This window comes from Acidimicrobiales bacterium (assembly GCA_036378675.1).
In the GTDB taxonomy this organism is placed as follows: Bacteria; Actinomycetota; Acidimicrobiia; order Acidimicrobiales; family Palsa-688; genus DASUWA01.
In genome coordinates this window covers 1-89199 of record DASUWA010000002.1, presented here as the reverse complement: position 1 = coordinate 89199, position 89199 = coordinate 1, and the positions used below count along the sequence as shown (strand labels likewise).

88 protein-coding genes, 4 tRNA genes, 1 other RNA gene and 1 pseudogene are annotated in these 89199 nt (G+C 65.5%); 56 read left to right on the top strand and 38 right to left on the bottom strand.

Going from position 1 to position 89199, the window contains the following annotated elements; translation table 11 throughout:
* Positions 1-126: 126 nt before the first annotated feature.
* Positions 127-936: a hypothetical protein gene (locus VFZ97_00985; protein HEX6391981.1), complete on the bottom strand. Its 810-nt coding sequence runs from the start codon at positions 934-936 to the stop codon at positions 127-129.
* 111 nt (positions 937-1047) lie between these two features.
* Here VFZ97_00985 and VFZ97_00980 point away from each other — a divergent pair, with 111 nt between their 5' ends.
* The 7 genes from VFZ97_00980 to VFZ97_00950 all read left to right on the top strand — a co-directional run bounded on the left by VFZ97_00980 (position 1048) and on the right by VFZ97_00950 (position 7700).
* A complete protein-coding gene (locus VFZ97_00980; GenBank protein HEX6391980.1) occupies positions 1048-1737 on the top strand; it encodes a hypothetical protein in 690 nt (229 codons plus the stop codon).
* 131 nt (positions 1738-1868) lie between these two features.
* Positions 1869-2582 (top strand): hypothetical protein, encoded by a 714-nt coding sequence (locus VFZ97_00975; GenBank protein ID HEX6391979.1) that lies wholly within the window; start codon positions 1869-1871, stop codon positions 2580-2582.
* A 44-nt stretch (positions 2583-2626) separates the two neighbouring features.
* Positions 2627-4579: a copper resistance protein CopC gene (locus VFZ97_00970; GenBank protein HEX6391978.1), complete on the top strand. Its 1953-nt coding sequence runs from the start codon at positions 2627-2629 to the stop codon at positions 4577-4579.
* A 97-nt stretch (positions 4580-4676) separates the two neighbouring features.
* The gene (locus tag VFZ97_00965) at positions 4677-5003 is read left to right on the top strand and encodes a DUF6130 family protein (protein ID HEX6391977.1); all 327 of its coding nucleotides are present in this window, start codon (positions 4677-4679) and stop codon (positions 5001-5003) included.
* Positions 5000-5590 (top strand): CPBP family intramembrane glutamic endopeptidase, encoded by a 591-nt coding sequence (locus VFZ97_00960; GenBank protein ID HEX6391976.1) that lies wholly within the window; start codon positions 5000-5002, stop codon positions 5588-5590. Before VFZ97_00965 ends, VFZ97_00960 begins: the two co-directional genes overlap by 4 nt.
* Positions 5587-6951 carry an ABC transporter substrate-binding protein gene (locus VFZ97_00955; protein HEX6391975.1) on the top strand — a complete coding sequence of 455 codons (1365 nt, stop codon included), beginning with the start codon at positions 5587-5589 and terminating at the stop codon, positions 6949-6951. The genes VFZ97_00960 and VFZ97_00955 overlap by 4 nt, the downstream gene beginning before the upstream one ends.
* Positions 6948-7700, top strand: a complete 753-nt coding sequence (locus VFZ97_00950) for a hypothetical protein (GenBank protein HEX6391974.1) — start codon at positions 6948-6950, stop codon at positions 7698-7700. The genes VFZ97_00955 and VFZ97_00950 overlap by 4 nt, the downstream gene beginning before the upstream one ends.
* 18 nt (positions 7701-7718) lie before the next feature.
* Here VFZ97_00950 and VFZ97_00945 read toward each other — a convergent pair whose 3' ends face one another.
* The 4 genes from VFZ97_00945 to pheA form a co-directional block, all read right to left on the bottom strand.
* Positions 7719-8255, bottom strand: a complete 537-nt coding sequence (locus tag VFZ97_00945) for a hypothetical protein (protein ID HEX6391973.1) — start codon at positions 8253-8255, stop codon at positions 7719-7721.
* Between the two features lie 208 nt (positions 8256-8463).
* Positions 8464-8551: transfer RNA gene (locus VFZ97_00940), tRNA-Ser, on the bottom strand.
* Positions 8552-8587: 36 nt separating this feature from the next.
* On the bottom strand, positions 8588-9226 hold the full coding sequence (locus VFZ97_00935) for a nitroreductase family protein (GenBank protein HEX6391972.1): 639 nt from the start codon (positions 9224-9226) through the stop codon (positions 8588-8590).
* Positions 9223-10194, bottom strand: coding sequence for a prephenate dehydratase (gene pheA / locus VFZ97_00930; protein HEX6391971.1), 972 nt, complete (start codon positions 10192-10194; stop codon positions 9223-9225). The genes VFZ97_00935 and pheA overlap by 4 nt, the downstream gene beginning before the upstream one ends.
* 22 nt (positions 10195-10216) lie before the next feature.
* On the opposite strand from pheA, the gene larB reads away from it, so the two are divergent.
* From larB to VFZ97_00910, 4 genes are all read left to right on the top strand, one after another.
* Complete coding sequence (gene larB, locus VFZ97_00925) at positions 10217-11026, top strand: nickel pincer cofactor biosynthesis protein LarB (GenBank protein ID HEX6391970.1); 810 nt, start codon at positions 10217-10219, stop codon at positions 11024-11026.
* Complete coding sequence (gene larC / locus VFZ97_00920) at positions 11023-12276, top strand: nickel pincer cofactor biosynthesis protein LarC (protein ID HEX6391969.1); 1254 nt, start codon at positions 11023-11025, stop codon at positions 12274-12276. The genes larB and larC overlap by 4 nt, the downstream gene beginning before the upstream one ends.
* 180 nt (positions 12277-12456) lie before the next feature.
* Positions 12457-14049 carry an ABC-F family ATP-binding cassette domain-containing protein gene (locus tag VFZ97_00915; GenBank protein ID HEX6391968.1) on the top strand — a complete coding sequence of 531 codons (1593 nt, stop codon included), beginning with the start codon at positions 12457-12459 and terminating at the stop codon, positions 14047-14049.
* Positions 14046-14846 carry an inositol monophosphatase family protein gene (locus VFZ97_00910; protein ID HEX6391967.1) on the top strand — a complete coding sequence of 267 codons (801 nt, stop codon included), beginning with the start codon at positions 14046-14048 and terminating at the stop codon, positions 14844-14846. Before VFZ97_00915 ends, VFZ97_00910 begins: the two co-directional genes overlap by 4 nt.
* On the opposite strand, the gene VFZ97_00905 is transcribed toward VFZ97_00910, so the two are convergent.
* A complete protein-coding gene (locus VFZ97_00905) occupies positions 14843-16726 on the bottom strand; it encodes an ABC transporter ATP-binding protein (protein ID HEX6391966.1) in 1884 nt (627 codons plus the stop codon). The genes VFZ97_00910 and VFZ97_00905 overlap by 4 nt on opposite strands.
* 95 nt (positions 16727-16821) lie before the next feature.
* On the opposite strand from VFZ97_00905, the gene VFZ97_00900 reads away from it, so the two are divergent.
* Positions 16822-17316, top strand: coding sequence for a GNAT family N-acetyltransferase (locus tag VFZ97_00900; GenBank protein ID HEX6391965.1), 495 nt, complete (start codon positions 16822-16824; stop codon positions 17314-17316).
* 41 nt (positions 17317-17357) lie between these two features.
* A complete protein-coding gene (locus VFZ97_00895; protein ID HEX6391964.1) occupies positions 17358-18269 on the top strand; it encodes a hypothetical protein in 912 nt (303 codons plus the stop codon).
* An 89-nt stretch (positions 18270-18358) separates the two neighbouring features.
* Here the strand turns inward: VFZ97_00895 and VFZ97_00890 are convergent.
* Positions 18359-18444: transfer RNA gene (locus VFZ97_00890), tRNA-Ser, on the bottom strand.
* Positions 18445-18524: 80 nt separating this feature from the next.
* Here VFZ97_00890 and VFZ97_00885 point away from each other — a divergent pair.
* Positions 18525-19763 (top strand): site-specific integrase, encoded by a 1239-nt coding sequence (locus tag VFZ97_00885; GenBank protein ID HEX6391963.1) that lies wholly within the window; start codon positions 18525-18527, stop codon positions 19761-19763.
* On the opposite strand, the gene VFZ97_00880 is transcribed toward VFZ97_00885, so the two are convergent.
* The 3 genes from VFZ97_00880 to VFZ97_00870 form a co-directional block, all read right to left on the bottom strand.
* Positions 19741-19956, bottom strand: coding sequence for a helix-turn-helix domain-containing protein (locus VFZ97_00880; GenBank protein ID HEX6391962.1), 216 nt, complete (start codon positions 19954-19956; stop codon positions 19741-19743). The genes VFZ97_00885 and VFZ97_00880 overlap by 23 nt on opposite strands.
* Positions 19957-20059: 103 nt before the next feature.
* A complete protein-coding gene (locus tag VFZ97_00875; protein ID HEX6391961.1) occupies positions 20060-20239 on the bottom strand; it encodes a hypothetical protein in 180 nt (59 codons plus the stop codon).
* 500 nt (positions 20240-20739) lie between these two features.
* Complete coding sequence (locus tag VFZ97_00870) at positions 20740-21144, bottom strand: hypothetical protein (protein ID HEX6391960.1); 405 nt, start codon at positions 21142-21144, stop codon at positions 20740-20742.
* Between VFZ97_00870 and VFZ97_00865 the strand changes: the two genes are divergently transcribed.
* From VFZ97_00865 to VFZ97_00850, 4 genes are all read left to right on the top strand, one after another.
* Positions 21137-30019 carry an RHS repeat-associated core domain-containing protein gene (locus tag VFZ97_00865; GenBank protein HEX6391959.1) on the top strand — a complete coding sequence of 2961 codons (8883 nt, stop codon included), beginning with the start codon at positions 21137-21139 and terminating at the stop codon, positions 30017-30019. The genes VFZ97_00870 and VFZ97_00865 overlap by 8 nt on opposite strands.
* Positions 30016-30363: a hypothetical protein gene (locus VFZ97_00860; GenBank protein HEX6391958.1), complete on the top strand. Its 348-nt coding sequence runs from the start codon at positions 30016-30018 to the stop codon at positions 30361-30363. The genes VFZ97_00865 and VFZ97_00860 overlap by 4 nt, the downstream gene beginning before the upstream one ends.
* A 581-nt stretch (positions 30364-30944) precedes the next feature.
* Positions 30945-31322: a hypothetical protein gene (locus VFZ97_00855; GenBank protein ID HEX6391957.1), complete on the top strand. Its 378-nt coding sequence runs from the start codon at positions 30945-30947 to the stop codon at positions 31320-31322.
* Between the two features lie 359 nt (positions 31323-31681).
* Positions 31682-32698 carry a Fic family protein gene (locus tag VFZ97_00850; GenBank protein ID HEX6391956.1) on the top strand — a complete coding sequence of 339 codons (1017 nt, stop codon included), beginning with the start codon at positions 31682-31684 and terminating at the stop codon, positions 32696-32698.
* Positions 32699-32929: 231 nt separating this feature from the next.
* Here VFZ97_00850 and tadA read toward each other — a convergent pair whose 3' ends face one another.
* A complete protein-coding gene (tadA, locus tag VFZ97_00845) occupies positions 32930-33409 on the bottom strand; it encodes a tRNA adenosine(34) deaminase TadA (protein ID HEX6391955.1) in 480 nt (159 codons plus the stop codon).
* Between the two features lie 144 nt (positions 33410-33553).
* Positions 33554-34189: a GNAT family N-acetyltransferase gene (locus VFZ97_00840; protein HEX6391954.1), complete on the bottom strand. Its 636-nt coding sequence runs from the start codon at positions 34187-34189 to the stop codon at positions 33554-33556.
* A 26-nt stretch (positions 34190-34215) separates the two neighbouring features.
* Here VFZ97_00840 and VFZ97_00835 point away from each other — a divergent pair, with 26 nt between their 5' ends.
* Positions 34216-35019: an oxygenase MpaB family protein gene (locus VFZ97_00835; GenBank protein ID HEX6391953.1), complete on the top strand. Its 804-nt coding sequence runs from the start codon at positions 34216-34218 to the stop codon at positions 35017-35019.
* Between the two features lie 160 nt (positions 35020-35179).
* Positions 35180-35818, top strand: coding sequence for a hypothetical protein (locus tag VFZ97_00830; GenBank protein ID HEX6391952.1), 639 nt, complete (start codon positions 35180-35182; stop codon positions 35816-35818).
* Positions 35819-35849: 31 nt separating this feature from the next.
* Here the strand turns inward: VFZ97_00830 and VFZ97_00825 are convergent, their stop codons facing one another.
* Both VFZ97_00825 and VFZ97_00820 read right to left on the bottom strand, forming a co-directional pair.
* On the bottom strand, positions 35850-36971 hold the full coding sequence (locus VFZ97_00825) for a Glu/Leu/Phe/Val dehydrogenase dimerization domain-containing protein (protein ID HEX6391951.1): 1122 nt from the start codon (positions 36969-36971) through the stop codon (positions 35850-35852).
* A gap of 7 nt (positions 36972-36978) precedes the next feature.
* Positions 36979-37752 (bottom strand): SDR family oxidoreductase, encoded by a 774-nt coding sequence (locus VFZ97_00820; GenBank protein ID HEX6391950.1) that lies wholly within the window; start codon positions 37750-37752, stop codon positions 36979-36981.
* Between the two features lie 120 nt (positions 37753-37872).
* On the opposite strand from VFZ97_00820, the gene VFZ97_00815 reads away from it, so the two are divergent.
* Entirely contained in the window at positions 37873-38364 is a 492-nt protein-coding gene (locus VFZ97_00815; protein ID HEX6391949.1) for a hypothetical protein, read from the top strand.
* Here VFZ97_00815 and VFZ97_00810 read toward each other — a convergent pair.
* Positions 38343-38430 (bottom strand) — tRNA-Ser (locus tag VFZ97_00810). The two genes, VFZ97_00815 and VFZ97_00810, sit on opposite strands and share 22 nt — an antisense overlap.
* A 60-nt stretch (positions 38431-38490) precedes the next feature.
* Here VFZ97_00810 and ffs point away from each other — a divergent pair.
* The 4 genes from ffs (at position 38491) to recR (ending at position 41674) form a co-directional block, all read left to right on the top strand.
* Positions 38491-38589, top strand: an RNA gene (ffs, locus tag VFZ97_00805) — signal recognition particle sRNA small type.
* 114 nt (positions 38590-38703) lie between these two features.
* Positions 38704-40536: a DNA polymerase III subunit gamma/tau gene (gene dnaX / locus VFZ97_00800; protein HEX6391948.1), complete on the top strand. Its 1833-nt coding sequence runs from the start codon at positions 38704-38706 to the stop codon at positions 40534-40536.
* The gene (locus VFZ97_00795; GenBank protein HEX6391947.1) at positions 40533-40937 is read left to right on the top strand and encodes a YbaB/EbfC family nucleoid-associated protein; all 405 of its coding nucleotides are present in this window, start codon (positions 40533-40535) and stop codon (positions 40935-40937) included. Before dnaX ends, VFZ97_00795 begins: the two co-directional genes overlap by 4 nt.
* A 62-nt stretch (positions 40938-40999) precedes the next feature.
* On the top strand, positions 41000-41674 hold the full coding sequence (gene recR / locus VFZ97_00790; GenBank protein HEX6391946.1) for a recombination mediator RecR: 675 nt from the start codon (positions 41000-41002) through the stop codon (positions 41672-41674).
* Here the strand turns inward: recR and VFZ97_00785 are convergent.
* Positions 41671-42852: an acetyl-CoA C-acetyltransferase gene (locus VFZ97_00785; GenBank protein ID HEX6391945.1), complete on the bottom strand. Its 1182-nt coding sequence runs from the start codon at positions 42850-42852 to the stop codon at positions 41671-41673. The genes recR and VFZ97_00785 overlap by 4 nt on opposite strands.
* Before the next feature lie 108 nt (positions 42853-42960).
* Here VFZ97_00785 and mce point away from each other — a divergent pair, with 108 nt between their 5' ends.
* Positions 42961-43362, top strand: a complete 402-nt coding sequence (gene mce, locus VFZ97_00780) for a methylmalonyl-CoA epimerase (GenBank protein ID HEX6391944.1) — start codon at positions 42961-42963, stop codon at positions 43360-43362.
* A gap of 11 nt (positions 43363-43373) precedes the next feature.
* On the top strand, positions 43374-44345 hold the full coding sequence (map, locus tag VFZ97_00775) for a type I methionyl aminopeptidase (protein HEX6391943.1): 972 nt from the start codon (positions 43374-43376) through the stop codon (positions 44343-44345).
* Here map and VFZ97_00770 read toward each other — a convergent pair.
* Positions 44339-44920 carry an HAD family phosphatase gene (locus VFZ97_00770; GenBank protein ID HEX6391942.1) on the bottom strand — a complete coding sequence of 194 codons (582 nt, stop codon included), beginning with the start codon at positions 44918-44920 and terminating at the stop codon, positions 44339-44341. The genes map and VFZ97_00770 overlap by 7 nt on opposite strands.
* 28 nt (positions 44921-44948) lie before the next feature.
* Here VFZ97_00770 and VFZ97_00765 point away from each other — a divergent pair, with 28 nt between their 5' ends.
* The gene (locus VFZ97_00765) at positions 44949-45875 is read left to right on the top strand and encodes a 5'-3' exonuclease H3TH domain-containing protein (protein HEX6391941.1); all 927 of its coding nucleotides are present in this window, start codon (positions 44949-44951) and stop codon (positions 45873-45875) included.
* A 5-nt stretch (positions 45876-45880) separates the two neighbouring features.
* Here VFZ97_00765 and aat read toward each other — a convergent pair whose 3' ends face one another.
* The gene (aat, locus tag VFZ97_00760) at positions 45881-46609 is read right to left on the bottom strand and encodes a leucyl/phenylalanyl-tRNA--protein transferase (GenBank protein ID HEX6391940.1); all 729 of its coding nucleotides are present in this window, start codon (positions 46607-46609) and stop codon (positions 45881-45883) included.
* 80 nt (positions 46610-46689) lie between these two features.
* Here aat and VFZ97_00755 point away from each other — a divergent pair, with 80 nt between their 5' ends.
* The 4 genes from VFZ97_00755 to VFZ97_00740 are packed head-to-tail and all read left to right on the top strand — an operon-like array spanning position 46690 to position 50242.
* Entirely contained in the window at positions 46690-48246 is a 1557-nt protein-coding gene (locus tag VFZ97_00755) for an acyl-CoA carboxylase subunit beta (protein ID HEX6391939.1), read from the top strand.
* Positions 48243-48434, top strand: a complete 192-nt coding sequence (locus tag VFZ97_00750) for a hypothetical protein (protein HEX6391938.1) — start codon at positions 48243-48245, stop codon at positions 48432-48434. The genes VFZ97_00755 and VFZ97_00750 overlap by 4 nt, the downstream gene beginning before the upstream one ends.
* A 53-nt stretch (positions 48435-48487) precedes the next feature.
* Positions 48488-49609, top strand: a complete 1122-nt coding sequence (locus VFZ97_00745) for a hypothetical protein (GenBank protein ID HEX6391937.1) — start codon at positions 48488-48490, stop codon at positions 49607-49609.
* 27 nt (positions 49610-49636) lie between these two features.
* The gene (locus tag VFZ97_00740; GenBank protein ID HEX6391936.1) at positions 49637-50242 is read left to right on the top strand and encodes an RNA polymerase sigma factor; all 606 of its coding nucleotides are present in this window, start codon (positions 49637-49639) and stop codon (positions 50240-50242) included.
* Between the two features lie 64 nt (positions 50243-50306).
* Here VFZ97_00740 and VFZ97_00735 read toward each other — a convergent pair whose 3' ends face one another.
* Complete coding sequence (locus VFZ97_00735) at positions 50307-52289, bottom strand: protein meaA (GenBank protein ID HEX6391935.1); 1983 nt, start codon at positions 52287-52289, stop codon at positions 50307-50309.
* A gap of 180 nt (positions 52290-52469) precedes the next feature.
* On the opposite strand from VFZ97_00735, the gene VFZ97_00730 reads away from it, so the two are divergent.
* Positions 52470-53150, top strand: a complete 681-nt coding sequence (locus VFZ97_00730; GenBank protein HEX6391934.1) for a Type 1 glutamine amidotransferase-like domain-containing protein — start codon at positions 52470-52472, stop codon at positions 53148-53150.
* A gap of 45 nt (positions 53151-53195) precedes the next feature.
* On the opposite strand, the gene VFZ97_00725 is transcribed toward VFZ97_00730, so the two are convergent.
* Entirely contained in the window at positions 53196-53750 is a 555-nt protein-coding gene (locus tag VFZ97_00725) for a peptidylprolyl isomerase (GenBank protein HEX6391933.1), read from the bottom strand.
* A 20-nt stretch (positions 53751-53770) separates the two neighbouring features.
* Entirely contained in the window at positions 53771-54661 is an 891-nt protein-coding gene (locus tag VFZ97_00720) for a peptidylprolyl isomerase (protein HEX6391932.1), read from the bottom strand.
* A gap of 77 nt (positions 54662-54738) precedes the next feature.
* On the opposite strand from VFZ97_00720, the gene VFZ97_00715 reads away from it, so the two are divergent.
* Positions 54739-55956: an aspartate kinase gene (locus VFZ97_00715; GenBank protein HEX6391931.1), complete on the top strand. Its 1218-nt coding sequence runs from the start codon at positions 54739-54741 to the stop codon at positions 55954-55956.
* A 1-nt stretch (position 55957) separates the two neighbouring features.
* Positions 55958-56980, top strand: coding sequence for an aspartate-semialdehyde dehydrogenase (locus tag VFZ97_00710; protein HEX6391930.1), 1023 nt, complete (start codon positions 55958-55960; stop codon positions 56978-56980).
* A gap of 89 nt (positions 56981-57069) precedes the next feature.
* On the opposite strand, the pseudogene VFZ97_00705 reads toward VFZ97_00710, so the two are convergent.
* Positions 57070-57684: pseudogene (locus tag VFZ97_00705) on the bottom strand (phosphatase PAP2 family protein).
* Positions 57685-57910: 226 nt separating this feature from the next.
* On the opposite strand from VFZ97_00705, the gene VFZ97_00700 reads away from it, so the two are divergent.
* Genes VFZ97_00700 through VFZ97_00685 form a run of 4 tightly spaced genes read left to right on the top strand, consistent with a single transcriptional unit; the run spans position 57911 to position 61024 of the window.
* The gene (locus VFZ97_00700; protein HEX6391929.1) at positions 57911-58687 is read left to right on the top strand and encodes an SDR family NAD(P)-dependent oxidoreductase; all 777 of its coding nucleotides are present in this window, start codon (positions 57911-57913) and stop codon (positions 58685-58687) included.
* A gap of 5 nt (positions 58688-58692) precedes the next feature.
* Positions 58693-59460 (top strand): crotonase/enoyl-CoA hydratase family protein, encoded by a 768-nt coding sequence (locus VFZ97_00695; protein ID HEX6391928.1) that lies wholly within the window; start codon positions 58693-58695, stop codon positions 59458-59460.
* A gap of 27 nt (positions 59461-59487) precedes the next feature.
* Complete coding sequence (locus VFZ97_00690; GenBank protein ID HEX6391927.1) at positions 59488-60159, top strand: DsbA family protein; 672 nt, start codon at positions 59488-59490, stop codon at positions 60157-60159.
* 1 nt (position 60160) lies between these two features.
* On the top strand, positions 60161-61024 hold the full coding sequence (locus VFZ97_00685; protein ID HEX6391926.1) for a maleylpyruvate isomerase family mycothiol-dependent enzyme: 864 nt from the start codon (positions 60161-60163) through the stop codon (positions 61022-61024).
* A gap of 13 nt (positions 61025-61037) precedes the next feature.
* Here the strand turns inward: VFZ97_00685 and VFZ97_00680 are convergent, their stop codons facing one another.
* Positions 61038-61829, bottom strand: a complete 792-nt coding sequence (locus tag VFZ97_00680) for an SDR family NAD(P)-dependent oxidoreductase (GenBank protein HEX6391925.1) — start codon at positions 61827-61829, stop codon at positions 61038-61040.
* Positions 61830-61876: 47 nt separating this feature from the next.
* Between VFZ97_00680 and VFZ97_00675 the strand changes: the two genes are divergently transcribed.
* From VFZ97_00675 to VFZ97_00655, 5 genes are read left to right on the top strand one after another with little or no spacing between them, the layout of a single operon-like run.
* On the top strand, positions 61877-62377 hold the full coding sequence (locus tag VFZ97_00675; GenBank protein ID HEX6391924.1) for a carbonic anhydrase: 501 nt from the start codon (positions 61877-61879) through the stop codon (positions 62375-62377).
* Positions 62374-62775 (top strand): fluoride efflux transporter CrcB, encoded by a 402-nt coding sequence (gene crcB / locus VFZ97_00670; protein HEX6391923.1) that lies wholly within the window; start codon positions 62374-62376, stop codon positions 62773-62775. The genes VFZ97_00675 and crcB (VFZ97_00670) overlap by 4 nt, the downstream gene beginning before the upstream one ends.
* On the top strand, positions 62775-63146 hold the full coding sequence (locus VFZ97_00665) for a DUF190 domain-containing protein (GenBank protein ID HEX6391922.1): 372 nt from the start codon (positions 62775-62777) through the stop codon (positions 63144-63146). Before crcB (VFZ97_00670) ends, VFZ97_00665 begins: the two co-directional genes overlap by 1 nt.
* 3 nt (positions 63147-63149) lie before the next feature.
* On the top strand, positions 63150-63524 hold the full coding sequence (gene crcB / locus VFZ97_00660; protein HEX6391921.1) for a fluoride efflux transporter CrcB: 375 nt from the start codon (positions 63150-63152) through the stop codon (positions 63522-63524).
* 17 nt (positions 63525-63541) lie between these two features.
* Entirely contained in the window at positions 63542-64108 is a 567-nt protein-coding gene (locus VFZ97_00655) for a phosphohydrolase (GenBank protein ID HEX6391920.1), read from the top strand.
* 67 nt (positions 64109-64175) lie between these two features.
* Here the strand turns inward: VFZ97_00655 and VFZ97_00650 are convergent, their stop codons facing one another.
* The 6 genes from VFZ97_00650 to VFZ97_00625 form a co-directional block, all read right to left on the bottom strand.
* On the bottom strand, positions 64176-64490 hold the full coding sequence (locus VFZ97_00650) for a hypothetical protein (protein HEX6391919.1): 315 nt from the start codon (positions 64488-64490) through the stop codon (positions 64176-64178).
* A 289-nt stretch (positions 64491-64779) separates the two neighbouring features.
* Entirely contained in the window at positions 64780-65979 is a 1200-nt protein-coding gene (locus VFZ97_00645) for a hypothetical protein (GenBank protein HEX6391918.1), read from the bottom strand.
* 76 nt (positions 65980-66055) lie between these two features.
* Positions 66056-66715, bottom strand: coding sequence for a response regulator transcription factor (locus tag VFZ97_00640; protein ID HEX6391917.1), 660 nt, complete (start codon positions 66713-66715; stop codon positions 66056-66058).
* Positions 66712-67821: an ATP-binding protein gene (locus tag VFZ97_00635; GenBank protein HEX6391916.1), complete on the bottom strand. Its 1110-nt coding sequence runs from the start codon at positions 67819-67821 to the stop codon at positions 66712-66714. The genes VFZ97_00640 and VFZ97_00635 overlap by 4 nt, the downstream gene beginning before the upstream one ends.
* A 14-nt stretch (positions 67822-67835) precedes the next feature.
* On the bottom strand, positions 67836-68468 hold the full coding sequence (locus VFZ97_00630; GenBank protein ID HEX6391915.1) for a hypothetical protein: 633 nt from the start codon (positions 68466-68468) through the stop codon (positions 67836-67838).
* A 150-nt stretch (positions 68469-68618) separates the two neighbouring features.
* Positions 68619-70040, bottom strand: a complete 1422-nt coding sequence (locus tag VFZ97_00625; protein ID HEX6391914.1) for a site-specific DNA-methyltransferase — start codon at positions 70038-70040, stop codon at positions 68619-68621.
* A 146-nt stretch (positions 70041-70186) separates the two neighbouring features.
* Here VFZ97_00625 and VFZ97_00620 point away from each other — a divergent pair, with 146 nt between their 5' ends.
* Positions 70187-71800, top strand: coding sequence for a hypothetical protein (locus tag VFZ97_00620; protein ID HEX6391913.1), 1614 nt, complete (start codon positions 70187-70189; stop codon positions 71798-71800).
* Between the two features lie 130 nt (positions 71801-71930).
* Positions 71931-72164 (top strand): hypothetical protein, encoded by a 234-nt coding sequence (locus tag VFZ97_00615; GenBank protein HEX6391912.1) that lies wholly within the window; start codon positions 71931-71933, stop codon positions 72162-72164.
* Here VFZ97_00615 and VFZ97_00610 read toward each other — a convergent pair.
* Positions 72141-73121, bottom strand: a complete 981-nt coding sequence (locus VFZ97_00610) for a sigma-70 family RNA polymerase sigma factor (GenBank protein HEX6391911.1) — start codon at positions 73119-73121, stop codon at positions 72141-72143. The two genes, VFZ97_00615 and VFZ97_00610, sit on opposite strands and share 24 nt — an antisense overlap.
* 154 nt (positions 73122-73275) lie before the next feature.
* Here VFZ97_00610 and VFZ97_00605 point away from each other — a divergent pair, with 154 nt between their 5' ends.
* A complete protein-coding gene (locus VFZ97_00605) occupies positions 73276-74007 on the top strand; it encodes a maleylpyruvate isomerase N-terminal domain-containing protein (GenBank protein HEX6391910.1) in 732 nt (243 codons plus the stop codon).
* Positions 74008-74026: 19 nt separating this feature from the next.
* Here the strand turns inward: VFZ97_00605 and VFZ97_00600 are convergent.
* Together VFZ97_00600 and VFZ97_00595 are read right to left on the bottom strand one after the other, a co-directional pair.
* Positions 74027-74104 (bottom strand) — tRNA-Pro (locus tag VFZ97_00600).
* Positions 74105-74118: 14 nt separating this feature from the next.
* Entirely contained in the window at positions 74119-74541 is a 423-nt protein-coding gene (locus VFZ97_00595) for a response regulator (GenBank protein HEX6391909.1), read from the bottom strand.
* A 75-nt stretch (positions 74542-74616) separates the two neighbouring features.
* Here VFZ97_00595 and VFZ97_00590 point away from each other — a divergent pair, with 75 nt between their 5' ends.
* The gene (locus tag VFZ97_00590; protein ID HEX6391908.1) at positions 74617-74973 is read left to right on the top strand and encodes an STAS domain-containing protein; all 357 of its coding nucleotides are present in this window, start codon (positions 74617-74619) and stop codon (positions 74971-74973) included.
* A gap of 35 nt (positions 74974-75008) precedes the next feature.
* Here VFZ97_00590 and VFZ97_00585 read toward each other — a convergent pair whose 3' ends face one another.
* Both VFZ97_00585 and VFZ97_00580 read right to left on the bottom strand, forming a co-directional pair.
* Positions 75009-76076: an ArsA family ATPase gene (locus VFZ97_00585; GenBank protein HEX6391907.1), complete on the bottom strand. Its 1068-nt coding sequence runs from the start codon at positions 76074-76076 to the stop codon at positions 75009-75011.
* Positions 76073-77044, bottom strand: coding sequence for an ArsA-related P-loop ATPase (locus VFZ97_00580; protein HEX6391906.1), 972 nt, complete (start codon positions 77042-77044; stop codon positions 76073-76075). Before VFZ97_00580 ends, VFZ97_00585 begins: the two co-directional genes overlap by 4 nt.
* Before the next feature lie 141 nt (positions 77045-77185).
* Between VFZ97_00580 and VFZ97_00575 the strand changes: the two genes are divergently transcribed.
* From VFZ97_00575 to VFZ97_00560, 4 genes are all read left to right on the top strand, one after another.
* A complete protein-coding gene (locus tag VFZ97_00575) occupies positions 77186-77440 on the top strand; it encodes a WhiB family transcriptional regulator (GenBank protein ID HEX6391905.1) in 255 nt (84 codons plus the stop codon).
* 92 nt (positions 77441-77532) lie between these two features.
* Positions 77533-78408 (top strand): alpha/beta fold hydrolase, encoded by an 876-nt coding sequence (locus VFZ97_00570; protein ID HEX6391904.1) that lies wholly within the window; start codon positions 77533-77535, stop codon positions 78406-78408.
* A 30-nt stretch (positions 78409-78438) separates the two neighbouring features.
* The gene (locus VFZ97_00565; GenBank protein ID HEX6391903.1) at positions 78439-78753 is read left to right on the top strand and encodes a Rieske (2Fe-2S) protein; all 315 of its coding nucleotides are present in this window, start codon (positions 78439-78441) and stop codon (positions 78751-78753) included.
* 37 nt (positions 78754-78790) lie between these two features.
* On the top strand, positions 78791-81091 hold the full coding sequence (locus VFZ97_00560) for a transglycosylase domain-containing protein (GenBank protein ID HEX6391902.1): 2301 nt from the start codon (positions 78791-78793) through the stop codon (positions 81089-81091).
* Positions 81092-81122: 31 nt separating this feature from the next.
* Here VFZ97_00560 and VFZ97_00555 read toward each other — a convergent pair whose 3' ends face one another.
* Together VFZ97_00555 and VFZ97_00550 are read right to left on the bottom strand one after the other, a co-directional pair.
* Complete coding sequence (locus VFZ97_00555) at positions 81123-81503, bottom strand: hypothetical protein (GenBank protein ID HEX6391901.1); 381 nt, start codon at positions 81501-81503, stop codon at positions 81123-81125.
* Positions 81504-81553: 50 nt separating this feature from the next.
* Entirely contained in the window at positions 81554-82699 is a 1146-nt protein-coding gene (locus tag VFZ97_00550; GenBank protein ID HEX6391900.1) for a serine protease, read from the bottom strand.
* A gap of 75 nt (positions 82700-82774) precedes the next feature.
* Between VFZ97_00550 and VFZ97_00545 the strand changes: the two genes are divergently transcribed.
* On the top strand, positions 82775-83716 hold the full coding sequence (locus VFZ97_00545) for an MBL fold metallo-hydrolase (protein HEX6391899.1): 942 nt from the start codon (positions 82775-82777) through the stop codon (positions 83714-83716).
* A 20-nt stretch (positions 83717-83736) separates the two neighbouring features.
* Here the strand turns inward: VFZ97_00545 and VFZ97_00540 are convergent, their stop codons facing one another.
* A complete protein-coding gene (locus VFZ97_00540) occupies positions 83737-85101 on the bottom strand; it encodes a diguanylate cyclase (protein ID HEX6391898.1) in 1365 nt (454 codons plus the stop codon).
* Positions 85102-85256: 155 nt separating this feature from the next.
* On the opposite strand from VFZ97_00540, the gene VFZ97_00535 reads away from it, so the two are divergent.
* Entirely contained in the window at positions 85257-87047 is a 1791-nt protein-coding gene (locus VFZ97_00535; GenBank protein HEX6391897.1) for an ATP-binding protein, read from the top strand.
* A 50-nt stretch (positions 87048-87097) separates the two neighbouring features.
* On the opposite strand, the gene VFZ97_00530 is transcribed toward VFZ97_00535, so the two are convergent.
* Complete coding sequence (locus VFZ97_00530; GenBank protein ID HEX6391896.1) at positions 87098-88264, bottom strand: Mrp/NBP35 family ATP-binding protein; 1167 nt, start codon at positions 88262-88264, stop codon at positions 87098-87100.
* 179 nt (positions 88265-88443) lie between these two features.
* Between VFZ97_00530 and erpA the strand changes: the two genes are divergently transcribed.
* Together erpA and VFZ97_00520 are read left to right on the top strand one after the other, a co-directional pair.
* Entirely contained in the window at positions 88444-88800 is a 357-nt protein-coding gene (gene erpA / locus VFZ97_00525) for an iron-sulfur cluster insertion protein ErpA (protein ID HEX6391895.1), read from the top strand.
* 43 nt (positions 88801-88843) lie between these two features.
* Positions 88844-89199: 2Fe-2S iron-sulfur cluster-binding protein (locus VFZ97_00520; GenBank protein HEX6391894.1), on the top strand; the 356-nt coding region annotated here is incomplete at its 3' end.

The window sequence follows — 89199 nt, the reverse complement described above, 5'->3', positions numbered from 1 at the left end:
CCCACCGGCACCGGCCGGACCAGATGGGCGATGCGATGGAAGCCAGCGCTCAACGCCTTCGCCATCACATTCGCCGACCGATTCCCCGACGCAGAGACCTACTAACAGGAACGCCGGAAACACCGTTTACGAGATAGACCCGACGTCGCCTGGGCGCTCGTCCCCCGAGAACGTGTACAGGGGATGGCCAGCGGCGGTGAGCTGCATGGCTCCATCGGCTTGATGCAAAACGCCGAGGGGCGCGTTGATCCCACTGACGATGGTCGGTGCTCGGGTGATCAGTAGCGGCGGCCAGTCCTGTAAACACCATGCTGCGGTGCACGCGGTGCTGGTTGGCGTGTCGTCCCTGTAGGTATAGAGCGTCTGGCCGTCCGCGTCGGCGAGTAGTTGCCCGGCGGCGGTGGAAACTACCTGTACGGACTGGTGGGCACGCGGGGCTGTCGAACGGAACCCGACAGGTGAAAGAGGGAGAAAGTTGCCTGTGGGGTCGATCGCGAACCAAGTCTCCCCGACGGACTCCCCGCGGACGTCACCTGCTCGGCGGTCGGCGGCAAACCGGTACAGCGGGTAGCCGTTGAAGGTGACCTGGGGAGCGCCGTCTGGGCGGGTGACGAGTCCGATGAGCGTTTTGCTGATCCCCGCGACAGTCGGAGTGTCTCCGTTGGCCAGTATCGGCGGCCAGTCGTGGGCGCAGTCGCCTGTGCACGTCGTCACGGATGGGTGCGTCTGATCAGGAAGGTAGATGTATGCGGTCAGACCGCTCGCGGTGACCACCATCTTTCCCGAAGAAGTGTTCAGGACTCGGAGTGTGAGATTGGCACGATGCTTGCTTGATCCGCCGTTCGTGGTGATCGCCGCGACGACACCTGCTGCGATGGCAACCACGATTGCGGCGGCGAAGGTCACGAGCCGCCGGGGATTCCGTGTCACGTTCATAGAGGGGTCGGGGATATCGAGACCGTAGTTTTAAGGTTCTAGTTATCGGGACCGCGGGAGTTGGCCGCTGGGCGGTTGGTTCGAGGGCCTGAGTTGGCCTAGCGTGCTTTCGTGTCCGTGACTCGGCGCTGGCCGAGATGGCCCTTCCTGCTGACTGCCCTGGCTGGCGCGTGGATCGGTCACTTCGTGGAGTACGTCCGTGTGGACGGTTTGGGTGCGGGCCTCGGGGAAATGACCAGCTCCGTCCATTCGTACTTCTTCCCAGCGGGGGCAGCGCTGATGGCGGTGGTGGTGGCGGTCCTATTCGTTGCCCGTCGGGCGTGGGTCTTTCTCGGTGACCGCCTGCGTGCCGCAAACGTCGGTCTCTGGCGGCGGCCCGGGGCCGTCCCGGTCCCTGTTAACCATCGCTCAACGCCGTCGGTCAGCCTTTTCCCTCTGTGGATGACCCTGACGTCGCTTCAGATCGGAACCTGGGTCTTCCAGGAGAACCTTGAGGCAGTGGGCAGCGGCCACCACGCCCCGTTGCTCGGAGTCCTGGGCGGCGGCCACTGGATGGCCCCTCTTGTTCAAGCCGAGTTAGCCCTCATCCTCGCAGTCGCCTACTGGGCGATCCAACGATGGTTCGAGGTCCGGCGGTCGCGGCTCGCGTTCGTCGAGCGCCTAGTAGTGCAGAAGTGGAGTCCTCGCTATGGGCTGCTACCCGCTTCGGCCCGGCCGACTGCCGTGCCATCCACTCCATTGGATCGTTGGGGAGCCCAGCGTTGGCAGCGCCCCCCTCCTCTAGTTCTGGTCTGTAACTGAGCGCTTAGGCGCCCCGATGGCCCCCGTGGCCTTGTTGTCGCCTTAATGACGCTTCATAAGTGGCGCGCTTCGTTTTCTGCAAACGCAGCCACCCACCACGTCACGACCAGTTCGCAAAGGAGAACAGTCCTATGAATCGTTTCTGGCGCGCTGTAGCGGCAGCCAGCGCGACGACGGTTGCGTGCTTTATGGGCGCGCCAGCCGCGTTTGCTCACGAGCAGCGCCAAGTTGGCGCCTACCAGCTCACCGTCGGGTGGGAACACGAACCCACTTACGTCGGTGACCAGAACGCAGTACAGCTCTTCGTCCACGACGGTCGAGGAAATCCGGTCGATGACCTCGGTTCTCCGGTCACACTTCAAGTGGAGGTCATCTTTGGCGGCCAGACCAGCTCACCGCTGGATCTGGGGGCCTCGTTCGACCCCGATACCGGGTTGGGCACCCACGGGGAGTTCGATGCCGCCATCGTGCCGACGGCGGCAGGCAATTACACCTTCCACTTTTTCGGAACGATCAACGGCCAGAAGGTGGACGAGCGCTTCACATCAAGCCCGAAAACCTTCAACGCTGTTGAAGATCCGACCAGCGTCCAGTTCCCTGCCAAGGTTCCCACCGTGCCAGAGCTGGCGACGCTTGCTAATCGCTTGTCGTCGCGGGTAGATCACGCAACGGCGGAGGCTGCGTCGGCGAAGAACAAAGCCAGCTCGGGACACACCCTGGGCCTGGTTGGCGTCATCCTCGGCGCCGTCGGATTGGCTGTGGGCGGGACAGCACTGGCCGTTTCACGGCAGCGAATCGGCTCTCGCAGGCCGTCGACTACCGACGTTACGACGATGGGCGGGTAGACACAGACATGGGACACCGGCGGCGCTCACCGCTGAGGCGGCTCTTGTTCGCCGTTTCTATGGGAGGTGTCACCGCTGCAGGAGTGCTCGCTGGGGCCGGTCCAGCGAGCGCTCACGCCCTGGCTGTCTCCTCAACGCCGCCCGCCGGGTCCACGCTCGCCGAGGCCCCGAAAACCGTCACTATCGTCTTCAGCGAGTCTCCGGACCCACGACTCTCGACGATCCAGGTCTTAGACACCACCGGGAGTTCGCACCAGATCGGGCGCAGCTCAGCCGTTCCGAGTGAGCCCAACACGTTGCAGGTCGAGGTCGAACCACTGGATCCGGGTGTGTACACCGTTAGTTGGAGGACCGTGTCTCGGGTGGACGGGCACCTCGCAACGGGCTCTTTCGCCTTCGGCGTGAAGGTCACACCGAGTGGACTTACCGCCTCTTCTGGTGTGGTACGGGCGCCTCCGGCGTCGACTTGGGCCGTCGCGGCCCGCTGGTGCTTCTACGTGGGAGTGATGGGATCGGTGGGTGTGGCGGTGATCGGATGGCTCGCCGGACCCGTACTCCCGCCGAGACGCCTGCGCTGGTTCTCGCTCGCCGGGTCGCTGCTAGCCGTCGGCGGCGTAGTGGCTCTGGAGGAGCAACAGCGCCGCTCGGATCACATCTCATTGGGGGGTCTGCTCGGATCATCGCTGGGCCATCAGGTCTTATGGCGGGGAATACCGTTGCTGGCTGGAGGAGCGGGTCTTGTGTGGATGGGGCTGCGGGCGAGCAGCCGCGCACCGCTCGCTGTCATCGGTAGCTCGGTTCTGGTCGCCATGTTCGGCGACGTCGAGGCGAGCCACGTTTCAGGGGAACGGTCATGGCGCTGGTTCCACGTCCTAACCCAGTGGGTGCATTTCGCGTCCGCAGGGGTCTGGCTGGGCGGCCTCGTGGTGTTGGTCGGAGTGATCACCACCCTCGAGTCCTCCGGCCGGCGGACCCTGGTCAGGCGCTTCTCGAATGTTGCCCTGGTGTCGATCATCGTCCTCGCCGCCAGCGGCGTGCTCCGTGGGCTCGACGAGATCCGGTCCTGGCACGGCCTGTTCGACACCAGCTTTGGAAAATGGGCAGTAGTCAAGGTCTCGTTGCTGATCGTCCTTGCCGGTTTTGGGTTTCTCCAACGAACCAGTGGCGCACCGTTGGCGGGGCAAGGATCGGTGCGCATCCTGCGCCGAATCGGGACGTCTGAACTGGCAGTGGCGGCAGTTGTTCTGGTAGCCGCGGGCTTCTTGCAGAGCCTGGCGCCTCCGAGCGCAACCAGCGCGCCGAAGGCTGCCAAGCCGATCGTCGTGTCCGGCAACGACTTCGCGACAACGGTGAGGGCGCGCCTGCAAATATCGCCGGGTACCCCGGGTTTCAACCGCTTCACGCTGGATGCACTTGACTACGACTCTCTACGGCCCGTGGCGGCGCAGCTCGTCAGCCTGACGTTCGCTCTTGCAGCCCGGCCCGACCTTGGGACCTCGACACTCAACCTGTCCCGCCAACCCGACGGCAGCTACGGCGCGGTCGCGCCGAACCTCTCAGTGGCGGGAACCTGGACCGTCACGGTCCTCATCCAACGACCGTCGCAATCTGCCGAGGTACCGCTCACGATCACGACGCGGGCCGTCCCGGTAAAGATCGACGTGTCCCGAAGCCTAGGGCTGCCGACCGTATACACAATCCATGTCACGACCACCGCGAGCGTGCAGGTGTATCTCGATCCGGGGAAACCCGGGTTCGACGAGTTCCACGTCACCGTCCTTTCCCCGAACGGAAACGAGATCCCCACGGGCGCACTCGAGGTTCACGCCGCAAAGAAGGGTCAGGTGGCCACACCCCTTACGGTGCGCCGGTTGGATCCGATCGGTCACTATGTCGCGGACCTTCCCGGAGCTACCAGCGGCAGTTACCAGTTCAGTGTTGATGCCACAACAGATCAGGGGTCACTCCATGCTGATATCGCGATTTCAGTCTCGTAAGCGAAGAACCTGGCCGGCGCGAGGCCGCGGGGTTGGGGCTGGAGTCTTCCTTCTCGTCTTGATGAGTTTGGCTGGCTGCAGCGGTGGAGGCTCGACCGTGACGACAACGCGACCGCATACCAACGCGCAGCTGGTCGTCGTTTCCCCCACCCCGAACCAGGTGACGGGACCGGATGTTCCGGTCCAGTTCCAGGTTGTCGGTGCGACCGTCTCGCCACCGCAGAAGAACCACCTCGCACCCAACGAGGGACACATCCACGTCACCTTGGACGGAAAGCTGGTCTCGATGGCGTACACGACGTCCACCCAGTTGGTCGGGCTGAACCCGGGTCCGCACACGCTGCAGGCTGAGTTTGTCGCCAACGACCACCTGCCATTCGCAGACCGGGTGATCTCGGTCGTGCTGTTCACGGTGAAGTCATGACGGCAGTGGCAATCGAACGCGGCCGGGCGACAGTCTCGGCGGCTTGGATAAGCATCGGTACGGTCGCCACCGGCCTCGCCATTCTCCTCGCCCGGCCTGCCATCGCGTCGACGGTCGGTTGGAGCGTGCCGGTGGTCGCGGGCTTGTTTGCGACCATTCTCGTGCTCGGGGTGGCGGCACCTGCGGGACACGAGAGGCGCGCACATCCGGCTTCGGTGACCTGGCAAGCGTCGGTATTCGCAGCCGGAGCGCTGGTGTTCGTGTTAGGCCGCTCGATCTCCTCCGGGCGCGGTCCGATGCCGGCGACAGCGGTGTTCGTCTCTCTCAACATCCTGGCGGCGATCGCCGAGGAGGCCCTCTTTCGCAGGGTCGCTTTCGACGCCCTGCTGCCCGCAGGTCCGATCGCGGCAATCGGCGGATCGGCATTCGTGTTCGGCCTCGCCCACGTCACCGTTTACGGCTGGTGGGCCTTCCCGATCGACTTAGCCGCCGGGGTCGTCTTCGGTTGGCAACGTTGGGCAAGCGGAAGCTGGGTGGTGCCTGCCGCAACCCATGCACTGGCCGACCTTCTGGCGGTGATCCAATGAAACGTCGGAGCAAGTTCCTATTCGCCGGCATAGCGGCGGCCTTCGCGATCGCCGGCTGCGGTAGCTCGCCAGCGCAAAGATCATCGCAATCCTCGCCCGTGGTGATCGGCGCTATCTACCCACTTTCAGGCCCTCAAGGAAGCGGTGGAGTCGCGGAAGAGCGTGGCGTTGCGCTCGCCGCGGACTACGTCAACCAACACGGCGGGGTCGACGGTCGCCCGGTCAAGCTCGATCTGATCGATGTTCCGACCGCCGAGTCGGTGCCCTCCGCAATGGCGACCCTGCAGCAGCACCAGGTTCGGATCGTCGTGGGGACCCACGGGAGCACGATGAGCGCCGAAGCAGCCCAACAGGCCGAGCAGAGGAACCAACTTGTCTGGGAGACGGGGGCAGTCGGCAACCTCGAAATGGGGAATGCTCCCCCGTTGTCGGGTTCCGCCGACGGGGGTAGCTACTCATCCGGCACGGATTCGGACTGGAGCCCTGGCAACACCAGCCCAACTCCGGTCGCAGGGATGGGCAAGTCGTTCTTCCGGATGTCGCCGCAGGGAGCGAGCCTTGGGCGGGCCGGCATCGACTTCGTCCTCAGCGATCTGGCCCCTCAGCTGCCCGGGCGACCGACCCCGCGAGTCGCGGTCGCCTACGTGCAGGACGTCTACGGACAGGCCGTCGCTCAAGGAGTAATCGACCAGATTCATGCCGATCACGTCGAGCTCGCGGGAGTCTTCCCGTATCCGGAGTACGAAACCGACTTTGCACGGATCGCAGACGCGATCAAGCGCTCAGGAGCGAACGTCCTCTACGCCTCTTCTTACCTAGCCGACGGCGAGGCCTTGCGAAGGGCGACGATCTCCCAGCACGTTCCCCTCGTCGCAAGCGTCGGTACCAGTTCGAGCTACTGCCTGCCGGAGTTTGGCGACGAGCTGCAAGCTTCCGCCGTCGGACTGTTTGCATCTGACAAGGCCGCCGCGTACAGCATCAACCCCAACGGCCTGCTTCCAGAAGGCCGCGCCACGCTGTCATGGGCACAGGCAGCGTGGGCACAGCACTACAACACCCCGATGGACGCGTATGCGACATCAGGCTTCGCGAACGCTTACGCGCTCTTCGCCCACGTTCTGCCCGCCGCTCACGGTTTCACACCACAAGCGGTTACGGAAGCAGCCACCCATATCAGGCTCGCTCCGGGGAGTCTCGCCGACGGATCCGGGATCGACTTCCCCGCCACGGGCGTTCAGAGAGGGGAGAACCAGGCCGCGGCGAGCGTCATCTGGGAGTGGGTCGCCCCCGGGAAAGAGGTCGTCGTTTGGCCGCCTGCGTTCGCAACCCAGCCAATCGAGATTCTTCCGATCCAAAGATGAGCAGATTCGACAAACCCTTAGTCGCAACTGCCAGCGGCTTTGCGGTCGCTCTCGCGTTCTATCTGGCGGCGGCATTAGTCACTGCCGGGCCTGAACGCCAACAGCTCCGGCCGTTGTACGAGGGCATCGGCCCCTCGGCACCTTACAGGTGGGTCAACCCGCCGCCGGCGTTCAGAGCCAACAACGTTTCGCCGGTCCCGGTGAGTGAGTCGTTCGACCTCACCAGTTCGGGGTCGCCGGAGGAAGCCGCGGGCAGCGGGGATGCCCAGCTCGCTATCACCCTGGCTGCTGGATCGATACCTCCATCCACGGGCCAGACGTCGGTATTGATATCGGTGACCCCCGTCGATCCCGCCAAGCTGGCTCCGCTCCCGCCGGGTCTCTATTCAGACGGGAACGCATATCTCGTAACAGCCGACTACGAGCCCGGGAAGGTCTCGATCCCCGCTGCAGCGCAACCCATGGACGCCGTCCTTCGCACGCCGGTCAGTTCGGTCGCGCTTCTAACATCCCCTGATGGCAGGAGCTGGACTCGAATTCCCGATCAGCACATCCCCAATCTGGCAGCCGTGGCGACGACCTTCACTCACTTCGGGTACATGGTCGCTGCGGCCAACGTTCCCGTCGTGTCGAAATCATCATCGTCCAACGCTGGCATCGTGCTGGTGGTCGGTCTGGGGATAGCGGCCGTACTCTTCCTGGCGGCCGCCTTGATCTGGCGCAGCGAACGCCGGCGACGGCCCGGATAGCGATCCTTGTGTGCGGGACTAGATCGCTGACCGGATAGCTCTTGGTTCATGACGAAAGGTGCGCGCCCCGTAACAGGCCAACGTCACGAGTAGAAGTTCGCATGCGGTCGCGATGAGTCCTGGCGTTGTCAGGCGCTCGGCCCTGAAAGCCTCCGGCCCAAAGGGCATACCAACGGTGCGAGAGAAAATGAACAGAACTACCACGGCGTTGTTCCCGAATGCTCCCAGCAACAGCAGCCTCGCGCCTGGACGTGTCAGGACCAGCACGGACCATATGGCTTGGGCGATGGACGCGAACACGAAAAAGAGGCCGTAGACGATCCACTCCCGAAAGTGCTCGGCGCATACTGAGATATGGATGGCGCTGGCAGCCAGACTGAGTGCGGCAAACCAAATCGTCAATGGAGTCGGCTTCGAGATTGTCCAACCGGATCGTTTCACTCGTTCGGCGAGCCGTATGCCGACAAAGGTGACCACTCCGGCGCCCGCGACCAGCCCGAAATGCCACCACGGGTGACCGCCGCTGGCGGTCGCAACTGAAACGATCGGGGTCAACGCGGACCCTCGGCCATTTCGATGGTAAGCAGCCGACCGTGCGCTTTGGTCAACCTCCAATCGCTCCCTGCCGCTGGTCCCGCGCCAAGCGCCATTCGGACATTTCGGCAAGAATCAGCCCCAGCTAAAGCCTTTCGGATTGTTCGGTACGCCAAGCAGAGACGGCATGGAGGAGGCCGTGGTCCGCGTACAGATCGGAACCGAAATCTGGCGGAGGGAGTGGGATTTGAACCCACGGGGACTTGCATCCCAAGGCTTTTCAAGAGCCTCGCATTCGGCCGCTCTGCCATCCCTCCTCGACCGCCGAGCTGCAGCAGCCGATCACGGCAACGCTACCTTGTGTTGCCCCAACCCTCCCAGTATGTGATGGTCTCGATCGGAGGGCGTTTCGCCGGTTTGAAGTCGCTTCCGACGGTGTATGCGACCGGGATCAGCGCGACCTGGGTGACGTCGTCGGGGATACCGAGCAGCGCGGCCGCTTCTTTTTCCTTCATCAAATGCAGCGTGGTCCACGCCGAGCCGAGCCCCCTGCTGCGAAGCGCGAGCATGAAGCTCCACGCAGCAGGAAGGATCGAGCCGTAGATCGACGCCGACATGATGTTCGGCGCGTTGTCCGCCCGTCCGTGGATGCAAGGGATGACGTGAACCGGCACCCGCCCGATCACATCCGCGAGGTGTACTGCGCTCTCGTACACCCGCTTGGTCTGTGGGTGCATTTCGCTGGCGGTCGCCGATCGCAGGTAGTCGGCACCTCCCTCGGAGTAAAGCCGACCTAGCTCGGCTCGCTTCTCGGCGTCCGTAACCACGATCCAACGCCATCCCTGGGCGTTGCTTCCCGTCGGAGCCTGCACCGCCAGGCGAAGGCACTCGAGGATCACCTCCGGCTCGACCGGCCGGTCGAGATCAAGTCGTTTCCGGACGGAGCGGGTAGTGGATAGCAGGCGATCGGTGACGGCCGTGTCGAAGCTCACGGGTGTTCCTCCTTGGATGTTGGGAGTACGGTCGATCGAAGTTCGTCGATCCAGCGGTCCGCGGCGCGCCAGGCCCGGTCGGCGTGCCGGCGGCGCGCCGCTCCGTGCTCACCGGCGGCTGGGTACGAGCCGAGGAACTTCAGCTTCCTCAAGCTTGCGTGAAGGTCCCTCAGACAGTCCGCCACGACCTCTTCGCCGACATGGCCCTCGAAGTCGATGATGAAGCAATACTCACCGAGTGCCTTCTTGGTCGGTCTCGACTCCAGCTTCACGAGGTTCAGATCCCGTGCCGAGAACTGGCCGAGTATCCCGTGAAGGCTGCCCGGATGATCGGACGACTGAAAACACACCACGCTCGTCTTGTCGTGCCCCGTCGCAGCCGGTATCCCCTTTTCGGGTCGGGCCACCAGGACGAAGCGGGTCGAGTTGTCGATGTGGTCCTGGATTCCCGGGGCCAGCACATCCAGCCCGTAGAGCTCCGCGGCGAGCACCGTTCCGATTGCGGCCGATCGAGGATCACGCTCCTCCCCGACATGGCGCACCGCCTCCGCGGTCGACGTGGCGGCGATCTCCTCTACATCGGGGAGGTTTTCGGTGAGCCAGGTCCGGCACTGACCGGTCGCGTGGGGGAACGACACCACCCGCTCGATGCCACCGAGCCCGGTGCCTGGCACCACGAGCAGGTTCTGGGTCACCGGCAGGACCACTTCGCCGACGATGATCAGGTCCCGCTCGAACACGAGTTGGTCCATGGCGATCGACACCGTTCCCTCTATGGAGTTCTCGATCGCCACGAATCCGTAGTCGACGTCGCCGTCGCTCACCGCCGACAGAACGTGGATGAAGGACGGCAGCGGAAGTCGCTTGGCCGGTGCCAGGCCGGAATCACTTCGGAGCGCCTCCTCGGTAAAGGTCCCCGACGGCCCCAGGAAGCCGATCGTGGCCTGCGGGGAGACGGCACCGGTCATGGCGGGGCAGGATAGAGCCCACATGGACGAGCCCGCCCTTCGAAAACTCCTGGACCAACTCGCCGCCGGCGACCTGGACGCCGACGAGGTGGTCCGCCGGCTCCGCCGGCTTCCTTTCGCCGAGCTCGGCTACGCCAACGTCGACCACCACCGCGAGCTGCGCCAGGGGGTGCCCGAGGCGGTTTACGGTCCCGGAAAAAGCGCCGCCCAGTGCGTCGGAATCGTCGGCGAGCTCCTCTCGGCCGGCGGTGCGGAAGGCGAAGGCGGGCCGGTCGTGCTCAGCCGAGCCAATGAGGAACAGGTCGCCGCGGTCTGTGCTGCCCACCCTGGGGCGATTGTGACCGGCGCGACGGTGGTGTGGCGGCCTGCGTCACCGCGACCGGAGGGCGTTGTTGTCGTCACCGCCGGAACAGCCGATTTGCCCATCGCGGAGGAGTGCCGGGCGATCCTGCGCGCGTTCGGATTCGGAGCCGCTCTGATAACCGACGTCGGGGTCGCCGGCCTGCACCGGCTGCTGGCTCACGCCGAGTTCATACAGGCAGCCGACGCGGTCGTAGTGGTTGCCGGGATGGAGGGCGCGCTGGCGAGCGTCGTCGGCGGGCTCACCGCCGCGCCGGTGGTAGCGGTCCCGACGAGCGTCGGTTACGGCGCCTCATTGGGGGGCGTCACAGCGCTCCTTGCGATGATGGCCTCGTGCGCGTCGGGCGTCGTCGTTGTCGGGATCGACAACGGCTTCGGCGCAGCCCACGCGGTTCGTCGCATCCTCGGATCGCACCACGTGCCTCGGGAAACGCCCGGCGTAAAGAGCGAGGTAGAGGACATCATTCGGTGACAACGGTCGCCTGGTGGCACTGCTTCGCCGGCGTCGCCGGCGACATGGCGCTGGCAAGCCTGATCGACGCCGGCGCGGACCTGGGCCTCATCGAGCGCGAGCTGGTCGGCCTACCGGTCGGCGGCTGGACGCTTGACGCGGAGGAAACCCTCCGGGCGGGAATCGCGTGCACGCACGTTCGGGTTCGAGTCCGAGATCACCAGGTTGTCAGGACCTACGGCCACATTGTCGGGCTGATCACCGAGGCGCGGCTTCCCGAGCGCGCCAGGCAGAGGTCGCTGGCGACTTTCGCCCGGTTGGCTGAAGTGGAGGGAAGGCTGCACCGCCGCCCCACATCGCAAGTCCATTTTCACGAGGTCGGAAGCACCGACGCGATCCTCGACATCGTCGGCACATGCGTCGCCCTCGAACTTCTGGGAGTGGACGAGATCCGTTGCAGCCCGGTGGCTCAGGGCACCGGCATGGTTCAAAGCGCGCACGGCTCGCTGCCGATCCCAGCCCCCGCGGTCGTCGAACTGCTCGCGGGGGCACCCACTTACGGAACCGGTATTCCGTATGAGCTGACCACTCCGACCGGTGCCGCTCTTGTGTCGACGTTGAGCGCGGGTTGGGGCCCGATGCCCCCGATGGAGATCACAGGTTCCGGGTTCGGCGCGGGAACGCGCGACATCGAGGGCCTGCCGAACGTGGTCCAGGTGGTTGTCGGCAAAGCGGTCGACCGGGCCGACATCGACCCGGCGCACGGGCAGCCGATCGTCCTCGTCGAAGCGAACGTCGACGACGTAACCGGAGAGATCCTGGGCACCACCGTGTCCGCGCTCATCGGCGCCGGCGCCCTGGACGCGTGGGTAACGCCGGTGACCGGCAAGAAGGGTCGGCCGGCCCACGTGGTGAGCGCGATTTGCGACCCGCCGCTCACCGGCCGGTTGCGACAGGTCCTGGTCGACGAAACCGGGACTCTCGGCGTCAGGGCCCAAACGTGGGAGCGTTGGCCGTCGCAGCGTCAGTTCTCGGAAGTGGAGGTCGGGGGGTTTCCAGTCCGTGTCAAGAAAGGGCCCCGCCGCATCAAGGCCGAACACGACGACGCGGCTCGGGTTGCCCGTCTGCTCGGCGTCCCCGTGCGGGAGGTCGCCAGGCTCGCCGAGCAGGAGGCGCACCGACAACTGGACGGCTCGGACGGCTCGGACCGCAGGGGGCTCGGTCCTGTTGACGGCCCCGGTGGCGGGAGTGGGGGACCGGCGCCGGCGTGAGCTAATCGCCGGTGGGCGAACTAGCCGCCGTATTTGGGCGTGACTTCCGCGTTCGGGTGTGGATTTGCGCGCTCTGCTGATCAAACCCACGCCCAAAGCGCTGATTCCGCGCCCAAACGCGTGACCCCAAACATCGAAACTCCCAGACCCCAACCGCCCCGCTCCGCCATCATGGATTGCGTGCTCGAAGCCCGGCACCTACAGGTCGAGGTCGGCGGCCGCGTCACCTTGGAGGACGCGTCCTTCATGGTGCGCGCCGGCGACAAGGTCGGCCTCGTGGGCCGAAACGGCGCGGGCAAGACCAGCCTGCTCAAGGTCCTCGGTGGTGAGAACCCGCCGGCGGCGGGGACGGTCACCGTGCAGGGTCGACTGGGTTTCCTGACCCAGGACCCGAGGGCGCTCAGGCACGTCAGCCATTCGAGCGGACTGAGCCACGTACTTTCCGGAAGAGGCCTCGACGATGCCGCCGACCGTCTCGAAAAGTTGCGGCTGGCGATGGAGGAGTCCCCGTCGGAGCGGACCATCTCTCGCTACTCCCGCGCCGAAGAACACTTCGCCGCCCTCAACGGCTACGCCGCCGAATCAGAGGTCCGCCAGCTGGCCGCAGGATTAGGTTTGACGCCCGGCCGACTCGATCTTCCGCTCCGCGTGCTTTCCGGCGGAGAAAGACGCCGCGTCGAGCTCGCCCGGATCCTCTTTGCCGGCTCGGACGTGTTGATGCTCGACGAGCCCACCAACCATCTGGACAGCGACGCCAAGACCTGGCTGATGTCGTTCCTCCGCGACTATCGCGGCGCCCTGCTGGTGGTCAGCCACGACCTAGATCTGCTGGACGAGTCGATCACTCGCGTCCTTCACATCGACGATGGCGAACTGGTCGAGTACAAGGGCACCTACTCGCAATACCAGGAAGCCCGGAAGGCAGACGAGGAACGCCGTCGCAAGCTGGCGTCCCGGCAACAGGCCGAGATCAAACGACTTTCCGACCTGGCCGAGTCGATGCGGCACCAGACCGCGAAGCGGGCGCGCACCGCGAAGTCTCTCGACAAGAGAGTCGAACGGCTGCGTTCCACTGCGGCTTCAACTCCGAAGCGAAGAGACCGCCGTTACAAGGTCAACTTCCCCCAACCGCCCCGAGCTGGCCGCGTGGTGTTGGAAGTCGAGGGGCTCGCTCAGGCCTACGGAGGCCCGCCGGTCTTCGAGGACGTCTCGTTCGCTTTGGAGCGCGGCGAACGGCTGCTGGTCATGGGACTCAACGGTGCGGGCAAGACCAGCCTGCTCCGGATTCTCGCCCGCGAAGCGCAACCGGTCGCCGGGACTGTTAACGCCGGCCTCGGTGTCGTACCGGGTTACTACGCGCAGGAACACGAAGGAATCACGCCCGGAATAACAGTCCTCGCCCACATGCGAGAGAAGTCGAACGCGCCAGAGGTCGACCTCCGTGAGCTCCTCGGGATGTTCAGCCTGACGGGCGACATCGCTTTTCAGGACGCAGGCACGCTATCCGGCGGGGAGAAGACCAAGCTCGCCCTGGCGCAGCTCGTCGCCGGGCGCCACAACCTGCTGTTGCTGGACGAGCCGACCAACAATCTCGACCCACCATCGAGGGAAGCGATAGGCCGCGCCCTCGCCGCTTGGCCGGGTGCAATGGTGATAGTCAGTCACGACGTCGGTTTCGTCGCCGAGTTGGCTCCGAACCGCGTGCTGATGATGCCTGAGGGGATCGAAGACTTCTGGAGCGACGGGATGCTCGAGTTGGTGGCGCTCGCTTGAGCCAACCCGAGACCGACCTCCAGCTCGCCCTTCGGCTTTGCGACATCGCCGACGGGATCACTTCGAAGGCGTTCCGCCGGCCCGACCTCGCCGTCGAGACCAAGCCCGACCTCACGCCCGTCACCGAATCGGATCGAGGGGTGGAGCTCGCCCTCCGAGAGGAGCTGGCTCAGCTCAGACCCGACGACGTGATCGTGGGCGAGGAGTTCGGCGAAAGCTCAACGGGAGCGACCGGATCGCGACGCCGTTGGATCATCGATCCGATCGACGGAACCAAGAACTTCGTCCGCGGTATTCCGGTCTGGGCGACTCTCCTGGCTCTCCAATCCGACGGCGAGGTCACGGTCGGAATCGTGTCCGCCCCCGAGCTCGGCAGGAGGTGGTGGGCGGCGCGGGGGCAGGGCGCCTACGCGGGCGTCCCTGCCGGCGCCGGAACCCCTATCCGGGTTTCGGCGGTGGCCAACCTCGGAGACGCCCAGCTTTCCAACGGCAGCCTCTCCGGCTGGGAAGAGCACGGCGGACCCGCGCGGGTAGTGGAGCTCGCGCTTCGGTGCTGGCGGGACCGAGCGTTCGGCGACTTCTGGTCGCACATGCTCGTCGCAGAGGGCGCGTGCGAGATAGCCCTCGATCCGATCGTTTCGCTGTGGGACCTAGCCGCGATTCAGGTGATCGTGGAAGAGGCCGGCGGAACGTTCACCGATCTGTCCGGAGTGGCGCGCTCGGACGGAGGAAGCGCGATCAGTTCCAACGGGCTGCTTCACGACGCCGCGCTCGCGATCCTGAACGGGCTCGCTTAGCTGGCGGGGGCGAGCTCGCCGGCGCCTCGCAGGTATTGAGTCTGGTAGAGATCGGCGTAGAGTCCGCGCTCGGCGACGAGCGAAGAGTGAGTTCCCCTCGCGACGATCCGGCCGTCGTCCAGCACGAGGATCTGATCTGCTGCCTGGATGGTCGAAAGCCGGTGGGCGATCACGATCGAAGTTCGACCCGACAGCGCTGCCGCCAGCGCTTGTTGCACAAGGAGCTCGGTTTCCGAGTCCAGATGGGCGGTGGCCTCGTCGAGTATGACCACGGCCGGATCCTTGAGGAGAACTCGGGCTATCGCGAGCCGCTGCTTCTCTCCACCCGACAACCGGTAGCCCCGTTCTCCGACGACAGTGTCGTAACCGTCGGGCAGCGACTCGATGAGATCATGGATGCGTGCAGCATGGCAAGCTGCGCGCAGTTCCTCGTTGGTAGCTTCGGGTCTGGCGTATCGAAGGTTCGCTGCGATGGTGTCATGAAAAAGGTGGGCGTCCTGCGTGACAACGCCGACTGCTGACGAAAGCGACGCGAGGGTCAAGTCACGGACATCGTGACCGTCGATCGTCAACGAGCCCTGAACCACGTCGTGCAGGCGAGGGATCAAACCGGACAGCGTCGTCTTTCCGGCACCGGATGGCCCGACCAACGCAGTCATCGTTCCGGGCTCGGCAACGAACGAAACGTCTTTCAAGACCCAAGCGCCGGGCTCGGTGCCCAGAGGATCGTTGGCGTGATCGGCCGTTGTCTCCAACGACGCGACCGACACGTCGGCCGCGGCAGGGTAACGGAACCAGATTCCGTCAGCCTCGATCCTGCCTTTTACGTCGGACAAGGCGATCGCACCTGGTCGTTCCGCCACTGCCGGCGGAGTGTCGAGGACCTCGAACACTCGGTCAAAACTGACGATCGCTCCGAGCAGGTCAACCCGCGTGCTCGCCAGGTCGGTGAGCGGTGAGTACAAGCGCGTCACGTACGCGGCCAGAGCGACAACTGTCCCCACCTTCAAGCTTCCCGTCACGGCCCATCGCCCGCCGAGCCAGTAAACCGCGGCTGTACCAACCGCGCCGACGAGCGAGAGCGCGGCAAACAGGTAACGGCTGAGCAGCGCCAGACGGATGCCCGAGTCGCGCACCGCCGCCGCGCGGCCGGAGAACTCCTTCGACTCCTGATCGGGGCGTCCGAAGAGTTTGACGAGCATCGCGCCGGCGACGTTGAAGCGTTCGGTCATCGTGGCGCTCATGTCGGCGTTGAGCTGCATCCGGCGACGGGAAAGCCGGCTGATTCGCGACGCCATCAGCCGGTCGAGCAGCACGAACGGCGGCAGCACGATCAGGGCCAGACCGGTGATGCCTGGACTCAGTACGAACATCGGAACCAGCGTTGCGACCAGCGTGAAGAGATCCGAGGTCACCGACGCGGCGGTTCCCACCGCGTTCTGGGCGTCGAGCACGTCGTTGGTCAGTCGTGACATCAGCGAGCCGGTCTGCGTGCGCGTAAAGAACGCGACCGGCATCCGCTGCACGTGGTCGTACAGCTGAGCGCGCAGGTCGTAGATGATTCCCTCGCCGATCACCGAGCCGAACCACCGGTTGACGAGGGACAGCGCCGTCGTCGCGAGGGCCAGGCCGACCATCCCCGCAGCCAGCACGTCGACCAGGTGCAGGTTGTGGTGGCGGATGCCGTTGTCGATCAACGACTGGACCAGCAGTGGCGGGATGGACCCGATTCCGGCGCCGGCCATGATCGCCAGCAGGTACAGGGTCAGCCGGCCGCGGTAAGGCCTCAGGAAACGCCAGATCCTTCGCAGTGTCCCCTTGGTAACGGCGGCGGCTTTCAACTCGTCCGGATCGCGTATCGAACCGCGATATCCCCTCAACAGTTTGCTCCCATCTGTAATGCTGTAATCAGCAACGGCTGGACGCTCGAGCTTGTTCCCGATCCATGATGGCCTCGACTGCCATGATTTCGCCGGTGGACCTGCAGCTACGTCTGCTGACCCGCGCCGAGGCCGAGCGGGTGGTGCGCCGGCGCAACGATCCGTCCGCCGGAGACTTGCCGTGGGCGGACGAGTATCCGCTGGACGGGGACACCCGAGCCTGCGCCGCCTACATCACCCAGCTACCGATCGAAGGCGGCGCCGGCGCAACGAACGAATTCGGCTACTACCAGATCGTCGAACGCGGCCAGGTCGTCGGCGGGATCGGCTTTCACGGTCCGCCCCGTGCGGGCGTCGCGGAGGTGGGCTACGGCGTGGTGCCCGCTGTCAGAGGTCGTGGCGTCGCAACCGGCGCGTTGCGGCTCGCTGTCGAGGTCGCTCGGATGAGCGGACGGGTCTCCAGGCTGGTCGGGCGCACGACCCCGGACAACCTGGCCTCCCAGCAGGTCATGCGGTCCGTCGGAATGGGGGTCGTCGGTCACGACGACGAGTTCCTCCACTTCGAAATGGCGGTCGAGCGCGCCGGTTAACAGGTGGCCGACACCGCCCGATTGGGGCCATTATGGGTCCAATGGACCGATTGATACGCCTTGCCGGCCGTATGCCAACCGCGGTCGCGCTGGCCGGCGCGCTCGCCCTGGCCGCCGGCGGGTGTTCCTCTTCGCACCACGGAGCCGCCGCCAGGAGCGCAGGCCCGACAGTCGCCGGAGCATCTGCCGAGTCCGGCACCTCGTCGACGCAGGCGGGGTCGGCGCCATGGACTTCCGCGGCCGCCGGACCCGGCAGCAAGTCGCCGACCACGACCAGGGGCCCCGGATCAGGACCTTCCTCGTCGCACTCCTCGGGCCCGCCAGCAGCCAATACCGGGAACTCACCCGCCAACGCCAACAACGGAGTTCCGGTGCCCGCGACCCCCGGGACTTACACGATGGACCAGTCCGGCGGAGTCACCGGCTTCTACACCGAGCCGGCGCAGGGGACCCTCGTGGTGGATCCCGCGCAATCGAACGGAGTCCAGGTCGAGCACCGCCACGTCGATCAAAGCAACCCGCCGGCAGACACGAGCACTCAGTACCTGTCGACCGGTCCGGTGATCCTCTCCACTACAGAAGGAGCCGGATCCAACCAAGTGTCCTGCACGTTCAATCCTCCGATCGAAGCCCCTCCGTGGCCGCCCGCGGTCGGCAAGACATTCTCCTCGCAGGGCACCTGCGGCAGCGGCAACACCGTGACAGTGCAGGGCAAGATCACCGGCAGCCAAACTGCGACCCTGAAGGACGGCGAGACCTTCACCGTCTGGGTGATCGATTCCACCATCAACATGACCGGACAGATTCAGGCAAGCGGCACCCAGGTCGACTGGTACGCGCCGGCTCTTCGTCTCCCGGTCCACGAGCAGACCGACATCCAGGGCAAGTACCAGGGCACGTTCCCCTTCACGCTTCACTCTGTCAGCGACCTGGTCAGCAGCCACCCCTCCTGACCCGCAACGCGCGCTACACCGGGCCCGACCGGGGCCCCATCCCCGGTCTCCTCCCGAGCGTGGGGGCCCCAGCCCCACGCCGGGCCGTGCGGAGGGAGTGGGATTTGAACCCACGGTGCCCAATGGACACAACGGTTTTCGAGACCGTCCGATTCGGCCGCTCTCGCATCCCTCCAGCAGCCTTTTTGTAGTCTAGAGCTAGGTCATCCCAAACTCAATCCCAAACTGTCGCTCGGAACAGATACGGTAGGCCACGTGCCAAGGATACGGGAGAAGGCACCTGGCGTTTGGGAGATCACCGCCTCGACGGGACGGCGGAATCCTGCGACGGGCAAGTACGGCCAGGTGTCCCGCACGGTCCGCACGGCCCCGCGCCGACCGGGCGCCAAGGGATATCCCAACGCGGTGGAGGCCGAGGCAGCGAAGTTAATCGCCGAGGTGGACGGGGGCCGTCATCAGGGTAAGCGGCGCACCCTCAGCGAGCTTCTCGACGAGTACCTGCGCCATCAGGAGGCGCGCGGCCGGGCGCCCAAGACGATGCTAGAGGCCCGCCGGCGAGCTGAGCGGATCCAGGCTGATCCCATCAGTGCCAAGGATGTGCGGCGCCTGACCGGCCGTGACCTCGATGAGTTCTACGCCCGGCTTTCTTCCACCGGCGGCCGGTCCGGCAAGGGAATGCACTCGACGACCCGCCATCACTTCCACTCCTTGATTCGGGCCGCGCTCAACCAGGCCATCAGGTGGCGGTGGCTGTCGCCGCCAAATCCAGCTTCCGAGGCACGAGCCCCGGCGCTGGCACCTGACGAGCGAGTGCCGCCGACGCCGGAGGAAGCCCGTAGCCTCGCCCTTGCTGTGAGCAAAGAGAACCCCGATTTGGCCGCCCTGATCTTCGTGGACGCCACTACCGGCATGCGCCGGGGAGAGATCTGCGGGTTGCGGTTCTGCGATGTCGACTTCGAATCCGCCAGTGCGACGATCTGGTGGCGCTGCTCCGATCTGCCCAAGGACCAGACCGCCGCCTTGGAAGGTACGGGAAACGTCGTCAAGGTCTTCCCTAGCGGTGTCGTCATGTTGTCGGCCACGAAGAACAAGAAGCGGCGCCGCTTCGCGCTGGACCCGATCACCCTCGCCGTGCTCATAGAGCAGAAGGCGCGTGCCGAGTCCAGGTGCGAGGCCCTCGGCGTCGAACTGGCTTCTGACGCGTTCGTGTGGTCGCAGGTCGCCGATCACTCGGAGCCCTGGCGGCCCAACCGCGTGTCGGGCGCGTTCACGGCCTTGCGCAACCGGGAGAAGATGTCTCACAAGTGCCTCAACGACCTACGTCATTTCTCGGCGACGCAGCTCGTCGCGGCTGGCATCGATCCGAGGCTTGTGGCCGGCCGGCTCGGTCACGACGCTTCAGTTTTGTTGCGCATCTACAGCCACGTGATCCCCGCGCGTGACCAAGCCGCCGCGCAGCTGCTCGGCGAACTCATGAGAGGCGAGCCCGGTTGAACGGTTCTCGTCGAATCGCAAGCAACTCCTCGAGGGCTCGGCGCGTAACCCTGATGGCTCGGCCCAACCGGATCGACTTCAGGGCGCCGGTATTGATCAGCTCGTAGACGCACCACTTGGAGCACCGCAGCACCACGGCGACCGACGTCGGGGTAGTCCGCCAGAGCCAACTTCCTTCGGTCTGTGCCGACATCTTCACCGACCCCGACGAGTCTGGGTCCTGACCAGTCCTGCCTTGAGCTTGATGTCTTCATCGGGGCTTGTCCTCCCGATGCGACTGCGTTACATGAAGGCCGTCAGGAACGGCGATCTCGGGACAGCCGGTCGAGCTCTTGCTGCCTCTCTCGTTCGGCGTCTCGATCGTTGTAGGCCATGGATTCGAGGTAGGTCTTGGGGCCGACGGCCTTGATCTGGGCGGCAAAGTCGGCGAGGAAGTCGACGACCTCGTCGAGCTTGTCGCCATACTCGCCTTCCACTTGACGCAGGCGGCGTTTGCGCCAGACGCGGAAGTGGTCGAATCGGGAGTGTCTACGCCTGAAGCCATTCGGACGATTTGAAGGAGAGGAGGCTGTTATGTCTAACTATGTCTCAATAGCAGGTTGCCGGGTCGACGCGACGGCTCGCGACAGCGGGGTGGCAGTCGAATCGCTGGGAAAGGACGGAGGGGGCCTTTTGAGTTGGAGGAGAGCGGCTGGTGTGGTGTCGCGGCCCTTGGGGCAACTTTCGTTCTCTGACGTCTTTGGTTGATTAGATCCGCTCTGCGGCCACCGAGCAGTTGAGGCGTGGTTCGGAGCTGTCGTTGATAGTTCTTGTTCTGGACCCGTGCGCCGATAGCGACTGGGAGCTGTTCGTCCTCGTTGTGTCCGCCTCGGTAGATATTCGTTTCAACGCCTGGAAGGGGCGCAAATGTTGCCAAGTGGTGGACTTCGTCGGTCCCAGCCGCGCCTGCGCGAGGTTACCGGTCTCTACTCTGCGGTCAGCGGTTGCGAGCGGCGCGCACGTCGCGTCGTCGCGGGAGCCTCGCGATGACCGCCCACTCCCCTTGGGGCGATTTGTTGCGACGGTGGAAACCACGGGCCGCTGTGGTGGCGGTGCTGGCGACCAGCGCAGCGTGGCTTCCGGCTGTGCCTGCTTCGGCGGCGCAGCCGTCGAGCGCCCCCACCGCCAGGAGTGCGCAATCCGGTCTGGCCGACGCGTCGTCGGCCGATACCGATCTGAAGGCGTCGGAGATCGCCCGCCATTTCCACCACGAGGTGACGGTGAGCTCGAGGACCTCGCAGACGACGGAGATAAAGGCGGAGCCGGACGGGTCTTTCAAGATGACCGAGTCGTCGGTCCCTGTGCGGGTCCTCCAGAACGGACGGTGGGTACCCGTGGACACGTCCTTGCAGCGGGGCATGGACGGTCAGTGGCGCCCGGTGGCGTCACCAGCGCAACTGGTGTTCTCCGGTGGCGGACCGGGAGCGATGGCGAAGGTGTTGTCGCTGGGCAAATGGATCTCGGTGTCGTGGCCTGGCGGCCCGGTCCCTGCACCCTCGGTGTCGGGGTCGACGGCCACCTACACGAACGTGCTGCCAGGCGTGGATCTGGTGCTGACCGCCTCGGTGCAGGGCATGCGCGAGGTGCTGCGGATCAACTCGCCCACAGCAGCGGCCGACCCGGGGCTCGGATCGTTGCGTTTCGAAGTGGCGGGGGCCCACCTGTCGGCTGGGGGAGCGGGTTCTGCCTCATCGGCTGATCATCTGCTGGTGCCTTCGCCGGTGTGGTGGGATTCCTCGTCGCCCGGCGCGTCTGTGGACGGCCCGGGCATGGGGGAGGGGGGCCGGCCGGTGAGCGATGTCGTGTCGGCCGACTCGGTGAGCATCGACGCGGCGTCACCGGCGCGCTCGACCGGGGTGAGCTTCCCGGTGTTCGTGGACCCAGTGGTTCTGAACAACTACATCAACTACACCTACGTCGACGTTCGCTACCCGAACCAGTCCTATTTCGACAACACCTCCTTCCAGCATGTCGGATATGTGACCTCTGGCGACGGCACCCATGTGGCTCGCTCGTTTTGGGAGATGGACTCCTCGAACATCATGGGGACGACGATCGCCAACGCGGTGTGGAACATCTACCCGGAGTGGTCTTACTCGTGCACTCCTGAGCCTGTATCGGCGTATCTGACCGGTCCCATCGGGCCTGGCACCACATGGAACGCGCAGCCCGCGCAGCTCACCGGTCAGGACACCCAGACCTTCGCCCAGCAGAACCCGTACTTCCCCGGCGGCAACCCCAACACGGCCTGCCCGACGAACGGGAACCCGATCCAGTTCAACGTCACAAACGCCATCCAGCAGGCGGTCGCCAACGGATGGACCAACACGACGTTGGGTCTGTACACCAACGAATCGAACCCTTACTACTGGAAGCAGGTCAGCGACGGGGCGACCTTGGAGGTCTCCTACTATCACACGCCGTCGACCCCGTCGGGGCTGTCGGTGACACCGTGTTCGTCGCAATGCTCACCGCCGGTGGTCACGACGTCTTTGAACCCGAACCTGACGGCTACCGCCACAGATTCGGACAACTTGTCGTTGGACTACCACTATCAGGTGTGGGCGGGCTACTCGTCGTTGCCTTCCTCCGAGGTGGCGGCGGGGACCCAGTCGAATGTGGGCTCAGGGGCGCAGAGCTCATGGCAGGTGCCATCTGGTTTGGCGTCGGGCGGTCAGTACGAATACCGCGTCCAGGACTGCGTGGATCAGTGGAACACCGTGTGTTCCGGCTGGTCAGGGTGGGAGCAGTTCACCGTGGCCAACACGCCGAGCGCGCCCCAGAGCGTGTCCGCTACCGGCGGGGATAGCCAGGCGACGGTCACCTGGTCCGCACCGGCGTCGAACGGCGGATCAGCCATCGACCAATTCTCCGTGACCCCCTACAACACGACAACAGCTACCGCGGGGTCGGCGACCTTGGTGTGCGCCACGTGCTACTCGGCTCGCATCACCGGTCTGACCGGCGGTGACTCCTACTACTTCACGGTGGCTGCGCACAACGCCAATGGTTACGGGCCGGGCGCGAATTCGAACACTGTCGCGGTCACCGGAACCGTCCGCGCCGGAGGTACCACCCCCTACCTGGGTTTGGAGAACTGGTGGAGCTATGTGACCTCCCCGGTTGGTCCGCAGGCCAGCGCTGGGGTGAACGTCTCCGACGGGAACCTGGTCTTGCAGCAGACCGACTCGACCCCGGTGAACGGTCATGGCCCGCTGGGGATGATCGTGGAGCGCACCTACAACAGCGAGGACGCGACGGCTCTGTCGTTCCCGGGGAGCTTCGGGACCGGCTGGACGCTAAATGTGGGCGAGGCGGACAACCTGGTCGGCTCGGGTGTGGGAACGTCTGGGATCTTCTTCGGGTCCGGTGCGGCCACGGACTTGCTGAACAGCCCGTTGAACGTCGTGCTGGTTGACCGCGACGGCACCCACCACACTTTCGTGCCTCAACCGGTGAGCGCTCCTTCGGGGGCGCTCGGACAGCTCGCCGAGGGCGGGACAGGCAGTCTCACTGGGGCCACCAAGCTGATGGAGACCATCCTCAGCTCCGGCAACCCCGGAGTGGTGTTCTATCCCTCGCCGGGCGCGAACGCCACGCTGTGCATCGACCAGGGCTACACCGCCCCGCCGGGGGTGCATCTCGGCTTGTGGCGGTACGTGGCATTGACCGGGCAGGCGGCAGCGGGCACATGCTCGCCGGCCTCGGGCACCGTCACCTCACTCGCCGGTTACGCCGCCGAACGCCCCGACGGGCTGCGATACGTGTGGGCGCCGACCGGTGAGCTGCTGTCGCTGACCAGCCGGGCCGGCACCCAGCTGGCCTACGGGTACCAGACCCTCCCGGTCCTCTCGGCCGCCCCGACAGCGCTCGGCCGTCTGCGCTACGTGGTCGAGTCGTCGGTCCCCAACTGCTCCCCCAACGCGCAGGGCTGGACACCTCCTAGCACCTGCCGGTCCCTGCAATTCGCCTACAGCAACCCCGCGAATCCGAGCTGTCCTGTCGACAACGCCACCGGCGTAACGGCAACCACGTGTGTCACCGATCCAGCCGGGCGCCCGACCACTTACGACTTCGACAGCGCCAATCACCTCATAAGGGTGGTCAACCCCGACAGGTCCGTCCTCCTCTACAGCTACGGCAACGCCTGCGGGTCCAGTGACGGGGCAGGCGCCGACCAGCTGTGCTCCGCCAGCGACCCCCGCGGTGCGGTCACCTCGTTCACCTACACCCCCGACCCCTTCACGGGCCAGAGCGTCGACCCTGCCGGCGGAAAGCCAGCGATCGCGTCGGTGACCGACCGCAGAGGCGCCACCACCGCCTTCGCGTACAACGCCGCCTTCGCCTACACCACCGTCGACCAGGCCACCGCCGCACCCCCCTCGTCGTGCGGGCCGAGCTCCACCTCGGGTTGCGATCAAACCCAGTTCGCCGGGATCGACACCTCCGGACGTGTCGCGGAGGTCGACACCGGCACCCCATACACCGGCAGCGCTTGCCCGGGCACGTCTCTGCTGGAGCATTCCACCTGCTCGCTCACGGTGACCAGCAACAGCTGGGACACCGCGTCGGCCACCTGCAGAACCCCGGACTCGATCGTCGACAACGACTTGTGCAGCACCAAACGCCTGGGCATGTCCGATGCCGAGACCGGACAGACCAACCACATCACGACACCCGACGCCCTCACCAACACCACTTACACCGTGACCGGTGACGTCCTCGCGCAGTCCCGCCAGATCGGCACCAGCCCACAAACCTTCGCGACCCTCACCAACGGCTACAACCTGCAGTTCTGGGCCACCGGCGCGACCGCGTCGTCAACCGCCAACTATCAAGTCGCCGGTGCCGGCACGACCACCATGTCGTCGGGATTCTCCGCTGTCCCTGCAGGGACGCTTTTCGTCATCGCCGACCACAGCCAGTCGCTCTCGCCCAACGGGAACAACCAAGGTTCCTCAATACCGGCGTGGACCCCGTATCTGAGCAGCTGGGTGACCGACTCGTCCTCCACGGTCCAGCCCAACGTGTTGCAATCACCGTCCGACCCGACCCAGGCGGCGCTGTGCACCACCATCCACGCAAACACAGGCGTCGTCTGCGAAACCGACACCCCAGCCGACGCCGCGGTGAACACCCCCGCCGGGGTCTGCTCAAGATCAGGACAGGTCGCTTGCACCACCTACGTCTACAACGGCTACGGCGAGAAAACCCAGATGACCACCCCCATGGTCAACTCGGGCAAGGACACCGGCTCCTACCGATACCTCTACTACCCCGACAGCGCAAAGGACCTATCGGGGCACACCAGCGCCGGAGGCTGGCTCGAAGCTGTGATCGACCCGACCGCCAGCTACGGCACCGCCGGATCGGCGGCCACCGCCACCACGAACTTCGTCGCCTTCGGATACGACTCCGCCGGTAACACGATCAGAACCTGGGACCGCAACACCACAACAGCGGCGGGCCAGCAGGCCAGCTGCTACGGCAACCCGGCCTGCACCACCGTCAGCGGATACAGCCAGACCCTCTACGGAGCCGACAGCGTAACCTCCTGCACCCCCGATGTCGCGGCCACGCCTTGGCGGAGCGCGCGCATGAGCGTCGACGCATTGGGCGACGTCACCTGCTACCAGCGCGACAACAACGGCAACCCCACCACAATCACCCCGCCCAGGGGGATTATCGACACAGCCCACAACTACGCGACCATCCAAATCTTCGACGCGGACGACAACCTCACATCCAAGACCCTGCCGACCGGCTCCAGCGACGGGCAGGTTGCCGCCACCACCAACTGGGCATACGACGGCGCCCGGCGCAAGATCACCCAAACCCAGCCGCCCCATAGCGCAGGATCGGCCGACACGCCGATCAGCGCCTGGGTCTACGACGCCGCCGGACGTAACACCGTCACCTACACGGTCCGCTCGGCCAACTCCAACTACGGCGCCACCACCTGCAACACCAACCCGTCGGGGCTTCCAGGCTCGATACCCGCCTCGGACTACGTGTGCGTCGCCACCACGGCCTTCGACGGGCTCGGCAACCCCGTCAAGCTCACCGACGCCACCAATGCCACAACCACCAACCATTACGACGGTCTCGGCCGACCGGTCCAAACCTTCGAGGCGGCCAGCGCCGACTTCGCGAACCCAGAAACCGACACGGTGTACGACGCGGACGGCAACAAGATCGCCGTCTGCCCCCCCAGGGCGTTCGCCGAAGGAAAACTCGCCACCGGAACCTGCGGGCCCCTTCCCTCGAGCGGCACCGGTGACTACTACTCCACCTACACCAGCTACGACCCCGCCGACCATCCAGTCGCCACCACCCGCTACCGGGTAGCAGCCGGCACCGCCGACGGGAACGCCACCAACCCGACCGTGTTCACCACATCGGCTACCTACGACGCGGACGGCAACGAGATATCGGCCACCGACGCACGCGGCAACTCAACCACCTGGACCTACAAGGCCTTGGACCGCAAGATGGCTATGGCGGTCCCCCGCTCGGCGGGAGTGACCGAGATCACCAACTACGGCTACGACCCCTCCGGGGACACCACCTCGGTGACCGACCCGACCAACAGGGTCACCGGATACACATTCGACTCCGACCTGCGACCCGTCGACACCATCGTCGGCTACGACCCGACCGACAACTCGGGCGCCTACGACCCAACCAAGGGCTCCAATGTTCGCACCCGAAGGATCTACGACGCCGACGGCAACATCGCTGCCGTACTACCCCCACAAGCGTTCCGTTCCTCGGCGACCAGCCCTGACATCTCCTACATGAAGGCATGGGATATCGACACGGACGGACGGCCCACTGCCTACTACAGCCCCCGCACCGGTGACGGCATCAGCGACCCCGGGAACGACGGTGGCGCCCAACCGGCCGACTGCACCACCGCCAACCGGCCCGCCTCGCTGGTCGTAGCCCCCGGCACATCCACACCCTTCTACCCCGGCACCATCGGGGTGTGCGTCACCCGTTCCGCCTATGACGCCGAGAGCGAACTGACCCGCATCACGCCCGGTACTCCGGACCCTTCGAGCCGCTACCAGGCGATCACCTACAGCGACGACGGCCTCAAGATCGGGCTCGACACCCCGAACCCGGTCAACGACCTCAGCCAGGCCGACTACAGCTTCGGCTACGACGGGCAGGGACGCCAGACCACCCTGACCGAACCCTCGGGGTTGATCACCGCGAGGGTCTACAACCCAGACAGCACGCTGTACCAAACCGAGGTCAACGCCTCCCCGAACGCCACCAGCCTCTTGGCGTCCGGTTCCTGGTTTGTGACCGAAAGCGATCACTACGACGCTTCCGGTGAGAAGACCTCCACCGTCTTGCCGCAGGCGGCTAGCGGCCAGAACCCAGCAACGGTCAGCTACAACAGCGACGGCACTGTCGCATCGAGGACCGACACCGGCGGCGATGTCACCTCCTACAGCTACGACGCCAACGGGAACCCCACCACCGTCACGTCCCCAGATGCCAACGCCAAAGCCGCCGCCAACCCGCTGGGGCTGTCGACCGTCCAGGGCTGGACCTTCGACAACCTCCTCGCGTACAGCGCGAACCCACTCTCGACAGACGGCACCCGCTACCGCCAGACCAGCTACGGCTACGACGCCCAAGGCCGCCAAACCAGCATCGACACCTTCCTCGCCGACGCCAACAGCCCGCCGAACGCCCTGACCGGCTACCCCAAAGACCCCTCACTCGGGGCCGACCCAGGGACGATCACCACCACCTACGACAACGCGGGGCGCCCGTCGCTCCAAAGCGGAACCAATAACGGCGACACCATCACAACCACCTACGACCCCGCCGGCAACCCGACCCGCATCGCAGACACCGCCTCAAACTCGACCGTTACGGCCAGCTACTACCTCGACGGACTCCTCTACCAGACCGCGGACGGGACCGAAACCCAAACCAACAGTTACGACGCGGTCGCCGCCCTAACCGGCCGCTCCGACGGACCCACCGGCAACGGGGGGACCACGACCACCTACACCCAGAGCGACGCCGAGATACCCATTCAGGCAACAACAAGCATCACTGGCCAAAACCCGATCCGCTTCTCCTATAACAGCGACGGCCTGCTCACCAATCGCTCCGACGGCAACCAGGACAACACTCAATACAGCTACTACGCCGACGACGCCCTGCAGACTCAGACGCTCACCGGACCTCAGGGCACACTCTCAGCGTGGGGCTACAGCTACGACAACCAGGGTCGCATCAACAGCCAAACCCTGGCCTGCACAGCGACAACCGGATGCCCGCTAAGCGGCAGCACAGCCGGCACCTGGAACACCGGCAACTACTCCTACAGCTACGACGCTGCTGGACGGCTCGCCTCTTTCAACCAAGCCGGCACCAACCAAACCATCACCTACGACCCGAACGGCAACCGAACCGGATACGGGCCGACCGGCTACTTCTACGGACCAGACGACGCCATCTGCGGTTCCGGAAACGGAACCCAGTCAGGCTGCAGCGCCAGCTACAGCTACGACGGCGCAGGTCGGCTCACTTCAGACGGCTGCACCAACTACACCTACGACCCGTTCGGACGGACCCAAACTGCGACCGTCACCGCCAGCACCTGCGGCAACCCGGCCACAGTTACCTACGGCTACGACGGCCTAGGACGCCAAACAAACGACACCTCCCACACACCCGTAGGGGCCGGGACCACGGTGAACACTTTCACGACTGTCACCTACTACGACCTCACAAGCCACGTCGCTGACGAAACAACAGACAGCCTGACGCTCACCAGCTACGAGCTAGCCCCCAACGGCTCACCGCTTGCCGTTCACGGGTTCCCCGACCAGACCCAATACCTCTCCACCGACGGCAACAACAACATCGCCACCGTCGAAAACAGCGCCGGGCTCATCGCCTGCGCCACCCGCTACGACCCCTTCGGCAACCCGACCAACCTTCCGTCAGGCGCCACCAACGCCTGCAGCGTCGGAACAAGCATCAGCGACCTCGCCTACCAAACCAACAGGCGAGACCAAAACACCGGCACCTACCAAAACGGCACCCGCACCTACGACCCGACCAAAGCCGCATTCACAACCCCCGACAGTTACCTCAACGGCGGATCACAAGCCAACACCTCCATCCACACCGACCCACTCACAGCCGACACCTACACCTACGTAAACGGCGACCCACTCAACTTCAACGACGCGAACGGGCATCACATCGCCTGCGACGACCCGTGCACTGCTGCCGACCGGGCCGACATCAAAGCAGCCGAACAAGAGTCGATCCGCAGTCAAGAGGCATCCTACGCGGCCGGGGAACAGATCGGCGCCTACCAGCACCAGGTCGCGCTCGACGCTTACACCGGCCGCCTGTCTGCGGACGAGCAGGCCTTCCGGGCCGACCTCAAAGGCTGCGTGTACGAGCAAGCTCTCTGCGGTGCCGCGGGTGATATCGCTTACGGGGCCACCCCCGCTCAGGCCGCCGCCCTGGCCCAGGAACTCTGCGCCCAGGACAACAGCATGTGTGACGTCGGCGCCACCTACCCCGATCCCACCTTCAGCGCCATCCAAGACCAAATCGTCATCACCGTCCTCACTCTCGGCGCGGGCACGCTCATCAAAGCCGGCACCTCGGGTGCAATCGGCGCCGTCAGCAGCATCCTGCGAACCGGCGGTGAGGAAGCCGCCGCTGCGATACCGGAACAAGTGGCAGCCGCTGTAGCTGAACAACCAGCCGCCGCCGCGGCGAGAGCGGCACCAGCCGCGGCAGAGGAAAGTGCGGCGGCCGGAGGACCGATTCGATGGGGTCCGCACAATGGTCCTGGGCCGCTCGACAAAATCACGATGCCAAGTGGCGAGACTGTTGCCAGCACCTTCCGATCGGGTAGCTACACACAGCTCACTACTGCTGAAGACACCACGCTTTACCATGCCTACGGCGGTCGGTCGGGCCCCCTCTCGCCGTTCTGGACCCAGACGATGCCAACTGGGCCACTCCAGGGCCAGCTCGACTTAGCGTTGAACCCTGCCTGGGAAAACACTGCTGAAGCCGTTTCGGCCATAAGAGTCCCGGCAGGCACCGAGATATTTGAGGGAATCGCCGGACCGCAAAGCATCGCCGGAGGCGGCAGCCTTCTCGGCGGCGGCAGCCAGGTATACATCCCGTGGGTTAACCCGGATTGGTTGTTGCCATGAGCGCCGAGGTCGTGCTAACGACGGTCATCGATTGGTTTCGCCAAGCGAAGGTGGCGAGCCTCGAACTTCCGGACGGTTGGTTCGGCGGCCCAGGCCGATCACTTCATCAGCTGACCAAAGCTGAGGTGTGGAACGATCGCCTGTTGCTCGAACTCGACGAACAACTGTTGCTGGTGTTAACGGCACCGGCACAACCCGTGGTTGGCGACGAGGAGCTGGTCATCGACAGTTACGATCAACTGGTGTTCGACTGGCAGGAGTACGGCAACAAGAGGCCACATGCGGAGGTGTACCGCTCCGGATCTATTCGGTTTGTCGCTCAGCACCGCCCTGGCTCGCTATGACAGCTTGGCGCAGAAGCGTCGGTCCCTATGGCGGCTCGAAGTCGGGGAATCTCCCTTCTTGGGCGCACCCGACAAGCTCGCAGCTGGAGCTAACGCCGCTGGTCTCTTAGGACTAGCCGCCCTTGGGGGGTACTTCCAGGCCTCCGTCGGCGAGTGATATCCAAACACTCGACACGACCCCCGAAGCCGCGATTGATGAAGGTCTTCCGGAGCGTACCCGAGTGTGCAGAGCGACCTGACTCGACTTGAGCCTGAGCTCAGCGACACGACCTTCTTCCATTACACGGATGAGGCGGGATTCCAAGGGATAATGAAGACAGGTCGTTTTGTCCCGGGATCCAGCGGGAACGTCTACTTCACTCAGGACATGTTGTCCTCGGAGGAGACATCTGCACATCTGTTGCCGGGAACCCCGCCTACGCTGGGAACGGCGACTTCGTCATAGCGATTAACCAGCCTGAGGGAGCGCTCTTCGCACGTGGCACACAACCGAATGAGTTCATTCACCAAGGTGCTCTCTCGTTTCTGCCGTCCGACTTCCTTTATGGCGGAGCAAACCCTTTCAGATGAGGTAAGGATTAGTGTTCGAAAGCCTGTCAATCGAACAGTTGTTGATTCTGCAGAGGGCTCTGCTTGAAGCGAAGTTTCTGGCCGAACCGCGTGATCCAGCCCTCCAGGGAAGCCCGATTCTCGCGGAGCTGTCCTTCGGCGTTGTTCAAGCTATAAAGGACCACTACGCCCGTGTCGGTGATCGCGGCCGTGTTCAGCAGTGGATTGACTGGTCACAATGGCACCGCAGAACCATTGAGAAAGATCTAGTGCGAGACCACTTGCGGTCGCTCGAAAAGTGGAATCAGATGAGCGAGGAGGTTCGGATGGCTTACGTACGATCGCTCGTTGCTCCCTTCGTGATCACACCGGAGGAGCTTGGGGAGTTGATTGGCAGCGTTTCCGAATGAAACCCTCCGGGCACGGTCTCATCGAGCTAGCCAGAGGAGCCACTGGCTCTGGGCCTCACGTTTCGGTGACCCCCTGACTCCTTGATGATGTAACGGAGACTCTCAGCAGACGGGCGAATGAAACGCCTGACTGGACTGGCCTCCTAGTTCGAAGCGAAATACGTCCCCGATCGCTTCGTGCCCGCCACGAACTGGTGAGTGTTCAGTTGCAGCCAAGCGGGGCTTCGGCACTGAGTTGGTGCTCTTGAATCGCGGGGCGGCATCAGGACTGAATCCGTGGGGGTACCAATTTTGTAGAGGATGTCAAGGACGAATCTCAACGCGACAAAAGGTCATTTGTCGTGCTAAGCTCGAAATAAATGGAACACAACAAAACTGGTCCTGGTCGTCCCTCCCGGAAAGCGGTGTACCAACGCCTCGAGGAAGCGGTCGCCGAGCTGAGGGATCGGCTTGGCGGACTCCCCTCGCCGGCGGAGGCCGAGGATATCTGGATGGCTATCTGGTACCAGGAAGCCCATCACTCCACGGCCTTGGAGGGCAACACCTTGGTGCTCCAGCAAGTGGAACTCCTCTTGGCGGAGGGGAGGGCGGTCGGCAACAAGGAGCTTCGCGAGTACATGGAAGTCCGAGGGTATGCCGACGCGGCGAGGTGGGTCTACGGACAGGCCCTTGAACCGGGAGAGTGGAAGCCGGAGGCTCCGCTGACCCTGACGGAGGTCCGGCACGTGCATGGTCTCGCCCTCGGACCCGTGTGGGGAGTGTCGCCACACCCCAACGCGACGCCCAAGGAGAAGCCTGGCAGCTTCCGCGAACACGACATCCAACCGTTCCCCGGCGGCATGACACCACCGTCGTGGGTCGAAGTGCCAGCGGCGATGGCTGACTGGGTGCGCTCCCTGAAGGTCATTGCGGCCTCGGACAACCTGATTGAACGGATCGCCGCCGCCCACGGCGAGTTCGAACGAATCCACCCGTTCCTGGACGGCAACGGACGGACCGGGCGGCTGATGATGAACCTTCTGCTTGTGCGCTTTGGGTATCCACCCGCGATCATCTACACGAGGGATCGGAACCGGTACCTCAACGCCCTACGCCGAGCCGACGGGGGAGAGCCGGGCCCGCTCGGCGAGATGGTCGCCCGGGCCGTCAGCGACAACCTTTACCGGTTCGTGGTGCCGGCGGTGGCTGGACCACGGCGCCTCGTGCCCTTGGCGGCTCTCGCCACCAAAGAGCGGAGCGTTTCGACCATGCGGGCGGCCATCGAACGGGGCCGACTGCGGGCCCAGAAGGGCCCGGATGGCCACTGGAGAAGTAGCAAGTCCTGGGTCGACGAGTATCTCGCCAGCAAGTACCAGCGGAGCCAGAAACGGACTTGAAGTCGGGTGTGGCGGAAGGTCTGCACGCGAGACCGTCCGATCAGCTATCCCAAAATTCATCCCAAAATTTGCAGCCCACGGCAACCGAAACCGACCGACTCCATCCAACGGCCGATCGAGAAACCCCAGGTCACAGGCCATGAGGACCTACGACGGCCTACCCCCCAAAACAGGTGTTCACCCTTTTCGAGACCGTCCGATTCGGCCGCTCTCGCATCCCTCCTGGGTTCCTCAAAGATTACCAGCGGCACCTTCGGCGAGTTTTCGCCTGCGCTGCGCGAACCAGCTGCTGAGCAGCTGCGATGCTTCGGCCTCGCGGACACCGGTGACGACCTCGAGCTCATGGTTGAGCCTTGGGTCGGCGCACAGGTTGTAAAGCGAGCCGCACGCGCCAGCTTTGGGGTCGGCGCACGCAAACACCAACCGAGCCACGCGTGCGGCCACGAGCGCGCCGGCGCACATCGGGCAGGGCTCGAGGGTCACGTAAAGGGTTGCGTCCGACAAACGCCACGTGCCGAGCGTGCGCGCGGCTTCCCGGAGGGCGATGATCTCGGCGTGGGCGGTCGGGTCGCCTGTCGCCTCCCGCCGGTTCCCTGCGGCTGATACAACGTCGCCGCGCGAGGTGACGACCGCGCCAACTGGGACATCGCCGTCGTCGCCAGCCTTGCGGGCTTCGGCGAGCGCGAGGTCCATGGCGTCCAGGTCGTTCACGCCGGGCAAGGTATCCCCCAAGCAGGAGAACGGCTACTTGGCGGCGAATAAAACCAACAGTCAGCTCGGACGGCGCTGGGGCCGCCCGGGCGGTATTCCGAGGCCTGAGCGCGGCGGGCGCTCCGGCGGGGACAAGGCCGATCGCTAGCGGCTGGGACGGCGCATCGTCCAGAGTGGCGGGCCGTCCTTGACAGGCCGCAACTCCTGGTCCACCTCGTAACCGAACCGCCGGTAGTAGACGAGGTTCTCCGGCTTTTGGGTCTCGAGGTAGCAGTCCAGGCCCTCCTTGTCGGCGGACGCCATGCCCTCTTCCTGCAGCCGTTCCCCGATACCCAGGCGCTGCGCCGACGGGTCGACGACGAGGAGCAGCAAGTACCAGAGCTGATCCTTCGGATGAGCCTTTTCGATAGCGATCAGGTAGCGCAGACCCTTAAGAAGCGCCGACGGTCTCTGCGCCATGGCCCACGCCGAGCCGGCGAGCTGCCGCAACTGCGTGGCGACCGGCAGCGGGTAGGTCCCGGGCGGAAACCAGGCCGACACTCCGACCAGCCGGCCGTCAGCAGTGCGCGCCCCCGACAGCCGGGTGTCGGGACCGAGCGCGGCCAGCTCGGAGCGCCAGAACAGGGCGAGCCCACGAGCTCTCGTTATCCCATGCGGGTCGAGATACTCGAAGAAAGGGTCGTTGTGGAATGCGCGTGCCGCGACCATGGCCGCGTCTTCCAAGTCCTTCCCCCGGTTGGACAGGGGGGTGATCTCAACCTCGATGCGGGAAGCTGCCATCGCAGCGAGAGTACGCTCACTCGCAGGTGACTGACCACATCCCGATGGATTCTTTGGTCCGCCGGATAAACAACGAGCCGGCCGTCGCGCTGCTGGCCGGACGCGCCCTTGTCCTCCAGCTGGCCCACCCCGCTGTGGCCCACGGAGTCGAGGACCACTCTGACTTCCGAACCAACCCGTTCAAACGCCTGCGAGGCACGGCCGAAGCGATGTTCGCCATCGTCAACGGCAGCGAGGCGCTTGCCGCCGGCGTCGGAGGACGCATCCACCGGATCCACGAGCACGTAGTGGGACCGGGGTACGAAGCAAATCGGGTTGAAAACCTGATGTGGGTACACGCGACCCTGGTTGACTCGGCGCTGCTCGCCTACACCACGTTCGTCGGCGCACTGTCGGCGGGTGATGTCGAAGCGTTCTATCAGGACTCCAAGCTCGTGTCGGAGCCGCTTGGTTTGCCAGTAGAAGCGCATCCGCCGACGGTCGATGACTTCCGCGCCTACTTCGACGGAATGGTGAACTCGATGGAGGTCGACGGTGTGGCAAGGGACCTGGTCAATTTCGTGTTGCGCCCGCGACTGCCGGGTCACCTGGAGGTTCCGCTCAGACCGATCTTGGGCCTGGAAAGGCTGATCACATACGGGACCACGCCGAAAAGGTTGAGAGCCGAGTTCGGCATGGTTTGGGACGGACGCCGGCAACGCGTTTTCGACGCGTGGGTGCTCGCGATCCGGACCGCCAACCGCGTCCAGCCGGCAGCCATCCGCAGTGCTCCAGCGCGCTTGGGAGGCGAGTTGCTCGTGAGGCGGGCACGGAGGCGTCTCGCCGCCTAGACGCTTTAGGCGTTATGGGGCAATTAGGCCCCTAGACCAAGTTTCGGACCGGGCGGATACTGGCTTGCAAGGGAGACTTCTGCGGGCGTTCAGCGCCTTCCCTTGCCGGCAGGGACGGGGCAGCGACATGCCGGGTCGCAACCTAGGAATGGAGGGGAGTATGTACCAGTGGTCACGCACTGCCCGGCTCGTCGTGGGGCATCCTCGCGACGGAATGGACTGGGCGGTGAGAATCACCGAGAAGGTGAACCAGATCTCGAGCGTTCGGTCGACCTTGTGGGCGTCCTTCGCCTCTCCAGACGCAGGTATGTGCGCCTGGTCGCTGATGGTCGAGGAGCCAGCCGAGCTCGAGGAGATCAACTCAAAGCTGTCCGTCGACAACGGGTTTCTCACCTTGGCAGCCGAGAGCGCCAATTACGTCGCCGACGGCACCATGCAGGATCGCCTGGCCACCATCGTGTACGCGACGCCGGGAGCCGCAGGGGGTGACTTCCACTGGGCTTCGGTCACCACCGCGACAGTGACTCCTGGCAACGTCCGTCGCGGAACGGAGTTGGGCGTTCAGTTCGCTCAACTGGCCAACCAGATCAGCGGAAGAGAAGCGATGTTCCAGACGGGCATCACTGGGGAGTTCGGATCCGTCACCTGGGTGCTCCTGGCCGATAGCTTCGGGCAGCTGCAGGAATCGGAGGCGAAGATCAATTCCGATCCTTCGTTCCTGGAGCTGATCGACAACGAGGCGTCGAAGGCCTATCAACCGATGGGAGCGATGGTCAGCTGCTACCGGAGGATCGCCTAGCGGCGGCTCACACATCCTGGCGCTCCGGCTCCTAGGAGCCGTGGCGCCGGGGCGGCCCGAAGGACCGGATGCGCTTGCTTGTGGCTACGTCGTTGATGCGCGCTTCCGCCAACGACTCCGCGGCCTTGACGGTCGTAATTGCATCGCGGTCCGACAAGCGCAGGATCTCGGCGGTCGTAATGGATATCCGCTCGACCGCGGCCATGGCTCGTTCGTGGTGGTAGCCCATTAGCTCGTCCGCGATGTTGATGACACCCCCAGCGTTGGCCACAAAGTCCGGGACGTAGACGATCCCCCTGGCGGCGAGACGGTCGGCGTCTTTTTCGGCGGCGAGCTGGTTGTTCGCCGCACCGACGATCGCGCGGCAGCGCAGTGCCGGGATCGACGCCTCGTTCAGAACGCCTCCGAGCGCGCACGGAGAAAGGATGTCGCACGCGATCGCGTGTACGCCGTGTACGTCCGCAACCTGCACGTCGAGGTTCGGATCCGTGACGAGCCGCGACACCGCCGCGTCGTCGACGTCCGCGATCGTGACCTTCGCACCGTCGCCGTTGAGTAGGTGGACGAGGGACGAGCCGACCTTCCCGACGCCAGAGATGACAACGTGCAACCCAGCCAGGTCCGGGGCCCCGTCGAGGTGTGCCGCCGTAGCGCGCATCGACCAGTAGACACCTCTGGCAGTGGCCTCCGAAGGATCGCCGGAACCGCCGAGCAAAGGTGAGGTGCCGGTCACGCATTGTGTTTCCCGGGCGATCATGTCCATGTCCGCCTGGGTTGTGCCGACGTCCTCTGCTGTCAGGTACCGCCCGCCGAGCGAGTCGATGAAGCGGGCGTAGGTGCGGAGGAGCTCTTCTGTTTTCGTCGTTGCAGGATTTCCGATGATCACCGCTTTGCCGCCGCCCAGATCGAGGCCTGCGAGCGCGGACTTGTACGTCATTCCCTTGGCGAGCCTCAGCACGTCGGTCAACGCCGCTGCCCCGGATCCGTAGGGATAGAAGCGTGTTCCACCGAGTGCCGGCCCGAGTACGGTTGAGTGGATTGCGATGATCGCCTTGAGGCCGGTCGCTTTGTCGTGGCAGTAAACGACCTGCTCGTACTCGTCGCCGATCTGACCGAATACGTCGATGGGGGGTAGCTCGCCGGCGCACGTCATCTGCGACTCAGTTGAGCAGGGCTCCTCCGTCGACGACGACGAGCTCTCCCGTCATCCAGGAAGACATGTCGCTGGCTAGGAACAGCGCCGCCTTGGCGATGTCTACCGGCTCGCCGAGTCGCCGAAGGGGCAGTCCGGGAGGGGTCTTGTCGCCCAGAGGCTCCCAGAGAGCGCGGGCGAAGTCGGTTTTGACCAGGCCGGGGGCGATCACGTTGACGCGGACACCTGGCGCCAGTTCGGTTGCCAGGTGCTTGGTCATGTGGATCAGGCCGGCCTTGGTGAGGTCGTAGATGCCGAGGGGTCCGCCAAACGAAAGCCCCCCGATCGAGGCGATGTTGATGACGTTTCCTCCGCGCTCGGACATGATCTGGCGCCACGCTTCCTGGGTCCAGACCAGCGGTCCTCTGAGGTTGACCTCCATGGTCTTGTCGTAGCGAGGCAGGTCGATGTCGATCGCTCGGCCGAAGTAGGGATTGGTTGCGGCGTTATTCACGAGGATGTCGAGCCCGCCGAACGTGTCGACAGTCGCCCGGATGCACGCGGCCGCTTGGTCAGGGTCACCCGCGTGGGCGGAGTGCACGGCCGTGTAACCGTCGATCGTTGCCGCCGCCCCCTCGAGCGCGTCCTTCTTTCGCGAGGACAGCATCACCTTTGCCCCGTGCTCGGCGAGGATCTTGGCGATCCCGAGTCCTATCCCCTTGGACGCCCCGGTCACCAAAGCGACCTTGCCGGTGAGGTCGGTCAGGCCGGCACTCTCGGGGTGCTTCTCGGCGGGGGTCATGTTCGGGGATCCTTCCTCTCGTGCTTTTCTGCGGTAGGGCGATACGTCCCGTTCGGTGCGGGTGCGTGGCCCGACGGAGAGCTTGCCATGACTTCCCAGCGTCTAGCATCCCGGCGGGTTATGGCCGAGGATCTGGTCGAGGTCCACATGAAGGGCGTCCCGCTCGCCATTCACCAGCGCGCCGGAGAGCACAGCGCCGAGATAATGCGCGAGTTCGCCCACCTCGTGGAAGGACCGAGCGCAGCCGACGCCCCGGCGCGGCTCATAGTGTTGGACCGGGTTCTTCAGGCCGCCTATCAGCGCTTCTCTCAAGGAACTTCCGATCAACTCGACGCCGCGCTCTCACGTGGAGACACAGAGGCGGATCTCGTCTATACGGTTCCAAAGGAAGCCGGCGCGGCTTCGGAGGCGTACCAGCGGATATGGGAAGAGGTCGACGCGTACTGCGCGGACGGTAAGTACCTGCTCGCATTGCGAAGCCCGCCCGATGTGGCCGCTTACCGCCGCTGGGTTACGGGCGAGTTCGTGAAGCAGACCGCCGGCGGACCTCCGATGCGCTGGTCGAATTGGCTCAGGCGGTTGCCCGAGTCTGGCGGAGAGGGTGGGATTTGAACCCACGGTCCCTTGCAGGACACACGATTTCCAATCGTGCCGATTCGGCCGCTCTCGCACCCCTCCTCGTATGTTGGGGTCCCTAGGGTATCTTGTCTTCCGGAAGGACTTGGCGCCCGGCGCGGTGGTCGGGTCCTGCGCAACGGTGCACCGTGAACCGAGTCAGGGCCTGACGGCAGCAGCTCTCAGCGGAACGCTCCGTGTGCCGCAGATCGCCTGACCGCCGCGCCGGGCGCCATGTCTTTGTGCTGGGGTCCTTGTACCAGGTCTATGTAGCGGCTCGGCCCGCACCGAAGCGGCGTCTTGAACGGTCTCCCTGCTGCCATAGTCTGGGCGTTCGTGGCTTCTCTGCCTGACGTTCCTTCCGGTACCGACCCAGGTCGGGGGGAGGGTTCGGCCTATCGGGCGCTTTACCGGCGCTTCCGTCCGCAGCGTTTCTCCGAAGTCCTTGGCCAGGAGCACGTGACCAGGGCTCTTCGGGGAGCCGTACGGGAAGGCAAGGTCGCCCACGCCTACCTCTTCAGCGGCCCACGCGGGACCGGCAAGACGTCCACCGCCCGGATCCTCGCGATGGCTCTCAACTGCGAGCATCCCGAGGACGGTGAGCCAGACGGTACGTGCGCGTCGTGCGTGGCCATCCGGCAGGGTTCGTCGCTCGATGTTCAGGAGCTCGACTCTGCGACGAACAGGGGCATCGATGAAATGAAGGACCTGCTGTCTCGGGTTTCGCTCGGAACCCCCGGTCGGTGGAAGGTCTACATCATCGACGAGGTGCACCAGCTGACACCGCAGGCGGCGAGCGCCCTGCTGAAGACTCTGGAGGAGCCCCCGGGGCACGTGATTTTCGTGCTCGCCACGACAGACCCGCAGAAGGTGATGCCGACAATCCGGAGTCGCACCCAGCACTTCGAGTTCCGTTTGCTCGGGTCCGAGGTTCTCGGCACCCTCCTGCACGATGTCAACTCGAAGGCCTCGCTGGGACTTCCCTCCGAGGCGATCGATCTGGTGGTGAAGCGCGGTCACGGCTCGGCGCGGGACGCTCTTTCCGCACTGGATCAGGTTGCTGCCGCCGGCGGGGTCGACGATGAGGCAACAGTTGTCGCCGATCTCGTCACCGCGATAGGCGACCGCGACTCCGGAAGGGTTCTCGTCGAGGTCGCCGAAGCAGCCGCCGCAGGTCGGGACCCCAGGCGTATCGCGACCGAAGTCCTCGAGTACCTGAGGAATGGCTTTCTTGCCACCCAGGCCCGCTCGCTGGTGATGCTTCCGGACGACGTCGCCGCCGAAGCTGAAGCGGAGGCGCGGCGCCTTGGCACGGCGTCGCTCGTCCGCGCCATGGAGGTTCTGGGCCGGGCGATCATCGACATGCGCGACGCTCCCGACCCGCGGGTGACGCTCGAGGTTGCGCTGGTCCGCCTCACCGCACCCGAGGCCGACGACTCGCGCCCGGCTCTGCTGGAGAGGATCGAGCGACTCGAACGGGCGATCAGCCAGGGTGGATCGGGGTCGGTGCCGGGCGGCGGCAGCGCTACTTCCGAGAGCACTGAGGGCCGTTCGTCGGGGATGCCCCGGCCCGCCCTGGGAGCCCATCGCCGCCAGCAGCCGCCGCGGCAGGCGAGCGCTGCGGAGCCGGCACCCGCAGCGGAGCCGGCACCCGCCGCGGCACCGGCACCGGCCGGGCGAGCCGGTGCAGCCACTCTGACATCCCCGGCCACCGGCGAGATGCCCACCCGAGAGGACCTCACCCTCGCCTGGGGTGACCGGATCCTTCCGGGTCTGCGGCCCGGGGTGAAGGTGTACCTGTCGTCAGGCCGCTTCCTGGGCGTCGAGGACGGCCGCGCTATCTACGCGGTTCCCGACCAGGGATTGCTCAACCGAGCCGAGCCGCTGCTCCCCGAGGTCGAAGCGGCCCTCGGAGCGCACTTCGGGCGGCCGGTGCCGATGGTTCTAGTGCTCGACCCCGGCTCGAAACCGGTTGCCGCTCAACACGGACAGGACGGAGAGCGGTCCACATCCGGTGCATCACTACGGTCGGGGGGAGCACCCGAAGGCGACCACGAAGACTTCCGGAACCTCGATGTCACCGAACTGCAGGACGCGCCCACCGCCGCATTGAGCCCGGAGCAGCGACTGATGGAAGCGTTCCCGGGAGCGGAGGAGGTCACGCCATGAGCGACACATCCGGACCGGAAGGCGGGCTCCCGGACTTCGGCTCACTTCTCTCGCAGCTAGGGCAGGTGCAGGAGAACCTGCGCCAGGCCCAGAGAGAGGCAGCCGACACGACGGTCGAAGGAAGCGCCGGCGGCGGTGCCGTCCGGGTCATCACGACCGGGGGACTCGACTTCCAGTCCGTCAAGATCGACCCGGAAGTCATCGACCCCGAGGACGCAGAGATGCTCGAAGACCTCATCCTCGCGGCCGTGCGCGACGCGGTGGAGAAGGCCAGCGCATTGACTTCCGAAGCGATCGGAGGGATCGGCGGAAGCCTTGGCGGCCTGCTCGGGGGCCTCGGGACACCGGGCAAGGAAGGCGGGGTGGGGCCGGCCGATCCAGGAGGATTGCTCGGCCTCTGACCGATACCTGACTGCTTGATAACCGTCCGTTCGCTCGGGCCGCGGGTAGTCTCGGTCCCCCGATGTATGCAGCCGCAGTCCAAGATCTGATCGACGAGCTTGGGCGCCTGCCGGGCGTCGGACCTAAGTCCGCGCAGCGCATCGCCTTCCATTTGTTGAAGCTCTCTCCGGAAGACGCCCTGCGCCTCTCGAGGGCGATCGAGATCGTCAAGGAGCGGGTTTCATGGTGCCGGCGTTGCTTCAACATCGCCGAGGGCACTGCCGCGACGAACGGTCACGGCGGCGAGAGCATCACGGCCGAACCCGGAGCTGCCGGCGGCGAAGCGGAGCAAGTCGAATGCGATATCTGCCGGGATCCTCGAAGGGATTCGACGGTCCTTCTCGTCGTGGAGGAGCCCAGAGACGTCGTGGCGATAGAGAAGGTTCGCGAGTACCACGGCCGCTATCACGTCCTTCAAGGCGCGATCAGCCCGATCGACGGGATCGGCCCGGAGCGCCTGCGCATCCGGGAGCTCCTGGCGCGAATCGATTCCGAGCAGGTCCGGGAGGTGATCCTGTGCACCAATCCCAACATCGAGGGCGACGCGACCGCGCTGTACCTGGGAACGCTTCTGAAGCCGCTGCCGGTGAAGGTGACTCAAGTGGCACGCGGCCTTCCGGCAGGGGGTGACCTCGAGTATGCGGACGAGGTGACCCTCGGCAGGGCGCTCGAGGGGCGCCGAGAACTCGTCGACTAAGCCCGAACAACCAGGGCGTCGCCCTGCCCGCCGCCTCCGCAAAGGGCTGCCACGCCGACGCCGCCGCCCCGCCGGCGCAGCTCGCTCAACAAAGTGAGGGCCAGGCGATTGCCCGACGCCCCGATGGGGTGTCCCAAGGCGATGGCGCCGCCGTTGGGGTTGACGATGTCCGATGGGACCCCCAGATCGTCGATGGAGGCGAGAGCAACAGCGGCGAAGGCCTCGTTGAACTCGAACAGGTCGACGTCGGCAATCGCAAGGCCCCCCTTTTCGAGAGCCACCCGCGACGAGTTCGACGGCTGGGTCATCAGACAGGTGTCCGGTCCTGCCACCATCCCGTAGCTGACCACCCGGCCTAGTGGTTCCACCCCACACCTCTGCGCGGCGGCCTCCGACATGACGACCACCGCTGAAGCGCCGTCCGAGATCTGAGAGGCGTTCCCGGCGGTGATCGATCCTTCCGGTGAAAACGCCGGCCGAAGCGCAGCAAGCGACTCGGCGGACGTGCCCGGCCTGATGCCCTCGTCGGAACTGACAACCACGGGGTCACCTTTCCTCTGGGGTACTTCGACCGGAACGATCTCTGCCGCGAAGAGTCCGTCCTTGGTCGCCCGGGCGGCTCTCTCATGCGAGTCCGCCGCGAAGGCGTCCTGGCGGTCGCGGGTCACCTTCGGGAACTTCGGCAGATGGTGCTCGGTGTCGAGCCCCATCGCTTCATGGCTACGGGCGTCTTCCAAACCGTCGTACATCATCGAATCGTGCAGGGTCGCGTCGCCCACACGAAAGCCCTGCCGGGCTCCGAGCAAGAGGTGGGGAGCACTGGTCATCGACTCCATGCCCCCGGCCACGATGATTTCGGCATCGCCGGCCGAGATCATCAGGTCGGCCTGGTAGACGGCGTTGAGGCCCGAGAGGCACACCTTGTTGACGACCGCCGCCGGCGTGGTCATCGGGATCCCTGCGCCTGCCGCGGCCTGACGCGCCGGGACCTGGCCGGCGCCGGCGAGAAGTACCTGGCCCATGATCACGTAGTCGACGTCGTCCGGCTTGGTGCCGGCCCGTTCGAGGGCGGCTCTGATCGCGTGGGAGCCGAGCTGCGCCGCAGAGAACCCCGCGAATGCTCCCGACAGCTTGCCTATCGGCGTCTTGGCGCCGGCGACGATCACCGAACCGGGCATTCTGTTCCTCCTGCCGTCGATCGATTGACCAGGTCAGTGCACGGTCCGGCACCCGGGCACCTTTTGTGCGCTTCCTGGGACGAGGCACTCTGGCGGTACCCTGAGTTGATGGCGCTGACCGAAGTCGACCACGTCGCTATAGCCGTTCGCGATCTGGACGCGGCGATCGATTGGTACAAGCAGGCGTTCGGAGCGACCGTGGCCCACCGGGAGGTGGTCGAACGCGACGGTGTGGAAGAAGCGTTGCTGGCGGTCGCGGACTCCTATGTTCAGCTGTTGACCCCAACTCGAGACGACTCGCCGGTCGCCAAGTTCCTCGACAACAAGGGAGAAGGCCTCCACCACGTCGGTTACCGAGTCGACGACTGCGCCGAGGCGCTCCACCAGGCAATCGCGGCCGGCGCGCGCGCGATCGACACCGAACCGCGTCCCGGCTCCCGAGGGACGACCGTAGCTTTCCTCCATCCGAAGGCCGCGTTCGGCACCCTCATCGAGCTGGTTCAGGAGTAAGGCGAGTCACCTTGGGCACGTCGACTCAACGATCCGCAATCATCGATGAGAAAACGAGATCGCTGAAGTCCAACGATCCGTGCTGGTGCGGCAGCGGCCGCAAGTTCAAGCGTTGTCACAAGGCCTCTCAAGGCAGGGTTCTCCCGGGGGTGGTGAGCCCGATGCGTACCGTTCCCGACGGGATCGTGCTCACCGATTACTACTTCAGCGGTGAGCCGGCGAAGTTCGACGAGCCGATGGTAAAGGCGCCCCAAGTCATCGAGCGGATGCGTGTAGCGGGGCGTTTGGCCGCCGAAGTTCTGGCTGTAACCGGTCGAGCTGTCGCCCCGGGCATCACGACCGACGAGCTCGACGCCGTCGCCCACGATGCTTACATCGAACGTGGCGCGTGCCCCTCGACGCTCAACTACCACGGCTATCCGAAATCGATCTGCACGTCGGTCAACGAGGTGATCTGCCACGGCATCCCCGACGACCGGCCGCTCGAAGATGGTGACATCGTCAACATCGACGTCACCGCGTACCTCGATGGCGTGCACGGCGACTGCAACGCGACGTTCTACGTCGGGGACGTCGACGCGGAATCACGCCGGCTGGTAGAGGTGACCCGCGAGTGCCGCCAGCGAGGCATCGACGCGGTGAAGCCCGGTCGTCCACTCTCAGACATCGGTGCCGCGATCGAGGATCACGCCCACGCCAACGGTTACGGCGTCGTGAGGATGTTCGTCGGGCATGGCATCGGCGAGCAGTTCCACACGTCGCCGAGTGTTCCGCACTACTACACCCCAGAGGCCTCGACGATCATGGAGCCGGGCATGGTTTTCACCATAGAACCGATGATCACGATCGGAACCTGGCGGGAGAAGATGTGGAGCAACGGGTGGACAGCCGTCACTGCTGATGGCCGCCGCACCGCTCAGTTCGAGCACACCATCCTGGTGACAGACGACGGTGCGGTAATCCTCACGCCCGAACCTCAGTAGAGCCCGGCGAACTGGCCTGGGCTCTCGAAGAGAACCGCGCGTATACCCAACTCCCTCGCTCCGTCGACGTTGACCTGCCGGTCGTCGACGAACAGCACCTCGTCGGGGCTCGCACCAAGGGCATCGAGAACCGACTTGTAAGCAGCCGCCTCGGGCTTGACCGCGCGGAGATCGCAGCTGAAGAACTTCCGGGAAAAAGGTGCCAGCCATGGTGCGGCAGCGATCCCCGCCGCCACCTCGACGGGCGCGTTCGAGAAAAGGGCGAGGTCGAAGCCACGATCGTTCAACTGCTCAACCGCCTGGACGCTGCCGAGGTTGGGGTGGAGCCATCCGGCCACATCCGCAGCGAATATCCGGAGCAACTCGTCGGTGTCCGGTTCCCGACCGAGGACGGATGACCAGTACTCGCCGCCCGACAGATCGCCGCGGTCGTAGGCGCGTCGGTGGGTCCAGTACGCGGACCAGAAGGAATCGCTCGAACCGCGCCAACCTCCAGCTTTTTGCAATGTTTCACGGTCCCGTTGCGGAGGGGCGAGTGACAACACCTCTCCGTAGTCGCACAGCAGCCAGCTCACTCCGACCAAGCTAACTGCACTGGCCTAACTGCACCCGGCGCCGTGTTCTCCGTGCCATGCTGGGGGCATCAGGGTCTTCCTCGTCGACGGTACCTACGAGCTGTTTCGTCATTTCTTCGGAGCTCCAACCCACGTCAACGCCCGCGGCGAGGACGTGGCCGCAACGCGCGGGGTGCTGTCGTCAGTTCTCTCTTTGATCGAAGAAGGCGCGACGCACGTCGGCGTCGCTACAGATCATGTGATCGAGTCTTTCCGCAACGATCTGTGGCCGGGCTACAAGACGAGCGAGGGCGTGGATCCGGTCCTGCTCGCGCAGTTCGGCTTGCTCGAAGAGGCGCTGACGGCCACCGGTTTTGTGGTTTGGCCGATGGTCGACCTCGAGGCTGACGACGCGCTCGCGTCCGCCGCGGCCGTCTCCTCACGGGACAACGCGGTCGAGCAGGTGGTGATTTGCACACCGGACAAGGACCTCGGCCAGTGCGTCTCCGACGGGCGCGTTGTCCAACTGGATCGCCGGCGCGGCATGGTCATCGACGAGGAGGGAGTGCGAGCGAAGTTCGGTGTCGGTCCGGCTTCGATACCGGATTATCTAGCCTTGGTCGGCGACAGTGCTGACGGTTTTCCCGGCTTGGCCGGTTGGGGTGCAAAGTCAGCCGCCGCTGTCCTTGCCCGTTACAGGCACCTCGAGGAGATACCCGATTCTGCGACCGACTGGAAGGTCTCCGTGCGCGGCGGCGGCACCCTAGCGTCAACTTTGGCGGCCCAACGCGACCTCGCCTACCTGTTCAGGGATCTGGCGACGCTGCGGACCGATCCTGCCGTCCTCGGGTCTCCGGAGGATCTGCGATGGGCCGGGCCCACGCCGGCGTTCGAGGAGCTCGCCGCCAACGTCCTCGACTCGCCGGGGCTGATCGAACGCGTCCGCCGCCTGCAAGCACGCCTCGAAGCCGGCTGAGCACGTCACGTACCACCGAACACCTTCGGCTGGGACAACCCGAGAGCCCTGTGCAGCAGATCGTGATACCGCGCCCGGCTGACCTCGACCGCCCCCAAGGTTTTGAGGTGGGGCGTGGCCCACTGAACGTCGAGTAACCGGGCTTCACCCGGCAAGGCTCTCAGTATCTCGACCAAACCGACGAACGCGACCTTCGAGGCATCGGTCTGGCGGTGGAACATCGACTCGCCGGCGAACAAGCCACCCATGGTAACTCCGTAGAGCCCGCCGGCCAGTCTTCCCCGTTCGTCCCATGCTTCGACGCTGTGCACCCATCCCAGTTCGTGGAGGCGGGTGTAGGCACGGATGATGTCCTTGTCGATCCAAGCCCCGGGGCGCCGTCGGTCCGCGCACGACCAGATCACCTCGTCGAACCCCTCGTTCACCCTTATCTCGAAGCGTCGCAGTGACCGGCGAAGCGAGCGTGAGACGTGAACCTGTTGCGGCTCCAACGGGACGATGCCGCGGGGGTCCGGAGACCACCACGCAACCACGCCGCGACGTGCCGGCATCGGGAAAACGCCGCCCCGGTATGCCGCCAGCAAAGTCCCCGGCTCGAGGTCCGCGCCGACCCCGATGACCTCCGATCTGATTCCGTCTCCAGTGGACGCGGCGGCCCTCGCCAGCGCCTCCGGCCCCTCGGGGAACGCCCAGCGGGTTGGTGTCGGCTCGACCAACGGCCATGCGCTTCCCACGATTTCAGTCTGCCCCGCCGACGGAGGGCGGGGCGTCCTCGAATGGGGCCGCGCAGCAGACCGGCGGTAGCCTTCAGCCGATGTCAGAGCACCCGATGACGGAACGCCTCGACGAGTTGGCCAGCCGCAAGGAGGCGGCTCTCCACGCGGGGTCTCCGCATGCGGTCGAGCGCCAGCACTCCAAGGGCAAGATGACCGCCCGGGAGCGCATCGACTACCTGGTGGACGAAGGCTCGTTTCAGGAGCTGGACATGCTCGCGCGCACCCGGGCGCCCGGGCTCCCTGACGAAAAGCGTCCGTATACGGACGGTGTGATCACCGGGTTCGGAACCGTCGACGGCCGGAAGGTGTGCCTGTTCTCGCAGGACTTCACCGTCAACGGCGGATCGCTCGGGGAAGTCTTCGGTGAAAAGGTCCACAAGATCATGGACCTCGCGGTGTCGCTCGGCGTGCCGATGGTGGGGATCAACGACGGTGGCGGCGCCAGGGTCCAAGAGGGAGTCGTGGGCCTGCATTACTTCGGGGGGATCTTCAAGCGGAACGTCGACGCGTCCGGCGTGATCCCACAGATCAGCGTGATCATGGGGTCGTGCGCGGGTGGCGCCGTCTACAGCCCGGCGATGACCGACTTCATCTTCATGGTGCGCGACACGTCGCAGATGTTCATCACCGGCCCGGACGTGGTGAAGACGGTCACGGGAGAGGAAGTCACCCTCGAGGAACTCGGTGGGGCCCTGACTCACGCGACCAAGTCCGGCGTCGCGGCCTTCGTCACGGCCGACGAGAAGAGCTGCCTGGACGAGGTGCGCTACCTGCTCAGCTTCCTGCCGGCAAACAACATGGAGGAGCCGCCACGCTTCGATTCCGGAGACGATCCGGAAAGGCCGACTCCGGAGCTTCGGGCGCTGATCCCTCCGAGCCCGAACCAGCCTTACGACATGAAGAAGGTCATCGCGGCTGTTGTCGACGATGGCGAGTTCTTCGAGTATCACGCCCTTTGGGCGATGAATCTGGTCTGTGGGTTCGGACGCATCGACGGTCACGTTGTGGGGATCGTCGGCAACCAGCCCCAGAACCTCGCCGGCGTTCTCGACATCGAGAGCTCGGAGAAGGGCGCGCGGTTCGTGCGTACCTGCGACTCGTTCAACATTCCGCTGGTGACGTTCGTGGACGTGCCCGGGTTCATGCCTGGAACCGACCAGGAGTACGGCGGAATCATCCGCCACGGCGCCAAGCTGCTGTACGCGTACTGCGAGTCCACCGTCCCTCGCATTCAGATCATCACCCGGAAGGCATACGGCGGGGCGTACGTCGTCATGAACTCAAAGTCGATCGGCGCCGATCTCGCGTTCGCGTGGCCATCCGCCGAGCTGGCGGTGATGGGCCCTCAGGGGGCGGTCGACATCGTCTACCGGCGAGAGCTGGCCACTTCGCCTGACCCGGCCGCCCGCCGTGCCCAGCTGGTCGAGGAGTACACCGAGAAGTTCGCCAACCCCTACCTCGCCGCCGAGCGGGGGTACGTGGACGACGTCATCGACCCTTCGGAGACGCGCAAGGTGCTTTCACGTTCCCTGGATCTTCTGCGTTCCAAGCGCGAGGAGCTGCCCAAACGCAAGCACGGAAACGTTCCCCTATGAGACCCGCGGATCCCTCGCCCGAGGAGCTCGCGGCCATCGTCGCCGCGGTGGAGATCGCTTGGCCGCGGCCGGTCGTTCACGTGCCTCAGGAACCGGAGCGCGCCAGCGCGTGGCGGTTTTCCGGCAGGTGGTGGTCGAAGCCGACCCCTGTCCGCCGGGACCGCCCCTGGTTGAACCGGGCTCGCTGAATAATTCGTCTGGTAACTACGCGTTTCAACACCCTCGAGGGTTTTAAGAGGGCATGGAACCAGTTGATCCGCGCATGGGTGGCCTTCTCGAAGGCGCCGGGTCGGGAGGCCCCGACGAGCTCAGGTCGATCGTCTCGCGGGCAGGTCGCCGGCGGGCCCGCGTCGCGGCCATCGCGGCCGGGCTGGCTCTAGGCGCCGGCGGCGGTATCGGTTACGGCGTCGCGTCGGCGACCGGGGGAGGGTCCGGCCAGCAGATCGTCGCGACCGCTCCGGTCTCGGGGCCGGTCAAGCGATCGGCTGGCAGTTCGGCGACGCCGGCGTTGGGCACGCCCGGGGCTGCCGGCCCGTCGGCCGCTGTTTTCCAGCCCTCCCAGTACAAGCGGCTCTTCACTCGCCAGGCCGGGTCGATCGATATCCGCGGCTTCCTCTTCACGTTCCCCAACCCGCTGCCCTACCAGGGGGCGGCGACGTGCGAGCTCGGCGGCAGCCGCTTCCAGGCCGAAGTGTCCACACCCAACATGGTCGGGATCGCCCAAGGGTTCTTGTACCAAAACTCGACCAGCGGCCCGGTCATCGCCACCCAGCCGTCCATCGTCGGCCAGGCCGAAGGCGACCCGACCCTGGTCGTGATCGCCGACACCGCACCCAATGTGACCCAGGTACGGATGCAGTTCACCGGCGGCTCAACCGACCAGATGGAACCAGTTCAGGGGTGGGCGGCCCTGGCGGCACCGTTCCCGGGTGGCACGTCTGGCCAGAGCACCACGTCCTACGGCACGCTCACCGCGTACGACCACGCCGGCCACGAGGTGGCGAGAGTCGATGTTGAGCTCGCGCCCAAGCCGGCGGCTCCGCTGTCCCCGGGGGTCGGGGCTCCCAGTGGGGGTTCGTCCGGCTCGGGTTCGTCGGGTTCGGGTTCGTCCGGGTCGGGTTCGTCCAGTTCTGGATCTGTGCACGCCGCCGGTGGGTCGGCGACAGTTGGTGGCGCTTCCACGCCGGGTCAGGGCAGCGTCGCCTATCCCTGCGTTTACGGGGGGCCGATTCCGACGCCGTCCACCCTCCCGCCGTGCCGACCCCTTACGACGGTCAGCGGTGGCGCCACCGCCTATGCCTGCCCGGCACTCCCGCCCGCCAAGAGCAACACATCTTCGCCGTCGCCGGGATCCGGCGGCTAGGTAGACCTGACTGCAACCATGGAGGCGGTGCAGGTCCGCCAGCCAGATGAGCCTGAGCCTGGGGACCCTCGTTCCCGGGGACCACAGGGGCAATCCGGCTACGAACCGGACGCGGCCTTCAGCGCGTCGCCGGACCTCCCGACGACCGACTTCGTCGTGTGTTATCAGCTGCACTACCGCCGGCTCGTTCGGGCCTTAGGGCTCGCCGGCGCGGATCCATCCACTGCCGAAGACGTGGCCCAGGAGGCTTTCGCCCGCGCCCTCGCTCACTGGCGGCGGATCCGCCGCGGTGCTAACCCTCCCGGCTACGTCTACACGACCGGCTTTCGCCTTCTCGCCAGGGGACGCCGCCGGCGAGAGAGGGAAGCGCTCCGGGACGAACCCGCTGCGTCGACCGCTTCTGTCACCGCCGGCACCGATCCGACCGCCGCCGTCGCCACCTCGTCGGTTGCGATCGGCACCGTGCTCGCCGCCATGGCGCCCCGCCGGCGGGCGTGCGCAGTCATGTGCCTCGTGGTCGGGCTGCCGGTCCGCGAAGCCGGTGAGGCACTCGGGATTGCCGATGGGACGGTGCGCAAGCATCTCGAAGAGGCGAGGAAGGAACTGGCCGTGCTTCTCGGGCCTGCGCCCTAATAACTCGGCTAACTCCGCGTTCGGCGTTCGGCGTTCGGCGCTCGGATTGGCGGGTTGGAATCCGCTACAGCAACGACGCCAGCTCCGCCACGATCCGCCCCAACTCGAAGTCCTTGGGTGTGTAGACGGCCGCAACCCCGGCAGCCTTGAGCGCCTCGCCGTCTTCGGGCGGGATGATCCCCCCGACGACGACCGGGATGTCGATGCCAGCGGCACTAAGCCGGTCCATCACCTCTTGCACTAGCTCCAGGTGGCTTCCCGACAAGATCGACAGCCCGATGAGGTCGACGTCTTCGTCGCGTGCCACCGCGGCGATCTGTTCGGGCGACTGACGGATCCCCTGGTACACGACTTCGAAGCCGGCGTCTCGCGCAGCGACCGCGATCTGCTCGGCCCCATTGCTGTGCCCGTCGAGTCCGGGCTTGGCGACGAGGAGGCGCGGGGGTCCGCCCATCTTCGAGGCTGCTACGCGGATCCTCTCCCGTGCAGCCTGGAAACCGGTGCCGCGACCGTCGTTGACGGCAGCCGCACTGCCCACTCCGGTCGGGGCGCGGTAGTCGCCCCACAGTGCCCGCAGTGTGTCCGCCCACTCCCCGGTCGTTCCGCCGGCGTGGGCCAGTTCGATGGTGGCGGGCATGAGGTTGTCGTTGCCTTCCGCGGCACGCTTCAGTCCATCGATCGCTGCCGCGACGCGCGCCACGTCCCTTTCGGACCGCCAGCGCTCGACGTCCGCGACCATCTCGGACTCGACCGCCGGATCGACACGCAATATCGATTCGTCGCCGCCGAGTGGGGACGTTTCGCTGGTGGTGAAGCGATTGACCCCCACGACCGGTTGATCACCCGACTCGATGCGGCGGGTGCGCTGCGATTGGCTCACAACGAGGGCCGACTTCATCAGGTCGATCGCCTCGAACGCCCCGCCTGCCGAGAGGACCTCGTCGAGCTCTGACCTGGCTGCGTCGATCAGTTCGTTCGTGCGCGCTTCGATCACGCGTGAACCTTCGAAGATGTCCCCGTATTCGAGAAGGTCGCTCTCGAAGGCGAGTATCTGCTGGATCCTCAGCGACCACTGCTGGTCCCATGGCTGCGGCAAGCCGAGCGCCTCGTTCCATGCCGGAAGCTGTATGGCCCGCGCTCTGGCGCCGCGTGCGAGAGTCACACCGAGAGCTTCGAGAGTTATGCGAGGGATGTTGTTTTCCGGTTGCTGCTCGGTCAGACCGAGCGAGTTGACCTGCACCCCGTACCGAAAACGTCGCAACGCCGGATCCTCAACCCCCCATCTCGACAAGCAGATCTCGTCCCACATCGAGGTGAACGCGCGCATCTTGCACACTTCCTCCACGAACCGGATACCGGCGTTGCAGAAAAATGAGATCCGTCCGACGACTGACGGGAGCTCGCCGGCAGTCAGCTGCCCAGAATCGCGGACCGCGTCGACAACAGCGATCGCCGTGGCGAGGGCGAAGGCGAGCTCCTGCACTGGAGTCGCCCCTGCCTCCTGCAGGTGATAGCTGCAGACGTTGATCGGGTTCCACCTGGGGAGGTTTCGGACCGACCAGGAGATCGTGTCGACCGTCAGCCGCCGGCTCGGGCCGGGCGGGAAGATGTAGGTGCCCCGCGAGAGGTACTCCTTGACGATGTCGTTCTGCACGGTGCCCGTCAACGACTGCCGGTCTACAGACGTGTCGTCGGCTCTTGCCACGTACAGGCCGAGCAGCCAGGCGGCGGTGGCGTTGATCGTCATCGACGTGTTCATCTCGCCGAGAGGGATCCCGTCCATCAGCTCGGCCATGTGCCCCTTGTGCACGACTGGGACTCCGACCTTGCCGACCTCTCCGCGGGCTTCGGGGGCGTCGGGGTCGTAGCCGGTCTGGGTTGGAAGGTCGAAGGCGACCGACAGCCCGGTCTGCCCCTTGGCGAGGTTGGTCCGGTACAGGTGGTTGGATGCCTTCGCGGTGGAATGTCCCGAATAGGTGCGCATCACCCAAGGGCGGTCGGGCGACGCGAGGCGCGCGCCGGACGTCGCATCGGTCGGATCGGGCATGGCTTGCCATTCTCCCATGCCACCGCCCTCCAATCTCTCAAGATTGGCTGGTGCCAGATCTCCTCAGGCCAGCTACAGTGACCATTGCGGAGAAGGGGTCTGCCACCCCCGCGGGAAGCGACGGGTGTGCCCTTGCCGGCGCACCCGTCATACCCGCTCAACCGCTACGTTGAGCGCCAGATGACGACTGAATCCTGCGGGCCCCTCGCACTGGTGGGCGGCGGCGAATGGAACCCGGGCTGCGAGTTCGACCGCGACCTCTGGGAAGGCGCCGGGCGTCCCGAGATCGTCGTGCTGCCTACGGCAGCAGCCTACGAGCACCCTCAGCGGGCCGTCGATCACGCCGCGGCGTGGTTTGCGGAGTTCGGCGCCAAGGTGACGCCGGCCATGGTGCTCTCCCGGTCGGATGCGCTGGATCAAGCCCAGGCCGATCTGGTCAGGAAGGGGACCTTCATCTACCTGTCCGGCGGATCGCCGATGCATCTCCGGTCGGTACTGAAGGACTCGCCGGTGTGGTCGGCTCTGGTCGAGGCGTGGAACGCGGGGGCCGTGGTCGCGGGCTCCTCGGCCGGCGCGATGGTGCTGTGCGACCCGATGGTCGACCCCCGTGGGGGCGCGCTGACCCTGGGCCTCGGCCTGGTCGGCCACCTCGCCGTCCTGCCCCACTACGACACGTGGTCGGAAGAGAAGGCTCACCGAACGGTGCAGCTCGCAACCGGACATTTGCGCATCGCGGCGATCGAGGAGCGCACCGCGCTGATCCGCGATCCGGACGGCTTGTGGCGTACCGCCGGCGCCGGCGAGGTCACCGTCTACGTGGACGGAAAGCCCGCCGGCCTACAGGTGCTCGCCAACCGCTGACCGGTTGGGGAAAGCCCCCCTGCCTAGACCCCTTCGCGCCGGAACCTATTCCGCCTCTGAGATCGTCACCGACTCGATTGTGACCCGCTCGGTCGGGGTGCCCGACTGAGTGCCCACTGCGTCGATCGCAGCGACAACGTCCAAGCCGGACACGACCTTTCCGAACAAGGAGTACTGCGGAGGCAGCCTCATTCCCGACGGTCCGCTTATCACGAAGAACTGACTCCCGTTGGTGTCCGGCCCGGCGTTGGCCATCGCCAGCGAGCCGAGCTCGTACCGCCCGGGTTGGGGCAGCTCGTCCGCGAACCTGTAGCCCGGCCCTCCCGTCCCCGTACCGGTCGGGTCGCCACCTTGCAGCACGAATCCGGGGATGATCCGATGGAACACGATGCCGTCGAAGTAGTGGTAGCGGGCCAGGAAAACGAAGTTGTTGACTGTCAGGGGGGCCGCCGCTGCATCGAGCGCCATGGACATGGTCCCCTTCGTAGTAACCATGCGGGCCGAGTAGCGCTTCGACCGGTCGATGCACATGGGCGGCGGACCGTCGAAGGCCTGCTGCTGGGGGCTCGAACCGTCAGGCTCAGGGCATGGAGTTGTCACATGTGCTCCTATCGCTGGGTTCAGGACTCGGCAAGCGAAATGGACATGATCTTGTGGTACTTCGCCGGCGTACCGCCCTGGGATCCGTCCGAATTGATCTTCTCGACGATATCGAGGCCTGAGGTCACCTGGCCGAAAACGCTGTAGTTCGGGGATAGCTGGGACCCTCCGCCTGGCACCACGATGAAGAACTGCGATCCGTTGGTGTTCGGTCCGCTGTTCGCCATCGCCACGGCGCCCGGCTTGTATGCGGTGTTGCTGGAGGGCAACTCGTCGGCGAAGGAGTACCCGGGTCCGCTCGTACCGGTCGCGGTCGGGTCGCCGACCTGGTTCATGAATCCGGGGATAACCCGGTGGAACACGATCCCGTCGTAGAAGTGGTAGCCGGCGAGGAAGACGAAGCTGTTCACCGTCGCCGGCGCGTACTTCGGTAGCAGCTGGATCGTGAAGTCGCCGGCGTCTGTCTTGACCGTCGCGGTGTAGGTCTTGCTGGAGTCGAGGCAGAACGGCGGGGCGGCCGAGAACTTGGTGTACCGGGGCGACGAGCCGTCGAGGTTCGGGAAGGGGACGTGAGCCGGGGCCGGAACGATCGAGACCGCGTTCCCCGAGGCTGGCGTCGCACCCGAGCCGGCGGCGCCCCCAGCCGGCTGGTCGCAAGCGGTGCTGATGGGGGGTGCCGACCGGGCGACCAACCCGTTGGTGCTGATTGCAGTGGTCGGTGTCGAAGTCCCGACCCTCTTCGAAGAACTTCCCTGGGTTCCGGTGTAGATCGCCAGGCCGATCGCGGCTGCGACGATGACGCCGATTATCACGCCGCGGCGCACGCGGCTGCGACGTTGTTGGGCGCGCTGCAATTCGGCCATGCGCACGGCACGTCCGGCGCGTTGTCGGGATCGTTTGTCGGAGGGCACGGCGGACAAAGGTAGCCGCCAGCAGCCCACCGAAACCCAGCGGGTCAGCGGGTAGGCCGCTGGTAGCCTGGAGAGTCGTGGCCCTGCTGGTAATGAAGTTTGGCGGCACTTCGGTCGGTGACGCCGAACGGATGCGCAACGTCGCGGACTACGTGGCCCGCAGCGTCAAGCGGGGCAATCAGGTCGTGGTCGCCGTCTCGGCGATGGGCAAGGAGACCGACGAGCTACTTCACCTCGCCGGCCAGGTCTCGGGCACCCGTCCCGGCCGCGAAATGGACATGCTGATCACTGCAGGTGAGCGCAAGGCAATGGCGCTGCTGTGCATGGCTCTTCACGATGCCGGCATTCCGGCCGACAGCTTCACCGGCAGCCAGGCGGGCATCATCACCGACACGGCGCACACCAAGGCGAAGATCGTCGACGTCCGCGCCGACCGGATCCGTGAAGCACTCGCACAGGGCAAGGTGCCTGTGGTCGGCGGAGCGCAAGGTGTTTCCACCGACCGGGATGTCACGTTCCTCGGCAGGGGCGGCACGGATACGACAGCAGTGGCTCTCGCCAAGGCGTTGCAAGCGCAGGCGTGCGAGATCTACACCGACGTGTCGGGCGTGTTCACCGCGGACCCCCGCGTCGTGCCCGAGGCACGCCGGCTCAAGAGGATCAGCTTCGAGGAGATGCTCGAGATGTGCGCGGCAGGCTGCCCGAAGCCTGCGATGCGCTCGGTCGAGTTCGCTCGCAACCATGGCGTTCCGCTGCACGTTCGCTCGGCGTTTACTTGGGAGCCTGGTACCTGGATCGAGGAGGAAGACCCCGAAATGGAGCAAGCCATCATCTCGGCTGTCGTCTCGGACAGCTCCGAGGCGAAGCTGACGGTTACAGGGGTTCCGGACCGGCCCGGCATCGCGGCGAGGTTGTTCAGAGCGCTGGCAGATCGCTCGATAAACGTCGACATGATCGAGCAGAACGTCTCCCTTGCGGGCACGACCGACATCTCGTTCACGGTGCCGCACGAAGACCTCGAAGCGGCGAGCGAGGTCTGCCGGGGCCTTCAGTCGGAGATCGGGGCCCACGACATTCTGGCCGACCCCGATGTGGCAACAGTTTCGATCATCGGCGCCGGAATGAAAACCCACCCCGGTGTTTCCGCGACGATGTTCGAGGTCCTTGCGGGAGAAGGCATCAACATCGAAATGATTTCGACGTCGTCGATCCGGCTGACCTGCGTTGTGCGCGCTGACCTTGCGGAGAAGGCGATTGTCGCGCTGCATCGTGCCTTCAAGCTCGAGGGCGAGTGAGATGCTGACCGTCGGTGTCTACGGGGCGACGGGCCAAGTCGGCGCGGTGATGCGCGCCGTGCTTGAACAGCGCCGGTTCCCTCACGACAAGCTCCGGTTGTTCGCCAGCGCCCGGTCGGCGGGCCGCGAGATCGAGGGCATCGAAGTCGAGGACGTGGCGAAAGCCGACAGCCGCGGCGTTGACGTCGCACTCTTCTCCATGGGTGCGTCCGCGTCCCGAGACTTCGCGGAAAAAGTCGCCGCCGCCGGTGCCATAGTCGTCGACAACAGCTCAGCGTGGCGCATGGACCCCGAATGCCCGCTTGTCGTTCCGGAGGTCAACGCAAACGAGCTAGACCGAATCCCCAAAAGAATCGTCGCCAACCCCAACTGCACAACGATGGTGTGCATGCCGCCGCTCGCCGTGTTGCACGAAGAAGCAGGGCTCCGTCGAGTCGTCGCTTCGACGTACCAGGCGGTGTCGGGAGCCGGGCTGGCGGGGACGGCCGAACTCGACGAGCAGATTCGAGCCCTGTGGGAGAAGTCGACCGCGCTCGCGCTCGATGGCTCGGCGTTGACCTATCCCCCGGCGAAGTCGTTCCCGGGTCCGGTCGCGTTCAACGTCCTTCCCCACGCCGGAACCTTCGACGGTAACGAGACAGCTGAAGAGCTCAAGTTCCGCAACGAGAGCCGGAAGATACTCCGCATCCCGGACTTGGCGGTCTCCGTGACGTGTGTTCGGGTGCCGGTGTACACCGGCCACTCGTTGTCGTTGAACCTGACCTTCGACCGTCCGATCAACGCAGATCGGGCGCTCGAGCTGCTGCGAGGTGCGGTGGGCGTGGAGGTCGTGGACGTGCCCACGCCGCTGTTGTCCGCCGGCGGCGACACCTGCCTGGTCGGGCGGGTGCGGCAGGACTACAGCGACCCATCGGGCTGCGGGCTGACGATGTTCGTTTCGGGCGACAACCTGCGCAAGGGCGCGGCGCTCAACGCCGTGCAGATCGCTGAAGCATTGCTCGAACGAGGAGTCATCGCCGCATAGGCGGCCGGTGCCGCAACCTGAATCGTTGGGCGCCTGGCCAACCTCGGCAGCGCGCGCGTGGCGACGACGTATACGCCGGCGCTGACCGGAAGCAGCGCCGCGGCAACCATGCCGTCGAGCCACCAATGGTTTGCCGTGGCCACAACGGCAAACACTGTTGCCGCCGGGTGCGCGACGATCAGCCACCGCCATCGGCTCTTGCTCACGACTATCACCGCGACGGCGATAAAGACCGCCCACCCGACGTGCACCGATGGCATCGCTGCGAGCTGCGTCGCATCACCGATACCTCCGGGTGCGTACACCGATTCCCTATAGCGCATCGCGGTGTCGACGAATCCCAGGCCGGGCATGAGCCGCGGCGGCGCAACCGGGATCATTTGGATGAGAAGGCACCCCCCGGTGAGGATCGCACCGATCGTCCGCCACTTCGCGTACTCGTCGCGGTGGCGGAAATAGAGCCACAACAGAAAACCGATCAGCGCGGGCACGTGCACGATGTCGTAGAAACCATTCAGGGCTTCGACCAGGTGCGGGTAGGACAACACCAGGCCCTGAATGTCAACCTCGCTCGGCAAGTGCATGGCTCGTTCCGCGTTCCAAACCCACCGGCCGTTGCTTACGGCGCCGGCGACGTGATTTACAGCGAGGCTGCCGCCTTCCTGCCACAGGGCGTACAGACCGAGGACGATCGCGGTTTCCACCGCAAGATCGGATCGCTTAGGTGCACGCTGCGCGGCACGCAGGGTCACCCCTGCGACGAGGAGGCATGCGGCCACGGCTGCGGCCCAGGTCCAGGGGACTAGCACCGGCCTCAGAAACTACCCCTGGCGACTCCCCGGCGACCTTCTCGCCCAAACGAGTGTACGGAAGGAGGGTGGAGCACCCGGAGTTGTTAAATCCGTCTGGCCCTGACCTAGCCTGCGCGTTATGGACATCAACGGAGTGTCAGCGATCGTCACCGGCGGGGCGTCGGGTCTGGGCGAGGCGACCGTCCGGCTGCTAGCCGAGCGGGGCGCACGGTGTGTAGTGCTGGATATGAACGACTCCCGAGGCGAGCAGCTCGCCAAGGAGGTCGAGGGGATCTTCGTTCACGCCGACGTCACCAACTCCGACGAGGTCATCGCCGCAGTGGAGGCAGCGAAGGACATGGGTCCGCTCCGCGCCCTCATCAACTGCGCCGGCGTCGGGTGGGCGATGAGGACGATCGGCAAGGACGGTAGCTACGACTCGGCGCACAACCTGGACGCCTTCACCAAGGTGCTTTCGATCAACCTGATCGGGACGTTCAACTGCATCCGACTGGCTGCGACGGCGATGAGCCAGACCGAGCCGCTGGCCGACGGTGAGCGCGGCGCCATCGTCAACACGGCTTCGCTTGCGGCCTTCGACGGCCAGATCGGCCAGGCCGCCTATTCGGCGTCGAAGGGGGGCGTTGTTGGGATGACCCTGCCGATCGCGAGAGATCTGAGCGTGGTCGGAATCCGGGTGAACACGATCGCCCCCGGTCTCATCGACACCCCGATCTACGGCTCGGGCGACGCCTCGGAGGCCTTCAAGGAGAAGCTGAAGAGAGACGTCGTTTTCCCGGACAGGCTCGGCCACCCCGACGAATTCGCCAGTCTGGCAGTGGAGCTCGTTACCAACAGCTACATGAACGGGGAAACCATCCGCATCGACGGCGCCGCGCGCCTCCAGCCGAAGTAGGCACGATGGCGACGATCGACTACACAACCGACGGCCACGTTGCCATTATCACTATCAACCGCCCCGAGGCCCGAAACGCTGTAAACGGCGAAGTGGCACGAGGAGTAGAAGAGGCGATCGATAATCTCGAGGGTGACGACTCTTTGTGGCTGGGCATATTGACCGGGGTTCCGCCGGTGTTCTCTGCGGGAGCCGACCTCAAGGAGATCAACGCTGGTCGCGCGGGGGATCTGCAGACAAAGCGAGGCGGTTTCGCGGGGATCACCCGACGAGAAAGGAGCAAGCCGATCATCGCGGCCGTCGACGGGCCGGCTCTCGCCGGCGGAACCGAGATCACCCTCGCATGCGACCTCATCGTCGCCTCCAAGACGGCGCAGTTCGGAATTCCGGAGGTCAAGCGATCCTTGGTCGCCGCCGGCGGCGGACTCTTCCGACTTCCGAGGAAGCTTCCTTTCAACATCGCAATGGAGCTCACCCTCACCGGCGACCCTATCGACGCGGAACGGGCCCACAACTTCGGCCTGGTCAACGTGCTCTGCGAGCCCGGTGAAGCGCTCGCCAAGGCAAAGGAACTCGCCAAGCGCGTCGAGGCCAATGCTCCGGTCGCTGTGCGGGAGTCGCGCAAGGTGGTCTACGCGGCGATGACGGAGGACGAGGACTCTGGCTGGAGCCTGTCCGCCAAGGCGATGGCCGTGGCCATGAGCAGTGAGGACATGAAGGAAGGCCTCACCGCGTTCATCGAGAAGCGGCCTCCGAACTGGTCGGGAAAATGAACCGGACTCGGGCGTAGGGTCTCGCTCATGACCCAGGTTGACTTCCACTTTGACGTGATGTGCCCGTGGGCGTACCAGACGAGCAAGTGGATCCGAGAGGCCTCCAGGGTTCGCGACATCGACATCCGGTGGCGCTTCTTCTCGCTCGAAGAAGTCAACCGAGAGGACGGCAAGAAACACCCCTGGGAGCGGCCTTGGTCTTACGGGTGGTCGATGCTTCGGGTCGCTGCCATGCTTCGCCGCCGTCCCGACGGCAACGCGGCGGTCGACCGGTTCTATGCGGACGCCGGCTGGGCCCTTCACGAGGACGGGCTGAAGGTGCACACCCCGGACGGGGTCGCAGCAGTTCTCGAAGCCGAGGGGCTCGACCCGGGGATCGTTGAAGCGGCCATCGCCGATGAGACCACGAACGACGACGTGCGCGCCGATCACGACGCGGTTCTGGCTCTCGGCGGTTACGGCGTCCCCACCTTGCTGCTGGACGGCCGGACCACTCTGTACGGGCCGGTCGTCACCCCCGCGCCGAGCGGTGAAGAGGCGGGCCGGCTATGGGACCTCGTGGCGGGATGGGCCGAATTCCCGCACCTTTACGAGCTCCGGCGCCCCAAGACGGCTGTCGACTGGGAGCACATCCAAACGAGCTTCACTCCCTATTTGGACGCCCGCGACTGGCGCACCATCGAAAGGCCGGTGGCCTGAAATGCCAAGCAGCCCCAGCAACTGCGCCCCGGGGATCGCAGCAGCCAGCCGCGCGGCGGACCTGACCTCCCAGCTCGAGGAGGTCTGGAGGGAGCTAGCCGAACTTGGTGCTCGACTCGACGACTCCAACTGGCACACCATCACGCCCTGCCCGGGTTGGGATGTTGCGGCGCAGTACGCCCACTTGGTCGGTACCGAGTCGATGCTTCTGGGGCGTGCCAATCCCGAGGTCGAACCCGGAAAGGGAGATCACGTCCGCAACGACATTGGAGGATTCAACGAGGTCTGGGTGGTCGCCCTGTCCGGATGTCCCCGAGAGGAGGTGCTCGCCCAGTTCCAGGAGGTCATCGCGGAGCGAACCAAGGCGTTGAGGGCAATGAGCGAGGAAGATTTCACAGAGCCGTCCTGGACGCCGGTGGGAAAGGCGGATTACCGGCGCTTCATGCAGATCCGGGTGTTCGACTGCTGGATGCACGAGCAGGACATCCGTGACTCGGTCGGCCAACCCGGCCACGAGACTGGTCCCGTTGCGGAGCAGTCGATCGACGAGATCGTCCGCGCCCTCGGTTTCGTCGTGGGCAAGAAGGCCGGCCTTCCGGCGGATTCGACGGTCAGCTTCCGGCTTACCGGTCCGGTCCACAGGAATTTGGACGTCGCTGTGGTCGAAGGACGAGCGAGGGTCGTCCCATCGCTCGACGCCGCCCCCACGGTGAGCTTGTCCCTGTCATCGGGAGCCTTCACCCGGTTGGCGGGCGGACGGGTCGAGCCGGCGACCGTCCTCGGCGGGGCATTGGGCGGCGTCGGCATGGAAGGCGACCGCGAGCTCGGCGAGAAGGTGGTCTCCAACTTCGCGTTCACCATCTGACACGACCGTTGAGTCAACGCTTCGAGCGGTGCGCTTCGAGGACCTGGTCCGACAGCCCCACTCCGATCCTCGCTTGAATGTTTGCCGCGAGCGCGGGTGTGATGGAACCGATGAGCGCGCCGGCCTTTACCCCTAGAGGCGCGACATCGATTTCGGCCTTGTTCGATCGAATCGCCTTGATCACGCTCGCGGCGACCGCCTCTGGCGAGACGGTACCCATCCCGAACGGCGGTTTTGCTCCAGTTTCGGCGTACATTCCCGCATCGCGTACGAATCCGGGAAAGATGACCGAGCACCCGATCCCGCTGCCGGCCAGGTCCGCGCGGAGCGATCCCGCGAAACCGCGCAGCCCGAACTTGGTCGCCGAGTACAGGGCAGCCCCTTTCGAGGGGACCTTTCCGGCGAGCGACGATATGTAGACGAAGTGACCGGATCCGCGTTCCTTGAAGCTGGGAAGCAGCGCCGTAGTCATCGCGATCGGACTGGCAAAGTTGACCTCGAGCGCTCGGTACACCTGCTCTTGGGTCCATTCGGCGAGGTCCCCGTCTGCGGGGACGGCTGCGTTCGCCACAAGCACGTCGACCCTCCCGGCTTCTTGAAGGATGCGGGCGCTGTCCTCGCGTACTGCGAGATCCGCGACGATCGCCTCGCCACCGACCTCGGAGGCAATATCGGCGAGGGCTTCCGACTTCCTCCCGGTCAAGACCAGTTCGGCGCCCTCTCCCCGTAGCGCACGGGCGATTGCGCTGCCGAGCCCTCCGTACGCACCGGTCACCAGCACACGAGCCCCAGCCAGTCGAGTCATGGGTTGAAGATCGCGCCGGATATCGCAGGTTTGCAAGGCTGGGCGCCGTGTTCGACGACCTACTAGCTGCCAACCGACGCTACGCCGCCGAATTCTCGCTGAAGGACCTGCCTGTGCCCGCGGCCAGAGGTTTCGGCCTGATCACGTGCATGGACACCCGGATCGATCCTCTGGCGATTCTCGGGCTACGGGTGGGTGACGCCAAGATCCTGCGGAACGCCGGCGGCCGGGTGACGCCCGACGTGTTGAGGTCGATGACGCTGGCCACATCGCTTCTCGAGGTGACCCACATAGCAGTGATGCACCACACCGGCTGTGCGCTCGCGGGGAAGACGGACGCCGAGGTGTTCGAAAGCCTGCCGGAGCAACAGCGTGAGCACCTTTTCGGCGTCGACTTCCTCGCCATGCCTGACCCGGACACGGCCCTCGAGGAGGATGTTCGCATCCTCCGATCCTGGTCCGGAATGCCGGCCAGCATCGCTGTCGAGGGCTGGCGGTACGACGTCCACACCGGCAGGGTCGCCAGATTGATCGACAAGTCCCATTGAAGGCGCACAGGTTCGGCGCGGGGCTGGTCGCCGCGATCGCGTTCGGTGGAGCCGCCGGAACCGTTGCTCGCGCCGCGGTCGAGGAGGCCTGGCAGACCGGCGCTACAGACTTCCCGTGGGCGACGTTCGTGGTAAACCTCGCCGGGTCACTTCTGCTGGGCCTGCTGGTTGCCGGGCTCGAGCGGTCCGCTCCGTCTCGCTACCCGAGAGCTCTGCTGGGCACCGGTTTCTGCGGAGGCTTCACCACGTTCTCGACGTTCTCGGTCGAGACCGACTCACTGGTTCGGGCAGGTCGATCCGGGATCGCTGTCGTGTACGCCATCGTTTCAACCGCGGGAGGATTGCTTGCACTCTGGGTTGGTGCAAGGTTCGCCCGACTCCGGAGAAGGGAGGTCTGATGGAGCTGTCAGGTCCCGCCAAGCGGCTGACGATCGTGGTCGGGGAGCAGGATCGAGCCGGACACCACTCGCTGGCCACCGAGATCGTTCACCGTGCGCACGCCGCGGGCATCGCAGGAGCAACCGTGATTCGCGGCGTGGAAGGATTCGGCAAGTCGAACCACATCCACACGACGAGGATCCTTTCACTGTCCGACGACCTGCCGCTTGCGGTTGTCATTGTCGACACCGCCGAAGCAGTGGAGCGCTTCGTCGAGTCGGTTCTCCCGCTTGTAGAAGGGGGGTTGGTCACGGTCGAGGACGTGGACGTTCGGCACTACTCGCGGCATCCAACCGACGCGGGCGAAGACGGATCCGCGGATCGGGGCTGAGCGTTGTCGTGGTGGGAGTGGTTGCTGATAGCCGCGGCCGGCGCCCTGGGAGCGCCACTCCGCTACGTGATCGACTCCTTGATCAGCGATCGAGCGGGTGGTGTGTTCCCCGTCGGCACAATGGCGGTGAACCTCTCGGGGTCCTTCTTGCTGGGAGTCCTCACCGGGCTTGTCCTCTATCACGGTTTCGGAGACATCCCCAAGCGAGTAGTGGGGACCGGCCTGCTCGGTGCTTACACCACCTTCTCCACGTTCAGCCTGGAGACCGTCGCACTGGCAGAAGCCGGGGAATCGGGCCTCGCTGTCAGGAACGCGGTGTACAGCGTCCTCGCGGGATCGCTCGCCGCAGCTGCCGGCTGGGGCCTGGCAGCGCTGTGAGCGGTACGCTTCGGGGTATGACGACGCACGCGCCTCGAGCCGCCTTCAAGACCTTCGAGGAGTCCACCGCCGAGGACTGGGCGCTGATCTCCCCGCAGTTGAACATCACGCAAAGCTTCGTGCCGGACCGGGTGATCGGCCTTCTCCGCGACCTCAAGTCCGACCACGGCGGGTTCCCCGTTGACCGCTTGGAGCATTCGCTCCAGACCGCCACCCGTGCACAGCGGGATGGCCGCGACGACGAGTACGTGCTCTGCGCGCTGATTCACGACATCGGGGACACACTCTCGCCGTTCAACCATCCCTCCATCGCGGCCGGAATACTGAAGCCCTTCGTGTCTGAAGCAAACCACTGGATGGTGGAGCAGCACGGCATCTTCCAGGGCTACTACTTCTGGCAGCACATCGGTCTGGACCGCAACACGCGCGAGGCTTACAGGGATTCGCCCTACTTCGAATACACCGAGGAGTTCTGCGCGAAGTACGACCAGACCGCGTTCGACTCCGACTACAAGAGCGAGCCGCTCGAGCACTTCGAGCCGCTCATCCGATCGAAGCTGGTCACCACGGTCCCGGCGCAGTAAACGAGACGCGGCGGGGTGGACCCGTCGGGGGCAAGCAGGCTCACCCGAACCGAACTAGAATATTTTTCTAATGACGGCGGGGCCCGATCGCCGGCGCAGGACGGCTGTACGTCGAAGCGAGATTCTCAACGCGGCTCTCGAAACCGTCGTTGAGGTTGGCGAGTCCGGAAGCTACGTGGAGGAAGTGTGCCGGCGAGCATCCGTCAGTGTCGGCACCCTTTACCACCACTTCGGTTCTAAGGACCAGCTGATCGCAACGCTCCACTACAGCGTCCTGAATGACTATCAGCGAGGCGCCGGAGCGATCCTCGCCGCGGACCCACCCGCGGAGCGCGGGATCAAGGAGACGGTGGACTACCACCTGCGGTGGCTTCTGAGACACCGGCGTCAGGCGATGTTCCTGTTGCGACAACCGTTCGCCGGTTACCGGTCGGCAGACTTGCCATCCGATCTGCTCGAAGAGAACGAGGCTTTCTTGTCGGTAGTGCGGTCCTGGTTAGACCGCAGAATGTCGGAAGGAACGGTTCGACCCCTGCCGTTCGAATTGGTGGTCGCCCTACTGATAGGCCCGGTGCACCACTGGGCTCGCTCGACGTTGTTCCACGGCACTCATTCGCCGGCGAGCATAAAGGCGGCCTCCGAAGCGATCGCCGAGGGGGTGTGGCAGGCGCTCAGACCAACTGGTCCTCGATCTCCTCGCCCATCAGGAACGCGCCATACGAAGTCAGTGCCTGGTCGGACCCGTTGACCACGTGGTGTCCACCGGCCTGAGCATCGCGCCACAGGCGCTGGATCGGGCTCTTAAGGGACAAGCCGCGCCCGCCCGCCAGAGAGAAGATTGAGTTGGCGGCGTCGATAGCCCTCTTGGTCGCCATCACCTGATCCCGCCTGGCCCGGGCCCTCACTTCGAGCGGCGCCTGCTGCCCTTCAATCGCGTAGGCGTAGACGTCGCCGAGGTTGTCGAGCATCTGCACTCTCGCCGCGTCGATCTCCGCCGAAGACTCCGCGAGCCTCGCCATGCTCACCGCCGGCCAGATTCGTTTGGCGTCGAACGGGCTCGCGGCCGGCCCCGGTGGGATGTACCCGCTGACCCGGCTCTTGACCAGGGCCACGGATTCGTCGAGCATCCCTTTGGCCATTCCGACGAGGGGCGCACTCACCGCGTTGAGGAACATGGATCCCCAGGGCACCCGAAAGAGCGGGGCAGTGTTGACCTCGACCCCCGGGCATCGGTGCGCCTTCAGGTCCGGCCAGCTCATGCTGTGGGTATCGGGGACGAATGAGTCGTCTACGACTATGTCGTTGCTTCCTGAGCCGGACAGCCCGGCGACGTGCCAGACGTCGACGATCTCGTAGTCGGCGCGGGGGAGAAGGAAATGGCGCATCTCGACCGGTTTGCCGTCGCCGTCGTAGACGAACCCACCGACGAACACCCAGCGGGCGTGCTCGCATCCCGACGAGAAGGACCACCGACCGGTCAGTCGAAAACCCCCTTCGACAGGCGTCGCCTTGCCGACGTAGTTGTACGAAGAGCTGATCCATGTGTCCTGGTCGTCGCCCCAGACCTCCGCCTGGACCGAATCGGCGTACAGGCCGATGTGCCAGTTGTGAACACCAACGACCCCAAGAACCCAACCTGCGGCGCCGTCGAACTGGGAGGCGATCATCATCGCCTCGACGAAGACCCTCGGGTCCGCTTCGAGCCCTCCGTAGCGGGCCGGCTGGGCCAGGCGCATGACGCCCGTCTCGCGCAGGATCTTGGCCGACTTGTCGGACAGGCGACGCTCCTCCGCGTTGACGGCTGCCTCAGCCTTCAGCTCGGGCCCAGCAGCCCTCAAGGCGTCGATAGCCGGATGAGTGAACTCACGCATAGTCGAATATTTTTCTAGAAATGGTTCTCTGGCTCAACCGGCGGGGTCCCGGCGAGTGGGACGCCGATCGGCGCACCTACCTGATGCCGTGGTCGGCGGCCCAGCGGATCAGTTCGTCCCTGCGGGTGAGGTGAAGCTTGTGCAGGATGTTCCTGACGTGGTTCTCCACTGTCTTCTCGGCGATGAACAACTCCTTGCCAACCTGCCGGTACGTGTATCCCCGTCCGACCAGCCTGAGGACCTCACGCTCGCGATCGGACAGAGGATTCCCGCCGAGCACGTCCCGAGCGACCCGGCGGAATTCGCCCAGCAACAAGGTCGCAAGTTGTGGCGCAAAGGGCGGATCGCCGGCGGCCGCACGGAGCAGTTGCTGGTACAACTCCGGTCCGGGCGTCGACTTGGTCAAATAGCCGAACGCCCCGCAGGCAACAGCATCGAGCAGATCGCGCTCGTGTTCCGAGACGGTGAACACGACCACCTTCACCGTTTCTCCGTGGCGGGTGACCGACTCGCGGACCACCCTCAGGCCGCCTCCTCCGGGCATGTTGAGGTCGCAGACGACCAGGTCCGGTACCTCGGCATCGATCATCTCGAGCGCTTCGGACGCGTCTCCGGCTTCACCGACCACCTCGAAAGGCGGACCCAGGTCAGCTCTGATCCCTGAGCGGACGGTCGGATGATCGTCCGCGATCACGACTCGGATCGGTTGCGCAGCTGCAGGGTTTTCGCTCGTCACCGTTTGCTCGCCGGTTCTGTCACGGGCACCGTGATGGCGACCTCAGCGCCGTCTCCCGGCGAGGACGTGAACCGCACATCACCGCCAACACTTTCAACCCTGCCGCGGATGCTGCTTGACATGCCTACGCGTTCGGTCGCCTTCGTTGGATCGAAGCCGGAGCCGTCGTCCTTGATGCTCACAAACAACCCACCGCTCTGCTCGTCGAGATCGGCGAATACCACGACTCTTCGCGCCGCGCCGTGCTTCGCGGCATTGGTCAGCGCTTCGAGCACTGCGCCGCCGACCGCCTTCACGGTCTCGGGACCGGCTGAAGGAACATCTTCGCTCGTTGTAACGGTCACGTCGCAAGCGGGCCATGAGCGCTCGAATTTCGCAACCACCGACCTGAGTTCCGCCGCGACGGTGCCGGGTCGTTCGTGGTCGCCGAAGAGGTACGACCGGAGGTCACGTTCCTGCTCCCGGGCGAGCCTTGCGATCTCCGCAGACGGGGAGCGTCTTTCGATGAGGCTAAGCGTCTGGAGGACCCCGTCGTGCAGGTCCCTGGCGATCCTTTCGCGGGATTCCGCATCGGCTAGGTCGCGCTGCGCGGAACGCAGAATGGTGATCACGATGCCGACCGCAAGTCCGAAAGCTATCCAGGAAACACCGGTCGATATGACGGACAGCGCCTGACGTCCGCCTTGACCGGGTGCGGTTCCGCCTACAGCCGCCGCCAGGCCCCGAGCGGCGGTGAGCAGTCCTCCTACTCCGACACCCCACAGCAATCCGCCTGCGACCGTTGCGACCAGAATTGCAGGGATCGGCCAGCTGCCGGCGAGGGTTTGCCCGGTGATCCTGCCTTGCCTTACCCATCCATCTGCGATGACGACCCCAAGTGCAACCGCCACCTCGACGGCGACCGCTGGAAAACTCACTGCCCGTCTCCACTGGCCGCCCCTCAGGCTGGCGTGCGCCGCGAATGTGACCGCACCGGTCGCTGCCACCGCGGCTAACGCGACCGAAGGGTGGTCGACCCTGTGGAGATTGACCAGGGCGACGACGGCGAGCCACGCCCACGCCGCCCATCTCAACCACGCGGCGCCGATGAGCACGCCTCTTTCCACCCCACCACGATGCCTTATCGCGGGGCCCTGCGGCGGGTATCCGGCGGAACACTGGGGTCTTCAGTGTCGAACCGATGCAGGAAGCCGTACGCCCATATTCCTAGGGTGACACTTATCGACAGCGAGAATCCCACGTTCAACGCTCCGGCACCCAACACCCCATTCGACTGCGAGTGTGTCGACAGAAGCGCTGACGTGAGCGTGTGTACGTAGAACAGCAGCCGGATCGCGCCGACGATCACGCATGCCCACAACAGCGTCATTGCGAGGTTGCGGCGGGGACGGCTCCAGGCCGCAACCGGGTCCTCCCGGTCGACCTTCGCCGCCCACGCGTGTGACCAAACCGCGAAAGGAAGCAAGCAGATCAGTAACGACAGGCTTGCTGCCAACGCCGTGCGATGTACTGGGTGAACCAGCCCGTCGATGATCAGGTGGCCGGACGTTCCGGCGGCCAACGCAGAGAACCCGGTCGTGACGAGGAGGGTGGCGTATCCGAGCGGGTGTTCGTTGAAGCGGCTGCGATACGACCCGGCCACGCTCGCCGCGGCGATCGGAGCCCATCCCTCTCTACGCAGTTGGTCTTCGACCCCCGCAGGGTGGGTGAGATTAGCTTCGCAGTAGTCGAGCCAAGCCTCGATGGCCCCCATTGGTGTTGGTTGTACCGGGCCCGTCCAGTTTGGAGGGGTTGCAGTCTGATTCACCGTTTCGCTCCTTATGCGACCCGTCGGCTTGGCGGGATCTAGTAGGAGTGAAAAGGAAGCGAAGGAACCCCGAAAGTCCCCAGATGGAAATGGGGGCTACACCCCAGGGCGGTCGAGATCGCCGTCACGCCAGAAGCCGGTGAGCGGTAGTTCGCAATCGCCGGCTGAATACCGCTTCAATCGGGCGAGCCCATCGCTGGACAGCACGTCGATGACGTCGAAGAACAGGCCCGGGCCGGCAGCTCTCAGCGGCTCGCCGCCCGGCCCTTGCGGGATCGAGGTGGTCAGCACCGCGATCCTTGCCTCCGGTCCCAGGCTGCCTCGAAACGCAGCCACCCGGCCGAGTGTCCGCCAGACCGATTCCGCGCGGGAGAGCCCGCCCCGGCGGCTGGTGTTCGGGCCGGCGATCTCGAAGTACCAGGCGACACCCAGCCGGTCGGTGGCGACGAGGCCGATCGTGACCCCCGTGCCCGGGATCCGCTTGTTGCGTTGCCGAACTTCGAAACCGGCGTCGACGATGGCCGACTCGGACAAAGCGGCGGCGGTCTCTGGGTTGGGTTGACTCAACGGGACCGGTTTCGCGCTGGCTTCCTTGACCCGCCGCTCGGCTATCTCCACGTACGCCGGGTCGAGGTCGTAGCCGGCATAGCGCCTTCCAAGCCGTGAGGCCGCAACGAGCGTCGAGCCGCTTCCCATGAACGGGTCGAGCACGAGGTCGCCGGCGTAGGTGTACAACCGGATCAGCTGCTCCGGCAGTTCGACTGGGAACGGCGCCGGATGCCCCACCCGTTTGGCGCTCTCGGGCGGGATCGACCAGACGTCGAGCGTGAGGGTCATGAAGTCGTCGGCGGTCATGGTGTTTTCAGAGGGAAGCCCACTGGCGGATCGGCGTTTTGCCGGAATTGCGCGATCGAACCGGCCCTTGGAGGCGACTATGACTCGCTCGGTGACGTCCCGCAGCACCGGATTGGCCGCGCTCGAGAACGATCCCCAAGCGCACGAGCCATTGGCCCCCTCGCCCTTCTGCCAGATGATCTCTCCTCGCATGAGGAGGCCAAGATCATCCTGGAGAATGCCGATCACGTCGGCCGACAGGCTCCGGTACGGCTTGCGTCCGAGGTTGGCGACGTTGACGGCGATCCGACCGCCGGGCTCGAGTTTCTTGACGCATTCCGAGAACACTTCGCGCAGCAGTTGCAAGTACTCCAGGTACGAACCGGGAACTCCGTCGCGATCGAGTTCCTCCTCGTACTCCTTTCCCGCGAAGTACGGAGGTGACGTAACCACCAACGCGACGGATCCGTCATCGATCGCGTCCATCGAACGCGCGTCGCCGCAGACGAAAGGCTCGACGACGGGCGTGGGTGCGAGCACTGTCTCCTCGGCGCTCAACTGCGGCGGGCGGAAACGCTGGTAGAAGCCGCTGGCGTCGTGGCTTTCGCGGCGGCCGACGCCAAAGTTCGACGTGGATGTGCGCCGGCGGTGGACCATTCGAGCTCGGAGCAATCCTAGTTCCACCAGCAATGGTCATTCGGAGATGTCACGATCTGTCTGAATCCGAAATGAGTCCAGATAGCCCTTGTGCTCTTCGTGGTGCGCGCTAGTGTCTCGCCCGACCGGATGCCAGTGGGGCGCCTGTCGAGGAGAGGGAGAAAGGGGCAGCAGTGAACTCACTCATGGGCCCACGTCGTGCCGCCGCGGGATTTTGGCGACGCTCGGCCGCGGTTGCTGTGGTGGCGGCCTTGTGCTTTGGCGGAACTCTGGTAACCGGAGTCGGAACGGCATCCGCTATCACCGCTAACTCGGTGTCGTTGTCGCAATCCAACGCGAGGCCCTTCGTTGGGTCGAACGACGTCTTCACCGCGACGGTGACTAGCAACGGCACGCCCGTCGCTGGAGACCACGTCAAGTTCAGCCCGAGTGGCGGACTGCTTCCCAACGAGGCTTACGTCGGCATCGCCAACTACGGGGGTGCAGGTGGCGGTTACTGGCTCGCCGGCATCGACGGGACGGTCCTACCGGAGGGTCACGCTCCTGACTTTGGCCCACCGCGTGGAACGCTGACTATCGCTATCGCCCCCACGGTTGACGGACTTGGATACTGGCTTCTCCATCTTGATGGGACGATCACTCCCGAGGGTGATGCGGTCTCCAGCGGCGATGCTTCGGCGGCGAACTCCTTCGCCGTCGCTATAGCTGGTGGGCCAGACGCCCATTCCTACTGGATCCTTCTTTCTGACGGAACGATCAAGCAGTTCGGAACCGCGGCGTCGGTCGGTCCGTTTAACGCTTCAACTGCTCCGGTGATCGGCATGGCCACCAATCCGACCCACACTGCGGTCACGGTGTGCGCAGCGGATGGGAGCTGCCAGCACTTCGGGGCGGGAGCTCCCGCTGGAGATTTCACGAGCGCAGTCGGAAACAATTCGCTGGTCGCAGTGGCAGCGACTACGGCAGGAGATGGGATGTGGGGCCTGCTGTCCGACAACACCACGATCGTCGCCACCCCCGGCTCAGCGACCGGGGGCACGAACGTGTCCGATCACAACACCCCTATGGTGGGTCTCGCGCCGGGATCGAATAGCTCCAGCTATCTCGTTGTCGGGCTCGACGGACAGGTCGTGTCCGTCGGCGCCGGCGCGGCCAATGTCGGTGACGCGTTCACGCAGGTCACCAACGCGCAAGGCGTCGCAACTCTGACGGTCACCTCGTTCGGCGCCAATACCACGGTGATGCATGCAACGGATATCCCGTCGACAGTGGTTTCGAACTTCCTCAACACCACGTGGATCATCCCGCCGGGGTACTGGATGGCGGGTTCGGACGGGGGCGTGTTCAACTTCGGCGTTGCCCGCTTCTTCGGGTCGCATGGTGGTTCGCCGTTGAACAGGCCGATTGTTGGTATGGCTGCCACGCCTGATGGTGGTGGTTACTGGCTGGTGGCGTCTGATGGTGGGATCTTCAATTACGGGGACGCCGCCTATCTCGGGTCGCATGGTGGTTCGCCGTTGAACAAGCCGATTGTTGGTATGGCTGCCACGCCTGATGGTGGTGGTTACTGGCTGGTGGCGTCTGATGGTGGGATCTTCAACTACGGGGACGCCGTTTACGGAGGATCTCTCGGTGCTCGGCACTTGAACGCCCCGATCGTCGGCGCTGCGTCGTTCCCATTCCCGCTGATCGATCTATCGGCGGCGTCGACGGAGACACACCGCCCGCTTACCAAGGCGACCGTCGACAGCGTCCTGCTCCGGAAGGGCATCCACTGGGCCGGATAGCGCTCGGCTAAATCACCGTGGACTGGTGAGGGGACGATCCGCAAGGGTCGTCCTCTCGCTTTTCAACGGGCTACTCGGCGTGACCGGCGTGCCCAGATGATTTCGCGGTGTTACCGCCGTCCTACCCCTGATGGCAGATTGTCGCCAGTGGTGCCGCGTCACGCTCGTAGACAACGAGGGTGAAGTCCTGGCCGGCTGGGCCCTGGCAGGCGAATCGAATCCGAATCTCGAGGCGGTGGACCTGATCGCTCGATGGTCCGTGATCGCGCGGCGCGCCGGGGCGAGCCTGAGGATCGGGAATGCCAACCCGGAGCTGCGCGAACTGATCGAGCTCGCCGGGCTACCCGTCGAGGTGGAGCGGTAGGCCGAAGGAGGGAAACAGGCGCTTGGGGTCCAGGAAGGACAGGAAGAAGCTCATTTCTGCGATCTTCCCGTTTGAGATCTCGAGAATCTGGATGGCCCAAGGTGTGTACCCGCCCTCGGGATCGCGCCTGTACTGCGCGAAGGCCGGGCACCCGTTGGCGGACGTCCGGATCAGGCGGGAGCCGCGGCAGCCGCTGGGCCCGGGCTGCACCATCCAGGTGCCTATGTTCTCGGCCCCCTGGATCCACAGAGCCCAAGGCGGCATCGACTGGATCGCGTCCTCGTGGAGGAGCTTTACCAGCGACTCGATGTCGTAGTTTTCGAACGCCTCGACGTAGCGCTGCATCAACTCTTCGTCGTCCTGGTCGAGCGGTGCGGAGTTGTCACTCGCGGGCAGGGTCTCGAGCGTGGCCCGGGCTCGTTGCAGCGCGCTGTTGACCGCGGCGGTGGAAGTGTCGAGAAGCTCGGCCACCTCCGACGCCTCCCACCGGAGAACCTCACGGAATATCAGAACCGCACGCTGCCGTGCGGGAAGGTGCTGCAGAGCCGTGATGAACGCGAGACGGATCGATTCCCTGTGCAGGGCTACTTCCGCCGGGTCGCCGCTATCGGGGGCGACCCGCCCGTCGGGGATGGGGGTGACCCACGTGGCCTCGGAAAGCATGTCGCCGAGGAGCGAGTCGTCGGGTGGTGATGAGGGGCCCATCTCCATCGGGCGCGCGCGTCGTTGCACCTGGCGGCTCATGTCGATGCACACGTTGGTCGCGATCCGGTAGAGCCACGAACGGACGCTCGAGCGGCCTTCGAACCTGTCGCCGTGCCGCCAGGCGCGCAGCATCGTCTCCTGAACGGCATCCTCGGCCTCGAACCCGGAGCCGAGCATGCGGTAGCAGTAACCAGTCAGTTCGCGCCGGAACGGCTCCAAGTCCGCCGGCGCCTCGAGAGCGCCTTGAGCCACGTCGCGGGATGCTACCCGCCGGCGCTCCAGCAAGTCCGGTTGCATCACCCCTAAGACGGACCATGGACCGAGAATTCATCGCGGGCACCGAGGGAGTTTTCTCGGCGGATATGTCATGTCCCGTTAGGCGTGAGGTGCGGCTATACCTGGGCCTATGGATGCTCTCAGCCACATCCGTCGGGAGGGCGAGCTCTTCTACGCCACGGCCGACGGCGCCGACCCGTCGCGCGGCGTCCCGTGCTGCCCGGACTGGACGATCGCCGAACTGGTGTGGCACCTCGGCGAGGTGCAATGGTTCTGGGCAAGCGACATCGAACTCCGTTCGCAGAGCCCTCAGGAGGTCGAGGCTCAAAAGCCGATTAGACCTGCGAAGTACCCGGATGTGGTCGCTTGGGGGCGATCACAGCTCGATCACCTCATTCAGTCTCTCGAATCGACCCCCGACGATGTTCAGATCTGGACCTGGGCTCAGGACGAGTCGGCACACAACGTTGGGTTTGTTCGCCGTCACCAGGTGCAGGAGGCCTCGGTGCACCGCTGGGACATCCAGTCGGCGGCTTCCGACCGTGAGCCGGCCCCGATCGATCCCGAAGCGGCTTCCGATGCCATCGACGAGTTCCTGACTTTTTCCCTTCCTTGGGGTGTGAACGAGTCCAAGCCGCTTTCCGGCACGGTGCACCTGCATTGCACCGACATCGAAGGGGAGTGGTTCATCGAGCGGCATGGCACCGTCGACCGAGCTCATGCGAAAGGCGATGTCGCGGTGAGGGGGACGGCGTCGGACCTTCTGCTCGGGCTCTACAACCGCATTCCGATCGACTCACTCGACGTCATCGGCAACTCCTCCCTCGCTCGGCACCTGGTGGAGCGGGTCGACACCGAGTAGCGGTCGGAAGCTGTTGACCTGGTCGGGAAGGCGGGATTTGAACCCGCGGCCTCAGCGTCCCGAACGCTGCGCGCTAACCAAGCTGCGCTACTTCCCGGAAGAGAACGGAGTTTACTTGACGGGCACCGCCACGGGATCTGGCGCGAAGCTCGCATCGTGCCAGGTACCGCCGGCAAGAAGGGCTGATACCGCCCGGCGCATCCGGATCGGGTCGAGCGGCTTGAGGATCCATCCCTCTGCGCCGCTCCGACGTGCAAGGAAGACGTCCGCACGCCGGTCGAGTACGAGGAGGACGGGGCAACGGTCAAGGCGCCCGGCGTCTGCCTCTAGACGCACGTCAAGGGCGACCGCCACGCCTCCCATCGTGCCGATCTGCATGTCCACGATCGCCAGGTCCGCCGGGCGGGCGTTGAGTTCGTCCCTAACCTCGAGTCCCGAACGGATCCAGCGAACGGTCGTACCCGGGCCTCCGATCACGGAATTGATCTGATCGAAAACGCTCAGCGAGTCGGTTGCTACTACAATCTCGGACACCGGCTGAGGGTAGCGCCCGTTCGGACGTGGGTACCATCCTGTGGATGCCGCTCCAGGGCGGGACCAGGAGGACTCTTGCTAACCATTTACCAAGACGAAACTCCGGAGGGGTTTACCGTCTGCCGTCCCGTGGGGGAACTCGACGCTTTCACGGTTAGCCAGTTCCGCCAATCTCTCGCCGAGATGGCCACCGGGCGCAGGCTTGTGATCGATATGTCCGGTATTCCCTTCGTTGACTCGGCCGGTTTGGGCGCGCTCATCGGAGCGATACGGCGGACCAGGGAGCTCGGAGGTGACGTCGCTGTTGCGTGCAACCGGCCGACCCTCGTGAGGCTGCTCCGCACGACCGGTTTCGACCGCATCGTGACCGTCGCCGAGACGGTCGAGGAAGCCGCCGCTGCCTTAGCGAAGGACATGGCCGTCGAGGAGTGACGGCGAGGACATGGCCGTCGAGGAGTGACGGTTCGCTAGCGGTGCTCTCCGAGCATCCACGCACCGACCTCTGACAGCCCGTCGAGGTCGTGCACATCCTCGGACAGGAACGGAACCCGGACGACCGGGACGCCCGGAAGCCGTTCGGAGAGTTCGGAAACGTATCGCTCCTCGCTGCTGGCGACCCCGTACAGCTGCGCCATGTTCGTGGCGAGGTCGCCGTCGAGACCGGCTGGGACTGGACCGAACGCCGGAAACATCCGGTTCACGATCAGCGCCCCGACCCTTCCGGATGACACACTCAGCCGGTCGGCGAAGAAGACGGCTTCGGCGACCGCGTCACGACGCGGAGAGGAGACAACGACGAACGACGTTCCTTCGTCGCTCAGCAGCTCTTCGACCTTTCCCGCCCGGTCACGAAAGCCCTGCTCCATGCCTTCGAAGGCTTCGAAGAAAGCCACCGCGTCCTTGACGATCGCGCCGCCGACGACCCTCGACACGGTTCGCAGGAACAGCTGAGTAGCAACACCAACTGCTTTCAGCCCCGCCCTCGTCGGCATCATCAACAGCCGAAAGATCCTGTTGTTCAGAAAACGCAACAGCCGCGCTGGTGCGTCGAGGAAGTCCAGTGCGTGCCTCGTCGGGGGCGTGTCCACCACGACGAGGTCGAATCGGTCCGACTGGTTGAGCTCATAGAGCTTCTCCATGGCCATGTATTCCTGAGTCCCGCCGAGCGCTCCCGAGATGTTGCGGTAGAGCTTGTTGTCAAGGATGGCCTGGGCCTGCTCGGGCGAGCCGGCGTTGCGGAGCACAACCTCATCGAAGGTCGTCTTCGTATCCAACATCAGAGCCCACAACCCGCCACCCGACTCGCCGTCTCCTGCCGGTACGCCGCCAACCGGGCGAGCCTCGTTGGTGAGCTCCTCGAGGCCGAGAGCATCGGCGAGCCGTTTCGCCGGGTCGATCGTGACAACGCACGCCCGTCTCCCCAACCTGGCGGCTTCGAGTGCCACAGAGGCCGCCACGGTCGTCTTCCCAACTCCGCCGGGTCCCGCGCAGATGAGCACCCTCCGCTTCATGATCAGCTCCTCGAGAGTTGTCATGAGCTCTCCTGCAGCGAGGCGAACTGTGGCTCGAAGGAGTCCGCCAGGATCCTGACGTCTTCCGGGCCCAGTTCTGTAGAGAACAAGAAGGGGAGACGAATCTGGGGAAGCGGCAGCATCTGCGCCAAGCGGGCGACCTGCTCCTCCTGGAGCCGCTGGCGATCGCTGCGGAACTCGGCAGCCTTGGCGACCCGCTCGACGTCCGCTGGGTCGATGCTGTCCTGGCCCATCGGCTGCCGCAGATCAAGGTGGGACCACAGCCCATTGACGACGATCGGGGCGAGCTGGACGCCTGCACGGTCCTCGAGATGGAACGCGGTGTCAACCGCCTCGTTGACCGGGGTCTCCTCCGGGATCGTCACGAGCATCACCTGACAGCGTTGCGGATCGCCCAGCAGGCCGATCACCTCGGTCGCCTGAGCGCGGATCGGACCCACTGCAGCGGCATCGAGCAGCCCGTAAGCGCTGGCAAGGAAGGTGACCGCGTGGCCTGCCGCGGGGGCGTCGACGACGATGAAGTCGGGGGCGCCCGGTGACCCGCTGGCGCTGAGCGCCTCGAGCTGCTTGACCTTTCCGAGTACCAGGATGTCTTTTATGCCCGGCACAGCCGTCGCCACGACGTCGAGCGCCCCGGACGAGGTCAGCCGGCGGGAGACCCTGCGCATGCCGTGACTTTCCAAGTACTCAACCAGGGCGTCGTCCGGCGTGAGTGTCCTGGCCCGGAGCTCAGCCGATCCTGCTCCGATCTCTCCGAGTCCGAGCAGGACCGTCTCCTGGTAGCCGAGCGGGTCCTCCCTGCCGAATAGCACCGGCAGGCCGCTTTTCCCCTCCACCTCGACAACGAGCGTGGTGAGTCCGGCCCGAGCGGCGACATAGGCCAGCGCCGCGCTCACCGTCGTTTTGCCGACGCCTCCCTTGCCGGCGACAATGGTCACCCTCGCGGGCGGGCGGAACCCGGTGGAACCCAACTCTCACTTCCCAGCGCCGAGCCGCAAGGCGGTCAGGTTACGCGAAACCGCTGGTCGCGTGCCGAGACGCCGGTCACATTGCCCCTTGTCCAGCGTTACCGCCCGGAGTACGTTTCTCGCCAGGACCAAGGGGGGAACCGAGTGAGCGTCCAGCACCTTGAAGATCTTTGGCAGGCCAAGGCGGCATGCCGCGGGCCGCACACCGCCCTGTTCTTCCCCCCCTCCCATTTCGAGCGCAAGGACGACAAGGAGGCCCGGGAGAGCAAGGCCAAGGCAATCTGCGCGACCTGCCCGGTCAAGCGACCGTGTTTGGAGTACGCGCTGCGTATCAGGGAACCTCACGGAATCTGGGGAGGTCTCAACGAACTGGAGCGGCGATCGCTCCTGCCGCGCTGAGACCAGGAGCCCAAGGATCCTCTTCGCTTCGCCATTAACGTTGCCGACACCATCCCTGTGATCCCCCGTAACACAGCTATAACCTTCCCGTAATGTCCGGCCCGCATCCAACTGACCACCTGGCGTGGCATTCGATCGCCGTAAATGGACGGCGGGTTAACTACGGGGTCGCGGGTGAGGAGAGCGATGGGCTCCCGGTCCTTTTTCTTCACGGGTGGGGGCTTGGAAGCCACTCGTACAAGCGGGCGCTGAAGCGTCTCGTGCAGCAGGGCTGCCGGGTGTACGCGCCGGCGCTGCCGGGGTTCGGCGGGACGGCGAAGCTGCGCGGCCGGTGCGACCTAGGCGGCTACGCCGGCTGGGCGGAGGGTTTCCTCGACGCGATGGGAGTCGATGAGCCGGTCCTCGCCGTCGGCCACAGCTTCGGGGGGGCGGTTGCGACAAAGCTGGCCCATGACTTCCCAGCACGCGTCGGGTACCTGGTGTTGATCGATTCGGTCGGCGGCGCGACGTGGAGGACGGCCGGAGGCAAGGAGCGTTCGATGGCCGAGCGCCCCCTCTGGGACTGGGCGGTGAATTTTCCGAGGGACATCCTGTTCAGCAGGTCTGCGGTGGCGACAGTCTCGGCGGTCCTCGAAGACGCCGTGCCGAACTTCGTGGGCAACCCGATAGGGGTGTGGCAGGTTGCCGAGGTGGCTCGCAGCGCGAACGTCACCCAAGAACTTCAGGAACTCGCCGAACGGCACCTTCCGGTCCTGGTTCTTTGGGGCGAGGGAGACGTGATCATCCCACGCGCCAGCTTCGACGCGATGTGCGATGCGGCGGGCTGCGCCGGCGAGATCGTGCCCGGCCGGCATTCGTGGTTGCTGGCCAACCCAGACGCGTTCGGCAAGGTGATGGCCAAGTCGATTGACGCCGCCTCGGCGGCGAGGGCGGCTTCCCGCTACGGCGGGCAGGCCCGTGCCGGCTGACATCCGGCTCAAGTTCAGACTCGTTTTCCCGTGAGCCGGGTCGTGGTGTGCCGGCGGGCGGATATACCTGCCGGCCGGGGGTGGCCCGTGCGCGTCGGGGACCGGAACCTGGCCGTCTTCGACCTCGGCGACAGGGTCGTCGCCGTGGACAACGAATGCCGGCACGTCGGCAACCCTCTCGACGACGGCCACGTATCGGGTGGGTGCGTCACCTGCCCCTGGCACGGTTGGCGATATGACCTGCGAACAGGGGAGCTGTTGACCGTGTTCGGGAGGCGGCCGGGGCTTCGCACGTACCCCGCCCGGGACGAGGCCGGCGATGTCGTAGTCGAGGTAGGTGACTAAGGGAGAGCCGTCGCGCTGTGCGAAGCTTGGGTGAGTAATGGCTCTGTTCTGGCGGATCGTCAAGCGGATCTTCAGCTCGATGTTTCTAGCCACGGTGACGGTGGTCGGGGCTCCCGCCGCGTTCGGGATCACCGTGCTCGCCGGCCTGATCTTCCTGCCGCTTCCTGCGACGATCCCGATACCGAAGAGCCGGCCGACGATCATGCCGACGATCATCTACGACCGCTTCGGGAACCAAATCGCCACCCTCAAGCAGTTCGACACGAACATCCCGGTGACCGAGTCGGAGATCCCGCAGGTTATGAAGGAAGCGGTGATCGCAGACGAGGACCGCAACTACTACCACCACGGCGGCGTGGATCTGCGTGGCTTAATCCGAGCGCTGTGGGCGGATCTTCGTAACCGCTCCCCGGTTCAGGGTGGGTCGACCATCACGCAGCAGTACGTCAAGCTCGCCTACACCAATCAGCAGCGGACCGTCGTCCGCAAAGTCCGCGAGGCGATCCTTGCCAGCCAGCTGGCGCGTCAAGCGAGCAAGGACGAGATCCTCTACCGCTACCTCACGCTCGTCTATTTCGGCGACGGCAACTACGGAATCGGGGCCGCGGCACAGAACTACTTCCACATACCGGTCAGCCAGCTGAACGTGTCCCAGGCGGCCGCGCTCGCGGGACTGATACCGGCGCCCAGTGCCCGGGCGCCACGCGAGAACCTGGCGTCGGCCGAGTACTACCGAGAGCTTGTTCTGAAGAAGATGTTCCAGCAGGGCTATCTCAATACGACGCAGTACCAGTCGGCCCTGGCGCAGAAGTTGGTGATCGCATCCGCCGGTCAGGCGCCCGCCGGCATGACCGTGCTGTATCCGTATCAGGCCGGCATCAGCATCTTTCCCGACTTCGTGGACTACGTGACCAGGTGGCTCCTTCAGCGTTTTCCTGCTCAGGAGGTGTACGCCGGGGGGCTCAGGGTGCAGACCACCCTTGACCCGACGGTCCAGAACGCTGCCCTTGCCGCGGTCCACCAGACCCTCGCAGGAACCAAGGACCCGCTTGAGATGGCGCTGGCTGCCGTCGAGCCGTCAACCGGGTTTGTCACCGCGATCGTCGGCGGCCGCGACTTTGGGGGTCAGGGGCCGTACGCCCAGGACAACCTCGCAATCGGCGGTTGCGACGGCCCGCCGCCGAAGACCGCCAACGTCGCGGTGGCAGCTACCTGCTGGTCCGGGAAGTCGATCTCTGGAGGGACCCCCGGCAGGCAGCCCGGTTCGTCGTGGAAACCGTTCGTACTGGCCACCGCCTTCCAGCAGGGCATACCTCCGACCGCGGGTTACTCCGCACCCGGCGTCTACCAGATACCCGGCTGCAGGGTTCTGCCCGGGCAGCAGGCGTCAACGTGCCAGGTGCACAACGACGAACCCGGAAGCGTGATAGGTGCCGAGACGCTGGCCGAGGCGACCGCGGCCTCGACCAACACGGTTTACGCGCAAGTAGCTCCACAAGTCGGATGCCCCAACGTCGCCACCACCGCGAAAAAGCTCGGGATCGACTCGGCTTACTACTCGACACCGCCTTTCTACTACTGCCCGACCTACGCACTTGGTGAGGTCGACGTCTCGCCCCTCGAGATGGCTTCCGCGTACGGCGTGTTCGCCGACCACGGGCAAAGGGCCGAGCCCACACCGGTACTGGAGATCGTCGATGCGCAGGGCAAGGTCTTGCTGAACAGCATCAACCCTCTGCCGTCGACGACGGCGGCCCTGCCCGCGAACGTGGCCGACAACGTCACCAACGTTTTGCAGGGCGTCATCACCGGCGGCACGGGCACTGCCGCGCAGCTCGGGCGTCCGGCTGCGGGCAAGACGGGTACCACCAGCAGCTACACGAACGCCTGGTTCGTGGGGTTCACCCCGACGCTTTCGGCGGCGGTGTGGATGGGCAACGCGGACAGCCAGGCGAAGCCGATGGGTCAGGTGAAAGGCGTTTACCCGGTGTACGGCGGCACGTGGCCCGCCATCACCTGGCGGAACTTCATGGGGGCGGCGCTCGCCAAAGTGCCGCCGACTCCGTTTACCCAGCCCGCGCCCATTACTCCGCCGGTGGCGGCGCCTGAGCTTCAGCAGCACGCTCCGCCGACGACCGCGGTGATCGAGCCGGGCGCGCCCGGGTCCGTCGAACCCACCCCCCCGGGCGGTCCGTACCGGGTGCCTGCCCCCACACCGGTGGCGCCGCCGCCGGCGACGACGACCACCACGGTTCCCGGGGAGTCGACGACCACCGTTCCATCCGGGGCCGGGCCGCCGAATACGCCGTTTGGCGGGCCGGTCGGCGGCAACGGCTAACCGTTGTTGGACCTCGTCTCAGACGTGTCAGTTAGAGCTTGCGGCTTCGCCGGCCTGAGCTGACGGCCGCGGCCCGCACCAGGATCCGAGTCGTCGCAACGCCGTCACCGGTGCTGGTGACCTCGGTACGTAGATCAGCCGGAGGCAGCGTGTCGATGTCGACCCCCCGCGATGCCAGCCACGCAGTGGCGAGGAACCGTGCGTGCTCGGCCACCTCGGGAGTGCCGCCCTCAGCTGTTTCGACGACGATCCAGTCAGAGGGCGCTGGGCGTCCGAGCCGGCTCGGGTGCATCTCCGAACCGTCGAGCAACGGGATGCCGCCGCGGCGCCGTTCGGTGAAAACTCCCCAGAGCATCAGAGACGCCACCACCAGCCAACAGACGGCGAATCCGACTATCTCGGCTACACCCATCATCTCCTCCCCGAATCAGGGTACCTCGCCTTGGGCCTGGAGCCAACTGGCTAATGACCGCCGACGAGGCTCCCGCCGGGGCAGGACAGCACCTTGTTGCAGGCGGCCCCGACGTACGGCACGAACCACGCCCCGTCGGTCGTGAAACCGAGAGGGGAGTAAGACCGCGACGAGACCGCTACGAGCTGACCGTTCTGGGTCACCAGCGGTCCGCCTTGGAAGTCGGATCCGATTGCGACGTCGACCTGCAACCCATCGGCGGATACGTCGTCGATCGTGCCCTGGATCACTTTGGCGCCGGCGGATGCTAGCCCCGATACGGCGAACAGGTGGTCACCCGGCACCGGGCCGGGGTCGGTCGGCGCGGGGACCAATTTGGGGAGGCCGCCACGGGGGAGGACCAGTAGCGCGAGGTCGTACTGCTGATCCCATGCCCGGACGGCAACCGGAACGTCGCCGCCCCTGCCCTGCTTCACGTAGACCGGCGGACCCGGAGAGTGCGTTGCCGCCTGGACCGTGGTGTAGGACGTGATCAGCAGCGACTGCGACGAGTTGGACGAGATAACGAACGCCGACCCCACCGACGCCTGCCCGTTCGCGTCGAGTGTGTGGACGAAGAAAAGAGACGGCGCGACCTGTTTCACGAGCGCCGCGAGCACCGAGGGGCTGGCCTGCTGCTCCTGAACGGTCTTGAGCTGAGCGGCGATGTTCGCCTTGGCCGCAGCCACCGCGGCGTTCAGGTTTGCTTCGGCGTTTGCGAATTGGTTCTTGTACCCGTTGATGAGCCCGTTGACCCGTTGGTCGGTCTGGTTCAGCTTGTACTGGTAGTAGGAGTACAGGACGACGCCGCTGAAACCGGCGCCGATGGCGAAGGCAAGTATCAGCGACGCCACACCGAGAAGGCTTCGCGGAAGGATCCGTCGCCGGAAGGAGCTGACGTGTCCCGCCCCGGCGGCATCGCCGGCGCCCGCGGCGCCGGCTGCTGCGGCCAACCGTGCCCGCGCCGAGGTTCCGACGGCCCAAGGAGGGCGTTTTTTCTCGCCGGCGTCCCTCGCCGGTCCCTCTCCATCGCCTTTGGCCGCCGCGCGGCTCGCCTCACCGGCGTGCGAACCGCGACCCTGTGCCCCGCGGCTCGGGCCGCTGGTACCCGCCGAGGCGCGACCGCCTTCGGGGGAACTATCCGCGGGCCTCGCCATCATAGAAACGGTACTCGCCGGCATTCCCCGGCAGGTGTAGGCCCAAAAAGGCTTAGGTCACTAGCGTCGCCAATCGTGGCTTCGAGCGAGCAGTCAACCAGCGGTCCGGCATGGCCGGAGCACCTGTCGCCCGGACGGACCGTGGAGGTCGCGCCCGGAGTCAACCGGATCATCGCTCCCAACCCCGGCCTGATGACCGGCCCGGGAACGAACACATACCTGCTCGGCGCTGAGCGGGTCGCGTTGATCGATCCGGGGCCCGACGACAACGACCACCTGCATGCCCTGCTAGAAGCGGGCGGCGATCGCATCCGCTGGATACTCGTCACCCACACCCACATCGACCACTCTCCCCTCGCGAGCAAACTGAAAGAGGAGACCGGAGCTGAAGTCGTGGCCTTCGGGCCGGCACCCGTTCTGAGGGCCGGCGAGACACACGGCCTGGACGCCCACGATTTGGCTTTCGTCCCCGACAGGAGGATGCGCGACGGCAACAGCCTCGACACCGGCGAGCTGCGCGTTGACGCCGTCTACACCCCGGGTCACGCCTCCAACCATCTCTGCTTCGCGCTGGCAGGAACCGGGTTGCTTTTCACGGGTGATCACGTGATGTCCGGATCGACGGTGGTGATCGCCCCTCCCGACGGTGACATGTCCGACTACCTGGAGTCCCTCGAGAAGGTGCGCCGACTGGCGCCCCGGCGCATCGCCCCTGGGCACGGCGACACCATCGAGGACGCCGGCGCGGTTCTCGACCAGTACCTGCGACATCGGCTCGTACGCGAGGCGCAGGTGCTCGCCGGCCTTGGCGACGGTGCGGGCGAAGCGATGGGAGTTTCGGTTAGCGAACTCGTGGAGCGCATCTACGTCGATGTCCCCGCGGCGTTGCATCCTGTCGCCCGGTATTCGGTGTGGGCCCACCTTCGCAAGCTTTTATCCGATGGCCGGGCGCGCTCCGACGAACCGTCGGATATCGATTCCATCTGGTATCCGGCTGGCCACCCGGAATTGATGTAGCCGGAACTGAACGGTCCGGATCAGTTGACCCGCCGGAGCATCGTCGCGTCGGGCGATGGGGCTCCGAAGTGAGGGCCGCTTGCCCAGCGACAACCGAGGGCCTTGAGGAGGGTCACCTCGGTCTCGGTCGTGACTCCCCGAACGGCGACGTCGATGTCGAGAAGGCGGCCGAAGGCGAGCACGGCGTTGACCAGCTTGATCCTTGTCGAGTCCGACCCGAGGCCCTCGAGAAAAGCGGGACCGATGACGAGCGTGTCGATCGGGAACTCCCGCAGCAGAGCGATGCTGCCGGTCATCTCGCCGAACCCGCCGATCATGATTCGCACGCCCCCCTCTTTCAGCCTGGCTACCGTCCGACGGGTGATCGGTCCTGCCAGGGTCAGGCTCTCCTCGGCCAACTCGACGGCCAGCCAACCAGGAGCCAGCCCTCGGCCATCGAGAATTCCGAGGACCTGATCGACCGAGCGGGGTTCCTCGAGCTGTCTCGCCGTCATCGGCCACACCAGGTTCACTGCCGGCCAGCCGTCCTCGCCTCGCGGCCAGGTGCTGGCCTCCGTGCAGGCCGCGTCGAGAACGCCCGCGCCCAGGGAAACGATCAGCCCTGACTCCTCAGCCAACCGCAGCAGGGCTTCAGGGTGTTCGTGGGCGTCTTCTTCGTCGAAGCCGATGTCATCGACGCCGCTGTCCTCAGCGTCCTTCCCGGCAAGGTTGAGCAACGACACCCGCATCGCGGCCACCGACCCGGTGGTGAGGTCGATGATCGGTTCGTAGGCGACCCGAAGCCCGCCCCGGTCGAGGGTTGCGGCCAGAACCGTTTCGGGGCGGACTTGACGGCTTCCGCGCAGGCGGTCGCCGGCCTGGAACATCTCGACCCGGTCCCGGCCGGATTCCTTCGCCCGGTACAAAGCAGTGTCTGCCTGCTCGAGGAGTGCCCGGCCAAAAGATCCGGGGCCGACCGCCACGCCGATGCTTACGGTGACCGATAGACGGCGGCCATCAATTCGCACCGGCTCGCCGACCCCCGAGCGGATTCGTTCGGCGATAATGGCTGCCGCCTGCGCATCGGCGAGGCCGCTCGCCACGACCACGAACTCGTCGCCGCCAAACCTAGACACCACGTCACCCGGTCGTACGGCGGCACGCAATCGATCAGCCACAGCCAGCAAGACCGCGTCACCCCCACCGTGACCCACTCTGTCGTTCACCCGCTTGAAGTAATCGACATCTATGTAGAGGACCGCGATCTCGGCGTCACCGCCGGAGAGCTCAGCCTCCCGCAGGCGCGCGACCGCTTCGTCCCGTCCGGGGAGAGATGTGAGGCTGTCACCCCCGGGCAGAGGGACTATGTGTCTGGCTGGGCCTCCGGTTGCGTCGGCTCCGTCCATTTCCCCTTTAGTTTGTCCCGATGTCACCAGGTGGTGTATCGACAAGTTTCGCGAGGTTATCGAGACCTATCCCGAATCGGCACAACAGGAAAGGCGAAACCACGAGGGCGGCGAAAATAAAAAGCAAAAGGGGGATATCCGGCCCGTGATCTCCGATGTCTGACCAACGCCAACCGAACGTCCTCGCACTAGACGCCGCGGCCGAGATGCTGCACCTCCCTCCGGTGGCTGTGGAGGCGCTAGTGGGCAGCGGCTATCTCGTGCCCACCGGAGTCGGAGACGCCGGTCCCGAATTTCCTCTTTCTGACCTCAAAGCGTTCCTAGCCCGGAATGCCGACAACGGCGCCGGCATCGAAATCCTCACCCACGCTCTAGGAAACCGGCCGCCGACGCGGGCCCAAGGCAGGGACGGGGATCGCACCGACGCGATCCCGGTGGAGTTGGACCCTCAAGAGCTGCTCGATGCCCTCGACGGGCGGACCGGGGAGATGGCCCGCCGGGCCTATCAGATATTCGCCACGGTGTTCCCCGAAGCGGACCGGTGGACGCTTCGCGAGCAGACCGCTTTCATCGAGCAGGCGAAGGGGCGCTTCGAGGCCTTGCTCGCCGTAACCAGCCAGGGCTCGGAGGTCGATGCCGCACTGTTCGAGGACCTTCGCTCGGTCGGGGCGGAGGCTGCCAGGTCCGGGTCGCCGCTCCCGCAGCTGCTGGTCATCCTTCGGATATCCCGTGATCTCGTCGTCCAGACCGCCATCGAGCTTTCGGAATCAGAGGGACGGCACGCCGGGCTCGCCCTATCGCTCGTCCTCACGAGGATCCTGCCGGCGATGGACCGGCTTACCGACGCTCTCGCGCAGGGATACTGGGAGGCGACCCTCGGCAGGGAGGAGGAGGCGCTCTCCCGTTACCGCCACGTTGTCGAGCGTGCTTCTGACGGCGTCTACGAGGCGGACCTCGACGGCCGGATCGGCTACGCCAATGCGGCGTTCGCCGTAATTGTCGGACGGCGGCTGAGCGGCCTTGTCGGCGCCAGGCTCACCGACGTTCTCCGCCCAGCCGAGCCACGGGAGAATCTGGGCGAACTTTTGTCCGTCGGCCCGCACGATCCGGTCATGACCACAACGATCCTCCGGGCAGATGGTGTACGCAGGCTCGTATCCATACAGCCGAGCGCCCGCTACGAACACGGCGAGCTCGCCGGCTACCAGGGCATCGTTCGCGACGAGACCGTCGAGGCAGAGTTCGAAGCAGACCGCGCAGAGTTCGCCGCGTTGCTCCGCAACGATTTGAGGGGTCCGCTTGCCACGATCGTCGGTCTCGGTGCCACCCTCGAGTCCCATGGCACGGAGCTGAGCGCCGTTCACGTCGCGAGCGTCGGTCGGTCGATAAGGACTCAGGTCGAGCGGGTTTCACGGCTCGCAGACGATCTGTCGGACATAAGCCAACTGCAGGCCAGCCGGCTGCGCCTGTATCCACGCCCGGTCGAAGTCCGCCCGATCGTCGACACGGCACTTGCGACCGTCAGCCTGCCGGAATCCGTGGACTTCGACACGCCGGCGAGAACCCGTTCGGTGACCATCGACGTCCCCGCCGGACTGACGGCTCTCGTAGATCCTCGACGCCTCGAGCAAATCATCGCCAACCTGGTCGAAAACGCGCTGCTCCACGGCACACCACCCGTCTCGATCCGTTCTGCCGTCACCGGCGACGAAGTCCGGGTGATCGTCGCCGACAAGGGCCCCGGCGTTCCCGACGACTTCGTGTCCGGGCTGTTCTCGGGACGGCCTACCACCACCCGCTTGCAGCAGGAGCGAAGCCGGCAGGGCGGCATGGGGCTCTCGCTGGTGCGCGGACTCGCCGAGGCGATGGGCGGACGGGTCTGGTACGAGCACGACCACGAGACCCGCTTCGTGCTCGCCGTGCCCGCCCAGGTTCGAGGTACGTAAAGCGCACCGGGATCCCCAACCCACGCCCGGCCGTGAGAAGCGGGCCCCGGCTAGGCAGGGGGGTGCTCGGCCGCCACTGCCGCTTCGACCCTGTCGAGCATCTGGGCGGTGCAGTCCTTCATCTCGATGACAGGTGCCACCTCGGTGACCGCGTCGACAAGCTCTGAAAAAGACCTCGCACCTTCGCCTTCCCCCAGAGCAGCCGGCTCGCCCCGGTCGCCTCCTACCGAAACGGACGGCTCCAGCGGGATCCGGGCCAGCAGCGGGACGCCGATCTCATGCGCCAAACGTTCGCCCCCGCCCGACCCGAACAGCTCGTAGCGCTCACCGTGACCGCAGGTGAAGCCGCTCATGTTCTCGATCACGCCGGCGACCCGCAGATATCCCTTTCGGGCCATGTCCGCGGCTCGGACCGCGACCTTCTGAGCGGCCAGCGCCGGCGTGGTGACGATCAGCATCTCGGCGCGGGGCAGCATCCGGGCAAGGCCCATCTGGATGTCACCGGTGCCTGGTGGCATGTCGACGAGCAGGTAATCGAGGTCGCCCCATGTGACGTCCTCGAGAAAGTGCTGTAACCCGCGGTTCAGCATCAGGCCGCGCCACATGATCGCCTCGTCCTCCGGCGACAGAAAACCCATCGAAACGACCTTGATCAGGCCCTCGCCGACCTTCTTGATCATCGGCTCGATCCGGGGTCGATCACTCTCATCGCCCTTCACCGCCTGGAGGCGCCCTTCAACGCCCAGCATCCTCGGCACCGAAAAGCCCGCGATGTCGGCGTCGAGCAAACCGACCGTGAAGCCGCGCGACGCGAGCCCTGCGGCGAGGTTGACCGTCACGGACGACTTCCCAACGCCGCCCTTGCCCGACGACACGGCGAGCACCCGAGTGCGGCGCGGTATCTCTGTGGCGGGAGGGTTCTCCTGGGCGCGCTGGCGAGCGCGAGCCATCAGCTTCTTCTTGTCCGCTGCCGTCATCTCGGTGGTGACCACCTTCACCTTGGTCACCCCGGGGAGGCTGCTGACCCGCTGATCGACGTCCCTCTGGATCTGGGCGCGCAGGGGGCAGCCTGCCGTCGTCAGTGCGACCTGCACCGTAACGGTCCCGTCCGCACCGATCTCCGCCCCTTGGTACATGCCGAGATCGACCAGGTCGTCTCCCAGCTCCGGGTCGATCACTGCACGCATCGCGGCACGTACCGCCTGCTCATCGAGCACGACGCCCAGTCTAAAGGCGGTATCTCCGCTACCCGGGATGGAGTCCGGCGGCTCGCGTGGCCCGAAGTGTCCGGAAGTGTGGCGCTGGGCCTCATGGAACCCGAGATGCGGGGTAGCATGTTCACGATGGCGCGCGGACGCGGGCCGTGCGACGACGTTTCCGTTTTCCAGGAGGACCGGTGAGCACCACGCAGACCGAAGCAACCCCCACCGAGGTGATCATCCTCACCGACACTGCGACCTCGAAGGTCGCCGAGCTGCTCGAGCAAGAGGGCAATCCTGAGCTGGCGCTTCGGGTTGCCGTTCGCCCCGGCGGTTGCTCTGGATTCAGCTACGAGATGTTCTTCGACAGTGACATCGCCGGCGACGATGTGACGGCGACGTTCGGCGCGGTGCGGGTGGTCGTTGACCCGGCCAGCGCCAGCCTCCTGCAAGGGGCCACCCTTGACTTCAAGGACGGTCTGCAGGGCGCCGGCTTCAGCATCAACAACCCCAACGCCAGCCGCACCTGCGGCTGCGGCAACTCTTTCAGCTAGACAACTGGCGGTCGAGTTCTCCCTCGACGGCCACCCGGTGCGGGTGGACCGCGAGGGGGCATCTCTTCTGGACGCGCTGCGCGAGGAGTTGCGCGTCCCGTCGGTGAAGGACGGGTGCAGCCCGCAGGGCCAGTGCGGATGCTGCACGGTTCTGGTGGACGGCCGACCGCGGGTCGCTTGCGTCACCGCGGTGCGCCGCGTCGCCGGCCGCCAGGTGGTCACGGCTGAGGGTCTGGACTCTGAGGTACGCCACCGGCTGGTCACCGCGTTCACCCGGCACGGGGCTTCGCAATGCGGCTTCTGCACCCCCGGCATCCTGTGCCGGTTGGCCGGGCTCGACCCCGCCACCTCCAGCCCGGGCGAGGTGGAGACCGCCCTCCTGGCCCACCTGTGCCGCTG

Coding starts and splice junctions, on each gene's coding strand:
- VFZ97_00985 (HEX6391981.1), bottom strand. CDS start 936: ATGAACGTGACACGGAATCCCCGGCGGCTCGTGACCTTCGCCGCCGCA.
- VFZ97_00975 (HEX6391979.1), top strand. CDS start 1,869: ATGAATCGTTTCTGGCGCGCTGTAGCGGCAGCCAGCGCGACGACGGTT.
- VFZ97_00960 (HEX6391976.1), top strand. CDS start 5,000: ATGACGGCAGTGGCAATCGAACGCGGCCGGGCGACAGTCTCGGCGGCT.
- VFZ97_00955 (HEX6391975.1), top strand. CDS start 5,587: ATGAAACGTCGGAGCAAGTTCCTATTCGCCGGCATAGCGGCGGCCTTC.
- VFZ97_00950 (HEX6391974.1), top strand. CDS start 6,948: ATGAGCAGATTCGACAAACCCTTAGTCGCAACTGCCAGCGGCTTTGCG.
- pheA (HEX6391971.1), bottom strand. CDS start 10,194: ATGACCGGTGCCGTCTCCCCGCAGGCCACGATCGGCTTCCTGGGGCCG.
- larB (HEX6391970.1), top strand. CDS start 10,217: ATGGACGAGCCCGCCCTTCGAAAACTCCTGGACCAACTCGCCGCCGGC.
- VFZ97_00895 (HEX6391964.1), top strand. CDS start 17,358: ATGGACCGATTGATACGCCTTGCCGGCCGTATGCCAACCGCGGTCGCG.
- VFZ97_00880 (HEX6391962.1), bottom strand. CDS start 19,956: ATGTCGGCACAGACCGAAGGAAGTTGGCTCTGGCGGACTACCCCGACG.
- VFZ97_00860 (HEX6391958.1), top strand. CDS start 30,016: ATGAGCGCCGAGGTCGTGCTAACGACGGTCATCGATTGGTTTCGCCAA.
- VFZ97_00850 (HEX6391956.1), top strand. CDS start 31,682: ATGGAACACAACAAAACTGGTCCTGGTCGTCCCTCCCGGAAAGCGGTG.
- VFZ97_00840 (HEX6391954.1), bottom strand. CDS start 34,189: ATGGCAGCTTCCCGCATCGAGGTTGAGATCACCCCCCTGTCCAACCGG.
- VFZ97_00830 (HEX6391952.1), top strand. CDS start 35,180: ATGTACCAGTGGTCACGCACTGCCCGGCTCGTCGTGGGGCATCCTCGC.
- VFZ97_00825 (HEX6391951.1), bottom strand. CDS start 36,971: ATGACGTGCGCCGGCGAGCTACCCCCCATCGACGTATTCGGTCAGATC.
- VFZ97_00820 (HEX6391950.1), bottom strand. CDS start 37,752: ATGACCCCCGCCGAGAAGCACCCCGAGAGTGCCGGCCTGACCGACCTC.
- VFZ97_00815 (HEX6391949.1), top strand. CDS start 37,873: ATGGCCGAGGATCTGGTCGAGGTCCACATGAAGGGCGTCCCGCTCGCC.
- VFZ97_00795 (HEX6391947.1), top strand. CDS start 40,533: ATGAGCGACACATCCGGACCGGAAGGCGGGCTCCCGGACTTCGGCTCA.
- recR (HEX6391946.1), top strand. CDS start 41,000: ATGTATGCAGCCGCAGTCCAAGATCTGATCGACGAGCTTGGGCGCCTG.
- VFZ97_00785 (HEX6391945.1), bottom strand. CDS start 42,852: ATGCCCGGTTCGGTGATCGTCGCCGGCGCCAAGACGCCGATAGGCAAG.
- mce (HEX6391944.1), top strand. CDS start 42,961: ATGGCGCTGACCGAAGTCGACCACGTCGCTATAGCCGTTCGCGATCTG.
- VFZ97_00755 (HEX6391939.1), top strand. CDS start 46,690: ATGTCAGAGCACCCGATGACGGAACGCCTCGACGAGTTGGCCAGCCGC.
- VFZ97_00750 (HEX6391938.1), top strand. CDS start 48,243: ATGAGACCCGCGGATCCCTCGCCCGAGGAGCTCGCGGCCATCGTCGCC.
- VFZ97_00745 (HEX6391937.1), top strand. CDS start 48,488: ATGGAACCAGTTGATCCGCGCATGGGTGGCCTTCTCGAAGGCGCCGGG.
- VFZ97_00735 (HEX6391935.1), bottom strand. CDS start 52,289: ATGCCCGATCCGACCGATGCGACGTCCGGCGCGCGCCTCGCGTCGCCC.
- VFZ97_00730 (HEX6391934.1), top strand. CDS start 52,470: ATGACGACTGAATCCTGCGGGCCCCTCGCACTGGTGGGCGGCGGCGAA.
- VFZ97_00710 (HEX6391930.1), top strand. CDS start 55,958: ATGCTGACCGTCGGTGTCTACGGGGCGACGGGCCAAGTCGGCGCGGTG.
- VFZ97_00700 (HEX6391929.1), top strand. CDS start 57,911: ATGGACATCAACGGAGTGTCAGCGATCGTCACCGGCGGGGCGTCGGGT.
- VFZ97_00695 (HEX6391928.1), top strand. CDS start 58,693: ATGGCGACGATCGACTACACAACCGACGGCCACGTTGCCATTATCACT.
- VFZ97_00690 (HEX6391927.1), top strand. CDS start 59,488: ATGACCCAGGTTGACTTCCACTTTGACGTGATGTGCCCGTGGGCGTAC.
- VFZ97_00685 (HEX6391926.1), top strand. CDS start 60,161: ATGCCAAGCAGCCCCAGCAACTGCGCCCCGGGGATCGCAGCAGCCAGC.
- VFZ97_00680 (HEX6391925.1), bottom strand. CDS start 61,829: ATGACTCGACTGGCTGGGGCTCGTGTGCTGGTGACCGGTGCGTACGGA.
- VFZ97_00665 (HEX6391922.1), top strand. CDS start 62,775: ATGGAGCTGTCAGGTCCCGCCAAGCGGCTGACGATCGTGGTCGGGGAG.
- VFZ97_00655 (HEX6391920.1), top strand. CDS start 63,542: ATGACGACGCACGCGCCTCGAGCCGCCTTCAAGACCTTCGAGGAGTCC.
- VFZ97_00645 (HEX6391918.1), bottom strand. CDS start 65,979: ATGCGTGAGTTCACTCATCCGGCTATCGACGCCTTGAGGGCTGCTGGG.
- VFZ97_00630 (HEX6391915.1), bottom strand. CDS start 68,468: ATGGGGGCCATCGAGGCTTGGCTCGACTACTGCGAAGCTAATCTCACC.
- VFZ97_00615 (HEX6391912.1), top strand. CDS start 71,931: ATGGCAGATTGTCGCCAGTGGTGCCGCGTCACGCTCGTAGACAACGAG.
- VFZ97_00605 (HEX6391910.1), top strand. CDS start 73,276: ATGGATGCTCTCAGCCACATCCGTCGGGAGGGCGAGCTCTTCTACGCC.
- VFZ97_00585 (HEX6391907.1), bottom strand. CDS start 76,076: ATGACAACTCTCGAGGAGCTGATCATGAAGCGGAGGGTGCTCATCTGC.
- VFZ97_00570 (HEX6391904.1), top strand. CDS start 77,533: ATGTCCGGCCCGCATCCAACTGACCACCTGGCGTGGCATTCGATCGCC.
- VFZ97_00560 (HEX6391902.1), top strand. CDS start 78,791: ATGGCTCTGTTCTGGCGGATCGTCAAGCGGATCTTCAGCTCGATGTTT.
- VFZ97_00555 (HEX6391901.1), bottom strand. CDS start 81,503: ATGGGTGTAGCCGAGATAGTCGGATTCGCCGTCTGTTGGCTGGTGGTG.
- VFZ97_00550 (HEX6391900.1), bottom strand. CDS start 82,699: ATGGCGAGGCCCGCGGATAGTTCCCCCGAAGGCGGTCGCGCCTCGGCG.
- VFZ97_00540 (HEX6391898.1), bottom strand. CDS start 85,101: ATGGACGGAGCCGACGCAACCGGAGGCCCAGCCAGACACATAGTCCCT.
- VFZ97_00535 (HEX6391897.1), top strand. CDS start 85,257: ATGTCTGACCAACGCCAACCGAACGTCCTCGCACTAGACGCCGCGGCC.